The sequence below is a fragment of the Pannonibacter sp. Q-1 genome (assembly GCF_054073275.1).
In genome coordinates, this window is record NZ_JBSXNB010000001.1 from 114,035 (window position 1) to 225,852 (window position 111,818).

Below are 111,818 nucleotides of genomic sequence, written 5' to 3' on the forward strand. Positions count from 1 at the left end.
GATGATCTTGGCCAGCATCGGATCATAGAAGGCAGTCACCTCCGTGCCCGTCTCCACCCAGCCATCCACGCGCACGTCTTCAGGAAAGCGCACCTCCGTCAGAAGGCCCGCGCTGGGGCGGAAGCCCGCGTGAGGCATTTCCGCATAGACGCGCGCCTCGATGGCCGCCCCCCTGGGTGTCAGTTGCCCGGCACCGGCCAGCACATCCTCTCCCGCTGCCTGACGGATCATCCACTCCACCAGATCGACGCCGAAGACGGCTTCCGTCACCGGATGTTCCACCTGCAGGCGGGTGTTCACCTCAAGGAAGTAGAACTCTTCCCGCGCCGGATCGTAGATGAATTCCACGGTACCGGCCGAGGCGTAGTTCACCTGACGGCCCAGCGCCACGGCTGCCGCATGCAGCTTCTGCCGTACCGCGGCGGAAAGACCCGGCGCCGGAGTTTCCTCGATCACCTTCTGGTTCCGCCGCTGCAGCGAGCAGTCCCGCTCGCCCAGCGCCACCACGTTGCCATTGCCGTCTCCAAAGATCTGCACCTCCACGTGGCGGGCTCTGGCAACGAAGCGCTCCAGATAGACACGGGCATCGCCGAAGCTGGCCTGTGCCGTCCGCTGCACCGTCTCGAAGGCGGCACCCAGCGCTTCGGGCGTCTCGCACAGCTGCATGCCGATGCCCCCGCCCCCGGCGGTGGACTTCAGCATCACCGGATAGCCGATGGCCTCCGCCGCTGCGAGAGCTTCAGTCCCGCTGGCAATGAGGCCGGAGCCCGGCAGCAGCGGCACGCCGCTGGCCTTCGCCAGCTCCCGCGCCGTATGCTTGAGGCCGAAGGCCGCGATATTGTCCGGCGAGGGGCCGATGAAGGTGATCCCCTCCGCCGTCAGCCTTTCGGCAAAGCCGATGTTCTCCGACAGGAAGCCATAGCCCGGGTGGACAGCCTCTGCCCCCGTCTCACGGCAGGCGGCGATGACGGCCTCCACCTTGAGATAGCTTTCAGCCGCCGGGGCGGGCCCCAGCCGCACAGCCTCATCGGCCATCAGCACCGCTTTGGAAAACCGGTCGGCATCGGAATAGACCGCAACGCTTGCGATCCCCATCTTGCGCAGCGTCTTGATGACGCGCACGGCAATTTCGCCGCGGTTGGCGATCAGAACCTTCTGGAACATCACGCCGCCCCGTCATCCCAGACCAGCACCCGGATGGGTGTCGGGTCAAAGCCATTGCAGGGATTGTTGATCTGCGGGCAGTTGGAGATGACGAGCAGCACGTCCATCTCCGCCTTCATCTCCACGTAGTCGCCGGGCGAGGAAATGCCATCCACGATGGTCATCTTGCCGGACGGCTCGATCGGCACGTTCATGAAGAAGTTGATATTCGGCACCACATCCCGCTTGCTCATGCCGTGCTTCGATACCTCGATGACGAAATTGTCGCGGCAGGCGTGGAGATATTTCGTGTAGGCGCCAAAGCGCACCGTGTTGCTCTCGCAGGAGCAGGCCCCGGCGGAGGTGTCATGGCGGCCGCAGCTGTCCGCCGTTACCGTCAGCATCACCCGGCCTTCGCTGGACATGATCTTCGTGCCGGTGGAGACATAGGCCGCCCCCTGCTCGCGCATGGTGTCCTGGCTGGAATAGCGCTCGGAGAAGTCATGGGCGTTGTAGAACAGCGTGTCGACGGCCTGCTGGCCATAGCTGTCCTCAATGCGCAGCACCTGCCCCTTGCGGACAAAGGTGGAGAACGGCGCTTCGGCAGGAATGTAATGGTCCTGCACTGCTGTTTCAGGCGTGCGGGCGGGAGATGTCTGAATGAATGCGGTCATCGGTCTGTCTCCCCTCACAGTGTTGCCAGCGCATTGTTTTCAAAGCCACGCACGGCTTCGGCGGTTGCCGTGCGGCACAGGTCGTCCGCAGCGGGCAAACTGGCCGCAATGCGGGTGATGGTGACGGGGTTGGGCGCATAGACCGGGCTCGGGTCGAGCGGATGCGGGCAGTTGGAAAAGGCGACGGTCATGTCCATCTCGGCGCGCAGCTCCACGTAGTCGCCAGCCGAGACCATATCCGCCACCCAGCTGAACCGGCCTTCTGCATCAACGCGCACTGGGGCAAACAGGGCAAGGGCAGCGGGAATGTCGCGCTTGTCCAACCCGGCCTTGGTAGCGGCCAGCACGAAGTTGTCGCGGGTGTTGCGCAAGGAAGCTCCGTTTGCGCCGGCATATTTGCGGGCATTGGACGCCGCAGTGGACCCGCCCATCAGGCAGTCATGGGTACCGCAGCTGTCCCCGGTGATGGAGAACATCACCTTGCCCATGTCGGAGAAGATCACTCGGCCCATGGCAAGGGCGGTGGTCCACTGAACCTTCACCGTATCGGGCAGGTTCAGCCGCTCGCTCGGATCCGCTGCGCTCCAGGCGACCAGAGACACGGTGGACAGGCCCTCATCCAGCGCAACACGCAGGGTTTCTCCGGTCTTGACGCGGGTTGTCCAGTACCAGCCGCCGGGAATGACCTCCCGGTGGATGATCCTGTCTGCGGCGATGGCAGGCGCGGGCTTCACGCTCTTGCCCGGCAGGGCCTTGGGAGCGAACTCAAGACCCTTCTTCTGATGTTCCTCATAGCGCGCCCTGTTGGCGGCGATCTCTTCGGGAGAACGGCGGATGTGCACGGTTGCAGCTCCTGTGGATGGATGGCCGGGCCGTCCCGGCTATTGCCCGTCCAGAAAGACCGGGCCGTCCCGGTCAGGGCGAAAGAGTGAGGGCTGTCCCGCCTTGCGGGGCGGCCAGATGCCGATATCGCGGGCGATGGTGGCCCCGTAGCGCAGCTTCTCCTCGGGCCGGTCGCGCGGGCGCTCGAAGGCGACAACGCGGGTGGCGAGGGTAAAGGCCTCCCGCATGTCATGGGTGACCATGACCACGGTCATCGGCGCCTCGTGCCAGAGCTTCTTCATCAACGTATGGATCTCGGCGCGAATGCCGGGATCGAGCGCGCCAAAGGGCTCGTCCAGCAGCAGCACCTTGGGCCGCATGATCAGCGCCTGCGCCAGGGCAAGCCGCTGCTGCATGCCGCCGGAAAGCTGGGCCGGATACTTGGCCTCGGCACCGGCAAGGCCAACCGCCGCAATCATCGCCCGCGCCTCATCTGCACAGGTGCGGCGGGCCGCACCGAACAGCCTCCCGGCAATGCGCGAGGCTTGCAGTTCCTTGCCCAGCATCACATTGCCCAGCACCGTCAGATGCGGAAACACCGAATAGCGCTGAAAGACAACACCCCGGTCCGGGCCCGGCTCCTTCGGCAGTGGCATCCCGTCGAGCAGGATTTCGCCCCTTGTGGGCACCTCCTGCCCAAGCAGCATGCGCAGGAAGGTGGATTTGCCGCAGCCGGAAGGGCCGACCAGCGCAACGAAGGCACGGGACTCGATCTCGATGGAGACATTCTCCAGCACGATCTGGTCGCCATATTCCTTCCAGAGGTGCCTGACGGACAGCGCGCTCATTTGCCCTTCTCCAGTTCAGACCAGGGAAAGACGGCGATGCGCAGCCGGTCCAGCAGGATGTCCGTCACGACAGCCAGCAGGGTGATCCACACCACATAGGGAAAGATCACATCCATGGAGAGATAGCGGCGTACCAGAAAGATGCGGTACCCGAGGCCAGCATCCGCCGAGATGGCCTCCGCCGCGATCAGGAACAGCCAGGCAGGCCCAAGCTGCAGCCGAAGGCAGGTGATCAGGCGGGGCAGCACCTGCGGCAGCACCACACGCAAGGCAATCAGCCAGGAGGAGGCGGAGAGAGTTTCCGCCTTGACGATCATCTCGCGCGGCAATTCGATGGCCTTGAGCGCCAGGTCCCGGATCATGACGGGAGCAACGCCGATGACGATCAATGCAATCTTGGAAGCTTCCCCCAGCCCCATGACGATGAACAGCACCGGCAGCAGCGCCAGCGGCGGCACCATGGAAAAGGCTCCGACGAAGGGCGAAAGCAGCGTCCGCGCATAGGGCAGGCTGCCGATGACAAGACCGGTCAGCAGCGCGATGACGGTGGCAATCCCGAGACCCGCAAACAGCCGTTTCAGGCTTGCCAGGGTATCGGACCAGAGGAGATAGTCCCCCGTCCGCACATCGGGCTCAAGCGCCATGCGGCTGATGGCATCACCAAGTGCAGCAAGGCCCGGCAAGAGCTTGTCATTGGGGTTTTCCGCCAGCCTTGCTGTCGAGCCCAGCATGTAGGCCGCCAGCAGCAGCACGAAGGGCAGCATCACCAGCGTCAGGCTGGCGCCTTTTCCCGGGCGTGAATTGATCCAGCGCATAGGTACCTCTCGGGACAGCGGGAGAGGGAATGGAGGCTCTCCCCCATTCCCGGACCGGGCAGGAGATCAGAGGTCGCCCTTGGCGGCTGCTTCCATGAAGGTGCCGGTGAAGCGGAACTTGATGTTCTCCTTGTCGCCCAGCACGCTGCCGTCCGGCATCTCGATACCGATCACGTCCGCAGAGGCGGCACCGCTGCCCAAGAGCCCCTTTTCGAAAAGGAAGTTGCGCACCAGGTCCATGGTCTTGGGCAGGCTTTCCGAGAGGGTGAAGGCCAGGGCCTCATCCGGCTTGCCGAAGAGCATCGTCGCCGCCATCTGCGCCTCAAAGCCGGCCAGATCCGTGCCTGACGCCGCGCCCATCGCCTCGCGCGCAGCCTTGCCCTCGGGGCTATCGGCCAGCATGATGCCCATGGTCTCGTACCAGATACCGGCCAGTGCCTTGCCGAACTCCGGATTGTCCTTCAGCACTTCGGTTTTGGCCACCATGAGGTCAATGATCTCACCGGGAATCTGTGAGCTGTCGAAGACCTTGCGGGCCGAGGGATCTTCCATGATCGAGGATACGAGAGGGTTCCAGGTCACCACCGCCGTCACGTCCGGTGTCTGGAAGGCGGCCACCATGTCCGCATCGGAGGTATTCACCACCTTCACGTCACGCTCGGACGACCCGATGGTCTCCAGTGCCCGGGCTAGCAGGTAATGCGAGACGGAGAATTCGACCAGATTGACGTTCTGGCCCTTGATGTCCTCCAGACTGTCCTTGTCCTTGAGGATCACCGCATCATTGCCGTTGGAGAAGTCGCCGGTGATCACTGCTGTCGTATCAACGCCGCCGGCGGCCGGGATGGACAGGCCATCCATATTCGTCAGCGTCACCGCGTCATAAGCACCGGCGGTATACTGGTTCATGGACTCCACATAATCGTTGAACTGGGTGACCTCGATGGTGATGCCGTATTTGTCAGCCCACTTCTTCACGATCCCCTGATCAGCCGCATAGCCCCAGGGCATCCAGCCCACATAGATGGACCAGGCAACCTTGAAGTCCTTCTTGGGAGCAGCATGGGCGGCAAATGGAGCGCCCGCCACGAGGGCTGCAACCGCAATGGACGCCAGGAATTTGGAAATGGTCTGCATTGGTGTTCCCCTTCTTGCATCTTTAGAAAGGGATCGGCATGGACCTTCGCGCCGCCAATCCCTTGGCTTACGAGGTCTCCCGGGCTTTTATCCCGCCGTGCACCCGGCGGACTGTCTCCCCGCCGGTAGCAGCTCTCGGACCAGCCACGTCATGAGACGCCGGAACCCTAGCCGCTAAACTCTGCGTGATGTTTTGCAAGTGCCGTGCCAAGCGCAATGACTACCGGAACGGCAGGAAACCGGCATTTCCCGCAGACACCTTGCGGCAAGACTGCACAAGACGCAGGGGAAATGCCCACAAATCAGGCATCAGCCGCCATCAAATCTGACAAGAACGAATCTATCTTTGCGCTTGGCCGGACGATACATTACGTTGACGTAACCGGAAGATAGCCAGACGAGGGGCGCATGCGGGAGCAGACAAGAGCAGAGCGGATTGCAGACGGAACGGTGCATGTCATCGGCATAGCACTGGGGGTGGCGGCCACCATCATTCTTCTGACACTGGTTATCCCGCAGGAAGATGCGGCCGGGCGCATTGCCAGCATTTCCGTCTATACAGCCTGCCTGATGGCCATGCTGATCTGTTCGGCGCTCTACAACATGCTGGCCAAGAACAACCATGCCAGCTGGTTCCGCCGTTTCGACCATGCCGCCATTTTCCTGATGATTGCAGGCACCTACACCCCCTTTGCCGCCATGGTCATCGGCGGCTGGCCGGGCATGCTGGTGCTTGCGGTCGTCTGGACGGGGGCAATCACGGGCGCCACCATCAAGCTGGTGCGCCTGCAGCGCTTTGACAAATACACCGTCCCGATCTGCCTGGCGCTCGGCTGGGTCATCGTCTTTGCCTATCAGCCGCTGCTGCAAAACGCGTCTCCGCTGGGCTTCTGGCTGCTGGTGGCGGGTGGTGCGCTCTATTCGGCGGGCACGGCCTTCTACGCCTGGAAGTCCCTGCCCTTCCAGAATGCCATCTGGCACAGCTTCGTGCTGGCCGCTGCCATCTGCCACTTCGGCGCCATTCTTTCCGACGTGGCCCTGACACCCGTCCTGACCTGAGCCGGAACGGAAAAGGCCCCGCACATGGCGGGGCCCGATCGTCTCGAAAGGCAGGAATGAAAGCGGCTCAGCCGGCCTTCTTCTTTTCCGCCTCGGCCATCTGCTTCTTCACGCTGTCCGGGATGGCATCCCCCAGAACGACGACCTTGGTGTTCATCGGAACGCGCTCGTACAGGTCGATCACGTCCTGATGCCACATGCGGATGCAGCCGCTCGATACGCTGCGGCCGATGCTCTGCGGCTCGGTGGTGCCGTGAATCCGGTACAGCGTGTCGACATTGCCCTGCCACAGATAGAGCGCGCGGGCACCCAGCGGGTTGTCGATGCCGCCATCCATCTTGCCGTCCTTGTACTTCTTCAGCTCAGGGCGGCGTTCGATCATTTCCTTCGGCGGGAACCATGCGGGCCATTCCTGCTTCATGCGGATCGTCGCAGCGCCGGACCAGCCGAAACCGGCCTTGCCGACGCCGATGCCGTAACGCAGGGCCTTCTTGCGGGAGATGGTCCAGTACAGGAAGTGATTATAGGGATCGACGATGATCGTTCCCGGGGCTTCCTTGGTCTCGTAGTCCACAACCTGACGCCAGAACTGCCGGTCGAAGTTCTTGTACTTGATCGCCGGAATGTTCCAGTCGCCATCCTTGCGGGCCGCATAGGCCAGATCATAGTCGAACTTTTCGTCCGGCAGCGGCGGCTGGTTCGGCAGCCCGACAGGCTGCTCGAGCGTCTGGCACCCAGCGGCCGACAGCACCATGAGCGCCGCACCTGAGAAAAGAAAACCACGCCGGCTCAGACCGCGCGACTCACGTTCAAATTCCGAAGCAACATCCGCTGCCATTTTGGGCTCACCCTTGACCTGACGAACCGTCATAAACGCCATCTTTTGCGCCGGTTCTTCAGGAGAAGGCAATATTCGGGAAGAATGGACAAATGAAATCCCCGCGAGCGCGGCAATTCCGCCACAGATGCGTGCTCCGGCTTGCCATATGGGGTGCCGGAATGGCTAAATGGACGCCACTCCAGCCTGCCCTCCGCCAGTTCCCGGCTCCCTTCACGAGGTTCCCTTGAGCGAATCACAGTCCGGCCATCCGCCCGTGCCCGTTTTCGATGGCCACAATGACACTCTCCTCAAGCTGGAGATGCGCGAGCGTGCCGGACGCGGCAAGTCCTTCTTCGACCATTCCTCAGAGGACCACATAGACCTGCCCCGCGCCCGGGCGGGCGGTTTCGCCGGCGGGCTCTTCGCCATGTTCGTGCCCGGCGTGCAGGACATGCAGCTGATGCGCTCGCTTGGCTCCGCCGATCCGCGCCACTATCAGCGGCTGGGTCAGGAAGAAGCCCTGAGCTGGACCCTTTCCATGACATCGCGTGCCCTGAAGCTGGAAGCCGCTTCGCAAGGCGCCTGCCGCATCGCCCGCAGCGCCCGCGAAATCGAGGCGGCAATGGCAGCCGGACAGATGGCGATGGTGCTGCATATCGAAGGGGCGGAGTGCATCGGCCCGGACCTTGCTGCGCTGGATGTTCTCCATGCCGCGGGCCTGCGTTCCCTCGGCCCGGTCTGGAGCCGCCGGAACATCTTTGGCGACGGCGTGCCCATGGCCTTTCCCTCTTCGCCCGATACCGGCGAGGGGCTGACAGACCTTGGCCGCCAGCTTGTGCGCCGCTGCAATGCTCTTGGCATCATGGTGGACCTGTCGCACATCACCGAAAAAGGCTTCTGGGATGTGGCGGCCATCTCGGATAGGCCGCTCATCGCCTCCCACTCCAACGCCCATGCCCTGTGTCCCAGCGCCCGCAATCTGACGGACCGCCAGCTGGCTGCCATCGCAGAAAGCAAGGGGCTTGTGGGCGTCAATTTCCACTGCGCCTTCCTGCGCGAGGATGGACGCCCCGACAGCAATACGCCGCTCGAAACAGTCGTGCGCCATGCTGCCTATCTCATTGACAAGCTGGGCGAGGATCACGTTGGCCTTGGTTCCGACTTCGACGGATGCCTTGTGCCCCGCGATATCGGCGATGTCTCGGGCCTGCCGCGTCTGATCGCGGCCTTCCGGGACCACGGGTTTGGTGAAAATCTGATCGAAAAGCTGGCCTGGAAGAACTGGATCTCCGTCATCTCGCGCAGCGGAATTTGAAGCCGGTCCATATAGACCGGACCAATCGAGCGTAAACTTGTTTACAATACTATACAAATTTCATGATAAATTATGATACATGTCCGGATAAGCGTGACTGTAAGCTGATCTACATGCATCGCAGGCCGTTTGCTTCAGAATGAGACAATTCCAGCTGCCGAAGTGGCGCGGCAGGCTTGTTCCCGCCAGAAGGTTCTTCCAAAAGACCGCTTCAATCAGCATTCTGCTGTCAGCGGCACGCTTCAGCCTCCGGTGCCATTTGGGTCTGGTTTGCTGTTTCCTGCCGGGCCGCTGCCCGGAACGTGCATGTGAGAAGGTGGGGGCACAGCCGCATGTCAGTGGCGATGCAGATGAAGTTTCCGACGCTTCCGAAGGAGAACGGGCGCAAATCGAATGCGGTTTACGGCAGCTTGAGACGGCTCATCATGCTGTCGGAGCTGAATGGCGGCAGCATTCTGACCGAACAGTCCCTGGCGCACGAGTTCGCCTGCTCGCAAGGCACCATCCGAGAGGCGCTGCTGCGGCTCGAACAGGACGGGCTTGTCGAACGCAGGGGCTATCAAGGCACCTTCGTCACAAGCATCAGTGAGGCAGAGGCAGAGATCCTCATCCACCAGCGTATCGCCCTCGAAAGCGCCGGCATCGCCCGGGCCTGCCTGAACATTGATACGGCCACCCGTGAGTTCCTGCTCCAGTCGGTCGAGGATTACCGCAAGGTCCGTGATCTGGGGGATGGCTACCTTCTCAGCCGTGTCGATCTCGCTTTTCACTTGAAGCTGTTCGAGCGCGCGGATTTGCCAAACCTGATGCCGGTTCTGGCGCGGACACTTCTGCTGGTTCACCGTTTCATGATCGCCCAGCGCGTGGGGGAAACCTTCTGGCTGGATCTGTTCCCGGATCAGCATGTGGCCATCATCGAGGCACTTGGTCAGCGGGATCCGGAGCTCTGCCGCAAGCTGATGGCACGGCATGTGGCCTCCAATATCGAGGCTTTCCATCCCATCATGTTCAGGCGCCTGTTTGGCGGCATGGATCAGCCGTCCGCCTGAGGGGCTGTCAGCCGCTCACCGTGTTCCCCGAAATTGTCAGATGCTGCGGAACGGTGCGGGCTCCGGCAAGGTCGCCGGTCACCGCCTCGCGCCAGCGGTGGCCGACAATGGCCCCGCGGCGCGCCCCGGAAATGATGTTGCCCTGAATGACGGCCGCTCCTGCGCCTTCCACCACGGTCACGGCGATGCCGAGCGGGCAGTCTCTCAGAATGTTCTGGGCAATCAGCAGGTCGCGCATGTAAGGACCCCAGCCCGCAAGGATGCCGTATTTCGGCGCACCCTCGACCACATTGCCGCTGACCACCGTATCGGCTTCCACCGCGATGCCGATGCCAAAGCCCGCCACTTCTTCCGGATAAGGGCCATCCAGGCGGATGTTGCGCACGATGTTCCCTGTCACGGACGCCAGCCGCCCGCCCTGCTGGAAGTTGGCCACGGAAATGCCCATCGTGCCCCCATCCACCAGATTGCCGGAGATGACGGCCCCTTCGAAGCTGAACTCGCTGTAAACCGCCGTCTCGCCCGAACGCAGGCATGTGTTGCCGCTGATCTGCACATTGGAAGCCGAGTTGGCACGGATCGCCGAGAAGGCACAGTCCGACACGTGGTTATTGGCGATGATGACGCCACCCGCGCGAAAGACATTGATGCCATTGCCGTGCTGACCGGTGCCGCCCGCCTTGGCTGCAATCGCGCTGATCCGGTTGCCCGTGATCAGCGTGCCGTCCTCGCCCTGGGTCCAGCGCAGCACCAGCAGCCCGCCATTGGCGCATCCTGTAATGGTGTTGCCGGAGAAGGTCAGCCCCGCCCCCTCAACGGAGCGGATGCCGGCTTCCGCCGCGCCGGAAATCACGCAGCGCTCCACATGACCGCTGCAGCGGTCCAGCGCCAGTCCCGATCGGCTGGAACCGGTGATCTCGCAGTCCGTCATGCCGAGATTGGTGACGCCAATAAAATGCAGCAGGCCGAAGCTTCCCTCCCCCAGCGTCTTGTTGCCGCCGTCAAAGGAGATGCCCTCCAGACGGATGCGGCTGGCGCCATTAGCCCCCATCAGCACACCGCCGCCGCCCAGATGCACCAGCTGTGTGCGCCCCGGCACGCCAACGATCATGGCACCGGAGGGAAGAACAAGGTTGGAAACGGGATAGCTGCCAGCGGGCAGAAACAGCGCCTTGCCGCGGGCCACGGCCCGGTCGATGGCCTTTTGCATAGCGGCGCTCTGGTCTTCGGGCCGGTCCGGCACAAGGCCCAGATCCTGCCCGTCAATACTGCCGCGCAGATCCGCCACCTGTGTCAGCGCCAGAACGGGTGTGCCGGAAAGGGACAGGCCCAGCCCGGCCAGAAAGCCCCTGCGGCCCATCTTCAGCCTGTCTGACCTGCAAATCCCGCTCATCGCCTCACCGCACGTTCCAATCTGGCGCAGCAGGCGGCGCTGCCGCCTGCCATTGTGCAACAGGGAGCAAGAACCATGCCCGCAAACAGGGGCAAGCAAGGGTCAGATGCCGGTAAGCCTGGCGATGTCCTCCACGGCGGCGGAAGCGGGAACCTCGCCGGAGCGCACCTTGTCCTCAAGCGCGCGAATATGGGCGGCCCGGCCGGGATCGCGGGTCAGGGCCTCCATCAGCCGCTGTTGCAGCATGTCCCACATCCAGGACACCTGCTGGCGGGCGCGCCGCTCCTGCCATTCGCCGGTCGCCTGCATCTTGTCGCGGTGCAGTTCCACCTGCGCCCACATCTCGCGCAGGCCCTCGTTGGCAAGGCCGGAGACCGTCACCACCGGCGGCGACCATGTGGGCGAGCGTGGTGCCATGATATGCAGCGCACTGCGGTAATCGGCAGCCGCCGCCCGCGCCCGCATGGCACCCTCGCCGTCTGCCTTGTTGACGGCGATGAGGTCGGCGATTTCCAGGACGCCCTTCTTGATGCCCTGCAACTCATCGCCGGCGCCCGGCAGCATGAGCACGAGGAAGAAATCGACCATCTCCGCGACGGCCGTTTCCGATTGGCCGATGCCGACCGTCTCTACAAGGATCACGTCAAAACCGGCCGCTTCACACAGAAGCATCGTCTCGCGTGTGCGCGCCGTCACGCCGCCCAGCGTTCCGGCGGAGGGGGATGGACGGATGAAGGCCTTCGGATCGACAGCCAGCCGCGCCATGCGGGTCTTGTCGCCCAGAATGGACCCGCCGGTGCGGGTGGAGGATGGATCAACCGCCAGCACCGCGACCTTGTGGCCATCTTCGGTCAGGTTGCTGCCCAGCGTGTCGATGGTGGTGGATTTGCCGACGCCCGGCACGCCGGTAATGCCGACGCGCTGCGCCTTGCCCGTGTGGGGCATCAGCAGGGTCAGCAGATCCCGCGCGGACTGCCGGTGCTCTGCCTTGCGTGATTCCACCAGCGTGATCGCACGGGCCAGCATGGCCCGGTTCCCGGCAAGGATCTGCCGGGCGAGATCGTCGACGGACGGTGTGCGGACAAGGGATTCGGCGCTCATGCCTTCAGGCTTAGCCGATCAGGCCCGCCCCGTCACCATCGCCGAATGTCTGGGTGTCAGCCCTGAGCGGTGGGCGTCCAGACGATGCGCTGCAGGGCAGCGCCCCGCAGCTGGCCTTCATCCGGCAGGGCATCCCAAGGGCCCTGATACTGCGGAATGGCGAAGACAAGCTCCACATTCGGCGCGCCCTTGGAACGGCAGATGGCCATGCCGCGCCACAGGTTCTGGCCGACGCGGCAATCGGACCGGCGCATGCCGGCCTCGGCAAAGGTCATGCCGATGCGCTCGCCGTTGGGGCCGGCCAGATGATGGGTCACGCCATGCACGGCGCGGACATTGCCATCCCGTCCACGGAAGATCTGCAGCACCTGGAAACCATCCGAGTTGAACGCGCCCAGCGCATTTTCGGTGGTGGTTTCTTCCGCCGTCTGGATGGTGTCGGTGGTAAAGCCCGGAAGGGCAGCCTGAATGGCCTTGGAGGAATAGGCCGTTCCGGCACGGATGCCGCCAACACCGGCCCCGGTGATCTGCACCAGCGTCACATTCGACGTCCGCGCGGCCGGCACCGCTGCATAGGACATGGTGCTGACCGAAGACGTGGTCTCCGCATAGTCCGACGTTCGCGAGCATGCGGGCAGAAGCAGGGCAAGACCAAGTGCAGCGGCAAGCGGAAGACGCATGTGAGAATTACTCCGGACACTAGAATGATGCTTCGGCAAATCGGCAGGCAGCCGGGCCAGACGGCATTCCTTTGCCAGCCAATTGGGGCAGCCCTGCGGCAAGCCTGCCCCCTGTTGCGCGGGACAATGGTTGATCCGGGTTAACCAGCCGTTTCGATCAGCGGACTGTCAGGTATCCTGTTTCTTGATCCACTTGGAAATCACCGGCGGCACATAGGCTTCAAAGCCTGCGATCAGATGCGCCGGATCTTCCGATACCAGCAGCATACTGCGCATCTCCGCCCGCACAAAGCCCTTGGAAACCTGCTCATCGAGGAAAGTCAGCAGCGCATCGTAAAAATGCGCCGTATTGAGCAGGCCGAAGGGCTTGGAGTGATAGCCAAGCTGCCCCCAGGTCCAGACCTCGAAGATCTCTTCCATGGTGCCCGTGCCGCCCGGCAGGGTGATGAAGCCATCGGAGAGTTCGGCAAACATCGCCTTGCGCTCATGCATGGACCGGACGATGTGAATTTCGCTGAGGCCCTTGTGCTCCATCTCCTTGGCCTTGAGGGCTTCGGGAAGAATACCGATCACCTTGCCGCCCGCAGCAATCGCACCATCGGCCACCGCGCCCATCAGGCCCACCGCGGCCCCGCCATAGACCAGCGTCTTGCCCGCCTCGGCAATCACCCGCCCCGTCTCGCGGGCGGCCTGTTCAAATGCCGGGTCCGTGCCGAAATTCGACCCGCAGAAAACGCAAATGGACTTCATGTTCTTCCTCGCCCGTACAGCCGTTCGAAGCAGCTTGTTAAAGCAAGCCTCTGGGCAGGTCCATCCATCAGCGGCACACACACCCCATAACCCATGATTGAATTTGCGGTTGCACACCCGCTCTGCGGATTTTTATGTGGTTTCACGGATGCGTGAGTGCTACCTTAACGCGAAATGTCTGAGGGGGCGTTGAAATGTCGAATGTTGCGGGCAAAGCCTATGGCATGAACGTGATCACGCCGGTTCCGCCGAAATGGTCCTGGCTCAATGCCCTGATCTTCATGGTCGCCCGCGTGCTGCCATCGACGCTTTCCGGTCTGCTTGGCCTGTCGATCATCCATTTTGCCCGCTGGGTCATCATCCGGCGCGACCAGTGGCCCGATCTGGGGCAAGGAAAACAGACGCTCCAGAACGATTACATGCTCTTCTGCAGCAATTTCAACGGCACCTGGGACCAGTATATCGACGCCTTTTCCGATGGCATTCCCGGCGGCCTCGATCTCTTCTGGTACTGCTCCACCAAATACCCTCATTCCATTTCGATCTCACCCTTCAAGCGCTACATCCGGGCGAACCAGATCGACACGGACTACTATTACAATGCGACGCCCGGGTCCTCGCAGCGTGAAATCAAGATGGCGCTCAGGGTCTACAGCCAGCTTTTGCCGCTGGCGGAAGCCCATGGCCGGATGACGCCGGAACAGTTTTCCGAGGCATACCGCAAGGCCTGCATCGCGGCCCAGAACAACCTGGGCGTTCCCGGCTTTGCCCCGGTCGCCAGTAACGACACCGAAAACGCCGACCGTAACCGCGAGCCTTATGTCCGCGCCCGCTGGGGCAGCCCACCGCTGCCCAGCGGCCCCGCATCTCCGGGCGCCTGATAGCAGCGCCTGATGCCAGCCCCTTCACCGGTCCCGCTTTCCTGCTGCTCGCGGCACCGCAACGGCCCAACCTGATCCGGAGGAACCCAATGCCCAGTTTCGATGGTGGCCACTATTTTCTCACCGTTCTGGTGCCGGTCCGCACTGACCTTCTGCCGCAAACGAAAGTGACGGACGAGTTGCTGGAGCGGGACGACAACACGCCTGTTTCCTATGCCGACCAGTTGCGCAGCACCCTCTCCACCTTGCCGGTGGCGCTGCAATCGCCTGCGACCATTCACACAGGCATCCAGAGTTTCTTCGCACGTAACCTGCGCACACATCTCACACGCTTCGTGGTCATCGAGACCCCGATGTACAATGGCCGGAATCCGCAGGATTCCATTTATGCGTCCATCGCCGCAACGGACCTGACGCAGCCTCAGCCGCAGGATCAGCTTTCCTGCCCCTTCCTGCTCTGGGCCGTGGATTTTGATCCCGTCGACCCCAAAGCTCCGCCCTCCGAGGAACCCGCTGCCTACCTGCGCGAACTCTGGGCCCAGATGCAGCCGATGCTGCATGATGTTTTCATCAACTGCTACGGCTTTGCCGACCGGGTGAAGGACGCGGACAGCTTCGCCCGCTACATCCTCGACTGTCAGGTCGAGACGACCATGCCCTTCAACGACTACTGGATCACGCCGCCGCCCCTGCCTTCCCTCGGTGGCTTCTTCAGCTTCTACGCGTTTCCGGCCATTCTTGCCGGCGCTGCCTTCGTGCTCGGCCTCATCGGCTGGCTGATCAGCGGTCTCTTTGGCGTTGATCCCTTCCTCTGGATGGCAGCCTCCACCTGGGGCTGGATCACCTGCGGCGGTTTCATCAGCCTGCTGCTTCTGGCGGTTTTCGCATACGTCCTGGTCCTGCGGCGGGGCGCCGTTCCCTTCCCTCCGGCACCCAATTCCGATCTGCGCTCCGTTCTCAAGGCTATCTATCTGCAGCGCCATTTCACGCGCTTCATGATCGCCAACCAGGGGCTGGATGACGAAACGCTCTACCGGAACTTTGGCGAGTTCATCACCCAGCATCAGCCCGCAAATGTGTCCGCGCCCACCCAACCGCCCGGTGTCATCGGCTGAGCCGCCGACGACGAGGAGACTTCTTCATGACCGTGAAACTCGATCTCGCCGACATTCAGGGCAACATTCTGGCGCCCTATGGCAAGCAGGGCTATCCGAAGGCACGCTACTTCACGCTGCGGATCAATGACCCCGCCGAAGGGCGGCGTTTTGTCGAGACGATCCGCCGCAAGGTCACGACGGCCGCATCCCTGCCGGGCAGCAAAGGCACTGCCGTCACCCCTCCCGAAATCGCCATCAACATCGCCTTCACCTTCTCCGGCCTGTTCATGCTGGACGTGCCGACACGCACCCTGCAGGGCTTCCCGGACGAGTTCATCGACGGCATGCCCAAGCGCTGCATGATCCTGGGGGATGATGGCCCCGCCGGTTCGATCAAGGACTGGGATCCGGTCTGGCGCACCAATGGCGAGCCCAATCTCGCCATCGCCCGGCGCATCCACATGCTCGTCACCCTGAATGCCCGGATGACGGTCCCCGATGCCCTGGAAAAGGCCACGGCGAACCTGCGCGCCCTTTGTGCGGAACATCGCGTCGAGATACTTGCCGGACACGGCGGCCCCAATCCGGATTTCCAGGAAGTCACCGTCCTCTACGACCGCTCGTCAGGCCACCCCATTCCGACACCAAAGGAGCATTTCGGCTTCACCGACGGCATCAGTGACCCGGTGTTCCATGGCCAGTACGGGCCTGAAACGGAAAAGACCGTTGTGGTTGGCAACGGCAAGCTGACGCCGGACCAGACATGGGAGCCGCTGGCGACGGGCGAGTTCCTGCTCGGCTATCCGGACGAGGCGCAGGAAGTGCCCGGCGCGGCCATGCCGCTGGAGTTCTCGCGCAATGGCACCTTCATCGCCTACCGCAAGCTTCACGAGAACGTCGCCACCTTCAAATCCTACATGAGCGAACAGGCAGAACTCTACGCCCGCATCATGGGCGTTCCGCAGGACGAAGCCTATGAGACGCTGATGGCCAAGTTCGCCGGGCGCTGGTCCGACGGCATCCCGCTCATCCTCGCCCCAACCTATCAGGACTGGATCAGCGAGCGCTGGAACACGTGGCGGTCGGATCTTCTGAAGGCCCAGATTGCAGGCGATGACGCCAAGGTGCTGGCTCTGTCGCAGGTGATCACCGACTACGACTTCAAGGGCGACCCCAACGGCACGGCCTGTCCCATCACCGCCCATACCCGCCGTATGAACACCCGTGACAATCTCGATCCCGGCTACGGCTCGGCTGAGACGCGCAAGAGGGCGTCATCGGTCCTGAACAACCGGCGCCGCATCCTGCGCCGGGGCCTGCCCTATGGCGCCAGTGATCCGGCAGCGCCCACCGACGACGGTGACCATGGCGTCCTGATGCTGATCATGTGCGCCAGCCTGTTCCGCCAGTTTGAGTTCGTGCAGCAGCAGTGGATCAACTACGGCCTCGATTTCAACGCCGGAAACGACACCTGCCCGATACTCGGCCGTCACGATGCAGAGGCCAAATTCGTCATTGCAGTGGATAAGGACAGCGGCAAGCCGCCGTTCATCGCCGCCCGCCTGCCTCAGTTCGTCACCATGCGCGGCGGCGACTACTTCTTCGTCCCCAGCATGACCGCGCTGCGCATGCTGGGCATGGGCATCATCGATCCGACCTGATCCGCAGCGGGGACGCAAACCGCGCCGGAACAGAACGAGGGAGGCAAACGGGCATGGCAGTCATCGGCAATCTGATCAAGGCGGTTCTGGTCCGCCTCGCCATGCTGTGGGACGCACTGGCGGCCATTGTCCGGCTGGCCGTGGCGCTCATCCGGGGCGGCCTGTCAGCGCTGACGCAACCTGCGAACCTGCGCGCCGTCATGGCCATCGCCCGGGCCTTCCTGCCCAATCTGGCCATTTCGAAAAAGGTGGTGACGGCCTACGACAACACCGGCACCGTCTTTGTCACCCGTAACGCCGATGTGCGCGAGGTGCTGGACAGGGAGAGCGATTTCGGCGTCGTCTACGAACCGAAGATGCGGGCGCTGACAGGCGGTGGCAACTTCTTCCTCGGCATGCAGGACACGCCGGACTACACCCGGGATGTCTCCAACATGCGCCTCGCCATCCGGAGGGAGGATATTCCCGGGCTCGTCCAGCCGCTGGCACATCAGACGGCGCAAGCCGCCGTGGATTCTGCTGTCAGGCGCATTGACGTGCCGCAGGATCTGTCCCTGCTGGTGTCCTGGGCCATCGCCGCCCGCTATCTCGGTTTACCGGGACCGGACCGGGAGACGATGACCGCCTGGACCACCATCATGTTCTGGTACCTTTTCATCGATCTGGCAGGGGACAAACAGGTTGAGCAGCAGGCGCTTGCCGCAGGAAAAGCCTGCTGTGACTACATTGATCAGGTCATCGCGGCCCGCAAGGCTGCCGCTGCAGGTGATCCGCAGGGCTGTGCCGGGGAGGATGTCATCAGCCGCTGCCTGACCATGCAGGCCGCAGGCATGCCGGGCATGAGTGATGTGGAGATCCGCAACAATCTCTTCGGCATGCTCATCGGCTGCATTCCGACCATCAGCAAGGCCGCCGTGCAGGCGCTGGATGTGCTGCTGGACCGGCCGTCGGACCTCGCGCGCGCACAAGGCGCCGCCCGCGCCGGAGACGAAGCGCAGGTGGCGCAATGCATGTTCGAGGCGCTGCGCTTCAATCCGGTCAACCCGGTCATCTACCGGCGGGCCAACCGGGATACCCGCATTGCACGCGGCACGCTGCGCTCGGTCAGGGTAAAAGAGGGCGCCATGGTGATGGCCGCCAATCTTTCCGCCATGTTCGACCGGTTCCTGGTGGAGGCGCCGGGGGACTTCCGCCCCGGACGGCCCTGGAGCAGCTACATCCTCTGGGGCTATGGCATGCACACCTGCTTCGGCGCCCACATCAATCAGGTGGCCATTCCTGCCATTGCCATGCCGCTGCTGCAAAAGCAGAACCTGCGCCGTGCGCCGGGGCCTGCCGGCACGGTAGACACCACCGCCGGCGGCAAGGCAACGCCTTTCCCCGTGCACTGGACGCTGGAATTCGACTGAAGCCGGTGCAAGCCTCCGGTGGCACCGGCCCGCCGTCAGGCGCTGACGCTGGCGGCGCGGCGCAGGTCCGTCAGGAAGTCCTGCGAGGGGCGGATCAGCCCCACCTCTGCCTCGCGGCGGCTTTTCAGCACCGGCTGGCGCAGGTCCGCCAGCAGGCGGGCTTCGTCGTCATTGAGATCCAGGAAGGCCTCCAGCACGGCAGCCATCATCACTTCCGAGGCCCGCGACGCGCCGTCATCGCATTTCAGCGCGATGCCAAGCCCCAGTTCGGGGATCGCGGCACAGAACACGCCCTCCGCCCCGGTCTTGACGAAGACGCGCTGGCGCAGGCCTTCCATGGCACGGGTGCAGAAGCGGCCGGTGCCAGCCACCATGAAGGGATTTTCAACACAAGCCTTCAGCAGCCGCTGCGCCGCCTCCGCCCGCTTCGGCTCAAGCCCTTCACCGGTGCCGAAGGCCGCAAAGGCGCGGGCAAAGCCGTCCAGCGGGCTGGCATAGGTGGGGATGGAGCAGCCGTCCGTGCCGCAGACATCCGCCGTCAGACTGTCCCCGGTCATGGATTCCAGCACGAGGCGGATTTCCTGCTGCACCGGATGGTCCGCGTCCACATAGCCCTTGGTCTTCAGACCCATCGCCTTGGCAAGGCCGAGGAAACCGGCGTGCTTGCCCGAGCAGTTGTTGTGCAGGGCGCAAGGGGTTTCGTCGGCGCGCACGAGACTGGCCACATCCTCCAGCCGCGACGGCCACTGGACGCCGCACTCCAGGGCATCCTCGTCGAGCCCCGCCTTGATCAGCATGACGCGGGCAGCATTCACATGCCGCTCTTCGCCGTTGTGGGAGGAGCAGGCCAGCGCCAGTTCCGGCGCCTCATAGCCCAGCGCATCGGCGGCACCCGATTCAATCAGCGGCAGCGCCTGCAGCGCCTTGATGGCCGAGCGCGGAAAGACGCGGGCGCCCGTATCGCCGATCCGCAGCACCGGATCACCATTGGCATCGAAGATGGCAATCGCGCCCCGGTGGCGGCTCTCGGTCATCTGCCCGCGTGTCACTTCCACAAGGACGGGATTGCTCATGTTTGCCAGTCTCCTCAAGGATTTCCGTTTGCGGCCTGTCAGCCGTTGCTCGCGGCCTTCATCGGCAGCAGCCAGGCCCGCAGCCTGTCCAGCGCCTCGCTCAGCACCTCATCACGCTTGCAGAAGCAGAAGCGAACATAATTGGGCGGCGCGTCAGTGATGTAGAAGGCAGACACCGGCACTGCCGCAACGCCCGCTTCCGTCACCATGCGGCGGCAGATGTCCACATCCGTGCCCTTGATGCCCAGCGGTGCCACGTCACAGGTGAGGAAATACGTGCCCTCGCAGGGCAGCACGCCAAAACCGAGTTCAGAAAGACCGGCGGCAAAGAAATCGCGCTTGGCCTGCAGTTCGGCGGCAAGGCCGGTGAAATAGCTGTCATCCTTCTGCAGCCCATAGGCCACGGCCTTCTGCAGCCCCGGCGGCGTGGTGAAGGTGACATACTGATGCGCCTTGGCGATGGGATCGAGCAGCTTGGCCGCGCCCGTGACATAACCCACCTTCCAGCCGGTAAAGGAGAAGGTCTTGCCGGCAGAGCCGATCCGCACCGTGCGCTCGCGCATGCCCGGAAAGCTCATCAGCGGGCGGTGCTTCACCCCGTCGAACAGTAGGTGCTCATAGACCTCGTCGCAGATGGCGAAGACGTCATGCTCCACGCAAAGCTCGGCAATGCGGGCCAGTTCCGCCTCGGTAAACACCTTGCCGGCCGGGTTCATCGGATTGTTGATGAGAATGGCCTTGGTGTTTTCGGTGAAGGCCCTTTCCAGCGCTTCAAGGTCGAGGCTCCAGGTCGGCGGTGTCACCCGCACGCGCACCGGAATGCCGCCTGTCCGGCGCACCATCGGCAGATAGCAATCATAAAGCGGCTCGATCAGGATCACCTCGTCACCCGGCTCCATCAGCGCCAGCAGGCAGTCCGCAAGCGCTTCCGTCGCGCCGGAGGTGACCATGACCTCGCTCTTCCAGTCGACGTCAAGACCGTAGAAGCGGCTGGCAGTGTCCGCCACCGCCTGCCGCAATTCCGGCAGGCCGAGCATGGGCGGATACTGGTTGGGGCCGGAAATGAAAGCCTCGGCGGCCACGCGCCGCACATCCTCCGGACCGTCCACATCCGGAAAGCCCTGGCCGAGATTGACCGCCCCATGCTCGTTGGCAAGGCGGGACATGGTCTCGAAAATCGTGGTCTCAAGCCCGGTGAACACCAGGTTTGTCGGCTTCATCGAAAAGCACCTCCTGCCCCGTCCAAAGCATCAGGCCCGGCGGACACATCCGCACAGGCCTCCAGTTGCGGCAGAAGACTCACCCCCTGCCACTTCCCCTCACCTTTACCCCCCACCCCGCCCCCCGCCAAGCGCGAAAGAAGGGCAGGCGCTGACAGGTACCGGCCGGAGCAATTCCCGTAATCTACTCTTCAGCATCCGGTTCAGCGTCGTGAGTGGGGGAATTCTGGACAGGGCGGATTGGGCTGGTGGTTTTGAAGCCACCGTCGAGGTGCACCAGAGCATAGGCCTCGCAGACTTTGGCCGAAAACAGACGATGCAGTTCCTTGCCCTCATCGATGGCGGATGCCTTGACCTCCCCGGCGCAGATCCGGATCACCTCATGAGGCTGGATCGCGCTGTTGTCGATCAAAAGGACTTCGTCAGCCAACCTTAGAGCTTCCGCCAGATTGTCGAGTGACCGCTTGTAGCGCTCACGGATGACAGTCTCGGGGATGTCATGACCGCCCTTGAGTACACGCTGCCGCACGCGCTCAATATTCGTCTCAACATCATCCAAAGCAACGTAATAGAGGCCAACCAGGAACCCGGCCGCCTTGGCACGTGACATCAGATTGATGGAATGCCGGCTGCTAAGCGTTGCCTCGAAGACAAACGGCTGACGTGCACCCACCAACTCCGAAAGCTGGCGCAGCACAATCTCGGATGCCCGGCGTTCTCTTGACTTGCCGCCGCCGGAGCCGGGCAGCGCACGTGCAATTTCGTCGGCATTAACCCAAACACCATCCAGATTCAGCTTTGCAAACGCTGATGTTTTACCCGAACCATTCGGGCCGCCGAGGATGATACAGGAAGGCTGCGGCAAGCTTTACCGCCTTATGGCCGCAGGAGTGCGTTCTTCCTTATCGTGTTCTGCACAATCCTTGGCCTCATTCTCGAGATCCTTGGCAGAGACTGGCAGCCCCAAACGGCGGCTCTCGGCGATCGCTTCCCGGCCGATCTGCATCAGGGCTTTCTTGTTCTCATCGAACTTCTTCAACAGCATCTTCGATCTCCTGATGCCTGCAATATAGTGCTTTCCGGACCAAGCAGCAAATGCTGAGGGCGCTGCCGCACGGGCGCCCGCAATGCCCCGGAGGCCGGGAACCGCGATGGCGCGCTAAACCCTATCACTGCCATTGAGGTGGCCGTCTGCGGGGAAGGATTCCTGCCCTCTGTGATTGCCATCACTTCGCCGCGATCCGGGTTCAGATAGTTTGAGCTTGGTCCGGTGCCCCTGTTTCGCCCTCTTGAGAATGGGCACGAGGCGGTGGGGCCGGTTCCTTCGGAGACGAAGTCATGATGACTGTATCGAACATGAATTTCGCGGCTCTCGCCCGCAAAGCCGGCGCCACCGCGCTGGCGCTGGTGATGGCCGGTGCGCTGACGCTGGGCGCCGCCACGGGCTCTGCCGAAGCGCGGGATGGGCGCAACGGCGCGCTGGCAGCCGGTGCTGTCGTCGGCCTTGCCGCCGGCGCCCTTTTGGGAACGGCCATGGCCAACAGCGGCCCGGACTATATCGACGCCCCCCCGGCCTATTATGCACCGCCGCCCCCGCCGCCGGTCGTCTATGGTGGTCCGGTCTATTACGCGCCGCCGCCTCCCCCGCCGGTCCGCTGCTACCTGAGCCCGGTGCAGCGCTGGGATGGCTATATCGGCCAGTATGTTGTCGTCGGCCATCAGGAAGTCTGCAACTGATCTGTTGCTGCCCTGACGCGATGGTTTTGCCCCCGCCGGTTCGCCCGGCGGGGTTTTTCTTTGTGCTGTCTTGCCACTTTCCGGGGCAAACGGACAGAGGCCGCCAATGCGGGTTAGGATGAGCCTTCAGCGAATCTGTGCGGATCAGCCCTGCCGCCGGATGAAACGACAAGGCCAGCGACAGCCCATGCCCTTTACCCTGCGCCTCACGCCCACGCTCGCCACCGTGATCGGCACCTTCGTCTTTCTCACCACCGCTTCCGTCCTCTATGTGGAAAGCACGGCCTCCCGGCGGATCGTGGCCGGGCTCGGCAGCCGGCTCGTCGATCTTGGCATGGATGCCTATGAGCAGAAATTCGAAAGCAAGATCAACGTCCTGCGCAATCAGGCAGGGTTCATAGCCGCTGCCTTCGCGCGCGGCGCCTCGCCCATCGCGCTGGATGAGGATGTGGCGCGCCTTGCCTTTGGCGGGCTGGCCGCCGCGCCGGAGGGTACCCGCATCACCGTTGCCCGTGCAGCGCAGGGCGATGCGCTGGAAGTCGGCCAGATGCCCGGCGGCGGCATGATGCTGCGCCGGATCCCGCACACGGAGGATGCGGCGCTGACAACCCGCCTCACAGAGGCGGAGACCGCAGATGTCCCCTTCTGGCTGCCGCCGGACTACGATGCGCAGCGCCAGGAAACGCTGCTCTCCTACGTGGTCCCGGTCAGGCGGGAAGGCACCTATCTGGGCTACACCGCCGTCTCCATCCCCTCTTCCGGCCTGTCCCGCATTGCGCAAACCCTGTCTGACGAGACTTTGAAGGTGTTTCTTCTTTACGGAGAGGCCGACATTCTCGCCCACCCGGATCTCGACCCGCTGGATGCCACCCTGTCCGAAGAAAATGACCTTGTGGACATAGAGGACGCGCCCGACCCGCTGCTCGCCCGCCTTGCCAGCCTGAAGCCCGTTGATCCGCTCCGGTTCGACCTCAATGAAGCCCACGCCATGTTTGAGGGCGAGACGGAGGAGCATGGCCGCTACTATGTGGTGCTGGAGCGCACGGCGACGAAATTCGGCGAGCTGCCGGTCATCACCGGGGCGATCATGCCTGCCTCCGTTCTGGAGCAGCCGCTGGAGGAGCTTTACGTCTCCATTCTCATTGCCCTGGCCATCCTGGCCGCAGCTCTTGCGGGCAGCGCCGTCATGGCCTACCGCATCGCCCAGCCCATCCGCCGGGCAGCGGCAGGCGCGCGGGCCATCGCGCGGCTGGATATTGCCGGGCTGAAGCCCCTGCCCTCCAGCCGCATCGAGGAACTGAAGGATCTGGCCAGCGGCTTCAACGCCATGACGACGGCGCTGACCGCCTTCGTGCGCTACGTGCCGCGCAGCCTCGTTCTCAAGCTGCTGCGTGAAGGCAGCGGCAGCGCCGCCCCGCAGGAACGCCAGGTGGCGGTGCTCTTCACCGATGTGGTGGGCTTTACCAGCATCTGTGAAGGCATGGACGCACGGGAGACGGCGGATTTCGTCAATCACCACCTCACGCTCATCGGCAGCGTCGTCGAGCGCCACGGCGGCACCATCGACAAATATATCGGCGACAGCGTCATGGCCTTCTGGGGCGCGCCCGATCACATGGACAATCCCGCAGCAGCTGCTGCAGCCGCAGCACTCGATATCGAACGGGCGCTCAAGGCCGACAATGCCGTCAGGCGCGAACAAGGCCTTGCCCCCGTGCGCATCCGGGCAGGCCTTCATGTGGGGCCCCTGATCGTCGGGGACATCGGCGCACCGGGCCGGGTCAATTACACCGTCATCGGCGATACGGTGAACATCGCCGCAAGACTGGAGAGGCTCGGCCACACGGCAGAGCCCGGCGCGGAAGCCATCATCCTTGCCTCCGCCGAGGTAGCCGGCGCCCTTGCCGCACAGCAAGGCTCCGCCCGCCCCGTCGTCACACCGCTCGGCGAGCAGACCGTCAAGGGCAAGACCCAGCCGGTAACGGTGGTGAGGCTGTCGCTGCCGGGGGAGGAAACCTGACACCACGTTTGTCCGGATGAGCTCCGGCATGCTAGGCAGACATATCAGACACCCTGCCGCGAGCCCGCCATGTCCGCCACCGAGACACTTACCCTTGCCGAAGCTCATGAACTGGCCGTTGCAGCCCTTGTGGCCAGCAATACGGCACCGGATGTGGCCGAAAGCGTTGCGCAGGCGCTGGTGGCCGCAGAAGCAGATGGCCAGAGCGGGCACGGCCTGTCACGGGTTCCCTCCTATGCAGGGCAAGCGCGCAGCGGCAAGGTGAACGGGCATGCGGTGCCGAAGCTGGAGGATGTGACACCGGCCCTCTTCAGGGTGGATGCCTGCGACGGCTTTGCCTATCCCGCCTTTGACATGGTCATCCAGCATCTGCCCGGGCGGGCGCATAAGCTGGGCATTGCCATGGCAGCCGTGCGCCGCTCGCATCACTTCGGCCAGGCCGGGGCGCATTGCGAAAAGCTGGCAGAACATGGGCTGGCAGCCTTCGTCTATGGCAACGCGCCGAAATCCATCGCGCCCTGGGGCGGGCGGACGCCGCTGTTCGGCACCAACCCGATTGCCTTCGCCGCCCCCGCCGGCAAGGGCCGCGCGCCGCTTATCATCGATCTGGCAGTCTCGCGCGTCGCCAAGGGCAAGATCATGGCAGCGGAAAAGGCAGGCAAATCCATTCCCGAAGGCTGGGCGCTTGATCCCGATGGCAATCCGACGACCGATGCCAGCGCAGCCATGGCCGGAACCATGATCCCGATCGGCGAGGCCAAGGGCGCGGCATTGGCGATGATGGTGGAAGTGATGTCCGCCGCCATGGTGGGCGCCAGCCTGGCCTTTGAGGCACCCAGCCTGTTCACGTCCGAGGGGCCGGTGCTCAATCTCGGCCAGACGATCATTGCCATTGACCCGGAGCTGGTGTCCGGCGGCCTGTTTGGCGAAAGAATGGATACCCTGCTGGATACGGTGGCGGCTGAAGACGGCGCACGCCTGCCCGGCTCCCGCCGCCTCGCTGCCCGGCAGAAAGCCACCGCCGAAGGTCTGTCAATCCCGGTTCCGATTCTGGACGAAATCCGGCAGATCATCGCAGTTGCATGAGCCCTGCGCCATCGCAGGCACAGGGCTCATGCATTTGGTTCAGGCCGCGCGGGAGGTGACGCTGCGCAGTCCGGTGAAAGGCATCATCTGCGCATAGACCGGATCTTCCGCACCGCTTGCCTCGACGAGGCCACAGGCTCCGGCGAGTGCGCCTTCCTTCAGCTCGAGGCCGAGGAAGCGCTGACGCTCCACCGGTCCCGGCAGATCAAGGCCAAGCGTCAGGTCCGGCGAAAAGCCGAACCTTGCATAATAGGCATGATCGCCCACCAGCATGACGCCGCCAAAGCCGGCAATGGCGGCCTGATTGAGCGCGGCACGCATCAGACGCGCGCCAAGCCCTTCGCTGCGGCAAGTGGCCTCCACCGCAAGCGGTCCGAGCAGCAGCAAGCCCTGGCCGCCTTCGGCCGTGACATGCCACAGGCGCAGGGTGCCCACGAGCACACCAAGGTCATCCAGCGCGGTCAGGGCGATGGCCGGCACGCGGCCTTCGCGCAGGCGTTCGGAGGTTTTCTGATGCCGGTCCGGACCAAACGCCCGGTCGAGCAGCAGCTCGCGGGCGCCGGTGTGCTCCGGCGCCTCGTCCAGGATTTCGATCATCTCACCTGATCCTTCAGATCACGTAGGATGCGAGAGCGGCGAAGCCGTTGAAGCCGACCGTGGAATAGGTCGTCGTATAGGCACCGCAGGACTCGATCAGCACCTTGTCGCCGATCGACAGGGAGACCGGCAGCTCGTAGGGCGTCTTTTCGTAAAGAACGTCCACGCTGTCGCAGGTCGGGCCTGCCAGCACGCAGGGCGCGGTGGCATCGCCATCCTTCGGCGTGCGGATCGGGTAGCGGATCGCCTCGTCCATGGTCTCGGCGAGGCCATGGAACTTGCCGATGTCCAGATAGACCCAGCGCACGGTGTCGTCAGCCGACTTGCGGGAAATCAGCACGACTTCCGCTTCAATCAGGCCGGCATCGCCCACCATGCCACGGCCCGGCTCGATGATCGTCTGCGGCAGGTTGTTGCCGAAGTGATCGGTCAGAGCCTGGAAAATGGCATTGCCATAGGCCGGAACGCCCGGGACATCCTTGAGGTAACGGGCCGGGAAGCCACCGCCCATGTTGACCATCTTCAGCGGGATGCCGCGGGTGGCGCATTCACGGAACACACCGGCTGCGGTTGCCAGCGCGCTGTCCCATGCGCCCAGGTTTGCCTGCTGCGAGCCGACGTGGAAGGAGACACCATAGGCGGTGAGACCGCCGCGGTGCGCAGCTTCCAGCACGTCCGGAGCCATTTCCGGAGCGCAGCCGAACTTGCGCGACAGCGGCCATTCGGCGCCTGCGCCATCGCACAGGATGCGGCAGAACACGCGCACGCCCGGTGCGGCACGGACGATCTTCTCGACTTCGGCTTCGCAGTCGACGGCATAGAGGCGCACGCCCAGCTCGAAGGCGCGGGCGATGTCGCGCTCCTTCTTGATGGTGTTGCCATAGGAAATGCGGTCGGCGCTGGCACCGGCGGCCAGAGCCATTTCGATTTCGCCGACAGAGGCGCAATCGAAGGAGGAGCCGAGTTCAGCCAGCAGGCTCAGGATCTCGGGGGCCGGGTTAGCCTTTACCGCATAGAAGACGGAGGTGTCGGGCAGCGAACGGGCAAAAGCCTCGTAGTTCGACCGCACAACGTCAAGGTCGACAACAACGCAAGGACCATCTTCGGTGCGCTGGCGGAGGAATTCACGGATGCGATCGGTCATCGGGGTTCTCCCGTTCATCAAGTCTTGGCGCGAGGTCGTCCGTCCGCTCGCCGCGGAGCCCTCCGGTATGGACAGGGAGGCTCGGCAAGAGGTGACGATCGGTCGAGCGCACAGCGGGGGCTGCACACTGTCCCTTTATGGGATGCCTTGGCTTGGAACGGGGATCGCTCCGCACGGCCGGCAATGAAGTAACAAGTGCCTCTTCAGTAACCCCGGGATGTGGAAACCCGGCAGAGACCAAAAAAGCCCTCTTACGTCGTTGCTTTAAGCCGTCCGGTTTTGTCAGACCCCAAGAGTCGTAGTGGGGCTTGTCTGACTGCCACTGGAATTCATGGACGACCACGGGCACGTGCGAATTTGGGCAAGGGTTATTTGCGCTCATTCGCTGTCATGTTCAAGGGATTTTTTGAATGAGGCGCAGATTTTTTTCGTGAAGCCGGAAGCCTGGAAAAGACAAGGTAAACGCCGGATTTTCGCCACTTTTTTAGACGTGCAAACATCGCGCGCAGAAGCCCGCCGCGCAGCGGCCGCAGATGGGGCAACGGCATGCCGTCCCAGCAGCAATCAGATGCTTTTCTTCATAAGCACGAAGGGCCGCACTGGGGCGGCCCTTCGGCTGAGATCTGCCCGCCGTTCGGGGGGCGAAGCTTGGCGGCTTTTGACGGACAGATCTGATTCTGTTCAGGTTTGCGCCTGCAGATCAGCCCTGGCGGCCCTGCGGGCCCTTGCCCTTGTCGCCACCTTGGCGGTCGCCGTGGCGCTCACCATGCGGGCCCTTGCGGCCTTCCTTGCCGCCCTTGCGGAAGTCGGCCTTGGTCAGCACGCCATCTCCGTTACGGTCCATGCGGGCCACAAGATCAGCAGTCCGTGCCGCGTTTTCTTCGGCGGTGATGGCAAGGTCGCCGTCCGTGTCGAGTCGCTGGAACATGCGCACCAGGCGCGGCTCGGCCATGCTGGCGAACAGCGCATCGAAGCCCTGCAGGTCAAAGCTGCCGGCATTGCCCGTGTCAGCAAGGGCAAAGAGCTGGCCGCGCACCTCGTCGAATTCAGCGCGTGTCACCGTGCCGTCGCCGTTCACATCGAAGCGCTCGAACATCTCCATCATCATCATGCCGTGGCGGCCATGCGGACCCTTGGGGCCATGGCCCATCTTCCAGCCCTCACGGTCCTTCCCTTCCGGACCCCGGCCTTCCGGTCCCTTACCTTCCGGCCCCTTGCCACCAGGGCCACGTGCCTCGGCACCACGGCCTTCAGGGCCGCGCGGCGGCACCGGCATCGCCTTCAGTTCCCCGTCACCATCCCGGTCGAGCCGGGCGAACATGCGGTCAGAGATGCGGTCGAACTCGGAGCGGGTGACCTTGCCGTCGCCATCGCGGTCCAGCCGCTGGAAGGCACGCACCTTCATCGGCTGCATTTGAGCAAGGCGGTAAGCCTTGAATTCTTCCAGAGTGACGCGCCCGTCCTTGTCGGCATCAGCGGCTGCGAAGCGCTCCGCGACAACGGCGTTCACTTCATCCTGGGTGACGGCGCCGTCCTTGTTCTGATCGAACATTTCGATCATCCGTCCGCCGTGGCGGCCGCCTTCGCGGTCCATGCCGCCCCAGCCTTTGGGCCCGAAGCTGTCAGCCAGCGCGATCCCGGCCACAGAGGTGGCAAGCGCGGCAGCAAGCGTGCCAATGGCGATGGTCTTGAGTGCGGTCATCAATCTTCTCCTTTTCCGGCCTATCCGGATGTCTGCAGCGGCAAGGCGTACCTTGCGGTCTGTGCCTGGCGGTCTTTGGCGAAACCGCCGTGCCGTCCTGCGATGACCAGAACATAGGCGAAGGATCCGCGCCGGATTAGGGCGGGCAGGAGGCCCAAGTGTCGTGACCTGTGACAGGTCTGGCCTCCTGCGACAGACTGTTACACTTTCCCCTGCCCCGGCGCGGAAAATGGCGCTACCTAGAAGATGAAGGACGGCGGCATCAGCCCGCCGGCAGAGAACAGTGAACCGGAATCAGCGTGATGAGTGAGCCAAGCCCCCATATTCTTGTGGTCGATGACCACCGCGATATCCGGGAAACGCTGGCCCGCTATCTGGTGAAGAACGGCTACCGGGCGACGGCCGCGGAAAGTGCAGCTTCTGCCCGCAAGGCGCTGAAGGCCGCCGTCATCGATTTGCTCGTGCTGGATGTCATGATGCCCGGCGAAGATGGCCTCAGCCTCTGCCGCAGCCTGGTTGATTCAGATGGCCCGCCCATCATCCTGCTCACCGCCATGGCGGAGGACACCGACCGGATCATCGGCCTGGAGATCGGCGCGGATGATTATGTCACCAAGCCTTTCAACCCGCGCGAGCTGCTGGCCCGCATCAAGGCCGTCCTGCGCCGCACCGCCAGCGTGCCCAAGCCCCGCGATCCGATCACGCAGGAGCGCCTCGTCTTTGAGGGCTTCACCGTGGATACGGCGCGGCGTGAACTCTTTGACCCGCAAGGTGCGCCCATCGCGCTGTCCAGCGGCGAATTCCAGCTGCTGCTCGCCTTCCTCAAGCGGCCGCGCATGGTGCTGACCCGTGACCAGTTGATGGACCTGACGAGCGGGCGCACGCCCGGTGTCTTCGACCGGTCGATCGACAATCAGGTCAGCCGCCTGCGCCGCAAGATCGAGGAGGACCCGAAGGAGCCGCGCATCATCAAGACCGTCTGGGGCGGCGGCTACATGTTCACCGCTGCCGTGGAGGAGCTTGACGCATGACCGCGCCCGCCTTCTTGCGCAAATCCGCCGCCTTTCTCCGGCGCCTGTGGCCGCGCAGCCTTGGCGGCCAGCTCATCGCGCTGCTCCTGATCGCCCTCATCGGCAGCCAGGCGGTTTCCATCTGGCTCTTTGCCGGGGAGCGGCGGCTTGCGGTCTATGAGGCGATCGGCGACGGGGTGATTGTCCGCACCGCCTCCTTGGTGCCGCTGCTGGAGACCTCCGGCGAAACGACCCGCACCCAGCTGCTGCAGGCCACCAGCTCTGCCATCACCCGCTTCTGGCTGGACCAGAAGCCCTCGGTGGCCAACGTGCCCCAGTCCGGCGCGGAGCGGCGGCTTGCCGCAGCACTGGCCGACGAGCTCGGACAGGACCCCGGCATCCGTGCCTCGCTCAGCGCAGCGGGCAAAGGCCCGGAAAGAGGCGCTGAAAGAGGCTCCAGCAGGCCGCCGCGCGAAGACCGGAAGAAGCGCGAAGAGGCAGGCGATACCAATCTTGAAAAGCTGGAGGAGCGGGAGCGCCGCCGCGAGGAGCGGCTGCGCCACCGGCTGATTGCGATCGAGTTTTCCGTGCCTCTGGCCGATGGGCAATGGCTGAACGTGGTGACCAGCCAGCGCCCGCCGCCACCCGGCGCCTTCTACACGCTGGTCCTGCAGATGGGCCTGATGGCTCTGGCCATCATCGCCATCGTTGCCTTCACCATCCGGCAGGTCTCCCGCCCCTTGCGCCAGCTGGCCGATGCTGCCGACCGGCTGGGCCGGGGCGAAGACGTGCCGCCGGTGCCGGAGGCAGGCCCGCGCGAATTGCGCAGCACCATCTCCGCCTTCAACGCCATGCAGGACCGGCTGAGCCGCTTCGTGGCAGACCGCACGCGCATGCTGGCCGCCATCAGCCACGACCTGCGCACCCCCATCACCTCCCTGCGCCTCAGGGCCGAGTTCATCGACGATGACGAGAACCGGGAGAAGATGATCGCCACGCTGGATGAAATGGCCGCGATGACGGAAGCCACTCTCGCTTTCGCCCGTGACGAAGCCGTCAGCGAGCCGCGTGAAGCGGTGGACCTCATCGCCGTTCTGGAAAGCCTTGCAGGTGACCAGTCCGACATGGGCCACGATGTGCGCCTGATGGCACCCGGGGCAGATGCGGAGACAGCCCCTGTCACCCTGCCCTGCCGCCCGATGGCGCTGAAGCGTGCCCTGCGCAACCTGATCGAAAACGCCATCCGCTACGGCGGCGCAGCCCGCATTTCGGTGGAGACAGGCCAGCGTGAAGTCATCATCCGCGTGGAAGATGACGGCCCCGGCATTCCAGAAGACCGGATGGGCGACGTGTTCGAGCCTTTCGTCCGGCTGGAGACTTCGCGCAGCGGCGAAACGGGCGGCATCGGCCTCGGCCTTGCCATCGCCCGTTCCCTCATCCACGCCCACGGCGGCACCATCATCCTCACCAACCGCCCCGAAGGCGGCCTCACCGCCACGGTGACGCTGCCGCTCTAAAGAGCGATATAAAGATATCTTTATATCATTGACATGCGCAAATATTGCGGCAACACTGCCTTCATCGTGGTTCTGCGGATCAGTGATCCGGAGCTAAGAGGGAATCCGGTGCGGTGCAGTGATGTACCCATGCCGGAGCTGCCCCCGCAACTGTAAGCAGCGAGCTGCCATTCACCATGTCACTGGGGAAGACGCCCCGGGAAGACGAATGGCCGTGATGACCTGCAAGCCAGGAGACCTGCCACGGTAGATAACGTTCTCGGGCGGGGTGTCCCGGTGTGCGCCTGTTCCGCCCGGCACACGCATGCGCGTGCTCAGGCTGTCTTGCGTCATGCCCATACCTTGCCCGCAACCTTCGGGGTAAGGAAATGAGCATACAGACCGCAAACCTCGGTTTTCCGAGAATTGGCAGACAGCGCGAACTCAAGTTTGCTCTGGAAGACTTCTGGTCAGGCAAATCTGACGAGGCCACCCTGCAGGCCAAGGCCCGCACCTTGCGCGCGGCCCACTGGCAGCATCAGCGGGAGGCGGGAATAAACATCATCCCGTCCAACGATTTCTCGCTCTACGACCATGTCCTTGATCTGGCGGTGATGACCGGGGCAATCCCGGATGGCTATGGCTGGACCGGCGGACCGGTCTCCATTGCCACCCTCTTCGCCCTTGCCAGAGGCTCAGTCGGCACTGGCAGCCACCTCTGCAACTGCAACGGCCAGTCGCCTGATGGGGCAGAGACAAAGCCTGCGCTGGAAATGACCAAATGGTTCGACACCAATTACCATTATCTGGTGCCGGAACTGCACGCGGGGCAAACATTTTCCCTGACCGGCAACAAGCCGCTGGAGCATTTCCGGGAAGCCGCCGCTCTGGGAATTCATACGCGGCCCGTCATTCTGGGGCCGGTGACCTTCCTGACGCTTGCCAAGACGCGTGACGGATCAGCCTCTCTCGCGCTGCTGGAGAAGCTGCTGCCGGTCTATGGCCAGATCCTCAAGGAGCTGAAGGCGGCAGGCGCAGACTGGGTGCAGATGGATGAGCCCTGCCTTGTGACCAGCCTTTCCACCATCGAGAAGGAAGCGCTGGTGCAGGCGTACCGGTACTTCGCCGCAGAGGTTCCCGGCCTCTCCCTGATGCTGGCCACCTATTTCGGCGGACTTGAGGACAACCTCGAAACGGCCCTTTCCCTGCCCGTTGCCGGACTGCATGTGGATCTTGTCCGCGCACCGCAGACCCTTGCCCCCTTGCTGGCCAATGCGCCGGAGCATTTGCGCCTGTCACTGGGGATCATCGACGGGCGCAATGTGTGGCGTGCGGATCTCGCCCGATGCCTCGACTGCATCAGCGCGGCAGCCACCTGGCCCGGCGGCATCGAAATCGCACCGTCCTGCTCCCTGCTGCATGTGCCAGTGGATCTCGCGCTTGAAACGGAGCTCGATCAGGAGCTTGCCTCCTGGCTCGCCTTTGCCACGCAGAAGCTGGGCGAGCTTGCAGCCTTGCGGAACGCTCTCGCAGCCCGGGCCAGCGGCAGCAGCCAGCTTGACGGCGACACGCAGGCGGCCTTTGACACGGCCGCGGCAGCCCTTGCAACGCGCGGCAGGTCCCACAGGGTCAGCGACCCCGCCGTGCAGGCAAGAGTGCAGGCCCTCGGCACGGGGCAGCAGCTGCGCGGAGCGCCTTTTGCCTTGCGGCAGGTGCTGCAGCGCACCCGCAATCCGCTGCCGCTCTTTCCAACCACCACGATCGGTTCGTTCCCGCAGACGGCAGATGTACGAAAGGCCCGTGCCCTGCATGGGCGCGGCAAGCTGGCGGATGAGGATTACACGGCATTCCTCAAGCGCGAGACCGCCGCAGCCATCCGCTGGCAGGACGAAATCGGCCTTGATGTACTGGTTCATGGCGAGTTCGAGCGCAACGATATGGTGCAGTATTTCGGCGAGCAGCTGAAAGGCTTTGCCTTCACCCGCAATGCCTGGGTGCAGAGCTATGGCTCCCGTTGCGTGCGTCCCCCCATCATCTACGGTGATGTCTCCCGGCCCGCTCCCATGACGGTGGACTGGTGGCGCTTCGCCCAGTCCCAGACAGGCAAGCCGGTCAAAGGCATGCTGACCGGTCCGGTGACCATCCTGAACTGGTCCTTTGTGCGCGACGACCTGCCACGCGAAACGGTCTGCCGGCAGATCGCCCTCGCCATCCGGGATGAAGTGTCGGACCTGGAGACCGCCGGGGCCTCCATGATCCAGATCGATGAAGCCGCCCTGCGGGAAGGACTGCCGCTGCGCCGCAGGGATTGGGATCACTATCTCGACTGGGCCATCCGCTGCTTCCGCATCTGCTGCAGCGAGACGGGAGACTCGACCCAGATCCATACCCATATGTGCTACTCGGAGTTCAATGGCATTCTTCCCGCCATCATCGCCATGGATGCGGATGTCATCTCCATTGAGGCCTCCCGCTCGCGGATGGAACTGCTGGATGCCCTGACATCACAGGGTTACCCGAATGAGATCGGTCCCGGCATCTATGACATTCACTCGCCCCGCATTCCGGGCATCGGCGAGATCGAAACCCTGCTGGGCCTCGCGCGCCAGCGGTTGCGCGACGGCCAGCTCTGGGTCAATCCGGATTGCGGGCTGAAGACGCGCAAGTGGGATGAGGTGCGCCCGGCTCTGATCAACATGGTTGAGGCAGCCCGCGCCCTGCGCCGTGCCGCAAATGCCTGCACACAAGGCGGAGACGCAGCATGACGGCCACCGCTGTTTCAACTTCAACCCTGCAGGAAGGGCTGGCGCACGCGCCAGCCCCGATCGCCACTCTGCTGGAAATCGTCTTTCCGGGCGACACCAACCACCATGGCACACTCTTCGGCGGTGCCGGTCTGGCCTATATGGACCGGATCGCCTTCATCGCTGCCAGCCGTCACGGCCGTGCGCCTTTCGTCACTGCCTCCTGCGAAAATGTAAGTTTTCACAAGCCCGCGCATGTGGGCGAGATCGTCTCCTTTGACGCTTCCATCCGTGAGGTGCGGCGCCGGTCGCTGACTGTGGAAGTGAAGATGGCTGCCCAGACCATTCTGGGCGGCGAACGTCATCTCTGCACGGCGGGTGTGTTCCACATGGTTGCCATGCCCGGTGAAGGAAAGACTGCCGGCTGGAGCCTTCCGCCCCTGACGGAAAAGGCAGCCCCTGCCAGGCCTGACGAACTGTGCATGGCGGACATTGTCTTTGCAGATCAGGTCAATGGCAATGGTGCCCTGTTCGGCGGCCACGCTCTTGCCTTCATGACCAAGGCAGCCTTCATCAGCGCCTCGCGGCTCAGCGGCAGGCTCACAGTGCTGGCAGCAACAAGGCAGATCGACTTCCACCACCCCGTCGCCCTTGGGGCAATCGTGGAGGCCATGGCGCGGATAGCTTCCGTCGGACGGTCCTCGATTCATGTCGAGGTGGATCTGTGGTCCGAAGGCCTGCTGACGGGAAAGAGGCAACTGGCCGCGAAAGGGCAGTTCGTCATGGTCGCAGTGGATGCCTCACACCGGCCGGTGGCTGCGCGGCAGAAGCCAAGCGCACCCGAAAGCTGACGGAACGGGGCCCCTTTAAGGGTGCGGCAGGCAGATCTGTTCTGCCGCACGTCCCTCAAACCGTTCCGAACACCTTGTCAACGTCCGTGGCATCCAGCAGGCGCCACTTGCCTTCTGCGACGCCGTCCAGCCCCAGATGGCCGATGCGGATGCGGGAGAGGGTGTTCACGTGGTTGCCGGTGGCGGCGAACATGCGGCGGACCTGGTGGTAGCGGCCCTCATGGAGCGTCAGCCGTACCTTCTGCGGGGTCAGAACTTCCAGTTCGGCAGGCTTCAGCGGCTTGTCCTCGCTCTCCAGCATCATCGTGCCGGAGGCAAAAAGCTCAGCCTCATTGCCCTGCAAGGGCCTGTCCAGCTCGGCCTCATAGACCTTCGGCACCTCGGCCTTGGGCGAGATGATCTTGTGCAGCAAGGTGCCGTCATCGGTGAAGAGCAGCGCGCCGGTTGTCTCGCGGTCGAGGCGGCCAACGGTGGACAGCACCGGCTTGCGGTAGCGGAACCGGTCCGGCAGCAGGTCATAGACGAGGCGCCCCTGATCCTTGGTCGAGCAGGTGTAGCCCACCGGCTTGTTGAGCAGCAGGATCATGCCCTGCGGCGGATCCAGAGGCTCATCATCAAACAGGATGTCCTCATGAGCGGTCCTGGAATCGGCCTTGAGCCGCTGCCCGGCCCGGTCGGTCACCCAGCCGTTGCGAATGGCGATCTGCACTTCCTTGCGGGTGCCGTAGCCGAGGTTGGCGAGAAGCTTGACCAGTCTCATCGGCCGCGCGCCTTGCGTGCGTGGATCACCTTGTAGCCGCCCTCGTCCGCCACCATGATGGCCTCGGCAAAGACTTCATTGATGACGCCCTCGTAGGGAAGATGCCGGTTGGCGACGAGCCACAGATGCCCGCCCGGCTTCAGGGATCGCGCCGCCGCGCGGACGAAGCCCTGGCCGATATCCGTCCGCCCGGCCTTGCCGGTCTGGTGGAAGGGCGGATTGGTGACGATGAAGTCATAGGTCTTGTTCAGCCCCTTGGTCACGTCCACCCAGTGGAAGCCGAGACGGCGGCCGGTGGCCAGTGGCGTCACATTCTCGCGCGCCAGATCCAGCGCCCGCTGTTCGGCCTCGTAAAGGTCGAGCCCCGTCACCTTGGCACAGCGCTTGAGAACCTCGGTGGACAGATAGCCGAAGCCCGCGCCCAGATCCGCACCTTCGCCGGACAGGCTCGACGGCAGATTGGCCGCCAGCAGCGCGGAAGCGGCATCGATATGGTCCCAGGCGAAAACGCCCGGACGGCTGACGAACTGCCCGTCAAGGATCGGGCGCACCGCATCCAGTTCCACCCATTCGGCCACCAGCGCGCCGTTGACGCGGGCCTCGTCCTTGATGGTCCAGGCAACGCGGCACTTGGCCTTGGACAGCTTGCCGTCGAGCCCGGCAAGGCTTTCGAGATCACCCTCCAGCGCCTTGCCGCCTTCTGCGTTCGTCGCACAGACCACGATCAGCCCCCCGGGAGCAGCCCGCCGCACGGCATCGGCCAGCAGGGCACGGGCTTCCTGCTTCTGGCGCGGCGGCAGCACCAGCACCAGCGGATAGCCCTCACCCTCGGCCTGATGCAGCACCGTATGGCCCATTGCGGCCAGCGCATCCCGGTCGGGCGCAAAGCTCTGCACCGGCACCAGCGCGCCCTCGGGCAGCTCCTTCAGGTCCGCGCCCGCGCGGGCACGCAGAAACAGGATGCTGCCCCGCGCCTTGGGCAGGTCCAGCGTGCCGTTCAGAAAGGGAAGGAAGAGCGTTTCAAGGACAGGATCGGACATGGCGGCGCTTTCAATGCAGGCGGGCGGCAGTTCTGCACTGCCGCCCGGCCGGTTCATCCGCACTCATACAAGCCGCAGCGGGCAAGGTCAAAGCCGCCTTGCACCGCCTGCAGGCAGATCACGCGGCGGCAAGCCTGCGCACGAAGTCATCCACCGCACGGCGCAGGGCATCCGTCTGGCTGCCCACCGCATGCGAGGAAGTCATGAGCCGGGCCGCAGTCTCATTCGTCTGCGCCACCGCGCTGCGCATCTGCTCCATGTTGCCGGTAACTTCGGAGGTGCGGGCGGAGGTGACCTGTGCGTTGGAGGCAATTTCCGCTGTCGCCTGCCCCTGCTGCTCGACGGAGCGGCTGACGGATTCGGCGTGCTCATCAATGGTACGCATGATCTCGGTGATCTTCTCGATCGCCAGCACCGCGTCATCCGTCGAGGCCTGAATGGCCGAAATCTGGCTGGAGATCTCGTCCGTGGCCTTGGCCGTCTGGGAGGCAAGCTGCTTCACCTCGGATGCCACGACCGCAAAGCCCTTGCCCATCTCGCCGGCCCGCGCCGCCTCGATGGTGGCATTGAGCGCCAGAAGGTTGGTCTGGGCGGCAATCTCCTGGATGAGCGTTACCACCTGGCCGATCTTGTCGGCCGCGACCGCAAGGCTGGTCACCTTCTGGTTCGTGGCCTCTGCCTGACGGGAGGCATCATCCACCACCTGTGCCGTGGTCGTCACCTGCCGGGTGATTTCACCGATCGAGGCAGAAAGCTCCTCGGAGGCCGCGGCAACCGTTTCCACATTGGCGGATGCCTGCAGCGCGGCGTCGGCGGCGGCACTCACCATGCCGCTGCTCTGGCGTGCGGTCGCGTCCATCGCCGAAACATCACGCCCGAGTTCCACCGCCGCATTCTGCAGAGCATCAAAATAGCTGCCGGTCGTGGCGCGGAAGTCCTCGGCAAGGCGGCGCATGAGTTCGGCCTTCTCGGCCTGCGCCTCGTCCTCACGCCTGCGCACGGTCTCGGCAAGCTCATTCTGCTCGATCAACGACTGGCGGAATCCGGCAAGAGCATCGCGCAGATCGCCCAATTCATCCGCACTGGACCATTCCGGCAGCCGGTGGGACAGCTCCCCTCGCGACAGGGCACCGGCGGTTGCCGCCAGTTCATCCGCCCGCACCGCGATGCGCGAGCGCAGGAACAGCCAGCCGCCAATGGCCGCAACAAGGGTCGCGCCAATCGAAATCATCTGCACCAGCGCCACAACGCTGGCGGTGGCACGCAGACCAGCAATGCCTTCGGCCATCTCTTCCTTGATCAGCTCTTCCGCCACATCGGCCTCGGCGATCAGCATGTCGAACGCCTTGTCAAACGTTTCGTCAGCCGTGCTGCCGGCTATGTCGGTGCCCACATTCCTGTAACGCTCGCGGGCGACACCCTCAAAGGTATCGAGTTCTTTCAGAACACCCTGCATCACCCGGCGCACTTCCGCCGATTCCGTGGGAAAGAACCTGCCCTCATCATTGGTGCCGCCATTCAGGATGGCCCCGGCGAAGAAGCGCGCTTCCTTCAGCAGGTCCCAGACTTCGTTGATGTCCTCGCCCTCGTCCCCGGTCATGATTTCTTCGAAGACCAGATGGGCGCGGGTGGCCGTCAGCTTGATTTCCATCGCAGCGTCAGCGAGCGGCGCCAACTTCTCGCCGACATGGAGCCCCGCGTCTGCCAGTCTTGTACTTTGAACAAAGGTCAACACGCCCGTCACAACAACGACGGCAGCCATTGCGGAGAAAATACTCAGCAGCTTCCCTGAAACACGCATCCCGCAATCCCTCTTTGTCGCATGTGGTGAACGTACCAAACCATGTGGGATGATGCGGGATAGATGTTACGACAATCTTAGCCTCTCAAGTCATTCAGACAGAGCCCTGTCAAAACAACTAGGAGGCAGCCAGTTTCTCCATGCCATTCAATCGTTCCGGCAAACGGATCAACAATCAGGCACTGTGCACAATCTCGCGGGTCTCGCGGAAACCGATATCGGGATTCTTTTCCCCTACGTAATTGACTTCCCAGCCGCTTTTGAACAGGAAGACCGGCTTGTCGTCACGGTCGAGGGCGACGCTCATGCGGTTGGCCTCGATGAATTTCTGCAACTTGACCGGATCATTGCACTCGATCCAGCGCGCCGTCGTGTAGGGCACGGTCTCGAAGCCGATTTCGGTGCTGTATTCGTTCTTCAGGCGGTCCACCACCACGTCGAGCTGCAGCATGCCGACGACGCCGACGATCCAGTTGGAGCCAAGGTCGGGCTTGAAGATCTGCACCAGTCCCTCTTCTGCCAGATCCGAAAGGCCCTGCCGCATCTGCTTGACGCGCATGGTGTCGGACAGGCGCACGCGGCGCAGCACCTCCGGCGCGAAGGCCGGCAGGCCGGTGACGTGGATTTCCTCGCCCTCCGTCAGCGTATCGCCCACGCGCAGCTGGCCGTGGTTCGGCACGCCGATCACGTCGCCGGGATAGGCCTCATCGGCAATTTCGCGCTCTTCGGCGAAGAACAGGATCGGCGCCGAAACGGCAATGCTCTTGCCCGCGCGCACATGCTTCAGCCGCATGCCGCGCTTGAAGGTGCCAGAGCACAGGCGCACGAAGGCGATGCGGTCGCGGTGCTTGGGGTCCATGTTGGCCTGCACCTTGAAGACGAAACCGGTCACATCCGGCTCGTCCGGGCTGATCGTCCGCCCGCCCGTTGCCGCCTGCGAGTGGGGTGCTGGTGCATATTCGGCAATGAAATCCAGCAGATCGTTGATGCCGTAGTCGCGCAGGGCCGAGCCGAAGAACACCGGCGTCAGATGCCCCTCAAGGAAGCTCTCCCGGTCGAACGGAGTGTAGCCTTCCGCGCCCAGTTCCACATTTTCCGTCAATTCGCCCATGATGCGGTCAAACACCCAGTCCGTCAGCACCGGATCTTCCAGACCGGAGACCTCCAGCGTACGGGCATAGGCACCGCCGCGTTCGCCGGACGAAGTCTGGAACGTCTTGCGATGCCAGTCATAAATGCCGAAGAAATCCGAGCCCATGCCCACCGGCCAGGTCATCGGTGACACGTCCAGCGCCAGCGCCTCCTGCACCTCGTCGAGGATCTCCAGCGCGTGGCGGCCTTCACGGTCGATCTTGTTGACGAAGGTGATGATCGGAATGTCGCGCAGGCGGCAGACCTCGAACAGCTTGCGCGTCTGGGTTTCGATGCCCTTCGCCGCGTCGATCACCATGATGGCCGCATCCACCGCCGTCAGCGTGCGGTAGGTGTCTTCCGAGAAGTCCTCGTGGCCCGGCGTGTCGAGAAGATTGTAGATGATGCCGCCGCGCTCGAAGGTCATCACAGAGGAGGACACCGAGATGCCGCGCTCCTGCTCGATTTTCATCCAGTCCGACCGGGCGCGGCGCCGCTCGCCGCGGGCACGCACCTGACCGGCAGCCCGGATAGCGCCGCCCGAAAGCAGCAGCTTTTCCGTCAGCGTCGTCTTGCCGGCGTCCGGATGCGAGATGATCGCAAAGGTACGGCGGGTCAGATAGGGGGCGGTCATGGTCGGCTCCTTGGCGAGAGGCGGGGCACAGGCGAAGCGTAGGCGGGCAAGGCAGCGCGGGCGCGCCAGGCCGCAGACTTCAGCCGGCAGGGTCTGTCATTGGCGCAAGGTCATAGAGCCAGCAGCGCCAGAATGCCAGCACAGAATAGGGCTTTCCCGCCGCTTCCCGGGCCCCCTGCCCCGAGCCGTCACGCAGCGCCTCTGGCCAGCGCAAGCGCCTGCGGCTAAGGATGATATGGGCAGTTTCAACAGGAGACCCATTTGTCCGCACGTGCTTCCTTCATCACCGGCCTCGTTCTTCTGGCCGCCACCGCCGCAATCCTGCTCGCCATGGGCCGCATTCCCATCTGCGAATGCGGCTACGTCAAGTTCTGGACCCCGGCGAGCGATGTCTCCGGCTCCTCCCAGCATATTGCCGACTGGTACACCCCTTCGCACATCATCCACGGCTTCCTGTTCTTTGGACTGGCCTGGCTCGTGATGCCCGCCCGCCCGCTGGGCGAAAAGGCGCTGCTCGCCATCGTCATCGAAGCGGCCTGGGAGATCGTCGAGAACAGCCCCTGGGTCATCGACCGCTACCGCGAGGCCACCATCGCCGTGGGCTACACCGGCGACAGCGTGCTGAATTCGATCGCCGATATCCTCTGGATGCTCGCCGGCTTCTGGTTCGCTGCCCGCATGCCGGTTTGGGTCACGGTTGCCGTCGCCATCGCCTTCGAGCTGATCGCCCTCTGGGTCATCCGCGACAACCTGACCCTCAACGTGATCATGCTGCTTTATCCGCTGGAGGCCATCAAGGTCTGGCAGGGAGGGGCTTGAGGGAGCTGTCAGCGCAGCTCTGGCTGGGCTGACAGTGCCTTTGCCAGGACGTCGAACACGAGCCGGATGCGCGGGCTGGTGTGGAGCTCCCGGTGCGTGACCAGCCAGACCGGAAAGCTGATGCTGATTTCCCCGGGCAGCACCACCTCGACCTCCGGAGCGAAAGGAATGAAGTCAACGGCCATGAAGCCGTAGCCGAACCCATGCCGCACCGCTTCCCAGGCGGCCGTGCCGCTGGCCGAACTGAAACGAAGGTCCCGTTCAGCCGCCTGGATGCCAAACATCTTCAGATATCTGATCATTTCAGCCTTGTTGCCGAAAGCGACGAAGGGCTGACCGGTCAGATCAGCGGCCGTTTCAGGACGTCCGGCCTGATCAAGAAAGCTGCGTGCGGCATACAGATGGGCGTCCGTGTGCCGTAACAGGCGCCCAATCAGGTCTCCCCCCTCCGGCCGGACATGACGAACGGCGATATCTGCCTCACGCCGCTTCAGATCGCTGATTTCGTTGGAGCAGATCAGCTCGATTTCCAGGCCGGGCGCAATGGCATGCAGATGGCGCAGGACCGGTGGCAGCAAATAATGCGCAAACATGTCAGAAGCCGAAATGCTGACCGGCCCGGCCACGGCCTGCGCCTGACCTGAGGCCACGAGACTGAGCCGCAGGCCCGCTTCCGCCATTGACCGGGCCGCTTCCACGAGCTGCCTGCCCGTTTCCGTCAGGACGAGCGTGCGCCCCGTCCGCTCCACCAGAACAAGGCCAAGCTCCTGCTCCAAGGCGGCAATCTGACGGCCGACAGTCGGCTGGGTAAGTCCGAGCGCCTTGCCCGCAGCCGAAAGGGAGCCAAGATCCGCCACCGCGGCCAGCGCACGGGCATGGTTCCAGTCAAAGGCGAGCTTTGGCCAATTCATGCATTTTTGCATATCATGATTACATGAATCCGCAATTTCAAATTTTCCCGCATGGATCTACCAAGGAGTTCGGCGAAGACGCAGGGACAGCAGATGAACAGTGACGCGAAGTTCTGGGACAGGGCGGCTGAGAAATATGCGCGCTCCCCCATCAAGGACATAAAGTCCTACGAATACACTCTCGAAAGAACGCGCAGTTTCCTGCCGCCTCATTCCGATGTTCTGGAAGCTGGCTGCGGCACCGGAACGACCGCCTTGCGCCTTGCGGGATCAACGGCTCACATTCTGGGCACGGATATCTCCGCCGCGATGATCGAGATCGCAAGACGAAAGCTTCTGGAGCCAGATGCGCCGGTCAACGTCACATTCGAGGTTGCCGCACTCGATGATGAAAGCCTGCCGGAGGGGCCCTTCGATGCAGTCATGGCCTTCAACATCCTGCACCTGTCGCGCAATCTCGATGCAGCTCTGGCAGCGCTTGCCCGGCGGGTCCGTCCTGGCGGGCTGTTCATCTCCAAAACCGTCTGTCTGTCCGATTCACCCTACCGTCTGCTCCGGCCGGTGCTGGGCCTGATGAAGCTCGCCGGCAAGGCCCCGCATGTGCTTTTTCTGTCCCGGAAAGACCTTGAGGACCGGGTCAGGGCACATGGATTTGCAATCCTGGAAACAGGCGATTTTCCGGTCAGTCCGCCCTGCCACTTCATCGTGGCGCGCCGCATGGCATGAGGTTTCTGCCATCCCGGTCAAAGGGCATCCAATATGCGGAGCGGCCCGGCTGTTCCAGCCGGGCGTCGCGTTGCAATCGGGAAACGGTCAGGATGCCTTGCGGAACCAGTCGTACCAGCGGCGCTGCTGGCGCGCCTGGATGCGTTCCAGCACCTCAGCTGCAAACAGGGCAGCATTGTCCCGCGCCTTGTCGAGATTGGTCACCAGCTTGGGATCAAGCGTTGCCAGGCTGCCGCCGAATTCGAACATGTCGCGATAGGCAGCACGCTCCACAATCGCGGTCATCAGCACATCGATGCCGCTGACGGCGAGATGATCCTGCACCGCCTTGAGCGCGCGCGTTGTCACGGCGGCATTGGTGCGTGTCAGCACGACGCAATGGCGGATTTCGTGACGGACGATTTCTTCCAGCTTGGTGATGAGACGCAGGATCTTTGCCCCACCCCTTGCATCCATGGACGAGCCCTGGATCGGCACCACCACCAGATCGGACACGGAAAGGGCGTTGGCGACGAGCAGATTCTCCGTCCCCTCCAGATCAACGATCACGTAATCACTGACGGCAGATGCCTCAATGATCTGTTCCGTGATGGTGGCAGGCGTCAGCTGGCTCTGGACTGAAATATTCGCCGGACGGCCCGGCAGGTCCGACCAGGTAGAGATCCAGCGCTGTGGGTCCGCGTCAAAAATGGTGACGGTCATCCCCCTTTCGGCAATTTCCGTTGCCAGCAGCAATGCCGCTGTCGTCTTGCCGGCCCCACCTTTGGCATTTGCGAAGGAAATAACGGGCATCTGGTCTCTCCTGGATCTGCGGCAGGTGGCGCTTTGCTGACTGCCTCTCCCGGGAGTGATTACAATACTCCATGGTTAACAAATTCATAACCGGCCCGCAAAATGCGATTTCCTGTCATTAATACCTACTTAATTCCACAGTATTGGCAGTCTACGGGCGCCATCATCATGACAGAGCCAAGCAAAAATCGCGGAAGCGAACGAGAATCAATCAGCCACTCTGGAAGAGGCAGAACAAATTCACAGGTGTTCCTTGGCCAGGGGACTGCGTGTTCAAAAGTGCCATTTATCGTTTGTCAGGCCCCTCCCCCGCCGTTATCTCTTGGCACCATGAGCTGCATGTCCGGCCCCTCTGCGCAACTTCGTGAGGCGGGTGGCGGATACAGCACCGATTTCAACCGGATGCCGCAATGACCGCAAGACCTTCCCGCTTCCTTGCCGGACTGAGTGCCCTTCTTGTGGCCACAAGCCTTTCCCTTGCCCCCGCGGCCGCCCGGTCCCTGGCCCCCTACAAGGATGACCTTTTCGCCTATCCGGGCCTGCTCAACAGCTACCATGATGGCGATTTTGAAGTGGTCGCCTATGACAAGGCCCGTGACATTCACCAGCGGGACAAGGAGCCGGAGCGCGAGGTCTGGGGCAACTATGTCTCCTACCATCCGCGTGGAAGCCAGGAAGATCTGGAGCTGAAGGCCAACGGCCGGACAGTGAAATACATGGCGGCCGGCAAGACCAAGGGCGGTGCAGCCTATGTGGTGATCTATGTTCACGGTCAGGGCGGCAACCGCTTTCAGGGCATGAATGACGTCACCTTCGGCGGCAACTTCAACCGCATCAAGAACCTGATGTCGCGCAACGGCGGTGTCTACATCACCCCGGACTTCACCAATTTCGGCGCTGAAGGCACGAAGGACGTGGAAGCCATCATCGATGCCTATGCCGCCAACTCGCCGGGCGCAAAGATCTTCGTTGCCTGCGGCTCCATGGGCGGCATCCTGTGCTGGAATTTCGCCAAATCCCCGGCCACCGCGCGCAAGCTCTCAGGCCTGCTGTTCTTCGGCTCCCCCAAGGACGAGGGCATTTTCGCCAGCCGCACCCTGAAGGATCCGGCCCTGCGCGTGCCCATCTACATGGGCCACGGCAGCTGGGACAAGGTCTACAACTGGGAAGAACAGGTGCAGTTCTTCGAGCAGTTCCGCGCCAGGGCCCCCGGCTACCCGGTCCGCTTCACCCTGTTCGAGACCGGCACCCACGGCACCCCGATCCGCATGACCGACTGGCGCCTCATTCTCAACTGGATGATTTCAAAGGGCTGAGATCTCACTCTGGCGCCCTTCCTGGGCTCCCTCTGAGGTGATGCCGAACTGCTGGCGATAAGCGGCAGGTGGCAGGCCTGTCAGTTTCTGGAACAGCTTGCGAAAGGCTGCCGGGTCAGAATAGCCGACATCCCACGCAATCCGGTCGACCGGGGTCAATGTGCGCTCCAGCGCCTCCCGGGCCTTGGCGATACGGACCTGCTGCAGATATTCGACGGGTGTCAGCCCTGTGGCCGCGCTAAAGCGGCGCAGAAAGGTCCGTGCGGTCATGCCTGCGGCAGCGGCAAGACCGGTAACGCCCTGCAGGCTGGCTGCCTCGGCATGGATCCGGTGCTGGCATTGCCGGATCACATCGTCGCCATGGTCCAGCCGCGGAATGAACTGCGCAAACGGGCGCTGGCTTTGGCGCGGCGGCTCGATCAGCAGAAAGCGCGCCGTGGCCAGCATGGTTGCCGGCCCCAGCAGCCGCCCCACCAGCGTCAGCCCCAGATCGGCCCAGGCCAGGATGCCGCCGGCCGTCATGATGTCCCCTTCGTCGACCACCATCTTCTCGTCGGCCAGATGCACCTTGGGAAACCGTTGCGCCAGCTGCTGTGCGAAGGCCCAATGCGTCGTGGCACGGCGGCCGTCAATCAGCCCGGTCTCAGCCAGCACGAATGCACCGGCACAGACTGAGCAGAGCGTGGTCCCGGACCTGTGCTGATCCTTCATCCAGTGCGCAGCCGCTGGCATCGGCGCCATGCGGTCCGGCATGATCAGGCTCGGCGGGGCAATGACGTGGCTCAACCGGTGCGGCCCGCCGGGATGGCTGTCCCAAACAGGCTCCACACCTGCCTCACTTGCCTGCCAATGCGAGACACGGATGGCGCGCGGCGGTTCTCCGGTCCACTCGCCCGCAATACGGAACAGGTCCGTCAGCCCGTAGACCGCTGCAAGCTGACAGTCCGGATAGATCAGAAGGCCGATCTCGGCCACGAGTGCTGGCGCCTGCATCATTGTCCGTTTTACCCCGGTTATTGTCTTTTCCGCCACGCCCTTTCGTACGGGCTACGGCGTAGCTTGTCCATGCCAAACAGAAAGGGATCGCAATGACCTTCGACCTCACACGGCGAACTCTTCTTTCCACCGGGGCGGCCGCCGCCGCCCTTCTCATACTGAACCGGGCCACGAGCGCCCAAGCGCAAGGAGAAATCACCATGGCTACGATCAAGACGCAGGACGGAACCAACATCTTCTACAAGGACTGGGGCCCCAAGGACGCCCAGCCGGTTGTCTTCCATCACGGCTGGCCGCTGTCCGGCGACGACTGGGACAATCAGATGCTGTATTTCCTGGAGCAGGGATACCGCGTCATTGCCCACGACCGGCGTGGCCACGGACGTTCGGATCAGACGGACACCGGCAATGACATGGACACCTACGCCAATGACGTGGCCGAACTCGCTCGCGCCCTGAACCTGAAGAACGCGATCCATATCGGCCATTCGACCGGCGGTGGCGAAGTGGCGCGCTACGCCGCCCGTGCCGAAAAGGGCCGCATCGCAAAGGCTGTCCTGATCGGCGCGGTTCCGCCGGTGATGGTCAGGTCGGAAGCCAATCCCGACGGCATTCCGCTCGAGGTCTTCGACGGCTTCCGCGCGGCCCTCGTCGCCAACCGGGCCCAGTTCTTCCTCGACATTCCGAGCGGTCCGTTCTTCGGCTTCAACCGGGAGGGCGCCAAGGTCAGCCAGGGCCAGATCCAGAACTGGTGGAGACAGGGTATGATGGGCGGTGCCAAGGCCCATTACGATTGCATCAAGGCCTTCTCGGAAACCGATTTCACTGAGGACCTGAAGGCCCTCACCATCCCGGTCCTGTTGATGCATGGCGAGGATGACCAGATCGTCCCGATCTCGAACTCCGCGCACAAGGCCATCAAGCTTCTGAAGAACGGCACGCTGAAGACCTATCCGGGCCTCTCGCATGCCCCCTTCGCGACCCATCCCGAGGTGATCAACCCGGATCTGCTGGCCTTTGCCCGCGCCTGATCACCAGCACGCCAAGAGCACCTGGGGCAGCCATAAGGCAGCCCCAGGTCAATTTCCGTCAGCCCTGCAGCACGATCAGGTCGCGCGGGGCGAAGCCGATTTCGACTGTGGAGCCTGCAGACGGGGGCGGTGCATCGCTGCGGTTGAAGGTGTCGAGCGACACTTTCGTGCCCGCCACATCCAGCTTCAGGCGGATGATGGCTCCCATGAAATGCACATCCTCGACCTCGGCGGGCAGAAGAACGTCATCGTCATTGCCACGGCCCAGATGCAGCGCCTCCGGCCGCAGCGCCACGGAAAGCGCCTCATCCTTGCGCGCAGCAAGGCCGCCCTCCGTCAGCGTGATCTGACGCCCGGCAAGGCTGACGATGCCTTTCTCCCCATCCACGGCCTTTGCCTCGAACGTGTTGAGCGTGCCGACGAAATTGGCGACGAACTGCGTCCTGGGACGGCTGTAGATCTCGAAGGGATTGCCCACCTGCTCGGCCACACCGCCATACATGACGACGATGCGGTCGGACATGGACAGCGCCTCTTCCTGATCGTGGGTCACGAAGATGGTCGTGATGCCCAGTTCCTTCTGGATCTCGCGGATCTCGTTGCGCAGGCTGACGCGGATCTTGGCATCGAGCGCCGACAGCGGCTCATCCAGCAGCAGCACATTGGGACGCGGCGCCAGCGCACGGGCCAAGGCCACGCGCTGCTGCTGGCCGCCCGACAGCTGGAACGGGTAACGCCCGCCCAGATCCGGCAGGCCGATCAGCTTCAGCATCTCCGCTACACGGGCATCGGTTTCGGCCCTGGACACGCGCTTGATCTTGAGGCCAAAGGCAACGTTCTGAGCCACCGTCATGTTGGGGAACAGGGCATAGGCCTGAAACACCATGCCGATGTTGCGGGCGTTCGGCTTGGCGTAGGTGACGTTCTGCCCGCCGATCTCGATGACGCCGGTGGTCGGCGTTTCAAAGCCGGCGACCATGCGCAGCACCGTCGTCTTGCCGCAGCCCGAAGGCCCCAGCAGCGAGATGAATTCCCCCGCGCCTACGGACAGGGAGAAATCCTTCACGACGGTGTTGAGCCCGAAGGACTTCTGCAGGTTCTTGAGTTCGAGAAAAGCCATCAGCGTCGAGCCTGTAGATGTTTGGAGAAGCGGGCGGCCAGCTGGATCAGCGCCATGCAGCCCCATGTGATGGCAAAGGCGATCACCGCCAGCGCCGCCGGCTCATAGGCACGGTTGACGCCAAGGCTTGCCATGAAGGGTCCGAAGGCCGGACGGTTCAGAAGCGCTGCCATGGTGAATTCGCCGATGACGATGGCAAAGGTCAGGAAAGCCCCCGAAAGCACCGAGATCAGCACGTTGGGCAGGATCACCCGGAACAGGATCGTCGTCCATCCGGCACCAAGGCTCATGGCTGCTTCCGTCAGCGTCGCCACGTCGATGGTTCTGAGCCCCGTGTCCACCGCGCGGTACATATAGGGCAGCGCCAGCATCACATAGCCGCACATGAGCAGGATGTTGGTACCCCAGATGCTGCCCGTCAGCGGCAGGAAGGACGAGGTGTTGTAGAGCCGGATATAGCCGAAGACCACGATGATGGCCGGGATCACCAGCGGCAGCAGGGTGATGAACTCCACCCACGGCCGGGCGGCGGGCAGCTTCAGCCGCACCCAGAAGGCCGTCGGCACCACCAGCAAGACCCCGGCAACGATCGTCGCCAGCGCCATGGACACCGAGTAGATGAAGGTGTCCTGAAAGCGGCTGTCGGCCAGAACCGCCACATAGGCATCGAAGGAATAGGCATCGCGCCGCATCCGCAGGCTGAATTCCGTCATGCCGATCAGCGGCAGGGCGAAGAAGATGCAGCCGAGGATGAGCGTGCCCCAGGCAAGAAGACGGTTCACTTGAGCCACCTTTCACTGCGCACCCGCAGCCAGATGTAGATCCCGTTGGCAACGCCGGTGATGACGATCATGCCGAAGGCCAGCGCATAGCCCAGATGCGGATTGCCGAGCACATCGCCGCGGATCTGCGCAAACAGCTTGATCGGCACGATGTTGAACTGCGGCCCGGCCAGCGCGAAGGCCGTTGCAATGGCGCCGAAGGAATTGGCGAAGAGCAGCGCAAACGTGCCGAGGAAGGACGGGAACAGGATCGGAATGGCCACCATGCGCCAGTATTGCGCGGAGGTCGCGCCCAGGATCGAGGCCGCTTCCTTCCACTCGCGCTTCAGGCCGTCCAGCGCAGGCGCGATCATCAGGATCATCAGCGGGATCTGGAAGAACAGATAGACGACCACCAGCCCCCAGAAGGACAGGAGGTTGAAGCCCATCGCCCGGAGATTGATCCCGAATTCGTTGCGCAGCCAAATGGTGACAAGACCAACCGGACCAAGTGTGGCGAGAAAGGCAAAGGCCAGCGGCACGCCGGCGAAATTCGAGGCAACGCCGGAAAAGGTCATCAGCGCCGACCGCACCCGTGCCGGCAATCCGCCGAGGATGACCGCCGATGCCATGCCAAAGCCGATCAGGCATCCCAGAAGTGACGTCACCAAACTGAGCTGGATCGACACCCAGTAGGAGGACTTGATCGAGTCCGTGTTCAGGCCGCGGATGTTTTCGAGGGTGAAGCTGCCATCGGGCGTCTGGAACGCCCCCACCACGATCTGCAGGGCAGGCAGGATCAGGAAAAGGAACGCAAAAAGCGTGAAGGGAGCAAGGCCGAGCCAATTGAGGTTCAATCGGAACGCGCTTGCCCTTGCCGGTTTCGTCATAAGGCTGAGCCCCCAAGGCGCCTTGTGAAACGCATGCCAGCCACGCGCAGGCAGCTGACTCGGAATGCAGAGCACCGGTCCCGGCCAAAGGGCCGGAACCGGACAGTCTCATGCGTCAGACGTTCTTACTGAACGTTGGCGCCAACGACCTTGTCCCAGCCGCCAACAACAGCTTCCTTGTTGGCGTTCTGCTCTTCGATGGTCGGGAAGTAGGCCTTCTCATAGGGGCCGGCCGGCGGCAGGGCGTCCAGCAGGTCCTGCGGGATCTTGCCGTCAGCAACCATCTGGTTGAAGCGGGCGGTGTGGCAGTAGCCCTTCACGTAGCCGTTCTGGCCTTCGTCGGAGAAGATGTGCTCCATCCACAGCTTGGCAGCGTTCGGATGGGGGGCGTAGGCGCTGATGGCCTGAACGTAGACGCCAGCCAGCGTGCCCTTGGTCGGCACGACGACTTCCACCGGCGGGTTGCCCTTCAGGGTGTCACGGGCGGTCAGGGCGTTGTAGTCCCACATCACCATGATCGGCGTGGTGCCCTGAGCCAGCGTACCGGCCTTGCCGATGACCGGAACAAAGTTGCCGGCATCATTCAGCTTCTTGAAGAATTCGAGGCCAGCTTCACCGGAAGCCGTACCAGCAGCAGCGCCCTGGGCCATGCCGGCGGACAGAACGCCGAGGATCGCCTGGTTGGACGCGCGCGGATCACCGGCAAGGGCCACCTGACCGGCATATTCCGGCTTCAGCAGGTCATCCCATTCGGCCGGGGTGTTGGTGACGAGGTCCTTGTTCACGATGAAGGACATCACGCCATAATAGGCGCCGTAGTAGTAGCCGTCGGCATCCTTGACGTCGTCGGAGATCTGATCCCAGACGGAAACCTTGTACGGCTGGATCAGGCCTTCGCCCTTGGCCTGCGGACCAAAGGAAAGACCAACGTCGATGACGTCCGGAGCCTGCGGGCCGGTGTTGCCCTTGTTGGCGCGGATGGCTTCCAGCTCATCGGCGGAACCGGCATCCGGGTTCAGCTCGTTGACGGTCAGGAAGGGGTACTTTTCCTTGAAGGATGCGATGATGTCGCCATAGCCGCACCAGTCATGCGGGAGAGCGATCGTGGTCAGCATGCCTTCCTTCTTGGCACCTTCGATGAGTTCTTCCATCGACTGCGCGTTCACCGCAGTGGTCTGCATGAGAGCCGCAAGGCTCACCGCTGCAGCGAGTGTCTTTTTCATGCTCATTCGCTTCTCCTCACTGTTCCGGCGGACGGCGCCCGCCGGTGTCAACCAGTCGCCCTCTTGGCCTTTGGCCGGGGAACCCGCTTGCTCCTGCGGCAAGTGCCAGGCCCTTCGCCCTGCACCTGTGACGGCCGGAAGACGGGCAGCCCATACTGCCCCTCCCACCCGGCCCTGCCGCCGCCCTTCGCTGATCACCGCGAAGGTTTCAGACATGCGCCTTAGAGCATCAGCATGTCAGTTCGGATTCTCTTTTATGACAGTTTCATGAAACTCCAGCCGCGCCAAATGTGACAGCACGGAAACGTCACAGTAATGCCTTGATGCGTCAAGCCTTAATGCGCAGCTGGATCAAGATTGACCGAATGCCGCAGCAACGGAAAACGCCCGGAATTCACCGTCCGCAGGCGTGCAGCGCACAATTCTTTGAACGGCATTTTCCGATGACAAAACGGACTGCCCCAAGGCTCTGAGATGGTGATGCCTCACGCCTTGAAATTGCCCGGACACCGCTCGGGCTTGCCTGCCCCCGGCAAGCCAGGCTCATCGGGAGATGGTATCAGGCCCTCGCCGAACCGGACCGGTGCGCCCAGCCGGTCATGCGCATTTCCAGCCAGGCCATGATGGCATACATGACGATGCCAAGCACGGCGAGCGCCATCAGCCCCGCCCACACCAGCGGCACGTTGAACTGCGACTGAGCCGCCAGCATCATGTGGCCAAGGCCGGAGTTGGCAGCCACCGTCTCTGAGATGACCGAGCCGACGAAAGCCAGCGTGATGGCCACCTTCAGCGAGCCGAAGAAATACGGCATCGAGCGCGGAATGCCGACCTTCAGCATGATGTCCATCTTGCGCGCGCCCAGCGCCCGGAGCACGTCTTCCATCTCCGGTTCGATGGTCGCAAGGCCGGTGGCCACATTCACCACGATGGGGAAGAAGGCAATGAGGAAGGCTGTCAGCACTGCGGGGACCGTGCCGATGCCGAACCAGATCACCAGAATGGGCACAACCGCCACCTTGGGCACGGAGTTGAAGCCGATCATCAGCGGATAGAGCCCGGCATAGATCGCCCGGCTCCAGCCAATGGCAAGACCGAGCAGCAGCCCGCCGCCGACTGCCAGCGCAAAGCCGAGCACGGTGGTGAACAGAGTCTGCAGCGAGTTCTTCCAGATGGCGGGCCAGAACTTCACCGTGGCCGCATAAATATCCGTGGGTGCAGGCAGGATATAGACCGGCAGCTTCAGGATGCTGCAGGCCGCCTGCCAGATGAGAAAGAGCCCGATGGTCCACAGCCAGGGGGCCGCCTTGATCCAACGCTCGCTCATGCTGCCGCCCTCGCCTCTGCAATATAACCGCGCAGCTCGTGCACGATGTCGTTGAACCCGGCCTCATAGGTCAGATCGATGGGCCGCGGGCGCGGGAAGGTCACCTCGCGTTCCACGATCACCCGGCCCGGCCTTGCGCTCATGACGAATATCCTGTCCGCCAGATAGACGGCTTCGCGCAGGTCATGGGTGACGAGAATGGTGGTGAAGCCCTTTTCCGCATGCAGATCCCGCATCACCTGCCACAGCTCTTCACGGGTGAAGGCATCTAGCGCGCCGAAGGGCTCGTCCAGCATCAGCAGGGCCGGATCATGCACCAGCGCGCGGCACAAATTGGCACGCTGCTGCATGCCACCCGAAAGCTGCCAGGGAAACTTGGCGCCGAACCCCTTGAGGCCGACGAGCGACAGCAGCGCCTCGGCCTTGGCCACATAGGCGGCCTTTTCCTTGCGCAGGCGGGCGCGGTGCGGCTGAACGATCTCCAGCGGCAGCATCACATTGTCGAGGGTGGTGCGCCAGGGCAGCATGGAGGGGTTTTGGAAGGCCATTCCGGCCACACTCACCGGGCCGCTGACTTCCTTGCCCGCCACTTCCACGGTGCCCGCATTGGGGCGCATCAGGCCGGTGGCAAGCTTCATCAGCGTGGACTTGCCGCAGCCTGACGGCCCGACAACGGCGGCAAACTCGCCCTTCTTCACCGACATGGTCAGCCCGTCCAGCGCCAGCGTGCCCGTGTCTCCGCCGCCATAGGTGAGGCGGATATCCCGCAATTCTACAAAACCGGTCACCCGCGCCCCCAAAAGATCATTCCGCATGATGCAGACACCCTCCCGGCGGGCGGCAGGCCAGCCGGGAGGGCGCAAAGTCTGGCTTACTTGACGGCCCGCTCTTCTGCGGACGGCAGGTAGGACGGATCGAAGACCTTTTCAGCGGCCGGCGGCGTGTCGCTCACGCCCATGGAAGCCTTGAGATAGTCCATGCTCTTGGTCAGCTTGGCCATATCCACACCGCCGAAGCCGTTGGCCTTGACCGCCGGGGTGGCAATGGCCTGCTCGACAGCCATCTTGAGACGCTCGGTCTCCACGGCGGCATCCAGCACCTCGTTGCGCTTCATCACATAGGGGATGGCCGCTTCCGGATCGGCGATGGCGTCGAGATAGCCCTTGGTCAGCGCCTTGACGAAGCCCTTCACCGCTTCCGGGTTGGCTGCGGCGAAGTCCGTGTTCACCATCACCACGTTGCCATAAAGATCGAGGCCGTTCTCGGCCATCAGGATGGTGACGATCTCGTCGTCAGCAATGCCTTGCGCCTTGAGGTTCAGCACGGAAGAGAAGGAGAAGCCGAAGATGGCATCCACCTGCCCCTGCGCCAGCATCGGCTCGCGCACCGGGAAGCCGACATTCTCGATGGTGATCTTGGAGGTGTCGAGGCCAGCCACTTCCGCAAAAGCCGGCCACTGGCCGAAGGCTGCGTCCGGCGGCGGCGCACCCAGCTTCTTGCCTTCCAGCGACTTCGGGTCTTCCGTAACACCAAGGCTCTTGCGGCCGATGATGGCAAAGGGCGGCCGCTCATAGGCCATCAGCACGGCCTTGGCCTTCAGGTCCGGCTGCTCGTCCAGCAGCTTGATCAGGGCGTTGATATCGCCGAAGCCGAATTCATAGGCGCCCGTTGCCACACGCGGGATCGACTCGCGCGAGCCTGCGCCCGTGTCGATGGTGACATTGAGCCCTTCCTCGGCGAAATAACCCTTGTCCAGTGCAATGAAGAACGGAGCCGCCGGGCCCTCGAACTTCCAGTCGAGCGTGAATTTCACATCCGTTGCAGCGAGAGCCGAAGACGCCGACAGCGCCAGACCCATCGCAAAACCCATCAGACGACGCATGCTGTTCCCCTCTGGTTTTCCCAGTTTGTGAAAGCAGAGTGACGCGGGGATGCACAGCAGGCAAGCAGGTTTTTACACTGCTTGCCGTTTCAGCACGGAAGCGCAACAGAAGCGGGCAAGGCGTATTTTGCATTTATATTCAGATACTTAATCTGATCACGACGGATCATGCTGACCAGCACATTGCAGTCTGCTCCGCGCCCATCACCTCCCCTCTCCATCGTCCTCCCGGACGCAGCGAAGCGAAGATCCGGGACCGGAGAGCCAGGGCCCATCAACCATAACCTGTTGAATTATATAAGACTCCAGTTCACCGATCCCGGCTCGCGCTGCGCTTGGCCGGGATGACGGCGGAAGGGTTTTGCCGGCCATCAAGGCATCAATCCACTGCGCCCATCTGATCCCTGACCTCCCGCATGCCGCCCAAAATTTCGCCACCCGTGGTCTGACCAGATGAAATCCGGGTGGTCAGCAGAGCGTTTTGCATTGTCAAATCTGCGGATTAAACGATCTCAAGCACCCGAATCCGCATCTTCATCCGGCGGCATATCCCGCCCCTCGCGGATAAGCCGGCGCAGGAACTCCTCAAGAGCAGCCGAGATGTCCGGCCCAAGGCCTGCGCGCAGGTCCCGGTCATAGGCCATCGCCCGCTCCCCCAGCCGGAGGAACACGTCCCGGCCCTTGGGCGTCAGTGACAGGATTTCCGCCCGCCGGTCCTGCGGCGCCGTCTGCCGCTGCAGGTGGCCGCCCGCCTCCAGCCCCGCGACGGCGCGGCTGACCTTTGTTTTCTCGATGTGGGAAATGGCGCAGATATCCCGCGCCGTCATGGAGCCGAACTTGCCGAGATTGGCCATCACCCGCCACTGGGTCCGTGTCAGGCCGAAGTCGTCCCGGTAGACCGCCTGAAAGGACCGGCTGGTCGCCTCTGCCGCCTGATTGAGCAGATAAGGCAGAAACGCCTCCAGATCGAATCCATCTGCCGGACCTGTCATCTTCACCCCGTCCCCCGCCCGTATTGCCGCTTCATGGGCTGCTTCGGGCGCGCAAACTGCCACGAGCGCCCTTGCCTGTCATCCTCTCTTGACTTGGTTGCATTTGCAACTATTATCACAGGCAACGGCCGGGGGAGCCGGCAAGAGGAGGACATCATGACAACGCACGCCCTGCCCACAGGCATGGTTCGCGCCGCCACGGTCAACGGCACGGTCGAAGGCTACATGCCCGGCTTCGGCAATGACTTCGAGACGGAGGCCCTGCCCGGCGCCCTGCCACAGGGGCAGAATTCGCCGCAGAAATGTAATTACGGCCTTTATGCAGAGCAGCTTTCCGGCACCGCCTTCACCGCTCCCCGCGGCCAGAACGAGCGTACCTGGTGCTACCGCATCCGCCCCTCGGTCAAGCACACCACCCGCTTCACCAAGATTGATGTGCCCTTCTGGAAGAGCGCGCCCAACATCGTTGATGACGTGATCAGCCTGGGCCAGTACCGCTGGGACCCGGTGCCCCATGCGGACGAGCCGCTGACCTGGGTCACCGGCATGCGCACCGCGACGACGGCTGGCGACGTCAACACCCACACCGGCATGGCCAGCCACATCTATCTGGTCACCCGTTCCATGGTGGACGAGTATTTCTTCTCCGCCGACAGCGAGCTTCTGGTGGTGCCGCAGGAAGGCCGCCTGCGCTTCTGCACGGAGCTGGGCGTCATTGATCTGGAGCCGAAGGAAATCGCCATCCTGCCGCGCGGCCTGGTCTACCGGGTGGAAGTGCTGGAAGGCCCGTGCCGTGGCTTTGTCTGCGAGAATTACGGCCAGAAATTCGACCTGCCGAACCGTGGCCCCATCGGCGCCAACTGCCTTGCCAACCCGCGCGATTTCAAGACGCCGGTTGCCGCCTTTGAGGACAAGGAGGTGCCGTCCACTGTCATCATCAAGTGGTGCGGCCAGTTCCACGAGACGAAGATCGGCCATTCGCCGCTGGATGTGGTGGCCTGGCACGGCAATTACGCGCCCTGCAAATATGACCTTCGCACCTATTCGCCGGTCGGAGCCATTCTCTTCGATCATCCGGACCCGTCGATCTTCACCGTGCTGACCGCCCCTTCGGGCGTGGAAGGCACCGCCAATATCGACTTCGTGCTGTTCCGCGAGCGCTGGATGGTGGCCGAACATTCGTTCCGCCCGCCCTGGTACCACAAGAACATCATGTCCGAGCTGATGGGCAACATTTACGGCATCTATGATGCCAAGCCGAAGGGCTTCGTGCCCGGCGGCATGAGCCTGCACAATTGCATGCTGCCGCATGGGCCGGACCGCAACGCCTTCGAGGGCGCTTCCAACGCGGAACTGAAGCCGGAAAAGCTGGACGAGACCATGAGCTTCATGTTCGAAACCCGCTTTCCCCAGCACCTGACCGAATGGGCAGCGACCTCCGCGCCCTTGCAGGATGATTACATCGACTGCTGGGACAGCCTTGAAAAGAAGTTCGACGGCACGCCCGGCGTGAAGTGAGCGGCGGCAGCCACTCAGCGCCAGACATCACATGGGGCAGCGGCGGGCCGGGGGAGCCTGCCGCCCTCTCACACCAGTTTTCGGGAAAACACCATGAAACTTGCCACGCTGAAGGACGGCAGCCGTGACGGACGGCTTGTGCTGGTCAACAAGAGCCTGACCCGCTGCACCGAAGCCACCCACCTTGCCCCCACCCTGCAGGCCGCGCTGGACAACTGGGCAGAACTCGCGCCCAAGCTTGCCGTGCTGGCCGAGAGCCTGGAGCACGATGCCGTGCCCTCCATGCGCTTTCATGAGCATGACGCCCATTCCCCGCTGCCGCGCGCCTATCAGTGGGCGGATGGCTCGGCCTACGTCAACCACGTGGAACTGGTGCGCAAGGCCCGCGGCGCCGAAATGCCGGAAACCTTCTGGACCGATCCGCTGATGTATCAGGGCGGCTCCGACAGCTTCCTCTCCCCGCGCGATCCCATCCGCATGGCCGATGAAGCCTATGGCATCGACATGGAGGGCGAAGTGGCCGTCATCGTCGATGACGTGCCGATGGGCGCAAGCGCGGACGAAGCGCGGGCGGCCATCCGCCTCATCATGCTGGTCAATGACGTGTCGCTGCGCGGGCTCATTCCGGCGGAACTGGCCAAGGGCTTCGGCTTCTTCCAGTCCAAGCCCTCCTCTGCCTTCTCCCCCGTTGCCGTAACGCCGGACGAGCTGGGCGATGCCTGGGATGGCGGACGGCTGCATCTGCCGCTGAAGGTGGATCTCAACGGCAAGCCCTTCGGCCGCGCCAATGCCGGCATCGACATGACCTTCGATTTCCCGCAGCTCATCGCCCATGCCGCCAAGACCCGTCCGCTGGCGGCCGGTTCCATCATCGGCTCCGGCACGGTTTCCAACAAGCTGGATGGCGGCCCCGGCAAGCCGGTGAGCGAGGGTGGCGCGGGCTACTCCTGCATTGCCGAGATCCGCATGATCGAAACCATCAACAGCGGCGCCGCCAAGACCCCCTTCCTGCGCTTTGGCGACACGGTGCGCATCGAGATGCTGGATGCGACGGGTCATTCCATCTTCGGCGCCATCGAGCAGACGGTAGAGCGGAACGCCTGAAACAGATTTACGGACGGACGGACATATCCATGAGCAAGAAATTTGCCTCGCAGGGCGACCTCACCGAGAAGACCATCAGCTTCACCGAAGTCGGCGAGGGCCTTTATGCCTTCACAGCCGAGGGCGATCCCAACTCCGGCGTCATCATCGGCGATGACAGCGTGATGATCGTCGAGGCGCAGGCCACCCCGCGCCTGGCGCAGAAGGTGATCGACTGTGTGCGCAGCGTCACCGACAAGCCGATCACCCATGTGGTGCTCACCCATTATCACGCCGTGCGCGTCCTGGGTGCCTCCGCCTTCAAGGCGCAGCAGGTGATCATGGGCGAGACCGCCCGCGCCATGGTGGCCGAACGCGGCCAGGAGGATTGGGACAGCGAGTTCCAGCGCTTCCCGCGCCTGTTCCAGGGCCATGAAAGCATCCCCGGCCTCACATGGCCCACCACCACCTTCAGTGACCGGATGACCGTTTTCCTCGGCAAGCGCCGGGTGGACCTGATGCACCTTGGCCGCGCCCACACGGCGGGCGACATCGTCATCCACGTGCCGGACCAGAACGTCATGTTCACCGGCGACATCGTCGAGGCCCATGCCGCCTGCTATTGCGGAGACGGCCATTTCCGCGAATGGGGTTCGACGCTGGAGGCCATCCGCGCCTTTGACCTTGATGCCATTGCGCCGGGACGCGGCGATGCCGTTCTGGGCCGGGATGCGGTCAACGCCGCGCTGGACCGCACCCGCGACTTCGTGGAGAGCACCTTCCGCCCGGTGGCACGGGTTGCCGCCCGCAACGGCACCCTGAAGGAAGCCTGGGACGCGGTGCGCGCCGAATGCGATCCGAAGTTCAAGGACTACGCCATCTACGAGCACTGTCTGCCCTTCAACGTTGCCCGTGCCTATGACGAAGCGCGCGGCATCAGCCATCCGCGCATCTGGACCGCCGCCCGCGACCTCGAGATGTGGGCCGCGCTGCAGGGCTGAACCAGCCCTGCGACGCCTCGCACGGAAAACGGGACAAGAGGGAGGAGACCTCGTGGACAGACCCGCCGCAATCGCACCTGCGCCCGCCAGCAAGGCTGGCGAACGCGCCCTTGCCTTCGCGCTTTACCCCTATGCCCGCTCGGCCGATCAGGACCAGCCGGCCCCCGCCCGCCATACGGTGATCGTCGTTGGCGGCGGGCCGGTGGGGCTCGCCACCGCGCTCGACCTTGGGCTCAAGGGCGTGCCGGTTCTGGTGCTGGATGATCAGGAAGGCGTTGGCGAGGGCAGCCGCGCCATCTGCTTTGCCAAGCGCACGCTGGAGATCTGCGCCCGGCTTGGCGCGGCGCGGCCCATGCTGGACAAGGGCGTGCAGTGGAACAAGGGCAAGGTCTTCCGCGATGACCGCCTGCTCTACGAGTTCAACCTGCTGCCGGAAGGCGGGCACGAGTTTCCCGCCTTCATCAACCTGCAGCAGCCCTATTTCGAAAAGTTCCTGCATGAGCGCATCCTTGCGGCCATCGCGGAAGGCGCGCCCATCGAAATCCGCGGCCGCAACAAGGTGGAGGCGCTGGCGCAGACCGGCAACGGCGCCCGTCTCGACATCTCAACCCCTGACGGCCCCTATCAGCTCCATGCCGATTGGGTGATCGCCTGCGACGGCGCCCGCTCGCCGCTGCGCTCCATGCTGGGGCTGGGCTTCGAAGGCCGGGTGTTCGAGGACAATTTCCTCATTGCCGATGTGCGCATGACGGCGGACTTCCCGACCGAGCGCTGGTTCTGGTTCGAGCCGCATTTCAAGTCCGGCGACAGCGCCCTCCTGCACAAGCAGCCGGACGGCGTGTGGCGCATCGATTTCCAGCTGGGCTGGAACATCGACCGCAAGCGCGAACTGGAGCCCGAGCGCGTGCGTGCCCGTGTGGATGCCATGCTGGGCGAAGGCGCGGATTACGAACTGGTCTGGACCTCGATCTACACCTTCCAGTGCCGCCGCATGGAGACCTTTCGCAAGGGCCGGGTGCTCTTTGCCGGCGATTCCGCCCATCAGGTGTCCCCCTTCGGCGCACGCGGGGCCAATTCCGGCATTCAGGATGCGGACAATCTCGCCTGGAAGCTGGCGCTGGTGGTGAAGGGCATTGCGCCTGAAGCCCTGATCGACAGCTACTGCGCAGAGCGCATCCACGGGGCGGACGAGAACATTCTCAACTCCACCCGTGCCACCGACTTCATCACCCCGAAAAGCGGCATGTCGCGCATGTTCCGCAACGCGGTGCTGGATCTGGCCGCCCAAGCCCCCTTTGCCCGCAGCATCGTCAACTCCGGGCGCCTCTCCGTGCCTTGCGTCTATGACGGGCTGCCGCTCAATGGCCCGGATCATCCGCTGATGCCGCCCCGCACCCGCCCCGGTGCCCCGCTGCTGGATGCGCCTCTTGGCGGGGAACCGGGCGCGGAAGACTGGCTGCTGGCGCGGCTTGGCGGCGGCTTCCATCTGCTGGCCATCGGCACGGATGCGCCCGAAAGCTTCACCGCCCACGGCCTCACCCTGCCCTGCCTGCAGCTTTCGCCGCAAGGCAACGAGCCGCTGCGCGAGCGCTATCTCGGGCAGGCAGCTTCCGCCGTCTATCTGGTGCGCCCGGACCAGCACACCGCCGCCCGCTGGGAGCGCTTTGACGCAAACGAAGTGTCCACCGCCCTCGCCCGCGCGCTCTGCCTCGCGTGATGCGCCCCGCGTGATGTGACCGATGAACCCCTGACAGGCTGCCCGCCCCTGGCGGCAGCCGGGATAGATGAACCATGCTGATCACCGCCCCGAACCTGCCCAACCCGGACGACGCCTACGCCAGCCTTCTCGCCGCTCATGAGGGCCTGACGGAAGACGAAAGCCACGCCCTCAACGCCCGCCTGATCCTCATCCTGATGAACCACATCGGCGACCCGGCAATACTGGCTGAAGCGCTGGCTCTCGCGAAGGAGACGGGGCAGAAGGTGTGATGCAGCAGCATCCCGATGCCTTGGCTTCGGACACAAACGCCCCTCTCCGCGCCGTCCCGGCCTTTGCGCCGGGACCTGTCAGGGATGCACGGGCGGCTGAAACACAGCCATAGCACCGGCCCCTGCCGTCGAAAGACCGCCCCATCTCACCCGCTTCACGTCCCTGAGGGGTCCCGGCACAAAGGCCGGGACGGCGCGGGTGGCGAGCGCGAGACACATGTCTGCTCCCGGCGTCTGCCGTGATCGCTGCAAACAATCGCTCGCGCAATACTGCGCAACCCGCAAACTGGCGAAGTTATATTCTACTTTTTCTGGGGGAGAGAAGTGGTGCCCAGAGCCGGAATCGAACCAGCGACACGCGGATTTTCAATCCGCTGCTCTACCAACTGAGCTATCTGGGCCTGACTTCATGTGGCGTGACCGCCGGAAGTGGGGGTCTTATAGGAGATCGCCCGGGCCTTGTCCAGCGCCCCGGCAAAACTTTTCGCAGGCTTGGACCATTATTTTCGCAGCCACCGCAAAGCGCCGCTTTTCTCCATGGTTTCAACAACTTCAGGAGCATATTCCGCCTGTGGACAAGCGCCCCGGCAGGGGCCCGCGGCTGGCCTGGCTTCTGGCCGGGACAGCCGCCAGCGGCCTTCTCAGGGCAGCCGCTCGCCCACCGCAACACCGGTGGCCATCCACGAGCCGTCAATGGCAGAGAAGTTGCCGATGACGCCGTCGAAATTGCTGTTCGGCCCCTGCACCAGAGAGGCATTGAAAGTGCCGCCCATCGTGCCGCTATCGAAGATCGCTCCGCTGAAGAGGTTCTGATCGGCGAAAGGGTTGGATTCCGAGACATTGGCCCCGAACGTGCGGCCATCAAAGTTGCTGATGGTCGCGGTGCCGTGGCGGCTGGCGAAATCCACGCTCATGTTGAAGTCGCCAGCTGCCAGATACTGGCTGCCGCCGTTGACCACACTGCCGACCGCATGGCCCTGATAGCTGGCACTTCCGCTGCTCGGAAGATCATTCGGCCCCAGAATACGCCCTGCCGCCCAGGTTCCCAGATGCACCTGGGCCACATCATCGGCTGCCGGATAGGGATTGTCGGTGACAAGGCTGGTGCCCCAGTAGCCCCATTCCAGGAAAGCGCAGCTGCACTTGGTTGTCACGCCGGCGAAAATGGCGCTGTCTGCACCCTCCACCAGCGTGTTGGAAATAAAGTAGCTCTTGGCATCGGCATCTTTGCTGGTGCCTGCATCATCACGCAGCCCATTGCCAAGACTGTCACTGGTCTCGATTGCCGCGTAGCGGTCGTTGTCGATGAAGACAGAGGCCCGCTCGCTCTCGGGGGCAGAGGCGCTGTTGCCGAAGGACACCGTCATCTTCGGCGCGTAGCCGGCACCTGTATAACTCTGGTCACTCAAGCTGAACGAGGCCGAGAGCGACTTGCTGGCGGCATCAAACCTGACAGTGTTGTCAAAGGTACCCTGGGAGGCATAGGGCGTGACCACCAGTGTCCCACCACTGCCCTGCTGCACCATTCCCGCAGCAAAGGCCGACAGATTGCGGGTGGTGCGCGTCAGCGTCGAGCCATCGGCCGACGACGACAGCTCGGCAATATGGGTCGAAGCACTGTATTGCTCGGACGCGCTGATGGTGGACGGCACCACGGCATAACTGTCGACATAGATATTCCCGCTCGCATTGCCGCTCAGCAGGAAGTTCTGTGCATTGGAGCCATAGGCATGCGCCCCATCCACGCCTTCCAGAGAACCGATGCCGCCGGAGAAATTGCCGGTTGCATCATGGGAAGCCGACTTGTAGCCGCCGCGCCGGTCGCCATCCAGCGTCATGGTCCCGGAGAAATAATTCTCGGTAATCGATCCGAGGAACAGGCTGACCATCGACTGCTGCGATGAACCACTGCCCTGAATGGAGAAGGAGGCAGCGAGCGCCAGCGGCGGCGGCGTGGATTCGGCCCCTGCATCGCTCTCAAGCACGAGCAGGCCGGTGTTGCCCACTCCGCTGAGGAAGGAGGCTCCCAGGTCCTGCGCCACGAGCGGATTGAGGAACAGCGCACCGGTGTCCGCAACCGTGACGCTGCCATCCGAATTCTGCATCCCGGCAGACAGCAGCTGCTGAAGATCGCCTGTCAGGGTATAGGTTCGAAGGTCCCCCTGATCCATCACGTCGAAGGATCCCGCAGTTCCGCCGAATGCCAGGATTGCGTCGGAAAGATCCGTCCCGAAATACGGCATATCACCGGGGAAAAAGGCTTCCTGATAGAGCAGTGCGATGAAGTCACCGCTGCCCCGGTAGAAGACCCCGCGCCCGTTCGTCTCGATATTGCCATCCGTTCCCGCATCAATGCTCAGCCATGACGGCACGCCGGACTGGCTGATCTGACCGATATGATAGCCCTTGTCCGTCAGCGCCGACTGGAAGTAGCTGATGCCCGGCATGGAGGGCACGCCGACGGTGATGATCTGCCCGTCGATTTCGCCCGTCAGAACGGAATCCCCGTTTGCCGACGAATAGGCCCCGGAGGTGCCACCGGACAGCGATCCTTCCAGAACAAGCTCGCCATCGATCGCCCCCCCTCCCTTGCCCAGAATGCCCTGCCGCCCCGGATCTGACAGATAGTGAGGCCACGGCAACTCAAGCCAGCTGCCGCCGCTGAGGGCATGAAGCCGCGGGACCGGTATTGCAGGCGCAGTGCCGCCGTTTCCTTCGCTGACGTCCGGACGCGGCGTCTTTTCGATTGCGTCCTCGACGCGCCCGAGTTCGGTCGCGACAACCACCTGCGGCTTGGGGGACGGCAAGGTGTTGACTGTGGAAAGGTTCGAGTTGACGGAGGGAATGCCGCTCCGGGCCACGATCTCGTTGGTGGGCGGGCGCGGCGCGCCGCCATTCTGGCCCGGCCGGCTGGTCAGGGACTGCTGCAGGGAGCCAAGATCCGCTTGCGTTGTCGGGCGTATTTCGGGCAGGCCGCTCCCCCTGCCGCCCACAACCATGGTGTAGCCAGGCTCGTAAATCCGCTGCCCGGTGCCACTCGGCCCGGTGAAGGTCAGTTCCTTGCCAAAGACCAGCGAGAAGGTGCCGCCATCCTCACGCACCTCCAGATTGGCAATGCCGCCGCGGATGCCGATGGTCCCGACCGGCGTGCGGACATTGACGCCGCCCTTGTTCTTCGACAGCTTGCCGCCGACAAACCGGGCGACGCCCTTGCCCATGCTGGCCACCAGCTTGCCGGTGCCTGCCTCTGGATCAAACACGAACTCGTCAATCACCAGATCGGAATTCGCCCCGACGGTAAAGGTCGATCCATCGACAAACAGCACCTGCACGAGGCCCGTGCCGCCGGTCCGGATGCGTTCGTTGTGATAGATGTTGTTGCCAAGCATGATGGTGCGCACGCCTGCCCCCGGCGCCGTGCCCTGCGCCTGCGGGTTCACCGCAGTGGCAACACCCACATCCGTTGCAGCCATCGCAGTGGAGGCCAGCAGCGCCGGCAGAAGGCTGACGGCAGCAGCGAGGGAACGGGCGGTGCGGAAGCGGCTCATCATGGTATCAAACCTCAAAACCGGCGCATGACAGACAGCATGCCCGATGCATTGGTGTAATCATTCAGATCATAATTGGACTGCTGGCGGCGCAGTTCGCCCGACAGGCCTATGGCCGTCTTGCCTTCACCCAGCGGCATCGTCAGCGACGAGCGCAACCACCCCTCATTGTCCCGCTGGGCTCTGTTGCGGTTGATCAGCCTGTCCGGCTCGTTATAGGCGCGGTACAGGTAGCCGCCCTCAACATCCACGGACCAGGGCGCAGCGGATAGCCTGAAAGGCGAGGAGAAGCGGTAAGTCCCGCCGGCAGAAAAGCCGCTGGCTGTATTGGATTTGTAAGCCTTGTTCGCCGTCACCACGTCGCCAAGCAGCGTCAGCCGGGCGGTGAAAGTCTCGGTCAGGCGGTATTGATACCCGGATGCAATCCGCACCGCATAACCGGCCCTGTCGGAGAGATTGGGCTGTTTCACGGTATCGTTGAACCAGCTGTGGCGCACCTCTACCCGTGCCAGAAGGCCTGCACGCTCACTCAGGTTCATGGCAACCCGCGCGCCGGCTCCAAAGCCGCCGCTGTAATTCGCCCCATCCAGCCGGATGCCGTTGGCGATGCCGTAAATCCCGAGCCTTGCGTCATCAATGCCGAAGCGGGCGAGGTTGAACGACGGGCCAAAGGTGATCTCTGCCATCTCCGTATCAAGACGGCTGATATCCCCGTAGCGCGCACCATAGAAGATCAGGTCTGCCTCAAGCCGGTCCCCCTGACTGGCAAGGTCATAGGAAAAGCGCACGTTTGCAGAGAGGAACGCATTGATGTCCGCCTTGCCCGTTCCTGCATCATCGAGCGTGAAGGCGGTTCCGTTCAGGTTGATGATTCGGCTTTCGGGGGCGGCGTTGGCATTGCTCTGACCGCGCACCCCGGCGGTGAGCAGACCGCTGACCTTGGCCGGCGCTTCCTGCTCCGCAATGGCGGCAAGGAAGTAGTTCACCCGCTGTGTCACTTCCGGCGGCACATTGGGGCCGGAAATGGCGCTTTCGAAATAATTGCGCGCCATATCTTTGGCGCCGAGGCGCATGTAGAGCACGCCCAGTTCCAGCTGCACGCGCGGCAGGCCCGGCGCGTAGACGAGCATGCGCTCCAGCGTGCCGATAGCCGCTTCGTGGTCGCCAATCTGCGCCGAGACCATGGCATATTCAAAGGCGATGTCCAGATTCTGCGGCTCTGCCAGCGTTGCCTGCAGAAGCTGCTGCTGGCGCGCAGCAAGATTTGCCGCCGGAAACTGCTGCGCCTGAGCCGCACCATCGAGACCCGCCGTGCCAAACACCACGGCAAGCGCAAGAAGGCCGCCAAACCGGCGCGCCCTGCTGCGGCAGCTGCCCGTGCGGCCTGCCCGTATCCGCGGTGATTTTGCCCCGATACTTGTCACGTTCCCCGGCATCCCACGCTTTACCAGATTTTAAGATCGCCCCGTGCTTGCAGAGATACATGAGAGTCCCGCCGGAGCAAACCTGCAATCCGGCACGGGACACTTATCTCGCCGTGCGTTGATCAACGGCTACACCTGACCTCCCCTCAGCCAAAGCACTGGCATGAAAAGAGAAATGGCGCGAGGAGCAAAATCCCGCGCCATTCCGGAGCCTGTGGCTTTTTCGGGGTGCATCGCCGGGCGCAAGCCCGGCCGCCGCACGGGACAGGGCCCTGCGGACAGGATCAGGCGGCCCTGCCCGCAAGCCTGGCCTTTACTGCACTTCGGTGATGCGGCCGTCCGTGAACGGGGTGTAGTCGCCGCCGTTCTTGGCAATGTACTCCGCCAGCACTTCTTCAAGGCCCGGGCCGAAGTCATAGGCATTCATGCCGGCCTTGGCGAAGACGGCATAACCATCACCGCCGCCACGCATGTAGTTGTTGGTGGCAAGGCCGTAGACCTTCTCGGGGTCGATCGGGGCCCAGCCGTCGCCGTCCTTCACCTCGACCTTGAGGATACGTTCACCGGCCGGCTTGGCCTTGGTCCACTCGTAGCGAAGACCTGCGACCTGCGCGAAACGGCCAGCGCCTTCTTCAACCTTGGACACGCCATTTTCCAGAGCGGCCACAACGTCGGAGCCCTTGAGCTGGAACGTGGCCAGGGTGTTCTGGAACGGCAGCACCGTCAGAACCTCACCCATGGTGATCTCGCCCGAATCGATGGAGGCACGCAGGCCGCCGCCGTTCTGAATGACGATCTCGACGCCCTGCTCCTTCACGCGGTCCAGCATCGCCTCGGCCACCAGATTGCCCATCTGGCACTCGGAGACACGGCAGGTGTCGCGCGAGCCATCGATGGCGGCGGTGGTGGAACCGATCACCTTGGCCTTCAGCTCTTCCAGCGGCTGGGCCAGTTCAGCGACGCGGGCGGCGACGGTCTCATCCGGAGTGACGGACGCATCCAGCAGGATCGGGTCGCCCTTGGCAGAGATCAGATCGCCATTGTCGTTGAAGGTCAGCTCGATCTCGCCGAGATACTTGCTGTAGGCATAGGCCGTGACAACCGGCACGTCCTTGCCGTCCGGGTTGGCAACGATGGTCGGGTAAGGACCGGCTGCCTTGTCATTGTCATTGGCCAGCAGCGTGTGAGAATGGCCGCCGACAATGGCGTCAATGCCGGAAACTGCGCTGGCGATTTCCTTGTCACGCTCGTAGCCCATGTGGGTCAGGGCGATGATCTTGTTGACGCCCTGTGCCTCCAGCTCGCCCACGGCGCCCTTGAGGTAATCCTCAGCCTTCACAAACGTGACGCCGGGGCCGGGGGATGCGGTCTCGGCGGTGTCTTCGGCCAGAACCGAGACGATGGCAATCTTCTGCCCGCCAACTTCCAGGATCACCGAACCGGGCACCTTGTCCTTGAGCAGCGGCTCGTTGGAGACATCGGTGTTGCCGGAGATGACCGGGAACGTCACATCCGCCAGGAAGTCGGCAAGGCCCTGCGGACCATCATCGAACTCATGATTGCCCACGGCCATCACGTCATAGCCGATCATGTTCATGAACTCGGCTGCCGCCTTGCCCTTGTAGGTGGTGTAGAACAGGGATCCCTGGAACTGGTCACCAGCGTCCAGCAGAATCACGTTCTTGCCGGCGTCCGTCAGCGCCTTGCGGCGCTCGTCCACCTTGGTCTTGATACGGGCAACACCGCCAAAGCACTCGCCCTTGGCATCTTCGTCGGCGCTGCAGGTCGAATCAAACTTGTTGATCTGCTCGATGCGGCTATGCAGGTCGTTGGTGTGAAGGATGGTCACCGAATAATCGGCCAGCGCTGCGCCGCCCATTGCCATCGCGGCAAAAAGGGCAGTCGCGCCAAGAAGCATCTTTTTCATGTTCGCCTCGCCTGTTGGAAGCCAGCCCCGGCCTCCGCTTTTTCTACACAGCCGCCCTAGCACAGGTCTGCGACAGTTTTATTCGCAGCAGCGCGCAAGAGGGCAGGCCAGCCTCCCGCCTTCCGCTGAATTGTGACAGCGTTTGTGACAGGCAGCCCTGATTATGACAGCGGAAAATTTTTCAGGACAAGATGATTTTTTCAGCAAGCCTGCCCGGAATTTCACGGCGCAGACCGGCACGGCAGGAATCAGCGGTCTTCGCCGCCCTCTGCCTCGTCATCAACATCATCCGTCTCGACGGCGGGAATGCTGTAGCCTTCCACCATCCAGCGGTGCAGATCTATCTTGGCGCAGCGGTCGCTGCAGAAGGGATAGTCGGCCTGGGTGGAGAGCTTGGAGCAGATGGGGCATGGCCGCATGCGGCGGCCCTGGTCCCCTGCATTGCCGGATGCTGCGGTCATTGCGGCATCCTCACGCGGGCAGCTTCAGCGGATCGCGCCACAGGGCGCGGACATCCAGACCGGCAGAAGCCAGCATGTTGACCGTCTCATAGAGCGGCAAGCCAACCACATTGGGGTAGGAGCCAGTCAGCTTCACGACAAAGGTGCCCGCAAGGCCCTGGATGGCATAGCCGCCCGCCTTGCCGCGCCATTCGCCGGAAGCCAGATAATCATCACCTTCCCGGCGCGACAGCTTCTTGAAGCGCACGCGGGTCTCCACGATCTTCGTCCGCACGGAGCCAGATGGCGAAATCACGGCAAGGCCGGTCAGCACGCGGTGGCCACGGCCTGAGAGAAGGCCAAGGCAGGCCTCTGCCTGCTCCACCGTCTCGGCCTTGGGCAGAATACGGCGGCCGGCGCAGACCACCGTGTCCGCCGCCAGAATGACGGCTTTCGACAGCACGGCATCTTCCGCCAGCTGCTCACGCACGTGACGGGCCTTGGACTTCGCCAGACGCACCGCCAGAGCGCGCGGCGTCTCGCCGCGCAGCGGGGTCTCGTCCAGATCGGCCGGAATGAGATGCTGCGGCTCTATGCCGGCCTGCTGCAGCAGAGCCAGACGGCGCGGCGAAGCGGAGGCCAGAACGAGGGGAACGGTGGCAGTATCGCTCATGGGTGTCTCGCTCCCGGCCGGACCGCGGCTTACTTGAAGCGGTAGGTGATGCGGCCCTTGGTCAGGTCATACGGGGTCATCTCGACGAGAACCCGGTCGCCTGCCAGAACACGGATGCGGTTCTTGCGCATGCGCCCTGCAGTGTGAGCAATGATTTCATGGTCATTTTCAAGACGCACGCGGAACGTCGCGTTGGGCAGCAGTTCCGTGACGACGCCCGGAAACTCCAGAACTTCTTCCTTAGCCATATGGTATCCCGGTTAAACCGATCCTGAGGTGCGCGGAACCTATAGGATCAAAGCAAAAAAGTGAACAGGGCAATCTCCGCGCCGGTGATTTTCCATCGGGCGGGCCATCATGCGGACTTGCCGGTTCAGGCGTGAGGGCGGAAAAAGGCCGCTTCGCAGCAGCTTCCCAGCTCTTTCGCTTCTCTGTATCACCCGCTGGGTGGCGGCGTCCAGCCCAGCCGCTTCTTGATTTTCATCATCAGCTGATCACGCACCGAACGGTAGGCGTCCAGAATCTGGTCGCGGCTGCCGGAAACGATGGTCGGATCCATGGTTGGCCAGTATTCCACGTCCACCGCATCGGCGCGCGTCAGGTCCAGAACCTTGTGATGGGCTTCCGGCGAAAGGGTGATCACAAGGTCGAAGCCGGACTCGTCCAGATCCTCCAGCGTCTTGGGCTGATGGGTGCTGGCGTCCATGCCGATTTCGGCCATCACCGCATCCACGAACGGGTCACGCTCGCCTTTGCGTGCGCCGGCCGAGCGCACGTAGACCTGCCCCGGAAACAGGCTGCGGGCAATCGTTGCAGCCATGGGAGAACGCACAGCGTTCATGCTGCAGGCAAACAGGACCGCAGTCGGACGGGAGCCCGGCCCGGTCATGGTGCTCAGCCTTTCCAGTGCAAGGCGTAGACAAGGGTGAAGAGGCGGCGGGCCGTGGGCTGGTCAATCTCCACCTTGCCCTCCAGCCGCTCCTTCAGGACCATTGCCCCCTCGTTGTGCACGCCGCGCCGGCCCATGTCGATCGCCTCGATCTGGCTGGGCGTCGCATGGCGGATCGCCTGATAGTAGCTTTCGCAGATCAGGTCGTAATCCTTCACCACGCGGCGCAGCGGCGTCAGCGACAGCACATGGGTGGCCACATCCTCGCCGCCCTCGCTGGTGATCTGGAACACCAGCTTCTTTTCCACGACGGACAGGCGCAGCACGAAGCGGCCGCCCCCCAGCCCGCTGGGGCAGAAGCTGTTTTCCTCGATCAGGTCATAGATGGCCACGGCCCGGTCATGCTCGATGTCGGGCCCCGCACGGGCAATGGACGCCTCATCGAGAATGACATCGATAAGACGGCCTGAAGCATCTTCGCCGGAACCCTCTCCGGCGCCGGAGGACGCACTGCTTTCCACCAAGGTCATACGGCTCGCACCTTCCCCGTCAGAGCCCTCAATATGCTGTCCTCCTCCCAGCCGCTTGCCTATTCGGCTCCCAGATTGAGCCGGATGGAAACGGACCTTGCATGCGCGCTGAGGCCTTCCGCCTCGCCCAGGGCGATTGCCGCAGGCCCGAGAGCCCGAAGGCTCTGCGCATCACACTTAAGGATCGACGTCCGCTTCACAAAGTCAAGCACAGACAGGCCGGACGAGAACCGCGCCGAACGGGCGGTCGGCAGAACATGATTGGAACCGCCGACATAATCGCCGATGGCTTCCGGCGTGTGGCGGCCCAGGAACACGGCGCCCGCATTGCGCACGCGGCCCAGCAGCGCTTCGGGATCTTCCACCGCCAGCTCCAGGTGCTCCGGCGCCAGCCGGTTGATCAGCGGAATGGCTTCCTCCAGATCCTTCACCATGACGACGGCGCCGAAATCGCGCCAGCTGGCCGAGGCCACCTCCGCACGCGGCAGCGTCTTCAGCTGCCGCTCCACCGCCGCTTCCACGGCAGCCGCCAGCCCTTCGTCATCGGTGATGAGGATCGACTGAGCCACCGGATCATGCTCGGCCTGCGCCAGAAGGTCCGCTGCCAGCCAGTCCGGATTGTTGTCCGCATCGGCCACCACCAGCACTTCGGAAGGCCCGGCGATCATGTCGATGCCCACCGTGCCGAAGACTCGGCGCTTGGCAGCGGCCACAAAGGCATTGCCGGGTCCGACGATCTTGCTCACCGGCGCAATGCTTTCCGTGCCATAGGCAAGAGCGGCCACAGCCTGCGCGCCGCCGATGCGGTAAATTTCCGTGATCCCGGCCACCTTGGCTGCCGCCAGCACCAGCGGGTTCAGCACCCCGTCCGGCGCGGGCACCACCATGGCAATGCGCTCCACCCCGGCGACAAGCGCGGGGACCGCATTCATCAGCACGGAGCTGGGATAGCTGGCAAGGCCGCCGGGCACATAGAGGCCGACCGCCTCCACCGCCGTCCAGCGCGAGCCAAGCTCGACGCCCAGAGCATCCGTGTAGCGGTCATCCTTCGGCATCTGGCGGGCGTGGTGCGAGTGGATGCGGTCCCGCGCCAGTTTCAGCGCGTCAAGCGTTGCCGGCTCTACCGCTGCAGTTGCGGCCTCGATCTCTTCAGCCGTCACCCTGAGCTCTGCGATGGAAGAGACACTCACCCGGTCGAAGCGGTTGGTATAGTCCACCACGGCCGCATCGCCGCGTGTGCGCACATCGTCCAGAATGGTGCGGACGACCTGATCCACATCCTCGGACACCTCACGCTTGCCGGACAGCAGGTCCTTGAAGCGGGTCTCGAAATCTGCATCTGCGGTGGAAAGCCGGATTGCCACGTCTGTCTCCTTGCAAGGCCTTTTCGCGGCGCCGGCTCACCCTGCAAGGGGCCGCGCCACTTGTCGCCGGCAAAGCTACGCCCGCCAGCTGGAAAATCTCAGTCGATGTGATGATGAGGTTTATTGGGCGTGGCCCAGGCCGCGCCAAGATCGGTCAGCTGCGCCTCGATGCATTCCACATCCAGCGCCAGCGTGCCGCCACCGGCAAATTCCAGCCGCACCGTGCCGGAAGGAGCTTCCGCGCCCTGTTCGAAGCGGATGGCCAGCAGCGACAGGATGGCGCCCTTCGCCTCCTGCCGGATATGGGCGGCGCGCATCGCCGTCACACGGGCGAAGGCCAGCGCCGAGCGGCGCCTTTCGTGAGTGCGCGCACGCCGGTCTTCCGCCTTGTCCCAGACGAAGCGGTTCATGGCGACAATCACCTTACGCTCCTTCGGCAGGTAGCGGATGTCGCCAACGCTCAGCACCGCGTCCTGCACATGGGCGGAAACCACGGCCAGATCTTCCTCATCGAGGGCGGCAAGTTTCAGCAGGTCCATGGGCGGCTCTGTCTCCGGAAGGCTTGTGGCAAAGGGCGGGAGAGCTCCCGCCATTCCAATCCGTTGCCTAGCGCGTCCGGGGCCGTTTGACAATGCGGCAGGCCGTGCACCACGCCTGCCGCATGCTGCATTTAGGCCGAGATGCGCTCGATCATGGCGCCGCAGCGGCCGAGCTTTTCTTCCAGCCGCTCGAAGCCACGGTCGAGGTGATAGACGCGGCTCACGTTCGTCTCGCCTTCGGCCACCAGACCGGCAATCACCAGCGACACGGAGGCACGCAGGTCCGTTGCCATCACCGGGGCGCCGCGCAGGCTGTCCACGCCGTCCACGATGGCCGTCTTGCCGTCAATGCGGATGCGGGCACCGAGGCGGGCCAGCTCCTGCACATGCATGAAGCGGTTCTCGAAGATGGTTTCGGTGATCCGGCTCTGGCCGCCCGCCCGCGTCATCAGCGCCATGAACTGGGCCTGAAGGTCCGTCGGGAAGCCGGGGAACGGCTCGGTGGTGACATCAACCGGCGCAATACCGTTGCCATTGCGGTAGATGCGCAGGCCGTCTTCCACCTGCGTGATGTCCGCGCCGGTCTGGCGCAGCACGTTCAGCGCTTCGTCCAGAAGCTCAGCCCTCGCGCCCTGCAACACAACATCGCCGCCGGTCATGGCAACTGCCATGGCATAGGTGCCAGTCTCGATGCGGTCGGCGATCACCGCATGGCGGTGGCCCTTGAGGCGCGGCACGCCCTCAATGCGGATGGTGGAAGTGCCGGCGCCTTCGATCTTCGCGCCCATGCCCTTCAGGCAATTGGCAAGGTCTTCGACTTCCGGCTCACGGGCGGCGTTTTCCAGAATGGTCTCGCCCTTGGCCAGCGTCGCCGCCATCATCAGCGTGTGGGTGGCACCCACAGACACGCGCGGGAAGGTGATATGCGCGCCAGTCAGGCCCTTACGCGCATTGACCACCACATAGCCCGCTTCAATCTCGATCTCCGCGCCCAGCTGCTTCAGGCCATCGATGAAGAAGTCCACCGGCCGCGTGCCGATGGCGCAGCCGCCCGGCAGCGACACGCGGGCCACGCCCATGCGCGCCACCAGCGGGCCGATGACCCAGAAGCTGGCGCGCATCTTCGACACCAGCTCGTAAGGCGCGGTCGTGTCCACAATGGCGCGTGCCGTCAGATGCAGCGTCTGGCCGCGCAGCTCGTCAACGCCGGTGCGCTTGCCATCGACCGAATAGTCGACGCCATGGTTCGACAGGATATGCGTCAGCTGCGCCACGTCGCGCAGGCGCGGCACGTTTTCCAGCGTCAGCGTCTCGTCCGTCAGGAGCGAGGCGATCATCAGCGGCAGGGCCGCATTCTTGGCGCCGGAAATCGGGATGACGCCATTGAGCTGCGCGCCGCCGATGATCTTGATGCTGTCCATGGAATCACCTGATTGGGCAGGTCTCAGGCCTGCCGGCAAATAGAAAACTGGCCCGGCTCTACACCGGGATAAAGGCTGAGGCAAGGCAGCGTGGCACACCGCCTTGCCTGCATTGCTTCCGCCTTGCGGCAGCATGCGGGGCCCGCAGCTTCCCGCCACTCCCGCATGCCCTCATCTGACGCCATCACGCCTGCGGCACCGCGTCCGCATCCCCACCCTGCCCGGCGGGCGCTGCGGCACCATCGTCTGCCTCAAGCGGTCCTGCCGCCGTCTCGCGGCGCTGGCGGTCTGCCGCCTTGCGCCGCTTCAGATTCTGCCGCAGCGCCTCGGCAAGGCGCGCCTCGCGGGAGCCGGGCTTAGGCCCGTCCGGCTTGTTCTGCCTGGTCATCGCCATCCCTGCTGTTTCCAATTTTCCAAGGAATAGCTTATGCTTTCCGCCACCGGAAGGCATCCCCCTTCCCTTCCCGGCAAACTGTCCACAGGCACGCGGAAAAATCAGCACGATAAGCGCTTGCCATGTCCAGCCTTCTATGGCACAAGCCGACCCGTTCGCGGCGCCACAGCGCGCCGGTCACGAACGGCCTTCCGGATCACCGGACAAAAGGCCAGCGGGTCCGCCCGGAGATGCTGCAGTAGCTCAGTGGTAGAGCACTCCCTTGGTAAGGGAGAGGTCGAGAGTTCAATCCTCTCTTGCAGCACCATTTTTCACCGTTAAATCGCAGAGCTTTGGCAAACTTGCTGGTCGCGCTATAGTAACCGCGAAACCGGAGAAAAGCCGTATGGCAACGATGAACGTAAGCTTGCCAGCCGATATGCTGAGCTTCGTGGAAGATGAAGTCGCACAAGGTGGATATGCCACCTCCAGCGAAGTGATCCGCGATGCCCTGCGCTTGCTTCAGCATGAAAAGGCCGCCGAACAGGAGCGCCTCGCCCTTCTCAGCCGGGAAATTTCCGTTGGCCTCGACGACATGCGCGCAGGCCGCACCACGTCGAAGACAGCGGCGGAGATTGCGCAGGAGATTCGGCGGGAACAAGCAGGCGAATGAGGCATTCCCTCACTGCGGCAGCCGAGCGCGACATTCGCAACATACTGAGGGAAACGATCAAAGCATTCGGTGTCAGGCAGCTCTCTGTCTACGCAGGGATTATCGATCGTGGCATAGAACTGGTCACAGAGAATCCGGAGCGCGGCGGATCTCTTGACAGATCACGGATCGCGGCGGGTGTCCGGCTTTTCCATCTGGAGCTTGCAGCAGGCAGGCGCGGGGCCGCCGCACACTGCCTTTATTACATCAAGAGCCTCCTGCCGGACGGAAGCAGCGGCGTTATCATTCTACGCGTGCTGCATGAAAGCATGGAGCCACGGCACAAGATCATCAGGGCCTTGCGCGACGATCAGCACCCATAACCCTCACTCCGCCTGCGGCATCCCCGCTGGCCTCAACGCCCGTTTTTGGGCGGAGATGCGGAAGGGGGCGTTGGGGGCGCCGTAGCCGGCGTAGTTGCCGCCGCGCTGGACGAATTCGAAGAACAGCCCTTCCGGACGGGTCTGCGAATAGAGCTGGAAGAAGCTGCCGCCTGCATCCTCGTCATAGAGCACGTTTGCGCCCTTCATGCGGGCCACCAGTGCCGGATCGAGTCCAAAGCGGGCTTCGACGTCAGCATAGTAGTTGGCGCCGATCTGCAGGATGGGGAAGCCGCGGGCACTGAGCGCGGCGGCGGTGGCGAAGATGTCATCCGTGGCAAAGGCGATATGCTGGACGGAGGAGCCGAAGCTTTCCTTCACAAAGCGCCCGGCCAGCGTATGGCGGGCTTCCGCTCCGTTGAGCGTGACGCGCAGCGCGCCGGTTTCCACCGCCTGCGACTTCACCAGCCCATCCGGATCGGCCACATCCACCATGGGGGCGCGGCGGGCATCGAACAAGGCGTGGTAGAACAGCGACCAGCTGAGCATCTCGTCATGCGCCATCGTCTGGGCGATGTGGTCGATGCGCGTCAGCCCGGCACCTGCGGAGGCCGTAGCCTTGCCGACACCAGCCTTGCCAGCATCAGGCAGCGGGCGGAAGTCCACATCCCACAGGCGGCCCAGCATCTCCCCGCCATCGACAAAGCGCAGCAGGCTGCCGCCATGACCGCGCACCGCAGGAATGGCCAGCTCCCCTTCGGAAATATGGCTCTGATGGGCCGGGATCAGCAGCGCCTGCGCCCGCTCGGCGGCAGCGGCGGCATCGGGCACCTTCAGCGCGATTTCGGACACGGTGGTGCCGTGGGTGACATAGGCGGTGTGGGCAAAGCCGGTGACGGCCGTGTTGACGAGAATGTTCACCGCGCCCTGGCTCCAGCGCGTCACCGGCTTGGAGACGTGCCGCGCCACGGGCGCAAAGCCTGCCGCCGTCAGGAAGGCGGCGATGGCCGGTTCTTCCGCTTCCGAGGTGGCGATTTCGAGGAACTCGACACCTTCCACGGGGGCAGGCGCGGGGAAATGCGGCAGATCGACGGTCAGCGCCGGTTCGGCCCGGCGCACCCGGTCCTGCAGGTCGATGAGGCTGCGGTGGCCATCCAGCGCTACAAGGCGCGGCAGGCCGGCACGGAACTGGTCGTTGAAGATCTCAAGCGACAGCGGCCCGGAATAGCCGGTGGAGAGCACCGCCCGCATGAAGCCGGTCACATCCAGATCGCCCTCGCCCGGCATGTTGCGGAAGTGGCGCGACCAGTAGAGCAGGTCCATGGGAATGGCCGGAGCATCGGCCAGCTGCACGAAGAAGATGCGGTCGCCGGGAATGGCGCGGATCGAATCCGGCGGAATGCCGCGCCCGAGCGTGTGGAAACTGTCGAGGATCAGGCCGATGCGCGGATGGTCCGCACGGCGCACTACTTCCCAAGCGTCGCGGTGATCGTTGATGTGCCGCCCCCAGGCCAGTGCCTCGAAACCCGCACGCACGCCGAAACGGGCGGCAAGCTCGCCCAGTTCGTGGAAGTCCTGCGCCATCCGGTCGATACCGCCCATGGCCGCCGGATGCACGGAGGAACAGACCAGCATCAGGTCGGTGCCCAGCTGGTTCATCAGGTCGAACTTGCGCGCCGCACGGGCAAAGGCGCGGGCGCGGTAGGGTTCCGGCAGGCCCTCGAAATCCCGGAAAGGCTGGAACAGGGTGATGGTCAGCCCGTGATCGCGCACCATGCGGCCCACATCAGCGGGGCTCAGGTCCGAGGCGATGAAATCCTGCTCGAAGATCTCGATCCCCTGAAAGCCCGCCTTGGCGATGGCCTCCAGCTTGACCGGCAGATTGCCCGAGATGGAAACGGTGGCGATCGAATTCAGCATCGGTTCACTCCGGCTTGAGGAGATCCTGGCGCAGGCGGCCATGATCGAGCGGCAGTCCTGTGAAGATGGCCCAGGCATCAACGCCCTGCCCGAAGAATAGCTCATAGCCCGAGATGATGGTCAGGCCTTCGGCTTCCGCATCCTTGAGGAAAGGCGTGTCGACGGGTGTGTAGACCGCATCAAACACCCAGGCAGCGCCCGTCATGCGCGCCCGCTCCAGTGGGGTGCCGCCGTAGCCGACCATGCCGACGGGCGTGCAGTTGATGAGGCCGCTGACGCCAGTGGATAGCTCTGCGGCTTCCGGTCCGGTGCGGGTGACGAGCTCCGGCCGCACGGCCTTCAGCGCTTCGGCCAGCGCATCGGCCTTGGCCACATCCCGGTCGGCAATGCGGATTTCGGCAAGGCCCAGTGCGATGAGGCCGAAGGCCACCGCCTTGCCGACGCCCCCTGCCCCGATCATCAGAACGGGACCGGGCGCTGCATCGCCGCGCACCGCGCGATAGGCGGCGATGAAGCCGGAATAGTCGGTGTTGAAGCCGCGTGCCTTACCGTCCTCGAAGATCACCGTATTGACCGCGCCGATGGCCCGCACCAGCGGATCATCGACCTGAACCTTGGCCGCCGCCCGTTCCTTGTAGGGATAGGTGACGTTGACGCCCCGGTAGCCATCTGCCGCCACATGGGCAAACAGAGGGTCGAACTCCATGCCCATCTCCCGGGGCACCAGCCGGTCATAGGTCACCGTGCGCCCGTTCTGCAGCCCCGCCAGCACATGCAGGCGGGGAGAGGATGAGGCGGCGATGTTGTCGCCGATGAGGCCGAGGCGGATGGTGCCGGTCTGCGGCACGGCAGCGGGAGAGGATGCGGACATGGCGTGTCAGGCTCGCTTGCGGAAAATGCGGCGCCAGAGCGGCGTCTTGGACAGAAGGATCAGCACCACACCGGCCATCAGCGTGGCCGAAAGCGGACTGGTGAGAATGCCCTTGAACAGCATGGGCAGGCTTTCCTGCTCCGAGATGATGGCCCGGCGCCAGTTGTCATCCAGGAGGCGCGACAGGATCACGCCGAGAATGACGGGACCCAGGGAATAGCCATAAAGGCGCATGAAATAGCCCAGCACGCCGAAGCCCAGCATCCAGTAGACATCCCCCAGCCGGTTGTTCACCGCATAGGCGCCGACGATGGACAGCAGCAGGATCAGCGGGATCAGCAGCCCGCGCGGCAGTTCCACCACCTTGACGAAGAGGCGGATGCCGGTGAGGCCGAAGAGCAGCATGAAGCAGTTGGCGATCATCAGCGCGCTGACGATGAACCAGAACATGTGCGGCTGCTGCACCATCAGCAGCGGCCCCGGATTGAGGCCGTGGATGAACAGCGCGCCGATCATGATGGCCGTCACCGCATCCCCGGGGATGCCGAGCGTCATCATCGGGATGAAGGCCCCGCCGACAGCGGCGTTGTTCGCCGTCTCGGGGGCAACAAGCCCCTCGATGGCGCCCTTGCCGAAGGGCACTTCCGGATCCTTCGTCACACGCTTGGCGTGATCATAGGCCATCAGCGCGGCAATATCCCCGCCCGTGCCGGGCAGCGCACCGACGACGACACCGATGGCCGAGGTCTGCAGCGACAACGGCAGATGCTTGCGGATGGTGCTGAAGCCCGGAACGATGCGGCTGATCTTCTGCTTCACCGCTTCGGACTTGATCGTGTGCAGCTGCATCAGGGCTTCGGACACGCCGAACATGCCGATCATCACGGCAATGAAGGAGATGCCGCCCATCAGCGACGGGGAGCCAAACGTAAAGCGCTGGTCCATGGTCAGCGGGTCGAGGCCGACAGAGCCGATCATCAGGCCCAGAGAGCCTGCGAAGACGCCCTTCACCAGGCTTTCCCCCGACAGGGAGCCAACCAGCAGCAGGCCGAGAATGGCCAGCAGCATGAAGTCGCGCGGCTGAAAGCGGATGGCGAAATCGGATACGGCAGGCGCAGCCAGGGCGAGCACCAGAATGCCGATCAGGCCGCCGAAGAAGGACATGACGGTGGTGACGCCAATGGCCTCACCCGCTTCGCCCCGCTGGGCCATGGGATAGCCGTCCAGCGCCGTGGCGATGGCCGAAGGTGCGCCGGGGATGTTGAGCAGGATCGCCGTGCGCGAGCCGCCATACACCCCGCCCATGAAGATGCCGATCATCAGCGACAGGGCGGGCAACACGTCCCAGGAGAAGGTGAAGGAAATCAGGATCGAGACGGCCATCGTCACCGACAGGCCGGGAATGGCGCCGATATAGATGCCGGCCATGGTGCCTGCCGCGATGAGGGCGAGCAGCTTGATGTCCAGCAGCGGCACGAGAAGAGCGTTGAGAATATCCATCAGGGTCTCTGCCTTACGCCATGAGCTTGCGGAAGAAGGCGAGGATTTCCGCCTCCGGCACGATGCCGGCGGGCATCAGCACCGAGAAGATCAGCCGGAAGATCACCCAGATCAGAAGAATGCTGAAGGCCGAGACCATCACCGTCCAGCCCCAGTTGCGGCGGGTCAGGATGCGGATGCCGATGACCAGAAACAGAAAGGACGTGGGGATGAAGCCAAGCGGCTTCAGCAGGAAGGCATAGGCCGTGATCAGCACGGTCATCAGCACCACAGGCAGCGGCAGGATCTCCCGCAGGGCCCACTGGTTGCCTTCTGCGGGCTTGCGCAGGGTCTGGATCAGCACCATGCCGGAGGTCACGGTCATCAGACCGGTCGTCATCATCGGCACGCCGCCCGGTGCGGACAAGGCCTCAAAGCCGGAAATCCCGTAAGCGGTGTAGAACAGGAACAGACTGGCGCCGAACATGAAGAAGCTGAAAACCAGTTCAAAGGAGCGGCGGGGTTGCGGGTTTTCCATGTGACCTCCAGCAGCCGGATCAGGCAGGCAGGGTTTTACCATCTGCCCATGCAAAACGCCGCCCCTCTTCGGCAGCCTGCGTCACATGAAATCATGCATGATGCAGGCTGCTTCAGAAGCGTTTCCCGAGGCCCGGCAGGGTGCTTTCCCTTTGCCGTCGGCGGCCAGGCCCCGGAAGATCAGGCGGCGTTTTCTGGTTTATGGCGAGGATCAGGGCTTGGGAATGCCGAATTCCTCAGGCGAGGCCTTGGCAAGGCCCGCTTCCCAGACAAGCCAGCTGGTGGTGGACTGCCACTTCGACAGGAAGTCTTCCGCCTCGGCGCCGGAATAGGACATCATCTTGAAGCCGCGGCTGTCCATCAGCTTGAGGAAGTCCTCGTTCTTTGCGCCTTCCTGATAAGCGGCCACCAGCTTGGCAACCACGTCATCTGGCGTGCCCTTCTTCACGAAAATGCCGAAGAACGGGCCCCAGGGCAGCAGTTCGGCAAATTCCGGGTTGGTGGACACGATGGTCGGCACGTCCGGCAGGGCCGGGGTGGGCTCGACGTCGAACAGGGCAATCGGCTTCATCGTGCCGGCCTTGATGTTCTCGACCGCAGCGCCCAGCACCGCCGGCATCACGTCGATGGCGCCGCCCTGCAGGGCGGTCAGGGCCGGGCCGTCACCGTCGTAGGGAACGAAGGTCACGTCGATCGGCGTCTTCTGGTTGATCATCGCGGTCACGACAGACGGCAGGCCGCCCGGACCGGTGGAGCCAAATTTCACCGCCTTCGGATTGGCGTTGATATAGGCGATCATCTCCTGAAAGGTGTTGAACGGAGCATCCGGACGGGCCACCAGGATCGGGATACCGCGCGCCAGAACATTGATCGGGGTGAAGTCGGAATAGTCCTTCTCACCCAGCTTCATCACTTTGTAGAGCAGCGGGTTTTCCGCGCCGAACAGGATGGTGTAGCCATCGGCATCACCGGCCTCGACCATGTTGAGCGCCAGGGCGCCAACGCCGCCGGTGACGTTCTGCATGATGATCTTGCCGCCCAGCGCCTTTTCGGCATGCGGGGTGACGGCACGCATCACCGTGTCGGTGGAGCCGCCTGCGCCCCACTGGATGATGCCCTGAATTTCCTTGTCCGGATATTCGGCAAGAGCCGGAACAACAGCAAGCCCAAGCGCAAGAGCTGCGCCGATAAGCGTCTTCTTCATGAAGATCCTCCCATTTGAACGGTCCCGGCCCATTCTCCTTTTGAGCCGCCCGAACTCTTGATTGCCAGAAGTCAGAGATAACAGCAAATACCGATTTTGCCGTCATAGTAACATGATGTTAATCCAGCATCTCAGCCCGTTCCCGTTGCTGAAGGTGCGGGGTCCCAGGCCTCGCGGGCACGGGCGCGCTGGAGTTCGTGGCGGAAACGCTCGACGGTGAATTCGGCGAAGCTGGAGAGCTGCCGTCCATGTTTGGTCAGCACCCAGGCGTTGATTGACGCGGGCTCCTTCAGCGGGCGCCGCACGAGGCCGGGCATGTAGACCTCCGCAACCGAGAATTCGTCGATCACCGAAACACCCAGCCCATGCCGGACGAGGCTGACAATCGTCTGGGCAAAGCGCCCGCGCATGGAAAAACGCGGCTCCAGCCCGGCGTCCCGGTAAGGGTGGGACAGGATGCGCCCGTATGGATCACTCTCATCGATGCCGATGATCGGCTCTTCCATGAGATCATGCACGGAAATGACCGGCTTTTCCGCCAGCCGGTGCCCCTCCGGCACCACGGCGACAAGCCGCCCCTCCACCAGCTTCTGGCAATCCACCGCCGGATTGTCCATGGCCGAGCTCATGATCACGAACTCGCCGCGCTCCAGCAGCAGGTAATCGAGGGTCTCCTCGATCTTGAGGATGTTGAGGTCGATGAAGAGATCGGGAAAGCGCTGGCGCACATTGCGGATGGCGCGTGCGGCGATGAACTGGGCAATCGAGGGGGCGCAGGCAATCGACAGGGTGAATTCCTCACCCTTGTGCAGGGAGGACACCGCCTGGTTCAGGTTCTCCATCTGCCGGTAGACCTGATGCACCATGTCGAAGACCTTCTGCGCCTCGGGCACCGGCACGAACAGCCCCGCCTTGCGCTCGAACAGGCGCACGCCGAGCGAATCCTCTGTGTATTTGATCAGGCGGCTGACGCCGGGCGCCGACACGTTCAGCAGCTTGGCGGCGCCCGCAATCGTCCCGGCCATCATCACGGCGCGGATGACCTCGACCTGCCGGAGTGTCAGTTCTTTCATCTTGAAGAATCTCCCGGGCGGGATGCTGTCACAGCTTCGATAAAGGCGAAAGGTCTCCTTTCAGGAACAGCGGCGAAGGTATCGGGCGATGACCCTTGGCAGAATTGACCTTCTCAAGCCCGCATGAACCTGATTAACCTCACGGCCCCGAACCGGAGATACCTGGAACAATGAAGCTTGATGCCGCCCTTGAAGCCCGCCTCACGCAGGCCAGTGCCATGCTCGCCGAATGCCGCCGTCAGGGCGGCGCGCTGGAGCGCCTGCCGGAAGAAGCCCGCCCGCAATCCATGCTGGAAGGCTACGAGATCCAGCGCCGCGTCCATGCGCTGCTGGGCGATGCTCCGGTCCGGCACTGGAAAACCTCCGAAACCGGCCCGAAGGGCGCGATGACCGCCCCGATCCACGGCAGCCGCATCTTCACGAGCCCCGCCAGCGTTGGCCGCGTCAACGCCCTGGAGACGGAGATCGCCCTGCAGCTTGGCCAGGATCTGCCCTTCCGCGACGGCGAACCCTACACCCGTGAGGACGTCCTTGCCGCTGTCTCCCACTACGCTCTGGCCTTTGAGCTGTGCGCCTCGCGGTGGCTGGTGAAGGATGTGGAAGTGGAAGAGAAGATCGCCGACTGCCTGTCCAATGACGGCCTTGTCCTCGGCACACCGGTGCCCTTCACCGGCGATATCCTCTCCCCGGTAAAGCGCCTCGTGCTGATGCGGGACGGCACGCCGGAGCCCTTCACGCCCAATGACATCGATCCGGCAGGCTCGCTGACGGCCTATGTCAATGCAGGCGGTGACCGGTTCGGCGGCTTCAAGGCCGGAGACTGGATCATCACCGGTTCCATGAGCGGCGTGCAGAACGCCCCTGCTCCCGGTCTTTGGACAGCCCGCTGGGATGACCGGCTGGAGATCAGCCTGACCATCACCGGCTGACCCTGATGCTCTCCGGTTCAGCGGACGGAAAAGCCGCTGAACCGGACGAGCTGGACGTTCTTTTCTTCCAGAAGCGCGGCGAAGGCATCGCTGGCGAGATAGGCCAGTTCCGCCTCGCGCAGATCCGTCAGCGGATCGAGCCCGATGAGATGCCCGTCGACGAGGCCGGGATGGCACATGATCAGCGGCCGCTCCCCCTCGCCGCTCAGGAACCGGCCGAACAGATCGCCGGTCTTCTCCCGCGCCGTGAAATCCCGCACGCCGCGGAAACTGTCATTGGCCTTGAACCCCGCCGCCTTCACCTTGCGGGCAAAGCCTTGCCCGAGCGCGCTGATGACGGCCGCTCTTGGAACGGCCCTGCCGCGTTTCAGGATGGCCGGCAGCGGTTCCTGGCACAGGCGCAGGTAGCCGCCCTGGGGGGCGATGCGGGCTGCGAAGGCCTCAAGCACAAGATCGCGGATCACCGGCAGCTGGTGGCAGTGGTGGTGCCCGTCGATGAAATCCGGCACCTGGCCCATGACAGCCACAAAGGCATCGATCTGGGCGGCGATCTCCCCGGCCAGTTCCTGCCGGATGGTCTCATCCTCAAGCTGGCCGCGCAGGGCCATGATGATCAGCCGCCCGTTCGACGGCAGATGCCCGCTTTCCGCCAGCCTCGGCATCTGGGTCAGGGGAATGTGATCGGTGAGCGTCAGATGCAGCCCGGTATCCGCATCGATCTGCTCCGCCCCGGCCAGAAGGTGACGTCCCTCTTCTGCCCAGAAAGGGCTCACCGTCATGGCTGCCGTGGCCGTCAGGCGCTGCTGGCGCAGCAGCTGGCGGATGCCCTCGCTGATGCCCGGCGTCAGCCCATAGTCATCAGCGCTCAGAATCACCTGTTTTTTATCAGACGCCACCCTTTGAAAAACCTTTCCTCTTGCTTTAGGTAAACAGCCAACAGAAACACTGTGAAAAGAATACGGCGCTATTCAGCTGCTGCGGGGGCTGCCGTCCCTGGACCGGGATGCGAGAGAGATGAACGGCAAGGCTCCAGAACTTTCGGTCGTGATACCATGCTTCAATGAAGCTGCAAATCTGGCGCCCTTGATGGCCCGGCTTGTTCCGGTGCTGGAAGGGCTTGGCCGCAGCTTTGAGATCCTGCTGGTGGATGACGGCAGCCGCGATCGCACGCTCGAGGTGGCTGCAGGCCTTGCCGCCGTCGACCCGCGCATCGGCATCCTCGCCCTGTCGCGCAATTTCGGCAAGGAAATCGCCATCACCGCCGGCATCGACCATGCGCGCGGAAATGCGGCGATCCTGATGGATGCCGATCTGCAGCATCCGCCCGAAAAGATCATCGAGCTTGCCGCGGCCTGGGACGAGGGCTTTCAGATCATCCACGCCACCCAGGCCGTCCGCCCGTCCGAAGGCATGGTCAAGCGCCTTTGCGTGAAATCCTTCTACAAGCTGCTGGCACAGCTTTCCGACATCAAGCTGCCGCGCGGCGCGGGTGATTTCTGCCTGCTGGACCGGGCGGCGCTGGATGCGCTGAAATCCATGCCCGAGCGGGCCCGCTTCATGAAGGGCCTGTATTTCTGGGTCGGCTTCCGCCAGAAGCAGATCCCCTACGAGCCGGCCGAGCGCACGGCCGGGGCAAGCGCCTGGAACATGCGGCGTCTGTTTGGGCTTGCGCTGAACGGGCTGACAGCCTTCAGCACCGTCCCGCTGCGGCTCGCCTCCATCGCCGGAATTCTGGTCTCCTTCATCGCCATCATTTATGCGCTCATCCTGGTGACCGATGTGCTGCTTCATGGCATCGACGTACCGGGCTATGCCTCGCTCATGGTCGGCCTCTTGTTCCTCAGCGGCGTGCAGCTGATCTCGCTTGGCATTCTGGGTGAATATGTCGGCCGCATCTTCAACGAAACGAAGCAGCGCCCGCTTTATTTTGTCGGCAACTACCGGCCGGCGGAAGGCCATGCGGATGCAGGCTCCCTGTCCTGCGCATCTCAGGCCAGCCCGGAAGCTGCCAGCGCCACGAGGACATAACGCCCGGCCTTGCCGATGGTGACCAGCAGCAGGAAGATGCCCAGCGGCTCGCGCAATGTGCCAGCAATCACGGTCAGCGGATCACCGATGACGGGCAGCCAGGCGAACAGCAGGCTCCAGCGGCCATAGCGGTGATACCAGCCCTCAGCCCGCGCCAGCGCCTTGTCCGAAACCGGGAACCAGCGTTTGTGCCGGAAACTGGCAATCCCGCGCCCCAGCAACCAGTTGACCACCGAGCCCAGCACATTGCCCGCCGTGGCAACGCCCACCAGCAGCCACAGGGGCCAGCCTCCGGCAATCACCAGCGCCGCCAGCACCCCTTCGGACTGGGCCGGCAGCAGCGTGGCCGCCAGAAAGGCAGCCAGAAACAATCCGGCCAGACTGCCAAGTCCATTCATCCGCTGCTGCCTCTCAATCCTGCCCGCAAATGCGATGCGCTGCCGCAGGTAGCCCTGCGGCAGCGCATGATCAAGTGCCAGTCCTGAGGACAAGCCTCAGGCGCGGGCAAGAAGCCCGTGCTCTGCGTGCTCCAGAGCGGTGACGATGCCGCGCAGTTCCGCCAGCCCCTTCAGCCGGCCGATGGCGGGATAACCGGGCTGTGCCTTGCGCTTCAGGTCATCGAGAATGTCCTGCCCGTGATCCGGGCGGAAGGGGATCGACACATCCTTGCGGCCTTCGGCCTTGCGGCGCGCCTCTTCCTTCACCACCTCGGCCAGCAGCGCCACCATATCGGTATTGCCCTTCAGGTGCTCTGCCTCGTGGAAGGAGCCGAAGAGCGCGTCCGTCTCGCGCTTCACGTTGCGCAGATGCAGGAAATGCACCTTGGAGCCATGACGCCGCATCATGCCTGGCAGGTCATTGTCGGAACGGGCGCCCAGCGAGCCCGAGCACAGGGTGATGCCGTTGGAGGGATTGTCCACCGCCGAGAGAATCGTCTCGTAATCGGCTTCCGTCGACATGATGCGCGGCAGGCCGAGCAGCGGATAGGGCGGATCATCCGGATGGCAGCACATGCGGATGCCTTCCTGCTCCGCAACCGGGATCACTTCCTCCAGGAAGGCGATGAAATGGCGGCGCAACTGATCGGCATTGATCGCGCCATATTCGGCCAGATGCGCCCGCACATCGTCCAGCGTCATGTGCTCGGCAGCCCCCGGCAGACCAAAGGCCACGTTGATGGCCAGCGCCTTCTTCTGCTCCTCGCTCATGCCCGCATGGCGGCGGGCCGCCTCTTCGGCGATCTCGGCCGGGAAGTCCTCTGCCGCCCCCTTGCGCTGCAGGATGTGAATGTCGAAGGCGGCGAAATCCGCATGGTCAAAGCGCATGCAGGTGCCGCCATGGTCCACCCGCCAGGCCAGATCCGTGCGCGTCCAGTCCAGCACCGGCATGAAATTGTAGCACAGCACCTCGATGCCGGCCGCGCCCAGATTGCGCAGGCTGACCTTGTAATTCTCGATGTGCTCGCGCCAGTTGCCCTTCTGCTTCTTGATATCCTCGGAGACCGGAAGGCTTTCCACCACCTCCCAGGCGATTCCCGACGGGCTGCCATCGGCGCGCGTGGCGATCTCCCGCTGACGCCGGGCAATTTCCTCAGGCGTCCACACCGCGCCGCTCGGCACGTGATGAAGCGCGGAGACCACGCCCTCCACGCCCGCCTGCAACATGTCGTCAATGCTCACAAGGTCCTTGGGACCAAACCAGCGCCAGGTCTGCCGCACGCGTTCCACTCCTGTTTCCGGCCTGCCGCTTCTGGCCCGGCCGGTCCTTCGGGCCTTCCGGTTGCCCCGGTTTGCCGCCTCTTTCAGGGGGAAGGCATAGCATGCCCTCGCCCCTGCCGACTAGTATGGTAGTTTGATATTGACTTGTATGGTAGTATGGAAAATGATGCTGGCAAGAGGAGAGTGTGGAAAATGGACGGGAACATGACGGGTCAGATTCTGCCGCTCAGACCACTTGCCGCATCCGAAGCGGGCGTTCCCGTCGGCCAGCTGGTGCATCGTGACCTGCGCCAGCGCATCATTCGCGGTGAGCTGGCGCCGGGCGCCCTTCTGTCCGAGGCGGAGATGGCGCGCAGCTTCGGCTCCAGCCGCCAGCCCGTGCGGGAAGCCTTCATCAAGCTCGCAGAGGAAGGCCTTGTCGAGGTCCGCCCGCAGCGCGGCACGCTGGTGCGCAAGATCTCCATCAAGCGCGTGATGGACATCCGCTTCGTGCGGGAGGCCATCGAGGCGAATGTGGTTCACCTGCTGGCCAGCGAGCCCGAACCGGCCATCATCGCGGACCTGCGTGCCCAGATCGCCCGCCAGCGCGAGGCCGCTCCCGATGCGCAGGATGTGTTCATGGCGCTGGACGAAACCTTTCACCACACCATGGCCCGCGCCATCGGCAAGACCTATGCCTGGGACGTGGTGGAAAGCGTCAAGGCCCAGATGGACCGGGTGCGCTATCTCAGCTTCGCCGATTTTCCGATCTCGCGCCTCATCGCCCAGCATGAGGCCATCGTCGATGCGATCGAAACCCGCAACCCGCAAGCCGCCGAGGAGGCCATGCGGATCCATCTGCGGGAGATCCTGAAAGACCTGCCGAACATCGCGGCCGCCCGGCCGGAACTGTTCGACATGGAAGAGGTGCAAGTCACCCCATAATCACATGAAGTGGAGGAAAAACATGCGTCGTTTCACAAGGCAGGCCCTTGCCGCCGCCATCGGGCTTGCCAGCCTGGCTGCCCTTGGCAACCCTTCCCTTGCCGCGGAGCGCGTGCTCAAGCTTGGCCATCTCGCCAACGAGCAGAACACCTGGCACAAGGCCTCCGTGAAGTTCGGTGAGGAACTGAAGGCGCTCACCGACGGCCGTATCGAGGTTGAGGTCTATCCGAACGAGTCCCTCGGCAAGGAAGTCGACCTGATCAACGGCATGCAGCTTGGCACGGCCGACATGACGATCACCGGCGAAAGCCTGCAGAACTGGGCGCCCATGGCAGCCCTTCTGGCCGTGCCTTACGCCTACAAGTCGCTGGAGCACATGGATGAGGTTGCCTCCGGCAAGACCGGCGAGGACATCAAGGCAGAGATCGTGGCACGCGCCCAGATCCGCCCCATCGCCTATTTCGCCCGCGGCCCGCGCAACCTGACCGCCAACCGCGAGATCAAGTCTCCCGATGACCTGAAGGGCCTGCGCCTGCGCGTGCCGAACGTGCCGCTGTTCGTCGACACCTGGAAGACGCTGGGCGCACAGCCCACACCGATGGCCTTCTCGGAGGTCTTCACCTCGCTGCAGTCCGGCGTGATCGATGCGCAGGAAAACCCGCTGGCGCTGATCAAGTCGGCCAACTTTGCCGAAGTGCAGAAGTTCGTGAACAAGACCGAGCATGTGCGCTCCTGGATCTATCTCACGATCTCCGAAATGACCTGGTCGCAGCTCAGCGCCGAAGATCAGGCCGCAGTCCTGGAAGCGGCCAAGCGGGCGCAGGCCTATGAGCGCGAGCTGTTCCTTGCCGACGAGGAAAACCTCGTGAAGGAGCTTCAGGCTGCCGGCATGACCTTTGTCGAGGTGGATGCTGCCGCCTTCGCCGAAAAGGCACGTCCGGCCGTTCTGGCCAATGTGAAGCCGGAAATCCGCCCGATCGTTGAAGACCTCATGAAGTGAAAAGGCGGCTGCGGCCCCGGCACCTCGCCCGGGCCGCAGCATGCCTCCTTCGGGAGACAATCATGATTTTCAGACAGGCCCTCGCGCTTGTGGCAGCGGTCAGCCGTTTTGCCACCGGAGCCGCCTTTTTCATCCTGATGGGCGCCGTGCTCGTTCAGGTGTTCGGGCGCACGCTCTTTCATTCGTCACCCGTCTGGACAGAGGAACTCACCCGCTTCGCCCTGCTCTATGTCGCCGCCATCGGCCTCGGCCTTGCCTATCGCAGCGGGGACCTGGTCAACGTGGATCTGGTCTGCGAGAGCCTGCCCGCCCCCTGGCCGAAGCTGCTGCGGGCGCTGTCGGCCCTGCTGACGGCGATGCTGTGCCTGATCCTGATCGGCCCGGCCTGGCGCTTCACCTCCATCGGCGCCCTGCAGACGTCTCCCGCCCTGACCTGGCGGATGGACTTCATTCACGCCAGCATGCTGGTTGCCCTCGTCTCGCTCTGCATTTTTTCCCTCGCGCGCTTCCTGTCCATCGCCACCGGCGAAAGTGACGGCCTGCCGCAGGCAGCCGGAGAAGAAACCCCGTGAGCCTTGCCATTCTCTTCGGCGTCTTCGCCCTCGGCCTGATCATCGGCGCCCCCGTTGCGGTGACGCTGGGCCTCGCCTCCATGACCTACCTCTGGTTCAAGGGCATTCCTCTCGTCGTCATGCCGCAAAAGATGTTTGCCGGTATCGATGTCTTCGTTCTCCTGTGCATTCCCGGCTTCATCCTGGCCGGCAACCTGATGAACCGGGGCGGCATCACCGGGCGCATCGTGCGCTTTGCCAATGCGCTGGTGGGCTGGATGCGCGGCGGGTTGGGACAGGCCAATGTCGCCGGCTCCATGCTCTTCGGCGGCATTTCCGGAACCGCCGTGGCCGATGCGGCCTCTATCGGCGGCATGATGATCCCCGGCATGAAGAAGGCCGGCTATCCGGCGGACTTTTCCGCCGCAATCACGGCAGCCTCTTCCACCGTCGGGCCGATCATTCCGCCCAGCGTGCCGATGATCATCGTCGGCGCCCTCTCCGGCATCTCCGTTGGCAAGATGTTCATGGCCGGTGCCGTTCCCGGCATCATGATGGGCCTCGCCATGATGGTGACGACCTATATCATCGCCGTGCGCCGCGGCTTTCCGCGCCAGCCCTGGCAGGGTGTGCGCGAGCTCTGCCTCGCTTTCCTCGGCGCCTTCTGGGCTCTGGCCATGACCGGCCTCATCGTCGGCGGCCTGCTGACGGGCCTTGCCACGCCCACGGAAACCGCCGTTGTCGCCAGCATCTATGCCTTCGTCGTCGGCGCCTTCTTCTACCGGGAACTGCCCCTCCGCGAAGTGCCGAAGATCGTCATCGACAGCGCCGTTTCCTCGGCGGCCATCCTGGCGCTCGTCGGCTTTGCCAATGTCTTCGGCTGGATCCTCGTTTCCGAGCGCATCCCGCAGATGATTGCCCAGAGCGTGCTGTCCGTCACCGACAACAAGTTCGTCGTGATCCTGCTGATCAACATCGTGCTGCTGATTGTCGGCATGTTCATGGAAACCATCGCGGCGCTGATCATCCTCTTCGTGCCGCTCCTTGCCCTTGCGCAGGGTGTCGGCATCGATCCGCTGCATTTCGCCACCTTTGCGGTGCTGAACCTGATGATCGGCCTCACCACGCCTCCCGTGGGTGTGTGCCTGTTCATCTGCGCCAACATCGCCAAGCTGCCGCTGTCGCCGGTCATCCGGGCCATCACGCCCTTCCTCATCACCAACATCATCGTGCTGCTGCTCGTGTCCTATATCCCCGGACTGTCGACCTGGCTGCCCGCCTATCTTCTGGATTGAACCGTCATGGAAACTCGCGTGTGCCGCCTTTACGGCCAGCATGACCTGCGCATTGAAACGGCGGACGTGCCGCAGCCCGGCCCCGGTGAGGTGCTTGTCGCCATCGGCGCGGGCGGGATCTGCGGCTCGGATCTGCACTACTTTCAGGATGGCGGCTTCGGCCCCATCCGCGTCCGCGAGCCGATCATCCTCGGCCACGAGATTGCCGGAACCATCGCAGCCCTTGGCGAGGGCGTTACCTCGCTCAACCTGGGCCAGAAAGTCGCCGTCAATCCCAGCCGTCCGTGCCGCACCTGCAAATATTGCACGGAAGGGCTTTTCGCCCACTGCCTGGCCATGCGCTTCATGGGATCGGCCTTGCGCTTTCCCCATGAACAGGGCGGCTTCCGCGATCTTGTGGTCACCGATGCCATCCAGTGCGAGCCCGTCGGCGCGCATGTGGACCATGCGGAGGCGGCCTGCGCCGAGCCGCTGGCTGTTTGCCTGCATGCAGCCAATCAGGCCGGGCAACTGGAAGGCCGCCACGTGCTCATCACCGGCGCAGGCCCCATCGGGCTGCTCTGCCTGGCCGCTGCCAGACGGGCGGGTGCTGCCAGCATCACCGTCACCGATCTGCAGGACGCGACACTGGCCGTGGCAACGCGGATGGGCGCAACGCAGACCATCAATGTCATGACCCAGCCCGAAGCGCTGGAGCCCTTCAAGGCGGACAAGGGCCACTTCAACGTGGTGTTCGAGTGTTCCGCCGCGGCCCCTGCCCTGCGCGCCGCCATCGAATGCGTCCGCCCGCGCGGCCGTATCGTGCAGGTCGGCGTAACCGGCGATCTGCCCATTCCGGTCAACCTGATCGTCGGCAAGGAGATCGAGTTCGTGGGCACGCACCGCTTCCACGAGGAATATGCGCTGGCCGCCCGCCTGATCGACAGCGGCGAGATCGATGTAAAGCCGGTCATCAGCCACCGCTTTGCGCTGGACGACGCGGAAGAGGCCTTCCGCATTGCCGGTGACCGCTCGCAGGCGATCAAGGTCAGCCTGACTTTCGCCAGCGCCTGAGGCGTCCCCTGCACCGATTGTCTCGCCTGCGTGGACACGTCATCCACGCAGGCGTTCTTTTTCCACGCCAGGGAACATGCCATAAGATCTGCCTCATCAGCAGAGGCCATGCCGTGAACCCTGAAGTCATCTATCTTTTCGATCCGCTCTGCGGCTGGTGCTATGGCGCCGGGCCCGGGCTTGCACGGCTCGCGGCGGAGCCCGGCATCACGGTCACCCTGCAGCCGGTGGGCCTGTTTGCCGGGGCCGGTGCGCGGCCCATGGACCCGGGTTTCGCCTCCTATATCGTCAAGGCCGACGAGCGGATCACGGCGATGACCGGCCAGCCCTTCAGCGATACCTACCGGCAGAACGTGTTGTTCGGCGGCACGCAGAGGATCGACAGCGGCCCTGCGAATCTCGCCCTCACCGCCGTGCGCCTGACTGAACCGGACGAGTTGCACAAAGCGCTGAAGGCGCTGCAGGCGGCGCGATATGTCGATGGCAAGGACATCACCAGTCCGGCCGTCCTTGTAGAGATCCTGAGTGACGCGGGATTGCAGGCCGCGTCTGACCGGCTTGCCTCGCCTGACAAGGACCTTGAGGCTGCCATGCAGGAGTGGATCAACGAAGGCATGGGCCTCATGCAGGCCATGCGGGCGCAGGGCGTGCCCGCCCTGCAGCTGCGCACCCCTTCGGGCGGACGCTACACCATCGACACCCAGGCCCTGTTCGGAGCGCAGGTCGAGGCCTTGATCGAGGCCATCGCCAAGGCTGCTTGAACCAGGCAGCCTCAGCGGTACAGCAGCGACACGCCGTCGTGGAACAGATGCAGCGCCTCCGGCGCTGCCGTCAGCCGCACGGCGGAATGCCTGAGGCCCGAGCGGATGCCCGGCAATTTGGCCACCATCTGTCGCCCCGCCTCATCCTTCTCAAAATAGAGCAGCGTCACCTCGCCCAGTGCCTCGGTGATGTCCACCGTGCCGGTGAACAGCGGATCACCCTCCGTCTCGCGCAGGTCCTCGGGCCGGACGCCGAGATTGACCTTGAGGCCCATGTCGCCGTCACGGGTCGGGATGGCGGCCACAGCTTCCAGACCGCTGTCCAGCCGCACCCGGGTCATCTCGCCGGTGGCGATGACCTCGCCCGGCAGCAGGTTCATGGCCGGGCTGCCGATGAACTGGGCGACGAACTCGTTCTGCGGCTTCTGATAAAGCTCCATCGGCGTACCGACCTGGCTGATGCCGCCGCCCGCCAGCACGACGATGCGGCTGGCCAGCGTCATGGCTTCCACCTGATCATGGGTCACGTAGATCATGGTGCTGTCCGGCATCTGCTCCTTGAGCTGGGCAATCTCGATGCGGGTGGCCACACGCAGCGCCGCATCGAGGTTGGAAAGCGGCTCGTCGAACAGATAGACCTTGGGATCACGCACAATCGCCCGGCCAATGGCAACGCGCTGGCGCTGGCCGCCGGACAGCGCCTTGGGCAGGCGGTCGAGATAAGGCGTCAGCTGCAGGATATCAGCTGCACGGGCGACTGCGGCGTCAATCTCCGCCTTGCTCTTGCCGGCAATCTTCAGGGCAAAGGCCATGTTGTCGCGCACGGTCATATGCGGATAGAGCGCGTAGCTCTGGAACACCATGGCAATGCCGCGCTGGGCGGGCGGCACGTCATTCATCACCCCGCCGCCAATCTCCAGAGTGCCGCCGGAGATCTTCTCAAGCCCGGCAATCATGCGCAGCAGAGTGGACTTGCCGCAGCCGGAGGGGCCGACGAAGACGATCAGCTCACCCTTCCTGATGTCCAGGTTGATATTGCTGAGAACCTTGACGCCGCCATAGGCCTTGGCCACGTCCGTAAGCTTCAGATCTGCCATCTGCCGGCCCTCCCCTTGCCTTCAGCGCCTGCGCATGAGGCTGACGCCCCAGGGCCCGAGCGCGATGATGCCGTCATGCTCCGAAACACTGCCAATCTCATGCCCGATCGTTTCCCAGTCCTGCGCGGGAATACGGATATCGGCCGGCGTGTCCGAGAGGTTGAAGGCACAGAATATGGTTTCGCCATTCAGCTTCCGGGAAAAACTCAGCACATCTCCCGTCACCGTCATCGGCGACTGGCTGCCCTTCATCACGGACGGATAGGCATGGCGGAAGGCAATGGCGCGGCGGTAGTGGTGGAGCAAAGCCGCCGGATCATTGTCCTGCGCATCCACGGCCAGAGCATAGTGCTCGCTGGGCACCGGCAGCCAGGGCCGGGCCTCCGAGAAACCGCCGCTCTGTTGCTGGATGTTCCAGACCATCGGCGTGCGGCAGCCGTCGCGGCCCTTGAACTTCGGCCAGAACTCGATGCCATAGGGGTCCTGCAGATCCTCGAAGGCAAGTTCGGCTTCCGGCAGGCCCAGTTCCTCGCCCTGATAGATGCAGGCCGTGCCGCGCAGGCACATGAGGAGCGTGGCATAGGTGCGCGCGGCGGCGGGCGTCAGGTGCCAGCGGGTGATGTGGCGCACCACATCATGGTTGGAGAAGGCCCAGCAGGCCCAGCCGTCCGAGGCCACACGGTCAAGTTCCTCGAAGACGCCGGCCACATAGGACGCGGTCATCGGGCGGTTTGCCAGAAACTCGAAGGCATAGGACATCTGCATCAGGTCATCGCCCCGGGTATATTCCCCCAGAAGCTCCAGCCCGCGCTGGCTGTCACCGATCTCGCCGACGGTGGCAGCATTGTATTCGTCCAGAACCACGCGGAAACGGCGCAGGAATTCCAGGTTCTCCGGCTGGTTCTTGTCATAGACGTGGCGCTGGTGGTTGTAGGGGTTCACCTTCGGCGCGGTCAGATCGTTGCGCTCCTCCAGGGGCAGGGCCGGATTGTCGCGCAATTCTCTGTCGCAGAAATAGAAGTTGATGGTGTCGAGACGGAAGCCATCGACGCCGCGCTTCAGCCAGAAGCGGGCGACATCCAGCAGCGCGTCCTGCACATCGGGATTGTGGAAGTTCAGATCCGGCTGCGAGATCAGGAAGTTGTGCAGGTAATACTGCTCGCGCCTTGCATCCCAGTGCCAGGCCGGGCCGCCGAAGATGGACAGCCAGTTGTTCGGCGGCGTGCCATCCGGCTTGGGATCAGCCCAGACATACCAGTCCGAACGCGGGTTATTGCGGCTCTGGCGGCTTTCCTCGAACCAGATGTGCTTGTCCGAGGTATGGGACAGCACAAGGTCGATCAGCACCTTGATGCCATGGGCATGAGCCGTTTCGATCACCCGGTCAAAATCGGCCAGCGAGCCGAACATGGGGTCCACATCGCAGTAGTCGGACACGTCATAGCCAAAGTCCTTCATCGGCGAGGTGAAGAACGGGCTGACCCAGATGGCATCCGCGCCAAGGCTGGCGATATGCGGAATGCGGCTGACGATACCCGCCAGATCACCGATGCCGTCGCCATTGGAGTCCTGATAGCTGCGCGGGTAGATCTGATAGATCACCGCACCGCGCCACCAGTCCTTGTCCTTGATGAGGGTGGTCATTCACGAAATCCTGTCGTTGATACGTCTGATACTGGAGGGAGGAAGGTTATTTGACGGAGCCGGCCAGCAGCCCGCGCACGAGGAACCTCTGCAGCGCGAAGAACACCAGCAGCGGCACGAAGATGGACACGAAGGCGGAAGCCGCGAGAATTTCCCACTCCCCGCCCTTCGAGCCCAGAAGCTCGCGCAACACGCCGGTCATGACGAGCTGCTGCTGGTTGTTGCCAAGGAACACGGTGGCCACCAGCAGGTCGTTCCAGGTCCACAGGAACTGGAAGATGGCGAAAGATGCCAGCGCCGGGAAACTGAGCGGCAGGATCAGCTTGAGGAAGATCTGGAAGTCGCTCGCCCCGTCCACCCGCGCGCTCTCGATGATCTCGCGCGGCAGGCCCACCATGTAGTTGCGCAAGAGATAGATCGCCATGGGCAGGCCGAAACCCGTATGCGCCAGCCAGATGCCCAGATACTCCTTGCCTATGCCCAGCGAATTATGCAGCCGCAGCAGGGGGATCAGCGCCAGCTGCAACGGCACCACCAGAAGGCCGACGATGGCGGCAATCAGCAGCGCCCGGCCCGGAAACTCCATCCACGCCAGTGCATAGGCGGCAAAGGCGGCAATCAGGATCGGGATGACCGTCGCCGGAATGGTCACCGTCAGCGTGTTGAGAAACGCTCTCCCCAGCCCCTCGGCAAACAGCACCGTCTCGTAATTGGCAATGGTGAAGCTCGGCGGCGTTTCCGCCGTCACGAAGATGCGCGGGCTGCGGCCTTCGAACCGCGCCGGGCTTTCCAGCCGGTAGGCGCCATCGGCTTCCACCGTCAGCGTCTGCCCATCGGCGAGGCTGGCCGTGGTTCCCGCCTCATGGGCCGCATGTTCGCGCGAGGAGGTGCCGAAGGCGGTCACGATGCCGCTGCCTGTGTCAAAGACATTGCCATCGATGACGAACCGCCCCGCCGCCTCCCGCTGGGAGGCTGCGTCACCGGCCCGGACGATGGAATTCTGAACCGATGGAAACAGCGCCTTCCACCAGCCGGTGGCGGCAATCTGATCCGCCTGCCGGAAGGAGGAAACGAGAAGCCCGATGGTCGGAACCGTCCACAGCAGCACCAGCGCGATGACGGAGAGGTTGACGGCCCAGGTGAGCCCCGAGCGCTTGCCCGCAATATGATCCATCACTGCATCTCCTTGCGGGCATTGCGGATATTCCAGATCATGATCGGCGTCACCAGCAGCATGATCACCAGCGCCACCGTGGAGGCACGGCCCGCGTCATTGCCGCGGAACATCCAGTCAAACATGAGGTTTGCAAGCACCTGCGTGCCCGACTGGCCGTTGGTCATGGCCAGCACGATATCGAAGACCTTCAGCACCACGATGGTGATTGTCGTCCACACCACGGCAATGGTGCCCCAGATCTGCGGCACCTTGATGCGGAAGAACACCTGCAGCGGCGAGGCCCCATCAAGGATCGCCGCCTCGATGGTCTCCTCCGGAATGCCGCGCAGGGCGGCGGAGAGAATGACCATGGCAAAGCCGGTCTGGATCCAGACCAGCACGATCATCAGGAACAGGTTGTTCCAGAGGTCAATGGTCAGCCAGGTCTGCGGCTCGCCGCCGAAGAACACCACCACCGCATTGAGAAGGCCGATCTGCTCCTGCCCGGCGGGCCGGTAGTCATAGATGAACTTCCAGATCACCGAGGCGCCGATGAAAGAGATCGCCATCGGCATGAAAATCAGCGACTTGGCGAGATTGCCCCAGCGGATGCGATCCGTCAGCGCTGCCGCCAGCAGGCCGAATGCGGTGGAGGCGGCAGGCACGAACAGCAGCCACAGCATGTTGTTGCGGATGGATTCGCGGAATTTCGCGTCCTCGACCAGCCAGATGTAGTTGCCAAGGCCGACAAAGCGCGTGCCCGAACTGTCATGCAGCGACAACCAGACCGACACGAACACCGGGTAAAGCAGATAGACGCCCAGCAGCAGCAGGGCGGGCGCCAGGAACAGCCACGGCCGGATCAGGGCCGCCCGGTTGATGTTGCGCCCCGCATTGGCCCCGCGCGGCGGAAACACCGCGTCGAGGATGAGGTTGGAGCCGTAGAAATAGGCGACGCAGCCGAACACGCCGGCAACAATCGTCGCACCCGCCATCATGATCTGCTGGAGCATTGCCCCTCCCGCCCGCCTCGGCCCGCCGGCAGCACATGTGCCTGCAGGGTCCCGGCATCCGGTTCAACCGGCTTTTTGTCGTTGTGAAGAGCCGCCAGCCGTATCGCGGCTGGCGGCACAGGCCATCACTTCAGGCCATTACTTCTTGATCGCGTCCCAGGCCTTCTGGATATCCGCACCGACCACGGCCGCGTCCTTGCCGCCGGCCACATAGTCCACCATGCCGGTCCAGAAGGCACCGGCACCAATGGCGCCCGGCATCAGGTCGGACCCGTCAAAGCGGAAGGTGGTCGCATTCAGAAGGATATCACCCATCTTCTTCAGGGTCGGATCGCCATAGACTTCCGTGTTGACGCCCTTGTGCGGGGTCAGGAAGCCGGTCTGCGCCATCCACACTTCATGGGCGATCGGCGTCTGCAGGAAATCGATCAGCGCCTGGGCGGCCGGGCTGTCCCTGGTGATGGAGAACATGGTGCCCGCACCCAGCACCGGCTGGCCAAGGTCCTTTTCCGCATAGGCCGGGAAGTAGAAGAAATCCACATCCTCACCGATCACCGTGCCTTCGGGGAAGAAGGACGGGATGAAGGATGCCTGGCGGTGCATGTAGCACTGCGGCGGCGAGGCGAAGAGGCCCTTCGGGCTGTCGCGGAAATCGATGGTAGCCACACCGGCCGCGCCGCCAGCCACGTATTTTTCGTTGCGGGCAAAATAGCCGAATTCCTCGATGGCACCCACCACCTTCGGATCATCGAACTTCAGATCATTGCGCGTCCAGGCGTCGTAATCCTCCGGCGACTGGGTGCGCAGCATCATGTCTTCCACCCAGTCGGTGGCCGGCCAGCCGGTGGCAGCCCCCGAGCCAAGACCGATGCACCACGGTGTGCCGCCATCTGCGACGATCTGATCCGTCAGCGCCTTCAGTTCTTCCATGGTCGTGGGCACTTCATAGCCCGCATCCTCGAAGTTCTCCGGCACGTACCAGACGAGCGACTTCACATCGACCTTGTAGAACAGGCCGTAGAGCGCATCCTGACCATCCTTGCCCTTGAAAGTCGCCAGATCCACCCAGGACTGGCCGGCAGCGTAATTGTCGCGCAGCCAGTTGGAGGCCTCATCGCCCAGCGGGGTCAGAAAGCCCTTGGCCGCCAGATCGCGCGCAAGGCCCGGCTGCGGGAAGATGGCGACATTCGGCGGGGAACCGGCTTCCGTATCGATGACGATCTGCTGCTCGAAGCTGTCGGAGCCGGAATAGTTGACCTTCACCCCCGTCGCCGCCTCGAAATAGGCAAAGACGCTTTCCACCAGCACCTTGTCCGGCCCAAGCCAGGGGCCAAGCACCGTGATCGACTGCCCCTTCAGGGCATCGGACTTCACGGCCTCATAACTTTCCCAGTTGAAACGGCTGTCGGCGCCCGGCTCGAACTTCAGGCTCTGCGCATTGGCTGCGCCGCACATCAGCGCCAGCCCGGCTGCGCCGGCGAGCAAAACTGTCTTCATCGCTACCTCCCAGTACCGCGCCAGGTTCCCGTGCTTCACACACAGGACCAAGCGTCTTTCAAACCGCTTTGAATGACCCACACTCGCTGATCGGCGCATGCGAGTCAACGGGGATGTTTTTCAGACATGCACAACACCGCATACAACCTGAGTTTTCTCACCGCACTGCAACAAAACACCCGGTCAAAGATCTTTGACGCACGCACCGCAGGCAGCTAAAGTCACGCAAACTTCAAAGCGGTTTGGGTGCTCAGACCCGAACTTATTCGCGATGTGCCCCGATGAATCTGAAGCAGTTTTCCCAGAAGCTGGGGCTTTCGCCCACCACGGTCAGCCGCGCCCTCAACGGGTATCCGGAGGTCAATGAGGCCACGCGTGAGCGGGTGCTGGCGGCCGCAAAGCAGCATAACTATCAGCCCAATGCCCGCGCCCAGCGCCTTGCCACGGGCCGCGCCATGGCCATCGGCCACGTCATCCCCATCGCCACCCGGCACGAGATGGTGAACCCCGTGTTCGCGGACTTCATCGCAGGTGCAGGCGAGAGCTATTCGCGCGCCGGCTACGAGATGGTTCTGTCCATCGTGCCGGATGACCAGGAAGCCAGCGTCTACCGGGAGCTGAAATCGCGCGGCACGGTGGATGGCATCATCGTTCACGGCCCCAAGATGGCCGATCCGCGCATTCCGCTGCTCCAGGACATCGGCCTGCCCTTCGTGGTGCATGGCCGCTCCAGCGGCACGGCGGTTCCCTATGCCTGGCTCGACATCAACAACCGCCGCGCCTTCCGCCGCGCCACGGACTTCCTGCTGGATCTCGGCCACCGCCGCATCGGGCTGGTCAACGGCCTGGAGTTCATGGACTTCGCCGCCCGCCGCCGCTCCGGCTATCTCGAAGCATTGGAAGCGCGCGGGCTTAAGCCTGCGCCGGAACTGATGTTCAGTGCCGAGATGACCGAGGGGCAGGGCTATGCCGCTGCTTCCGCCATGCTCGCCCTGCCCGAAACTCCGACCGCCTTCCTTGCGTCTTCCATGATCTCCGGCATCGGCGTGCGCCGTGCTGTCGAGGAACGCGGCCTGAAGCTCGGCAAGGATGTGTCCGTCATCATCCATGATGATGAGCTTGGATATCTGAAGAACGGCGCGGAAGTTCCGCTCTTCACCGCCACCCGCTCCTCCGTGCGCGAGGCCGGACGTCTGGCGGCGGACATGCTGCTGGCGCAGATTGCCGAGCCTGCCAGCGAGCCGCAGACCCGCCTTCTTGAATGCGATCTCATCATTGGCCAGTCCACCGGACCGGCGCCAGCCAGGACCTGATTTCCATGAACTTCACCCGTGCCGATTTCCCCGGAGACTTCCTCTTCGGCGCCTCCACCTCGAGCTACCAGATCGAGGGCAGCGCCCTTGGCGGGGCGGGCCGCAGCCAGTGGGATGACTTTGCCGCAACGCCGGGCAATGTCATCCGCGCCGAAAACGGCGCCCGCGCCTGCGAGCACATCCTGCGCATGGACGAGGACCTGGACCTGCTGAAGCAGGGTAATTTCGACGTCTACCGCTTCTCCACCTCCTGGGCCCGTGTCATGCCGGAAGGGCGCGGCGCGGTGAATGCGGAAGGGCTCGATTTCTACGACCGGCTGGTGGACGGCCTGCTGGAGCGCGGCATCAAGCCTGCCCTCACCCTCTATCACTGGGAACTGCCCTCGGCGCTTCTCGATCTGGGCGGCTGGCGCAACCGGGACATCGCGGACTGGTTCGCCGACTACACCACTCTCATGATGGAACGGCTGGGCGACCGTGTGTGGTCCGTCGCCCCCATCAACGAGCCCTGGTGCGTCACCTGGCTGTCCCATTTCCTCGGCATCCATGCGCCGGGCGTGCGCGACATCCGCGCCACCGCCCGTGCCATGCATCATGTGCTGCTGGCCCATGGCCGCTCCATTCAGGCCATGCGTGCTCTGGGCGTGAAGAACCTCGGCGCTGTCTGCAATTTCGAATATGCAGCGCCTGCCGATGACAGCGAGGAAGCTCGCAAGGCGGCAGAGCTCTACGACGGCTATTACAATCGCTGGTTCCTCGGCGGCATCTTCCAGAAGGAATACCCGGCCAATGTGCTGGAGGGCCTTGGCCCCCATATGCCGAAGGGCTGGGAGAACGACTTTGACGTGATCGGCACGCCGGTGGACTGGTGCGGGCTCAACTACTACACCCGCAAGCTCATCGCCCCGGATCCGGACAGCGCCTGGCCGTCCCACAAGGAGGTGGAAGGCCCCTTGCCCAAAACCCAGATGGGCTGGGAGATCTACCCCGAAGGCCTCGAATTCTTCCTCAAGCGCACCCATGCGGAATACACGAAAGGCCTGCCGCTTTACGTCACCGAAAACGGCCTTGCCAATGATGATCACCTGATCAACGGCGAGGTACAGGATGACGGGCGCATCGATTTTCTCGATCAGCACCTTGCCGCCATTCGCCGGGCAGCCGAGGCCGGCGTGCCGGTGAAAGGCTATTTCCTCTGGTCGCTGATGGACAATTACGAGTGGGCCGTGGGCTACGAGAAGCGCTTCGGCATCGTGCATACGGATTTTGACACGCTGGTGCGCACGCCAAAGGCCTCCTTCAAGGCCCTTGCAAAGGCCATCGCGCGCTGATTGGCCACCGGTTGGCCTTGACAGACAGACTTGGGAAAGGCCTTCCTGCTGCATTGCAACAAGAAGGCCTTTCCCATGTCAGAGACCGATATGCCCGCCCGCACTCTGCAGGACCGGGTCCGCATCCGCGAAGCTGCGCTGCTTTCCGACAACTGGGGCAAGCTGACCCGCTACCGCTTTGATCTGCGCCGGTCAGATGGTCAATGGCAGGAGCAGACGCGGGAAGTCTATGACCGGGGGCACGGCGCCGTGCTGCTGGCCTATGACCTGGAGCGCCGCCACGTGCTGCTCACCCGCCAGTTCCGCCTGCCGGCTTTTGTTGCCGGGCATCAGGAAGAGATGATCGAGGCGCCTGCCGGGCTGCTCGACAAGCTCGATCCCGAAACCCGCATCCGCGCCGAGGTGGAAGAGGAAACCGGCTACCGGCTGGGCAAGGTAGAGCGCCTGTTTGCGCCCTTCATGAGCCCCGGCTCGGTCACCGAACAGGTCACCTTCTTCATCGCCCCCTATTCCCCCGATGACCGGGTGAGCGACGGCGGCGGCCTTGAAGAGGAAGGCGAGGACATCGAGGTGCTGGACCTTGCCTTTGACGAGGCGTTTGCCATGGTCTGCGACGGCCGCATCTGCGACGGCAAGACCATCCTGCTGCTCTACCACCTGGCCCTGACCGTGTTCCGGGATTGAGAGACATTCATATTTTTCAAGAGCTTTCCCCCCCTTCCGTCATGCCATGACTTGATCATGTCATCCATGCCCCTGCCTCTCCCCGCGCCAAAGCGGTAACGGAGTACAAGCCTTCAGACAGGCTGAGCTTGCAGTACGGCCACGGAATGGATGCCATGGTCGAGCCATGGCAAGACGAAGACGGGGAGGCTTGGCGCGGGAAGAGAGGCCGAAAGCCTCAAGAAAGCCAAAGGGCGCGCCGGGTGGGCGCGCCCTTCGTGTTTCAAAGACCACCCTTTCGTCATGCCATGACTTGATCATGGCATCCATGCCCCTGCCTCTCCCCGCGCCAAAGCGGTGACGGAGCACGAGCCTTCAGAGAGGCTGACCGTGCTGCACGGGCACGGAGTGGATGCCATGGTCGAGCCATGGCAAGACGAAGACGGGGAGGCTTGGCGCGGGAAGAGAGGCCGAAAGCCTCAAGAAAATCAAAGGGCGCGCCGGGTGGGCGCGCCCTTCGTGTTTCAAAGACCACACTCCGTCATGCCATGACTTGATCATGGCATCCATGCCCCTGCCTCTCCCCGCGCCAAAGCGGTAACGGAGCACAAGCCTTCAGAGAGGCTGAGCTTGCAGTACGGTCACGGAGTGGGTGCCATGGTCGAGCCATGGCAAGACGAAGACGGGGAGGCTTGGCGCGTGGAGAGAGGCCGACAGCTTCAAAAAAAGCCAAAGGGCGCGCCGGGTGGGCGCGCCCTTCGTGTTTCAGAAGATCACGGCAGATCAGCCGATGATGCGGTTGTCTTCGTGCTTGATGGCAACGATGGCCGAGCGCGGCAGCTTGCCTTCGCCGTCCGGGAACGGAGCATCCGGGTGCTGGATGCCGACGAAGTGGGTGCGCTTGTCGGAAGACCAGGTCATGCCGGTCACTTCCGAACCCTTCGGGGCCGTGAGGAAGCGCTCGATGCGGCCCGTCACCGGGTCGCCTGCCAGCATCTGGTTGTTGCCCTGACCGGCATAGTCGCCTTCGTTGCTGTCTTCACCGTCCGTCTGGATCCAGAGCAGGCCAACCGAGTCGAACATCATGCCGTCCGGCGAGTTGAACATGTTGCCTTCGTTGATGTTCGAAGAGCCGGCATAGGCGTCCTTGTGGACAGCCGGGTTGCCGGCCATGCAGAACAGGTCCCACTTGAAGGCAGCATCTGCATGGTCTTCGTTCGCCGGGAACCAGCGGACGATCTGGCCGTAGTTGTTCTTCTCGCGCGGGTTGACAGCGTTCACTTCCAGCGGGTCGCCGCCAGCGTTGGTGCGCAGCTTGCCGTCCTTCACTTCACCACGGCGGCTGTTGTTGGTCAGCGCGCAGTAGGCTTCGATGGCGACCGGGTTGGTGGCAACCCACTCCGGGCGGTCCATGGTGGTGGCACCGACCTTGGAAGCAGCCTGACGGGTGAAGACGCAGATTTCATCCATCTTCATGCCGGTGGTTTCCGGCGTCAGAGCCAGCCACTCGCCGGTGCCGTCTTCAGCGAACTTGGCCACAAAGAGCGTGCCTTCGTCCAGCAGCGTCGAGGTGTCGCCGCCCGGGACGTAGATGCCGTTGGAGACGTACTTGTAGAGGAACTCACCACGCTCATCGTCGCCCATGTAGACGACCACGCGGCCATCACGCGCGATCACGCAGGCAGCGTTCTCGTGCTTGATGCGGCCGAGAGCGGTGCGCTTGACCGGGGTGGAGGAAGCGTCCGACGGATCGATCTCGACCACATAGCCGGCACGGCGCGGCTCGTTCGGGTGCTTGGAAACGTCGAAACGCTCGTCGAACTTCTCATAGGCGTAGCGGGTTTCAGCCGAGATGCCATAACGCTTGTAGTCGTCCGGCAGCTTGAATTCGGCATCGGTCGAACCGAAGTAGCCGTTGAAGTTTTCTTCGCAGGTCAGATAGGTGCCCCAGGGGGTCTTGCCTGCGCCGCAGTTGTTGAAAGTGCCGAGGCTTTCGGTGCCGGACGGATCGGCATCCGTCTTGACGAGATCGGAGCCGGCAGCCGGGCCGGAGAGCTTCATCGGGGTGTTGTGATGGATGCGGCGGTTGAACGGGCTGTCCACCACGATGTGCCAGCCGTTTTCGCCTTCCGCCACTTCCATGACGGTGACGCCCTGCATGTGCTGCAGGATCTTCACGTCGTCGGCGCTCTGCGGCACACCTTCCGGCGCATGCGGCAGGTTGATTTCCGGGTTCACGTACTCGTGGTTCACGGCAATGACCTGATGGCCGCCGATGACGAAGAGTTCCATGCCGTCGGTGTTTTCACCGAACACCTTGTCCGAATGCTCGACGCTGACAGCCTTTTCCGGGTCCAGGTCCGGCACGCCCGAGAACAGCGGCTCGCCCCACTTGGCCAGCGGCTTCCAGGCGTAGCCTTCCGGAACATGAACGGTGTGGTCGGTCGCAATCGGCACCGGCTTGAACTGGAAGCGCGAGGACGTGTCCTGCGCCAGTGCCGCGGTGGAGGACATCAGGTTGCCAACGGTGCCCATGGCAGCGGCGGCGGAGCCGAAAGCCAGGACACCGCCAAGGAAGCCGCGGCGGGACAGGGCGCTTTCGACCACGCGGTCGAAATCCGTCACGGCCGGGGGCGGGTTCTGCAGTTCATCCCATTCGTCCCAGGACAGATCGCTCTTCTTGATGTCGGACATGGCTAGCTCTCTCTCGAAACTGTTTACGAGGTCTATCGCCTCGCCCGACCGGTTAATGGCTCAGTGTCACAGGCAGATGACAAGGTAGCAGGCGCTCAGAAGCACACCTTATCCGGCTTGGCAAAAATGCGGATTATCTCCGTGGAGAAACAAGGCACTGGCATCATCGGGGGCATCTGAACCGGCAGCGCGTCTGCGACGTATTAATAGCGGTTGAATTGACTGGAGCACCCGAGTTGACCGGACCTGCCGCGCAAGACCTGAACTCGTTCCCGCCCGGCGGCCTCGCCGTTGTTGCAGGCAGCACGGGTGCGATAGGTGCCGGGATCGCGCGCCAGATCGAGGCGAGCGGGCGCTTCGCCAGGGTGATCGGGCTCTCCCGGTCCGGCAGCAGCGGCGTGCCCTTTGACCTCACGGATGAGGCAAGCATCGCCGCCGCTGCACTCGCTATTGGTGAGGCATCGAAAACCGCGCCCTTACGGCTTGTCTTCGATGCCACCGGCATGCTCCATGAGGGGAATATCCAGCCCGAAAAGAGCTGGCGGCAGATGGATCCGGCCGCCATGGCACGGGTGTTTGCCATCAACACCATCGGTCCGGCCCTGCTCATGAAGCATTTCCTGCCGCTGCTTGCTGGCGAAGGAAAGGCAGTGTTCGCCACGCTCTCGGCCCGCGTCGGCAGCATCGGCGACAACAATCTGGGCGGCTGGTACAGCTACCGTGCCGCAAAGGCTGCGCTCAACCAGCTTGTCCGCTCCGCCAGCATCGAGCTGGCCCGCAAGCGCCCTGAAAGCCTTTGCATCGCCCTGCATCCCGGCACGGTGGAGAGCCGTTTGTCAGAGCCCTTCGCCAGATCCGGCCTCACCGTGCGTCCGCCACACGAGGCGGCCCGCCTGCTGCTGCAGACCATCGATCATCTCAGCGCTGCGCAGACCGGCAGTTTCCATGATGCGGAAGGCAAGGAGATCGTATGGTGAGCACCGCCGTCACGCCCCCGGCAGCACCACAGCCGGACGCCCCGCCCGTCACAGTCTATTATGACGGCGCCTGCCCGCTCTGCGCGCGCGAGATCGCCGTCTACAGACGGCAGGCCGGCGCGGAGGGTGTCTGCTGGGTGGATGTCTCCTCAGAGGCCTCGGAAACCCTGCCGGACGGGCTCACGCGCAGCGCAGCCCTTGCCCGGTTCCATGTGCGCGGCGCCGATGGAAAGCTGCGCTCGGGCGCGGCAGCCTTTCTCAGCCTGTGGCACAGCCTGCCACGCTTTGCCCGTGCTGCCCGCCTGCTCGACCGGCCGGTTCCGCGCGCCATCCTGGAGTCCGGCTACCGTCTGACGCTCATCATCCGCCCTGCCCTGCAAGCCCTGGCAAGGCGCGTGTTCCGCCCTCATCCGCAGGAGCAAGACAGATGACACGGCACCTCACCTTCAATCCCCTGACTGTGCCGCGCCCGGCGCTTGCCCTCGGAGTTGCCGGGCTGATCCCCTTTGCGGCCGCCAGCCTGATGACCTTTGCAGGACCGCCCGAGCTGCGCCCGCAAGCCGCCTTCGCACTTGCAGCTTATGGCGCGGTCATCCTCTCCTTTCTGGGGGGCATCCACTGGGGCGTGGCCATGGCCGCCTCCACCGGACAGGACGGGCCTTTCGAAGAGGGGGATCTTCTCACGCGGCTCGCCATCGCCGTCGCCCCTTCTCTTGCAGGCTGGGCAGGCTTGCTGTTGCCGCAGACTTCAGGGCTTCTGCTGCTGGCTGCGTGCTTTGCCGCCATGTTCGCCCTTGATCTGACCGCATCGAGGGAGGGCAAGTTTCCGCTCTGGTATCCGGCGCTGCGCCTGCCGCTCAGCGCCGGAGCGGCGGCCTCGATGCTGCTGGGAGCAGCCGCGCCTTCCGTCATGTAAGCGCTGCCACTGACCCGAAAGCCTTGCAAAGATCTCTTTTCAGACGATCCAGACTCAGTCATTCATTGTGCATTAACCATAAATGCCGAAGCTGTGATCGTGGATATCGGGGAGACCGGCATGGTTCGCTTGCGCAAACGCCTTGAGACTTTGGACGACTTCTTTGCAGCGGTGGAAGGCTATACACATCTGCCCACCGAACTGCTGGTCCGCTTCCTGCTCGACAACTACCTCGTTGATCTGGACCAGCTTTCCGAGTTTGCCAACGCAATGAAACTGCAGCAGGTCAATCACGCTGCCGCCAGTTCAGCCGCCGCTTCGATCGCAGCCTGATACGGGCCCTTTGCGGTCCGTACGCGGTTGGGACGTGCTGCGGGACGGCAGCCCGAGCACTTTCGTTGAAAACGAAGCCGCCAAGCGTGCTCGATCTCTTTGTTTTTACGAAATTCCCGGCGCAGAACCGGCCTCAGCCGATGGCCTGAGTTTCCTGGGATTCCTGCGCAGGCGCGCCGGCATTTCCCGGCTGCGGCAGCCCGCTCTGCCAGATCTTCTGGCGGTTGCGGATTTCGCGTGGCGCAGGGCCGAAGTAGCTCGGGGTCTTCACAAAGTCACGCGGCTGCATGATCACGCTGGAGACCCGCTGATAAAGCGCCTTGGCCGAGATCGGCTTGGACAACAGCTCATGCACGCCCAGACGCCGCGCTTCGATGATGCGGCTGCGCTCCGTATGCCCTGTGACCATGATGATCGGGATATAGGCAAAGGGATTGTTCTGGGTGCGGATCATGCGCACCATGTCGGCGCCGTCGAGGATCGGCATCACCCAGTCGAGAATCAGAATGTCGGGATTGGCGCGGTCCATGGCCTCAAGGCCAGACGCACCATCTTCGGCTTCGACAATACGCCGCGCGCCGAAACCCTGCAGCATGGTGCGCAGGATCGTGCGCATATAGGCGCTGTCTTCCACCAGAAGAAATGTCAGCGAGGCAAGATCAAGGCTCACCGGCCACCTCCGTTCGTCCAGGTCAGACTACGGGCAAAGGATGAAAAGAGAGTTAGTCAACTCTGCCAGTGCCCGGCGCTCCGTTGTCAGGCCACAGCCGCACCAAAGGCCTCTGCACGGGAGCAGCTCAGCGCAACTGTTAACAGACGCACAGGGTTTGACTGCTCAAGCGGGCATTTCCGTGGCCTGATGTGGCCATTTTCAGCCTGTCCACCTATTTTTCCAATAAATTCAGCCCGTTGCACGAGAGAAGCAGCCGCAGAGGATTTTCTTTTACCCAAGGGCATTTAACCGGAGATGCCGCGAATTTGACATAAGATTCAAATTACCGGGTTTAAACCTTGGTAAAGTTGCGAAGCATTAACTCGATCCGGAGCTATGGCTTAACGCGCCTTTCAGGGAGCCGTGCTATAAATCCGTCACAGTCGGACAAGGCGGGTTTTAGCAATAGCCTTTCATCCAGACACTCCGGAGCCAGCCATGCAGAGCGAACGCATAGAGAAGAAGAGGGAGGCACGCGGGGAGGAACCCGGCACGCAGGCCCCATCCTTCAGCGCCGGCTCTGGCCCTGCTCACGAGAATATTCTTCTCTTCTCCGGCCTGGCCCTGCTGATCGTTTCAGCCAGCATGGTGATCACCGCTCTCGTCGGCTGAGACAGGCGTGCCTGACCGCTTTTGCGCAGCCGGTCAGGCTTTTTTCCCATCATCATCTTCCAGATCATCATCATCCAGAATACGCCAGCTGGCGCCCTCCAGATCATCATACTGGCCGCTTTTCAGCGACCACAGGAAGCCCACAAGCCCCAAACCACCGAGGAACAGGGCGACCGGGATAAGAAACAGCAGGATGGTCATTCTGCCCCCCGAGGCTTGAGAGAAATGGCAGGCGCGCGGCCAGCGGCCGCGCCGGTTCCAGTCTGGCCGGGCACCGTGTCCTGTGCCATGCGCGCATTGACGAGGCGCAGGCGCAGGGCGTTGGCCGTGACGATGAGAGACGAGCCCGACATGGCGGCAGCCGCAATCAGCGGCGTGACAAAGCCCGCCACCGCAATCGGAACCGCGATCAGATTGTAGATGACCGAGATCCAAAGGTTCTCGATCATGGCGGCCTTGGCCTTGCGGGAGATGGCAAGCGCTTCGGCGACGGGGCGCAGCGGATCGCCCAGGAACACGGCATCGGCAGCGGCCTGGCTGATGTGAACCGCGGTCACCGGCGACAGCGACACATGCGCTGCGGCCAGAGCCGGAGCGTCATTCAGCCCGTCACCGACCATCAGCACGGTGCGGCCTGCCTGCTTCAACTCCTCCAGCCGGGCAATCTTGCCCGCAGGCGTCATCCCGGCCCGCCATTCACTGATGCCAAGGGCAGTGGCGGCCTGCTCCACCGCGCCCGCCCTGTCGCCGGACAGAATCTCCAGATGGTAGCCCATGGATCTGAGGCTGGCGGCAACGGCCGGAGCATCAGGCCGGAGCTTCTGCCGCAGGGCGATCAGCCGCACCTGCCCCTCGCCGACCCGATAGGCCAGCAGCGAGGCATCGGGATGACGCTGCATCAGCGCCGCCACATCTGCCTCTGCCGCACCACAGAAGACGGGACTGCCAAGCCGGATTTCGCGTGCCCCCAGATCGCAGGAGACGCCTGCCCCGCTTGTTTCCGCCACACCGGCCAGCGGCTCGCTGGCGGCCGTTGCCTGGGCAAGGCCACGGGCCAGCGGATGACGGCTGGACAGGGCCAGACGCCCGGCGAGCAGCAGATCCCGGTCCGACAGATCCGGCTCCTCCACAAGTTCCGGCTCGGACAGGGTCAGCGTGCCGGTCTTGTCGAAGACGATGGTGTCGGCAGCCGCCAGCCGCTCGATGGCATCGCCCGAGCGGATGAGCACGCCTGCCTTGAACAATTGCCCGGAAGCGACGACCTGCACCGCCGGAATGGCAAGGCCAAGCGCGCAGGGGCAGGTGATGATGAGAACCGAAATGGCGATGACGAGCGCCGGCTGCCAGCCGATGCCATAAATCGCCCATCCGGCAAAGGTCAGAGCTGCCGCCGCATGCACCACCGGCGAATACATGGAGGCGGCCCGGTCGGCGAGCACGACATAGGAGGACTTGGCCTGTCCGGCCGCTTCCAGCAGGCGGTTCACCTCGTCCAGCACCGTGGAACCGGAGGCAACCGCCACACGCACATGCAGCACGCCATCGGCATTGCTGGTGCCGGCATAGACCCGGTCCCCGGGCCTCACCGGCTCCAGCGCCGTTTCGCCGGTGACAAGGCTCTGATCGACCTCGGAAATGCCTTCCTCGATGATCCCGTCAACCGGAATGCGGTCACCAGCGGTGACCAGCACGAGATCACCCGGCTGAACCCGCGACAAAGGCACCTCGCGCACGCTGCCATCCGGATTGATCCGCGCCGCGACCTCGCCCTTCAAGGCCGCGATATTCTCCGCCAGCGACTGGGTGCGGCCGCGCATGTTGTGATCGAGATAGCGGCCTACCAGCAGGAAGAACAGCAGCATGGTGGCGGATTCGAAATAGGCGTGATGCTGGCTTTGCGCGGTCTGGACCAGCGACAGCCCGACCGCGAGGCACACGCCGATGGAAATCGGCACATCCATGTTGAGGCGGCGGCCGCGGATGGCATTGAAGGCACTTCTGAAGAAGGGGCGGCCCGCATAGGCAACCGCCGGAAGGGCGATCAGCGCCGAGATCCAGTGAAACAGGTCGCGGGTTTCGTCGGTGATATCCGTGACATTGCCCGACCAGACCGAGACGGAGAGCAGCATGATGTTCATCGCTGCAAAGCCTGAGACGGCAATGGCGCGCATCAGTTCCCGCCCCGTCTGGTCCTGACGGTTGCGCGCCGATGCCGGATCGAACGGGTGGGCCTTGTAGCCCATGCGTGCCAGCGTGGCGACAATCTTGTCGGCCCCTGTGGCCGCGGCATCCCAGTCCACCGCGAGCCGGTGGGAGGTGAGGTTGACACGCGCTCTGGCGACGCCCGGCAGGCGCATCAGGCCCCGCTCGATGTCGCCCATGCAGGCCGCGCAAGTGATGCCCTCGACGGCCAGGTCCATATGGGCCCTGCCCTCTTCTCCGGGTGTGACGAATGCGTCCCAGTCACGCATATGCACAGTCATGATCCGTCCTTCTCGCGGGAGAAAATGCCATGCCCGGTTCGCCCCCCGAACCGCGCATGGCGCATGTCAAACTCAGTCCTTGAGGAACAGCTTGTTCTCGGACCGGAACACCCGGCCCTCGGCCCCATGAGCCTCGATGATCAGGTGCCAGTTGCCCGCTGCCACCGGCTCCGGCGTCAAGGCCGTGTAATGCCCGCTTTCTCCTTCGATCAGGTCCACGGTCTGATCCTGCCCCCTTGCCACGGGGTGCATCAGCCTGGCCTCGAACGTCACACCGGAGACCGGCGAGCCGTCGGCCTTCTCGGCGTTGATGGCGATCTGGGCGCGGCCTTCGATGCTGCGCTCGAGATGCACGCCGACATGCCAGCCGCGTGTGGCCTGTTCACGGGCCGCTGCCACCTCATTGTTGAAGGCCTGTCCGGCCTTGTAGGAACTGTCGACAACCGTTCCGGGGAAGCTGCCGAGGGCCACCCAGAGGAAGAAGCCATTGACCGCGAAGATGACCCCGAAAAAGCCTGTCAGCCAGATCAGAACCGTCCATCCGGTCATGGGGCGGCGTGCCGCCCCTCCCGTTCCATCACCCTTGCCCATCCTCGCAAGTGTCTGTGTCATCTGGTCCTCCTATGGGGCCTTGAAATAATCACTGGTGTAGACAACCTCGCCCATCAGCGTGTCCGTCAGGCGGAAGATGACGGGTGTCGAGGATGCAAGTTTTGCATCGGCCGGGGAATAGACCAGCACGCGGATCTCACGGCTCTGGTCCGGGCCGACAACGATGAAGGGACGGCCATCCACAT

General features: G+C 63.5%; 106 protein-coding genes, 2 tRNA genes and 2 riboswitches (2 of these 110 running past the window's edge). Of the genes, 42 read left to right on the forward strand and 66 right to left on the reverse strand.

What is annotated here, in order from left to right:
* From uca to ACVNHC_RS00525, 6 genes are all read right to left on the reverse strand, one after another.
* Window positions 1-1,164 carry the 5' end (the start) of an urea carboxylase gene (gene uca, locus ACVNHC_RS00500; protein WP_457166158.1) on the reverse strand. It extends 2,376 nt beyond the left edge of the window, so 1,164 of the gene's 3,540 nt are visible here — the first part of the coding sequence; the start codon lies at window positions 1,162-1,164; its stop codon lies beyond the left edge, outside the window.
* Window positions 1,164-1,817: an urea amidolyase associated protein UAAP2 gene (locus tag ACVNHC_RS00505; protein WP_050471014.1), complete on the reverse strand. Its 654-nt coding sequence runs from the start codon at window positions 1,815-1,817 to the stop codon at window positions 1,164-1,166. Before ACVNHC_RS00505 ends, uca begins: the two co-directional genes overlap by 1 nt.
* A 14-nt stretch (window positions 1,818-1,831) precedes the next feature.
* Window positions 1,832-2,659, reverse strand: a complete 828-nt coding sequence (locus tag ACVNHC_RS00510) for an urea amidolyase associated protein UAAP1 (RefSeq protein WP_457166159.1) — start codon at window positions 2,657-2,659, stop codon at window positions 1,832-1,834.
* A 39-nt stretch (window positions 2,660-2,698) separates the two neighbouring features.
* On the reverse strand, window positions 2,699-3,487 hold the full coding sequence (locus tag ACVNHC_RS00515; protein WP_457166160.1) for an ABC transporter ATP-binding protein: 789 nt from the start codon (window positions 3,485-3,487) through the stop codon (window positions 2,699-2,701).
* The gene (locus tag ACVNHC_RS00520) at window positions 3,484-4,302 is read right to left on the reverse strand and encodes an ABC transporter permease (RefSeq protein ID WP_457166161.1); all 819 of its coding nucleotides are present in this window, start codon (window positions 4,300-4,302) and stop codon (window positions 3,484-3,486) included. The genes ACVNHC_RS00515 and ACVNHC_RS00520 overlap by 4 nt, the downstream gene beginning before the upstream one ends.
* A gap of 66 nt (window positions 4,303-4,368) precedes the next feature.
* Complete coding sequence (locus ACVNHC_RS00525) at window positions 4,369-5,439, reverse strand: putative urea ABC transporter substrate-binding protein (protein WP_058900443.1); 1,071 nt, start codon at window positions 5,437-5,439, stop codon at window positions 4,369-4,371.
* A 74-nt stretch (window positions 5,440-5,513) separates the two neighbouring features.
* Window positions 5,514-5,621: riboswitch (guanidine-I (ykkC/yxkD leader) on the reverse strand.
* Window positions 5,622-5,847: 226 nt separating this feature from the next.
* Between ACVNHC_RS00525 and trhA the strand changes: the two genes are divergently transcribed.
* Window positions 5,848-6,498, forward strand: coding sequence for a PAQR family membrane homeostasis protein TrhA (gene trhA, locus ACVNHC_RS00530; RefSeq protein ID WP_050471009.1), 651 nt, complete (start codon window positions 5,848-5,850; stop codon window positions 6,496-6,498).
* A 67-nt stretch (window positions 6,499-6,565) separates the two neighbouring features.
* Here trhA and ACVNHC_RS00535 read toward each other — a convergent pair whose 3' ends face one another.
* Window positions 6,566-7,336, reverse strand: a complete 771-nt coding sequence (locus tag ACVNHC_RS00535; RefSeq protein ID WP_123195607.1) for a L,D-transpeptidase — start codon at window positions 7,334-7,336, stop codon at window positions 6,566-6,568.
* A gap of 226 nt (window positions 7,337-7,562) precedes the next feature.
* Here ACVNHC_RS00535 and ACVNHC_RS00540 point away from each other — a divergent pair, with 226 nt between their 5' ends.
* Both ACVNHC_RS00540 and ACVNHC_RS00545 read left to right on the forward strand, forming a co-directional pair.
* Window positions 7,563-8,633: a dipeptidase gene (locus ACVNHC_RS00540; protein WP_457166162.1), complete on the forward strand. Its 1,071-nt coding sequence runs from the start codon at window positions 7,563-7,565 to the stop codon at window positions 8,631-8,633.
* Between the two features lie 350 nt (window positions 8,634-8,983).
* The gene (locus ACVNHC_RS00545; protein WP_160318725.1) at window positions 8,984-9,682 is read left to right on the forward strand and encodes a GntR family transcriptional regulator; all 699 of its coding nucleotides are present in this window, start codon (window positions 8,984-8,986) and stop codon (window positions 9,680-9,682) included.
* A 7-nt stretch (window positions 9,683-9,689) separates the two neighbouring features.
* Here the strand turns inward: ACVNHC_RS00545 and ACVNHC_RS00550 are convergent, their stop codons facing one another.
* The 4 genes from ACVNHC_RS00550 to ACVNHC_RS00565 form a co-directional block, all read right to left on the reverse strand.
* Window positions 9,690-11,075 carry a TIGR03808 family TAT-translocated repetitive protein gene (locus tag ACVNHC_RS00550; protein ID WP_457166163.1) on the reverse strand — a complete coding sequence of 462 codons (1,386 nt, stop codon included), beginning with the start codon at window positions 11,073-11,075 and terminating at the stop codon, window positions 9,690-9,692.
* Between the two features lie 102 nt (window positions 11,076-11,177).
* Window positions 11,178-12,176, reverse strand: coding sequence for a methylmalonyl Co-A mutase-associated GTPase MeaB (meaB, locus tag ACVNHC_RS00555; protein WP_457166164.1), 999 nt, complete (start codon window positions 12,174-12,176; stop codon window positions 11,178-11,180).
* A gap of 56 nt (window positions 12,177-12,232) precedes the next feature.
* Entirely contained in the window at window positions 12,233-12,856 is a 624-nt protein-coding gene (locus ACVNHC_RS00560; protein WP_019962872.1) for a DUF1131 family protein, read from the reverse strand.
* Window positions 12,857-13,024: 168 nt separating this feature from the next.
* Window positions 13,025-13,606, reverse strand: coding sequence for an LOG family protein (locus ACVNHC_RS00565; RefSeq protein WP_050471004.1), 582 nt, complete (start codon window positions 13,604-13,606; stop codon window positions 13,025-13,027).
* A gap of 194 nt (window positions 13,607-13,800) precedes the next feature.
* On the opposite strand from ACVNHC_RS00565, the gene ACVNHC_RS00570 reads away from it, so the two are divergent.
* From ACVNHC_RS00570 to ACVNHC_RS00585, 4 genes are all read left to right on the forward strand, one after another.
* Window positions 13,801-14,487: a hypothetical protein gene (locus ACVNHC_RS00570; RefSeq protein ID WP_058900449.1), complete on the forward strand. Its 687-nt coding sequence runs from the start codon at window positions 13,801-13,803 to the stop codon at window positions 14,485-14,487.
* Window positions 14,488-14,576: 89 nt separating this feature from the next.
* Window positions 14,577-15,602: a hypothetical protein gene (locus tag ACVNHC_RS00575; RefSeq protein ID WP_050471002.1), complete on the forward strand. Its 1,026-nt coding sequence runs from the start codon at window positions 14,577-14,579 to the stop codon at window positions 15,600-15,602.
* 26 nt (window positions 15,603-15,628) lie between these two features.
* Window positions 15,629-17,245, forward strand: a complete 1,617-nt coding sequence (locus tag ACVNHC_RS00580; protein ID WP_457166165.1) for a Dyp-type peroxidase — start codon at window positions 15,629-15,631, stop codon at window positions 17,243-17,245.
* Window positions 17,246-17,298: 53 nt separating this feature from the next.
* Window positions 17,299-18,654 carry a cytochrome P450 gene (locus tag ACVNHC_RS00585; RefSeq protein WP_457166166.1) on the forward strand — a complete coding sequence of 452 codons (1,356 nt, stop codon included), beginning with the start codon at window positions 17,299-17,301 and terminating at the stop codon, window positions 18,652-18,654.
* Between the two features lie 35 nt (window positions 18,655-18,689).
* On the opposite strand, the gene ACVNHC_RS00590 is transcribed toward ACVNHC_RS00585, so the two are convergent.
* From ACVNHC_RS00590 to ACVNHC_RS00605, 4 genes are all read right to left on the reverse strand, one after another.
* Window positions 18,690-19,727 (reverse strand): asparaginase, encoded by a 1,038-nt coding sequence (locus ACVNHC_RS00590; RefSeq protein ID WP_457166167.1) that lies wholly within the window; start codon window positions 19,725-19,727, stop codon window positions 18,690-18,692.
* 38 nt (window positions 19,728-19,765) lie between these two features.
* Window positions 19,766-20,947: an aminotransferase gene (locus ACVNHC_RS00595; RefSeq protein WP_457166168.1), complete on the reverse strand. Its 1,182-nt coding sequence runs from the start codon at window positions 20,945-20,947 to the stop codon at window positions 19,766-19,768.
* 184 nt (window positions 20,948-21,131) lie between these two features.
* On the reverse strand, window positions 21,132-21,812 hold the full coding sequence (locus ACVNHC_RS00600; RefSeq protein WP_457166169.1) for an AAA family ATPase: 681 nt from the start codon (window positions 21,810-21,812) through the stop codon (window positions 21,132-21,134).
* Window positions 21,813-21,815: 3 nt separating this feature from the next.
* Window positions 21,816-21,992 (reverse strand): hypothetical protein, encoded by a 177-nt coding sequence (locus tag ACVNHC_RS00605; RefSeq protein ID WP_163001219.1) that lies wholly within the window; start codon window positions 21,990-21,992, stop codon window positions 21,816-21,818.
* A 293-nt stretch (window positions 21,993-22,285) separates the two neighbouring features.
* On the opposite strand from ACVNHC_RS00605, the gene ACVNHC_RS00610 reads away from it, so the two are divergent.
* The 3 genes from ACVNHC_RS00610 (at window position 22,286) to ACVNHC_RS00620 (ending at window position 25,790) form a co-directional block, all read left to right on the forward strand.
* Entirely contained in the window at window positions 22,286-22,684 is a 399-nt protein-coding gene (locus ACVNHC_RS00610) for a hypothetical protein (RefSeq protein WP_186392607.1), read from the forward strand.
* A gap of 187 nt (window positions 22,685-22,871) precedes the next feature.
* Window positions 22,872-24,704 carry an adenylate/guanylate cyclase domain-containing protein gene (locus tag ACVNHC_RS00615; RefSeq protein WP_186392520.1) on the forward strand — a complete coding sequence of 611 codons (1,833 nt, stop codon included), beginning with the start codon at window positions 22,872-22,874 and terminating at the stop codon, window positions 24,702-24,704.
* 69 nt (window positions 24,705-24,773) lie between these two features.
* Window positions 24,774-25,790, forward strand: a complete 1,017-nt coding sequence (locus ACVNHC_RS00620; RefSeq protein WP_050470995.1) for an Ldh family oxidoreductase — start codon at window positions 24,774-24,776, stop codon at window positions 25,788-25,790.
* A 39-nt stretch (window positions 25,791-25,829) separates the two neighbouring features.
* Here the strand turns inward: ACVNHC_RS00620 and ACVNHC_RS00625 are convergent, their stop codons facing one another.
* From ACVNHC_RS00625 to ACVNHC_RS00635, 3 genes are all read right to left on the reverse strand, one after another.
* Window positions 25,830-26,387 carry a GNAT family N-acetyltransferase gene (locus ACVNHC_RS00625; protein WP_122519565.1) on the reverse strand — a complete coding sequence of 186 codons (558 nt, stop codon included), beginning with the start codon at window positions 26,385-26,387 and terminating at the stop codon, window positions 25,830-25,832.
* A gap of 13 nt (window positions 26,388-26,400) precedes the next feature.
* The gene (locus tag ACVNHC_RS00630) at window positions 26,401-27,531 is read right to left on the reverse strand and encodes a type III PLP-dependent enzyme (RefSeq protein WP_058900455.1); all 1,131 of its coding nucleotides are present in this window, start codon (window positions 27,529-27,531) and stop codon (window positions 26,401-26,403) included.
* Between the two features lie 700 nt (window positions 27,532-28,231).
* Entirely contained in the window at window positions 28,232-29,233 is a 1,002-nt protein-coding gene (locus tag ACVNHC_RS00635) for an EF-hand domain-containing protein (RefSeq protein WP_457166170.1), read from the reverse strand.
* Window positions 29,234-29,535: 302 nt separating this feature from the next.
* Between ACVNHC_RS00635 and ACVNHC_RS00640 the strand changes: the two genes are divergently transcribed.
* The 4 genes from ACVNHC_RS00640 (at window position 29,536) to ACVNHC_RS00655 (ending at window position 35,334) form a co-directional block, all read left to right on the forward strand.
* Window positions 29,536-30,264 carry a response regulator gene (locus ACVNHC_RS00640; RefSeq protein ID WP_457166171.1) on the forward strand — a complete coding sequence of 243 codons (729 nt, stop codon included), beginning with the start codon at window positions 29,536-29,538 and terminating at the stop codon, window positions 30,262-30,264.
* Window positions 30,261-31,760: an ATP-binding protein gene (locus tag ACVNHC_RS00645; protein WP_457166172.1), complete on the forward strand. Its 1,500-nt coding sequence runs from the start codon at window positions 30,261-30,263 to the stop codon at window positions 31,758-31,760. Before ACVNHC_RS00640 ends, ACVNHC_RS00645 begins: the two co-directional genes overlap by 4 nt.
* A 50-nt stretch (window positions 31,761-31,810) precedes the next feature.
* Window positions 31,811-32,020, forward strand: a riboswitch (cobalamin riboswitch).
* 108 nt (window positions 32,021-32,128) lie between these two features.
* Entirely contained in the window at window positions 32,129-34,504 is a 2,376-nt protein-coding gene (gene metE / locus ACVNHC_RS00650; RefSeq protein ID WP_457166173.1) for a 5-methyltetrahydropteroyltriglutamate--homocysteine S-methyltransferase, read from the forward strand.
* On the forward strand, window positions 34,501-35,334 hold the full coding sequence (locus tag ACVNHC_RS00655; RefSeq protein ID WP_094462189.1) for an acyl-CoA thioesterase: 834 nt from the start codon (window positions 34,501-34,503) through the stop codon (window positions 35,332-35,334). Before metE ends, ACVNHC_RS00655 begins: the two co-directional genes overlap by 4 nt.
* A 55-nt stretch (window positions 35,335-35,389) precedes the next feature.
* On the opposite strand, the gene ACVNHC_RS00660 is transcribed toward ACVNHC_RS00655, so the two are convergent.
* From ACVNHC_RS00660 to ACVNHC_RS00675, 4 genes are all read right to left on the reverse strand, one after another.
* Complete coding sequence (locus ACVNHC_RS00660) at window positions 35,390-36,094, reverse strand: pseudouridine synthase (RefSeq protein ID WP_457166174.1); 705 nt, start codon at window positions 36,092-36,094, stop codon at window positions 35,390-35,392.
* Window positions 36,091-37,134, reverse strand: coding sequence for a class I SAM-dependent methyltransferase (locus ACVNHC_RS00665; RefSeq protein ID WP_457166175.1), 1,044 nt, complete (start codon window positions 37,132-37,134; stop codon window positions 36,091-36,093). The genes ACVNHC_RS00660 and ACVNHC_RS00665 overlap by 4 nt, the downstream gene beginning before the upstream one ends.
* Before the next feature lie 118 nt (window positions 37,135-37,252).
* Complete coding sequence (locus ACVNHC_RS00670) at window positions 37,253-38,809, reverse strand: methyl-accepting chemotaxis protein (protein ID WP_457166176.1); 1,557 nt, start codon at window positions 38,807-38,809, stop codon at window positions 37,253-37,255.
* A 301-nt stretch (window positions 38,810-39,110) separates the two neighbouring features.
* Window positions 39,111-40,700, reverse strand: coding sequence for a peptide chain release factor 3 (locus ACVNHC_RS00675; protein ID WP_457166177.1), 1,590 nt, complete (start codon window positions 40,698-40,700; stop codon window positions 39,111-39,113).
* Between the two features lie 261 nt (window positions 40,701-40,961).
* Between ACVNHC_RS00675 and ACVNHC_RS00680 the strand changes: the two genes are divergently transcribed.
* Window positions 40,962-41,519, forward strand: a complete 558-nt coding sequence (locus ACVNHC_RS00680; RefSeq protein WP_457166178.1) for a DUF2585 domain-containing protein — start codon at window positions 40,962-40,964, stop codon at window positions 41,517-41,519.
* A gap of 8 nt (window positions 41,520-41,527) precedes the next feature.
* On the opposite strand, the gene ACVNHC_RS00685 is transcribed toward ACVNHC_RS00680, so the two are convergent.
* On the reverse strand, window positions 41,528-42,430 hold the full coding sequence (locus tag ACVNHC_RS00685) for a LysR family transcriptional regulator (protein ID WP_050470984.1): 903 nt from the start codon (window positions 42,428-42,430) through the stop codon (window positions 41,528-41,530).
* Window positions 42,431-42,523: 93 nt separating this feature from the next.
* Here ACVNHC_RS00685 and ACVNHC_RS00690 point away from each other — a divergent pair, with 93 nt between their 5' ends.
* Window positions 42,524-43,156: a class I SAM-dependent methyltransferase gene (locus tag ACVNHC_RS00690; RefSeq protein ID WP_374628549.1), complete on the forward strand. Its 633-nt coding sequence runs from the start codon at window positions 42,524-42,526 to the stop codon at window positions 43,154-43,156.
* A gap of 87 nt (window positions 43,157-43,243) precedes the next feature.
* Here the strand turns inward: ACVNHC_RS00690 and ACVNHC_RS00695 are convergent, their stop codons facing one another.
* Complete coding sequence (locus ACVNHC_RS00695; protein ID WP_050470982.1) at window positions 43,244-43,948, reverse strand: ParA family protein; 705 nt, start codon at window positions 43,946-43,948, stop codon at window positions 43,244-43,246.
* Window positions 43,949-44,358: 410 nt separating this feature from the next.
* Between ACVNHC_RS00695 and ACVNHC_RS00700 the strand changes: the two genes are divergently transcribed.
* On the forward strand, window positions 44,359-45,264 hold the full coding sequence (locus ACVNHC_RS00700) for an alpha/beta hydrolase family protein (RefSeq protein WP_457166179.1): 906 nt from the start codon (window positions 44,359-44,361) through the stop codon (window positions 45,262-45,264).
* Here the strand turns inward: ACVNHC_RS00700 and ACVNHC_RS00705 are convergent.
* Complete coding sequence (locus tag ACVNHC_RS00705) at window positions 45,253-46,260, reverse strand: GlxA family transcriptional regulator (protein ID WP_457166180.1); 1,008 nt, start codon at window positions 46,258-46,260, stop codon at window positions 45,253-45,255. The genes ACVNHC_RS00700 and ACVNHC_RS00705 overlap by 12 nt on opposite strands.
* A 200-nt stretch (window positions 46,261-46,460) precedes the next feature.
* Between ACVNHC_RS00705 and ACVNHC_RS00710 the strand changes: the two genes are divergently transcribed.
* On the forward strand, window positions 46,461-47,291 hold the full coding sequence (locus ACVNHC_RS00710; protein ID WP_122521135.1) for an alpha/beta fold hydrolase: 831 nt from the start codon (window positions 46,461-46,463) through the stop codon (window positions 47,289-47,291).
* A gap of 58 nt (window positions 47,292-47,349) precedes the next feature.
* Here ACVNHC_RS00710 and ACVNHC_RS00715 read toward each other — a convergent pair whose 3' ends face one another.
* The 8 genes from ACVNHC_RS00715 to ACVNHC_RS00750 all read right to left on the reverse strand — a co-directional run bounded on the left by ACVNHC_RS00715 (window position 47,350) and on the right by ACVNHC_RS00750 (window position 55,486).
* A complete protein-coding gene (locus ACVNHC_RS00715) occupies window positions 47,350-48,411 on the reverse strand; it encodes an ABC transporter ATP-binding protein (protein WP_050470979.1) in 1,062 nt (353 codons plus the stop codon).
* Window positions 48,411-49,193 carry an ABC transporter permease gene (locus ACVNHC_RS00720; RefSeq protein ID WP_050470978.1) on the reverse strand — a complete coding sequence of 261 codons (783 nt, stop codon included), beginning with the start codon at window positions 49,191-49,193 and terminating at the stop codon, window positions 48,411-48,413. Before ACVNHC_RS00720 ends, ACVNHC_RS00715 begins: the two co-directional genes overlap by 1 nt.
* The gene (locus ACVNHC_RS00725; RefSeq protein ID WP_050470977.1) at window positions 49,190-50,062 is read right to left on the reverse strand and encodes an ABC transporter permease; all 873 of its coding nucleotides are present in this window, start codon (window positions 50,060-50,062) and stop codon (window positions 49,190-49,192) included. Before ACVNHC_RS00725 ends, ACVNHC_RS00720 begins: the two co-directional genes overlap by 4 nt.
* A gap of 125 nt (window positions 50,063-50,187) precedes the next feature.
* Window positions 50,188-51,243, reverse strand: coding sequence for an ABC transporter substrate-binding protein (locus ACVNHC_RS00730; protein ID WP_050471364.1), 1,056 nt, complete (start codon window positions 51,241-51,243; stop codon window positions 50,188-50,190).
* Between the two features lie 601 nt (window positions 51,244-51,844).
* Window positions 51,845-52,612, reverse strand: a complete 768-nt coding sequence (locus ACVNHC_RS00735; protein ID WP_058900463.1) for an ABC transporter permease — start codon at window positions 52,610-52,612, stop codon at window positions 51,845-51,847.
* Entirely contained in the window at window positions 52,609-53,427 is an 819-nt protein-coding gene (locus ACVNHC_RS00740; RefSeq protein WP_094462197.1) for an ABC transporter ATP-binding protein, read from the reverse strand. Before ACVNHC_RS00740 ends, ACVNHC_RS00735 begins: the two co-directional genes overlap by 4 nt.
* 56 nt (window positions 53,428-53,483) lie before the next feature.
* Window positions 53,484-54,494: an ABC transporter substrate-binding protein gene (locus tag ACVNHC_RS00745; RefSeq protein WP_050470974.1), complete on the reverse strand. Its 1,011-nt coding sequence runs from the start codon at window positions 54,492-54,494 to the stop codon at window positions 53,484-53,486.
* Between the two features lie 512 nt (window positions 54,495-55,006).
* Window positions 55,007-55,486 (reverse strand): MarR family winged helix-turn-helix transcriptional regulator, encoded by a 480-nt coding sequence (locus tag ACVNHC_RS00750; protein WP_050471363.1) that lies wholly within the window; start codon window positions 55,484-55,486, stop codon window positions 55,007-55,009.
* Between the two features lie 156 nt (window positions 55,487-55,642).
* Here ACVNHC_RS00750 and hmgA point away from each other — a divergent pair, with 156 nt between their 5' ends.
* From hmgA to ACVNHC_RS00775, 5 genes are all read left to right on the forward strand, one after another.
* Window positions 55,643-57,004 carry a homogentisate 1,2-dioxygenase gene (hmgA, locus tag ACVNHC_RS00755; RefSeq protein WP_457166181.1) on the forward strand — a complete coding sequence of 454 codons (1,362 nt, stop codon included), beginning with the start codon at window positions 55,643-55,645 and terminating at the stop codon, window positions 57,002-57,004.
* Window positions 57,005-57,097: 93 nt separating this feature from the next.
* Complete coding sequence (locus ACVNHC_RS00760) at window positions 57,098-58,108, forward strand: fumarylacetoacetate hydrolase family protein (protein WP_457166182.1); 1,011 nt, start codon at window positions 57,098-57,100, stop codon at window positions 58,106-58,108.
* Window positions 58,109-58,137: 29 nt separating this feature from the next.
* Window positions 58,138-59,088 carry an MBL fold metallo-hydrolase gene (locus ACVNHC_RS00765; RefSeq protein WP_457166183.1) on the forward strand — a complete coding sequence of 317 codons (951 nt, stop codon included), beginning with the start codon at window positions 58,138-58,140 and terminating at the stop codon, window positions 59,086-59,088.
* A gap of 52 nt (window positions 59,089-59,140) precedes the next feature.
* Complete coding sequence (locus tag ACVNHC_RS00770) at window positions 59,141-60,805, forward strand: FAD-dependent oxidoreductase (RefSeq protein ID WP_457166184.1); 1,665 nt, start codon at window positions 59,141-59,143, stop codon at window positions 60,803-60,805.
* A gap of 74 nt (window positions 60,806-60,879) precedes the next feature.
* Complete coding sequence (locus tag ACVNHC_RS00775; RefSeq protein ID WP_186392540.1) at window positions 60,880-61,077, forward strand: DUF2783 domain-containing protein; 198 nt, start codon at window positions 60,880-60,882, stop codon at window positions 61,075-61,077.
* A gap of 325 nt (window positions 61,078-61,402) precedes the next feature.
* Here the strand turns inward: ACVNHC_RS00775 and ACVNHC_RS00780 are convergent.
* The 13 genes from ACVNHC_RS00780 to ACVNHC_RS00840 form a co-directional block, all read right to left on the reverse strand.
* Window positions 61,403-61,478 (reverse strand) — tRNA-Phe (locus ACVNHC_RS00780).
* Window positions 61,479-61,718: 240 nt separating this feature from the next.
* Window positions 61,719-64,628: a FecR domain-containing protein gene (locus ACVNHC_RS00785; RefSeq protein WP_457166185.1), complete on the reverse strand. Its 2,910-nt coding sequence runs from the start codon at window positions 64,626-64,628 to the stop codon at window positions 61,719-61,721.
* A gap of 11 nt (window positions 64,629-64,639) precedes the next feature.
* Window positions 64,640-66,049, reverse strand: a complete 1,410-nt coding sequence (locus tag ACVNHC_RS00790) for a tetratricopeptide repeat protein (RefSeq protein WP_457166186.1) — start codon at window positions 66,047-66,049, stop codon at window positions 64,640-64,642.
* A gap of 313 nt (window positions 66,050-66,362) precedes the next feature.
* Window positions 66,363-67,976, reverse strand: coding sequence for a bifunctional metallophosphatase/5'-nucleotidase (locus ACVNHC_RS00795; protein WP_050470967.1), 1,614 nt, complete (start codon window positions 67,974-67,976; stop codon window positions 66,363-66,365).
* A 248-nt stretch (window positions 67,977-68,224) separates the two neighbouring features.
* Window positions 68,225-68,437: a DNA gyrase inhibitor YacG gene (yacG, locus tag ACVNHC_RS00800; protein ID WP_050470966.1), complete on the reverse strand. Its 213-nt coding sequence runs from the start codon at window positions 68,435-68,437 to the stop codon at window positions 68,225-68,227.
* Window positions 68,438-68,447: 10 nt separating this feature from the next.
* Complete coding sequence (locus ACVNHC_RS00805; RefSeq protein ID WP_058900470.1) at window positions 68,448-69,089, reverse strand: Maf family nucleotide pyrophosphatase; 642 nt, start codon at window positions 69,087-69,089, stop codon at window positions 68,448-68,450.
* A gap of 29 nt (window positions 69,090-69,118) precedes the next feature.
* A complete protein-coding gene (gene infA / locus ACVNHC_RS00810) occupies window positions 69,119-69,337 on the reverse strand; it encodes a translation initiation factor IF-1 (protein WP_019962913.1) in 219 nt (72 codons plus the stop codon).
* Between the two features lie 188 nt (window positions 69,338-69,525).
* Complete coding sequence (locus tag ACVNHC_RS00815; protein ID WP_050470964.1) at window positions 69,526-69,978, reverse strand: arsenate-mycothiol transferase ArsC; 453 nt, start codon at window positions 69,976-69,978, stop codon at window positions 69,526-69,528.
* A gap of 5 nt (window positions 69,979-69,983) precedes the next feature.
* Window positions 69,984-70,508: a UPF0262 family protein gene (locus ACVNHC_RS00820; protein WP_050470963.1), complete on the reverse strand. Its 525-nt coding sequence runs from the start codon at window positions 70,506-70,508 to the stop codon at window positions 69,984-69,986.
* Between the two features lie 59 nt (window positions 70,509-70,567).
* The gene (gene hisD, locus ACVNHC_RS00825; protein WP_457166187.1) at window positions 70,568-71,872 is read right to left on the reverse strand and encodes a histidinol dehydrogenase; all 1,305 of its coding nucleotides are present in this window, start codon (window positions 71,870-71,872) and stop codon (window positions 70,568-70,570) included.
* 98 nt (window positions 71,873-71,970) lie between these two features.
* Complete coding sequence (locus tag ACVNHC_RS00830; RefSeq protein ID WP_058900472.1) at window positions 71,971-72,411, reverse strand: DUF2948 family protein; 441 nt, start codon at window positions 72,409-72,411, stop codon at window positions 71,971-71,973.
* Between the two features lie 131 nt (window positions 72,412-72,542).
* A complete protein-coding gene (murA, locus tag ACVNHC_RS00835) occupies window positions 72,543-73,832 on the reverse strand; it encodes a UDP-N-acetylglucosamine 1-carboxyvinyltransferase (protein ID WP_050470960.1) in 1,290 nt (429 codons plus the stop codon).
* Between the two features lie 184 nt (window positions 73,833-74,016).
* Window positions 74,017-74,220, reverse strand: a complete 204-nt coding sequence (locus ACVNHC_RS00840; protein ID WP_122521133.1) for a hypothetical protein — start codon at window positions 74,218-74,220, stop codon at window positions 74,017-74,019.
* A gap of 238 nt (window positions 74,221-74,458) precedes the next feature.
* On the opposite strand from ACVNHC_RS00840, the gene ACVNHC_RS00845 reads away from it, so the two are divergent.
* The 3 genes from ACVNHC_RS00845 (at window position 74,459) to ACVNHC_RS00855 (ending at window position 75,240) form a co-directional block, all read left to right on the forward strand.
* Window positions 74,459-74,533 (forward strand) — tRNA-Thr (locus ACVNHC_RS00845).
* 78 nt (window positions 74,534-74,611) lie between these two features.
* Window positions 74,612-74,878: a type II toxin-antitoxin system ParD family antitoxin gene (locus tag ACVNHC_RS00850; RefSeq protein WP_457166188.1), complete on the forward strand. Its 267-nt coding sequence runs from the start codon at window positions 74,612-74,614 to the stop codon at window positions 74,876-74,878.
* Window positions 74,875-75,240 carry a type II toxin-antitoxin system RelE/ParE family toxin gene (locus tag ACVNHC_RS00855; RefSeq protein ID WP_457166189.1) on the forward strand — a complete coding sequence of 122 codons (366 nt, stop codon included), beginning with the start codon at window positions 74,875-74,877 and terminating at the stop codon, window positions 75,238-75,240. Before ACVNHC_RS00850 ends, ACVNHC_RS00855 begins: the two co-directional genes overlap by 4 nt.
* Window positions 75,241-75,243: 3 nt before the next feature.
* Here the strand turns inward: ACVNHC_RS00855 and ACVNHC_RS00860 are convergent, their stop codons facing one another.
* The 6 genes from ACVNHC_RS00860 to ACVNHC_RS00885 all read right to left on the reverse strand — a co-directional run bounded on the left by ACVNHC_RS00860 (window position 75,244) and on the right by ACVNHC_RS00885 (window position 82,321).
* Window positions 75,244-77,157 carry a bifunctional sugar phosphate isomerase/epimerase/4-hydroxyphenylpyruvate dioxygenase family protein gene (locus ACVNHC_RS00860; RefSeq protein WP_457166190.1) on the reverse strand — a complete coding sequence of 638 codons (1,914 nt, stop codon included), beginning with the start codon at window positions 77,155-77,157 and terminating at the stop codon, window positions 75,244-75,246.
* A gap of 4 nt (window positions 77,158-77,161) precedes the next feature.
* The gene (locus ACVNHC_RS00865) at window positions 77,162-78,028 is read right to left on the reverse strand and encodes a shikimate dehydrogenase family protein (protein ID WP_457166191.1); all 867 of its coding nucleotides are present in this window, start codon (window positions 78,026-78,028) and stop codon (window positions 77,162-77,164) included.
* Window positions 78,029-78,034: 6 nt separating this feature from the next.
* Entirely contained in the window at window positions 78,035-79,528 is a 1,494-nt protein-coding gene (locus ACVNHC_RS00870; RefSeq protein WP_457166192.1) for a tripartite tricarboxylate transporter permease, read from the reverse strand.
* A gap of 13 nt (window positions 79,529-79,541) precedes the next feature.
* Window positions 79,542-80,045 carry a tripartite tricarboxylate transporter TctB family protein gene (locus tag ACVNHC_RS00875; protein ID WP_019962927.1) on the reverse strand — a complete coding sequence of 168 codons (504 nt, stop codon included), beginning with the start codon at window positions 80,043-80,045 and terminating at the stop codon, window positions 79,542-79,544.
* 210 nt (window positions 80,046-80,255) lie between these two features.
* Entirely contained in the window at window positions 80,256-81,248 is a 993-nt protein-coding gene (locus ACVNHC_RS00880; RefSeq protein WP_122519537.1) for a tripartite tricarboxylate transporter substrate binding protein, read from the reverse strand.
* A gap of 131 nt (window positions 81,249-81,379) precedes the next feature.
* Window positions 81,380-82,321: a LysR family transcriptional regulator gene (locus tag ACVNHC_RS00885; protein WP_019962929.1), complete on the reverse strand. Its 942-nt coding sequence runs from the start codon at window positions 82,319-82,321 to the stop codon at window positions 81,380-81,382.
* 170 nt (window positions 82,322-82,491) lie between these two features.
* Here ACVNHC_RS00885 and ACVNHC_RS00890 point away from each other — a divergent pair, with 170 nt between their 5' ends.
* Window positions 82,492-83,250 carry a hypothetical protein gene (locus tag ACVNHC_RS00890; protein ID WP_058900480.1) on the forward strand — a complete coding sequence of 253 codons (759 nt, stop codon included), beginning with the start codon at window positions 82,492-82,494 and terminating at the stop codon, window positions 83,248-83,250.
* A 17-nt stretch (window positions 83,251-83,267) separates the two neighbouring features.
* Here the strand turns inward: ACVNHC_RS00890 and ACVNHC_RS00895 are convergent, their stop codons facing one another.
* Complete coding sequence (locus tag ACVNHC_RS00895; RefSeq protein ID WP_457166193.1) at window positions 83,268-84,125, reverse strand: ChbG/HpnK family deacetylase; 858 nt, start codon at window positions 84,123-84,125, stop codon at window positions 83,268-83,270.
* A 139-nt stretch (window positions 84,126-84,264) separates the two neighbouring features.
* Here ACVNHC_RS00895 and ACVNHC_RS00900 point away from each other — a divergent pair, with 139 nt between their 5' ends.
* Complete coding sequence (locus ACVNHC_RS00900) at window positions 84,265-85,278, forward strand: glycosyltransferase family 2 protein (RefSeq protein WP_457166194.1); 1,014 nt, start codon at window positions 84,265-84,267, stop codon at window positions 85,276-85,278.
* On the opposite strand, the gene ACVNHC_RS00905 is transcribed toward ACVNHC_RS00900, so the two are convergent.
* Together ACVNHC_RS00905 and uxuA are read right to left on the reverse strand one after the other, a co-directional pair.
* The gene (locus ACVNHC_RS00905) at window positions 85,239-85,676 is read right to left on the reverse strand and encodes a YqaA family protein (RefSeq protein ID WP_019962933.1); all 438 of its coding nucleotides are present in this window, start codon (window positions 85,674-85,676) and stop codon (window positions 85,239-85,241) included. The two genes, ACVNHC_RS00900 and ACVNHC_RS00905, sit on opposite strands and share 40 nt — an antisense overlap.
* Window positions 85,677-85,772: 96 nt before the next feature.
* Window positions 85,773-86,996, reverse strand: a complete 1,224-nt coding sequence (uxuA, locus tag ACVNHC_RS00910; protein ID WP_457166484.1) for a mannonate dehydratase — start codon at window positions 86,994-86,996, stop codon at window positions 85,773-85,775.
* 204 nt (window positions 86,997-87,200) lie between these two features.
* On the opposite strand from uxuA, the gene ACVNHC_RS00915 reads away from it, so the two are divergent.
* The 6 genes from ACVNHC_RS00915 to ACVNHC_RS00940 all read left to right on the forward strand — a co-directional run bounded on the left by ACVNHC_RS00915 (window position 87,201) and on the right by ACVNHC_RS00940 (window position 92,580).
* Window positions 87,201-87,920: a GntR family transcriptional regulator gene (locus ACVNHC_RS00915; protein ID WP_050471359.1), complete on the forward strand. Its 720-nt coding sequence runs from the start codon at window positions 87,201-87,203 to the stop codon at window positions 87,918-87,920.
* 22 nt (window positions 87,921-87,942) lie between these two features.
* Window positions 87,943-88,920, forward strand: a complete 978-nt coding sequence (locus ACVNHC_RS00920) for a TRAP transporter substrate-binding protein (RefSeq protein WP_122519534.1) — start codon at window positions 87,943-87,945, stop codon at window positions 88,918-88,920.
* Between the two features lie 62 nt (window positions 88,921-88,982).
* The gene (locus ACVNHC_RS00925; RefSeq protein WP_457166195.1) at window positions 88,983-89,492 is read left to right on the forward strand and encodes a TRAP transporter small permease; all 510 of its coding nucleotides are present in this window, start codon (window positions 88,983-88,985) and stop codon (window positions 89,490-89,492) included.
* Window positions 89,489-90,766: a TRAP transporter large permease gene (locus ACVNHC_RS00930; protein WP_050470944.1), complete on the forward strand. Its 1,278-nt coding sequence runs from the start codon at window positions 89,489-89,491 to the stop codon at window positions 90,764-90,766. Before ACVNHC_RS00925 ends, ACVNHC_RS00930 begins: the two co-directional genes overlap by 4 nt.
* Window positions 90,767-90,772: 6 nt before the next feature.
* A complete protein-coding gene (locus tag ACVNHC_RS00935; RefSeq protein ID WP_457166196.1) occupies window positions 90,773-91,819 on the forward strand; it encodes an L-idonate 5-dehydrogenase in 1,047 nt (348 codons plus the stop codon).
* 113 nt (window positions 91,820-91,932) lie between these two features.
* Window positions 91,933-92,580: a DsbA family protein gene (locus ACVNHC_RS00940; RefSeq protein WP_457166197.1), complete on the forward strand. Its 648-nt coding sequence runs from the start codon at window positions 91,933-91,935 to the stop codon at window positions 92,578-92,580.
* Between the two features lie 11 nt (window positions 92,581-92,591).
* Here ACVNHC_RS00940 and ACVNHC_RS00945 read toward each other — a convergent pair whose 3' ends face one another.
* The 5 genes from ACVNHC_RS00945 to ACVNHC_RS00965 all read right to left on the reverse strand — a co-directional run bounded on the left by ACVNHC_RS00945 (window position 92,592) and on the right by ACVNHC_RS00965 (window position 98,987).
* Window positions 92,592-93,677: an ABC transporter ATP-binding protein gene (locus tag ACVNHC_RS00945; protein WP_457166198.1), complete on the reverse strand. Its 1,086-nt coding sequence runs from the start codon at window positions 93,675-93,677 to the stop codon at window positions 92,592-92,594.
* Between the two features lie 21 nt (window positions 93,678-93,698).
* Window positions 93,699-95,321, reverse strand: a complete 1,623-nt coding sequence (locus ACVNHC_RS00950; RefSeq protein ID WP_457166199.1) for an alpha-glucosidase — start codon at window positions 95,319-95,321, stop codon at window positions 93,699-93,701.
* 46 nt (window positions 95,322-95,367) lie between these two features.
* Window positions 95,368-96,495 carry a carbohydrate ABC transporter permease gene (locus ACVNHC_RS00955; RefSeq protein ID WP_457166200.1) on the reverse strand — a complete coding sequence of 376 codons (1,128 nt, stop codon included), beginning with the start codon at window positions 96,493-96,495 and terminating at the stop codon, window positions 95,368-95,370.
* On the reverse strand, window positions 96,495-97,490 hold the full coding sequence (locus tag ACVNHC_RS00960) for a carbohydrate ABC transporter permease (protein WP_094462210.1): 996 nt from the start codon (window positions 97,488-97,490) through the stop codon (window positions 96,495-96,497). The genes ACVNHC_RS00955 and ACVNHC_RS00960 overlap by 1 nt, the downstream gene beginning before the upstream one ends.
* 138 nt (window positions 97,491-97,628) lie before the next feature.
* Complete coding sequence (locus ACVNHC_RS00965) at window positions 97,629-98,987, reverse strand: ABC transporter substrate-binding protein (protein ID WP_457166201.1); 1,359 nt, start codon at window positions 98,985-98,987, stop codon at window positions 97,629-97,631.
* Window positions 98,988-99,268: 281 nt separating this feature from the next.
* Here ACVNHC_RS00965 and ACVNHC_RS00970 point away from each other — a divergent pair, with 281 nt between their 5' ends.
* The 3 genes from ACVNHC_RS00970 (at window position 99,269) to ACVNHC_RS00980 (ending at window position 102,315) form a co-directional block, all read left to right on the forward strand.
* Window positions 99,269-100,300, forward strand: a complete 1,032-nt coding sequence (locus ACVNHC_RS00970) for a LacI family DNA-binding transcriptional regulator (RefSeq protein ID WP_457166202.1) — start codon at window positions 99,269-99,271, stop codon at window positions 100,298-100,300.
* 5 nt (window positions 100,301-100,305) lie between these two features.
* Window positions 100,306-101,631: a GH1 family beta-glucosidase gene (locus ACVNHC_RS00975; RefSeq protein WP_457166203.1), complete on the forward strand. Its 1,326-nt coding sequence runs from the start codon at window positions 100,306-100,308 to the stop codon at window positions 101,629-101,631.
* A 75-nt stretch (window positions 101,632-101,706) separates the two neighbouring features.
* Window positions 101,707-102,315 (forward strand): NUDIX domain-containing protein, encoded by a 609-nt coding sequence (locus tag ACVNHC_RS00980; RefSeq protein ID WP_457166204.1) that lies wholly within the window; start codon window positions 101,707-101,709, stop codon window positions 102,313-102,315.
* Between the two features lie 762 nt (window positions 102,316-103,077).
* Here the strand turns inward: ACVNHC_RS00980 and ACVNHC_RS00985 are convergent.
* Window positions 103,078-104,988: a PhoX family protein gene (locus tag ACVNHC_RS00985; protein WP_457166205.1), complete on the reverse strand. Its 1,911-nt coding sequence runs from the start codon at window positions 104,986-104,988 to the stop codon at window positions 103,078-103,080.
* Window positions 104,989-105,224: 236 nt separating this feature from the next.
* Between ACVNHC_RS00985 and ACVNHC_RS00990 the strand changes: the two genes are divergently transcribed.
* The 4 genes from ACVNHC_RS00990 (at window position 105,225) to ACVNHC_RS01005 (ending at window position 107,214) form a co-directional block, all read left to right on the forward strand.
* The gene (locus ACVNHC_RS00990) at window positions 105,225-105,965 is read left to right on the forward strand and encodes an SDR family oxidoreductase (RefSeq protein WP_457166206.1); all 741 of its coding nucleotides are present in this window, start codon (window positions 105,225-105,227) and stop codon (window positions 105,963-105,965) included.
* Window positions 105,959-106,396, forward strand: coding sequence for a thiol-disulfide oxidoreductase DCC family protein (locus tag ACVNHC_RS00995; protein ID WP_457166207.1), 438 nt, complete (start codon window positions 105,959-105,961; stop codon window positions 106,394-106,396). Before ACVNHC_RS00990 ends, ACVNHC_RS00995 begins: the two co-directional genes overlap by 7 nt.
* Window positions 106,393-106,881: a DUF3429 domain-containing protein gene (locus tag ACVNHC_RS01000; protein ID WP_457166208.1), complete on the forward strand. Its 489-nt coding sequence runs from the start codon at window positions 106,393-106,395 to the stop codon at window positions 106,879-106,881. The genes ACVNHC_RS00995 and ACVNHC_RS01000 overlap by 4 nt, the downstream gene beginning before the upstream one ends.
* A 120-nt stretch (window positions 106,882-107,001) precedes the next feature.
* Window positions 107,002-107,214: a hypothetical protein gene (locus ACVNHC_RS01005; protein WP_157757063.1), complete on the forward strand. Its 213-nt coding sequence runs from the start codon at window positions 107,002-107,004 to the stop codon at window positions 107,212-107,214.
* A 133-nt stretch (window positions 107,215-107,347) separates the two neighbouring features.
* Here the strand turns inward: ACVNHC_RS01005 and ACVNHC_RS01010 are convergent, their stop codons facing one another.
* A complete protein-coding gene (locus ACVNHC_RS01010) occupies window positions 107,348-107,884 on the reverse strand; it encodes a response regulator (protein WP_072242558.1) in 537 nt (178 codons plus the stop codon).
* A gap of 480 nt (window positions 107,885-108,364) precedes the next feature.
* On the opposite strand from ACVNHC_RS01010, the gene ACVNHC_RS01015 reads away from it, so the two are divergent.
* Entirely contained in the window at window positions 108,365-108,538 is a 174-nt protein-coding gene (locus ACVNHC_RS01015) for a hypothetical protein (RefSeq protein ID WP_157757064.1), read from the forward strand.
* Window positions 108,539-108,571: 33 nt separating this feature from the next.
* On the opposite strand, the gene ccoS is transcribed toward ACVNHC_RS01015, so the two are convergent.
* From ccoS to ccoG, 4 genes are all read right to left on the reverse strand, one after another.
* A complete protein-coding gene (gene ccoS / locus ACVNHC_RS01020; protein ID WP_050470930.1) occupies window positions 108,572-108,739 on the reverse strand; it encodes a cbb3-type cytochrome oxidase assembly protein CcoS in 168 nt (55 codons plus the stop codon).
* Window positions 108,736-111,021, reverse strand: a complete 2,286-nt coding sequence (locus ACVNHC_RS01025) for a heavy metal translocating P-type ATPase (protein WP_457166209.1) — start codon at window positions 111,019-111,021, stop codon at window positions 108,736-108,738. Before ACVNHC_RS01025 ends, ccoS begins: the two co-directional genes overlap by 4 nt.
* 72 nt (window positions 111,022-111,093) lie before the next feature.
* Window positions 111,094-111,633, reverse strand: a complete 540-nt coding sequence (locus ACVNHC_RS01030; RefSeq protein WP_208977216.1) for a FixH family protein — start codon at window positions 111,631-111,633, stop codon at window positions 111,094-111,096.
* Between the two features lie 9 nt (window positions 111,634-111,642).
* A protein-coding gene (gene ccoG, locus ACVNHC_RS01035; protein WP_206110548.1) for a cytochrome c oxidase accessory protein CcoG crosses the window boundary here: on the reverse strand, window positions 111,643-111,818 show its 3' end. 1,282 nt of this gene lie beyond the right edge of the window; only the last 176 of its 1,458 coding nucleotides appear in the window; its start codon lies beyond the right edge, outside the window — the gene reads right to left on this strand; it ends in the stop codon at window positions 111,643-111,645.

What these genes read in the sequence shown, in the direction of transcription:
- ACVNHC_RS00505 (WP_050471014.1), bottom strand. Translation starts at nt 1,817, where the DNA reads ATGACCGCATTCATTCAGACATCTCCCGCCCGCACGCCTGAAACAGCA.
- ACVNHC_RS00515 (WP_457166160.1), bottom strand. Translation starts at nt 3,487, where the DNA reads ATGAGCGCGCTGTCCGTCAGGCACCTCTGGAAGGAATATGGCGACCAG.
- ACVNHC_RS00520 (WP_457166161.1), bottom strand. Translation starts at nt 4,302, where the DNA reads ATGCGCTGGATCAATTCACGCCCGGGAAAAGGCGCCAGCCTGACGCTG.
- ACVNHC_RS00525 (WP_058900443.1), bottom strand. Translation starts at nt 5,439, where the DNA reads ATGCAGACCATTTCCAAATTCCTGGCGTCCATTGCGGTTGCAGCCCTC.
- trhA (WP_050471009.1), top strand. Translation starts at nt 5,848, where the DNA reads ATGCGGGAGCAGACAAGAGCAGAGCGGATTGCAGACGGAACGGTGCAT.
- ACVNHC_RS00535 (WP_123195607.1), bottom strand. Translation starts at nt 7,336, where the DNA reads ATGGCAGCGGATGTTGCTTCGGAATTTGAACGTGAGTCGCGCGGTCTG.
- ACVNHC_RS00545 (WP_160318725.1), top strand. Translation starts at nt 8,984, where the DNA reads ATGAAGTTTCCGACGCTTCCGAAGGAGAACGGGCGCAAATCGAATGCG.
- ACVNHC_RS00550 (WP_457166163.1), bottom strand. Translation starts at nt 11,075, where the DNA reads ATGAGCGGGATTTGCAGGTCAGACAGGCTGAAGATGGGCCGCAGGGGC.
- meaB (WP_457166164.1), bottom strand. Translation starts at nt 12,176, where the DNA reads ATGAGCGCCGAATCCCTTGTCCGCACACCGTCCGTCGACGATCTCGCC.
- ACVNHC_RS00560 (WP_019962872.1), bottom strand. Translation starts at nt 12,856, where the DNA reads ATGCGTCTTCCGCTTGCCGCTGCACTTGGTCTTGCCCTGCTTCTGCCC.
- ACVNHC_RS00565 (WP_050471004.1), bottom strand. Translation starts at nt 13,606, where the DNA reads ATGAAGTCCATTTGCGTTTTCTGCGGGTCGAATTTCGGCACGGACCCG.
- ACVNHC_RS00570 (WP_058900449.1), top strand. Translation starts at nt 13,801, where the DNA reads ATGTCGAATGTTGCGGGCAAAGCCTATGGCATGAACGTGATCACGCCG.
- ACVNHC_RS00575 (WP_050471002.1), top strand. Translation starts at nt 14,577, where the DNA reads ATGCCCAGTTTCGATGGTGGCCACTATTTTCTCACCGTTCTGGTGCCG.
- ACVNHC_RS00580 (WP_457166165.1), top strand. Translation starts at nt 15,629, where the DNA reads ATGACCGTGAAACTCGATCTCGCCGACATTCAGGGCAACATTCTGGCG.
- ACVNHC_RS00585 (WP_457166166.1), top strand. Translation starts at nt 17,299, where the DNA reads ATGGCAGTCATCGGCAATCTGATCAAGGCGGTTCTGGTCCGCCTCGCC.
- ACVNHC_RS00590 (WP_457166167.1), bottom strand. Translation starts at nt 19,727, where the DNA reads ATGAGCAATCCCGTCCTTGTGGAAGTGACACGCGGGCAGATGACCGAG.
- ACVNHC_RS00595 (WP_457166168.1), bottom strand. Translation starts at nt 20,947, where the DNA reads ATGAAGCCGACAAACCTGGTGTTCACCGGGCTTGAGACCACGATTTTC.
- ACVNHC_RS00605 (WP_163001219.1), bottom strand. Translation starts at nt 21,992, where the DNA reads ATGCTGTTGAAGAAGTTCGATGAGAACAAGAAAGCCCTGATGCAGATC.
- ACVNHC_RS00610 (WP_186392607.1), top strand. Translation starts at nt 22,286, where the DNA reads ATGATGACTGTATCGAACATGAATTTCGCGGCTCTCGCCCGCAAAGCC.
- ACVNHC_RS00615 (WP_186392520.1), top strand. Translation starts at nt 22,872, where the DNA reads ATGCCCTTTACCCTGCGCCTCACGCCCACGCTCGCCACCGTGATCGGC.
- ACVNHC_RS00620 (WP_050470995.1), top strand. Translation starts at nt 24,774, where the DNA reads ATGTCCGCCACCGAGACACTTACCCTTGCCGAAGCTCATGAACTGGCC.
- ACVNHC_RS00625 (WP_122519565.1), bottom strand. Translation starts at nt 26,387, where the DNA reads ATGATCGAAATCCTGGACGAGGCGCCGGAGCACACCGGCGCCCGCGAG.
- ACVNHC_RS00630 (WP_058900455.1), bottom strand. Translation starts at nt 27,531, where the DNA reads ATGACCGATCGCATCCGTGAATTCCTCCGCCAGCGCACCGAAGATGGT.
- ACVNHC_RS00635 (WP_457166170.1), bottom strand. Translation starts at nt 29,233, where the DNA reads ATGACCGCACTCAAGACCATCGCCATTGGCACGCTTGCTGCCGCGCTT.
- ACVNHC_RS00640 (WP_457166171.1), top strand. Translation starts at nt 29,536, where the DNA reads ATGAGTGAGCCAAGCCCCCATATTCTTGTGGTCGATGACCACCGCGAT.
- ACVNHC_RS00645 (WP_457166172.1), top strand. Translation starts at nt 30,261, where the DNA reads ATGACCGCGCCCGCCTTCTTGCGCAAATCCGCCGCCTTTCTCCGGCGC.
- metE (WP_457166173.1), top strand. Translation starts at nt 32,129, where the DNA reads ATGAGCATACAGACCGCAAACCTCGGTTTTCCGAGAATTGGCAGACAG.
- ACVNHC_RS00655 (WP_094462189.1), top strand. Translation starts at nt 34,501, where the DNA reads ATGACGGCCACCGCTGTTTCAACTTCAACCCTGCAGGAAGGGCTGGCG.
- ACVNHC_RS00660 (WP_457166174.1), bottom strand. Translation starts at nt 36,094, where the DNA reads ATGAGACTGGTCAAGCTTCTCGCCAACCTCGGCTACGGCACCCGCAAG.
- ACVNHC_RS00665 (WP_457166175.1), bottom strand. Translation starts at nt 37,134, where the DNA reads ATGTCCGATCCTGTCCTTGAAACGCTCTTCCTTCCCTTTCTGAACGGC.
- ACVNHC_RS00675 (WP_457166177.1), bottom strand. Translation starts at nt 40,700, where the DNA reads ATGACCGCCCCCTATCTGACCCGCCGTACCTTTGCGATCATCTCGCAT.
- ACVNHC_RS00685 (WP_050470984.1), bottom strand. Translation starts at nt 42,430, where the DNA reads ATGAATTGGCCAAAGCTCGCCTTTGACTGGAACCATGCCCGTGCGCTG.
- ACVNHC_RS00690 (WP_374628549.1), top strand. Translation starts at nt 42,524, where the DNA reads ATGAACAGTGACGCGAAGTTCTGGGACAGGGCGGCTGAGAAATATGCG.
- ACVNHC_RS00695 (WP_050470982.1), bottom strand. Translation starts at nt 43,948, where the DNA reads ATGCCCGTTATTTCCTTCGCAAATGCCAAAGGTGGGGCCGGCAAGACG.
- ACVNHC_RS00700 (WP_457166179.1), top strand. Translation starts at nt 44,359, where the DNA reads ATGACCGCAAGACCTTCCCGCTTCCTTGCCGGACTGAGTGCCCTTCTT.
- ACVNHC_RS00705 (WP_457166180.1), bottom strand. Translation starts at nt 46,260, where the DNA reads ATGATGCAGGCGCCAGCACTCGTGGCCGAGATCGGCCTTCTGATCTAT.
- ACVNHC_RS00710 (WP_122521135.1), top strand. Translation starts at nt 46,461, where the DNA reads ATGGCTACGATCAAGACGCAGGACGGAACCAACATCTTCTACAAGGAC.
- ACVNHC_RS00715 (WP_050470979.1), bottom strand. Translation starts at nt 48,411, where the DNA reads ATGGCTTTTCTCGAACTCAAGAACCTGCAGAAGTCCTTCGGGCTCAAC.
- ACVNHC_RS00725 (WP_050470977.1), bottom strand. Translation starts at nt 50,062, where the DNA reads ATGACGAAACCGGCAAGGGCAAGCGCGTTCCGATTGAACCTCAATTGG.
- ACVNHC_RS00730 (WP_050471364.1), bottom strand. Translation starts at nt 51,243, where the DNA reads ATGCAGACCACTGCGGTGAACGCGCAGTCGATGGAAGAACTCATCGAA.
- ACVNHC_RS00735 (WP_058900463.1), bottom strand. Translation starts at nt 52,612, where the DNA reads ATGAGCGAGCGTTGGATCAAGGCGGCCCCCTGGCTGTGGACCATCGGG.
- ACVNHC_RS00740 (WP_094462197.1), bottom strand. Translation starts at nt 53,427, where the DNA reads ATGCGGAATGATCTTTTGGGGGCGCGGGTGACCGGTTTTGTAGAATTG.
- ACVNHC_RS00745 (WP_050470974.1), bottom strand. Translation starts at nt 54,494, where the DNA reads ATGCGTCGTCTGATGGGTTTTGCGATGGGTCTGGCGCTGTCGGCGTCT.
- ACVNHC_RS00750 (WP_050471363.1), bottom strand. Translation starts at nt 55,486, where the DNA reads ATGACAGGTCCGGCAGATGGATTCGATCTGGAGGCGTTTCTGCCTTAT.
- hmgA (WP_457166181.1), top strand. Translation starts at nt 55,643, where the DNA reads ATGACAACGCACGCCCTGCCCACAGGCATGGTTCGCGCCGCCACGGTC.
- ACVNHC_RS00760 (WP_457166182.1), top strand. Translation starts at nt 57,098, where the DNA reads ATGAAACTTGCCACGCTGAAGGACGGCAGCCGTGACGGACGGCTTGTG.
- ACVNHC_RS00765 (WP_457166183.1), top strand. Translation starts at nt 58,138, where the DNA reads ATGAGCAAGAAATTTGCCTCGCAGGGCGACCTCACCGAGAAGACCATC.
- ACVNHC_RS00775 (WP_186392540.1), top strand. Translation starts at nt 60,880, where the DNA reads ATGCTGATCACCGCCCCGAACCTGCCCAACCCGGACGACGCCTACGCC.
- ACVNHC_RS00785 (WP_457166185.1), bottom strand. Translation starts at nt 64,628, where the DNA reads ATGATGAGCCGCTTCCGCACCGCCCGTTCCCTCGCTGCTGCCGTCAGC.
- ACVNHC_RS00795 (WP_050470967.1), bottom strand. Translation starts at nt 67,976, where the DNA reads ATGAAAAAGATGCTTCTTGGCGCGACTGCCCTTTTTGCCGCGATGGCA.
- yacG (WP_050470966.1), bottom strand. Translation starts at nt 68,437, where the DNA reads ATGACCGCAGCATCCGGCAATGCAGGGGACCAGGGCCGCCGCATGCGG.
- ACVNHC_RS00805 (WP_058900470.1), bottom strand. Translation starts at nt 69,089, where the DNA reads ATGAGCGATACTGCCACCGTTCCCCTCGTTCTGGCCTCCGCTTCGCCG.
- infA (WP_019962913.1), bottom strand. Translation starts at nt 69,337, where the DNA reads ATGGCTAAGGAAGAAGTTCTGGAGTTTCCGGGCGTCGTCACGGAACTG.
- ACVNHC_RS00815 (WP_050470964.1), bottom strand. Translation starts at nt 69,978, where the DNA reads ATGACCGGGCCGGGCTCCCGTCCGACTGCGGTCCTGTTTGCCTGCAGC.
- ACVNHC_RS00820 (WP_050470963.1), bottom strand. Translation starts at nt 70,508, where the DNA reads ATGACCTTGGTGGAAAGCAGTGCGTCCTCCGGCGCCGGAGAGGGTTCC.
- ACVNHC_RS00830 (WP_058900472.1), bottom strand. Translation starts at nt 72,411, where the DNA reads ATGGACCTGCTGAAACTTGCCGCCCTCGATGAGGAAGATCTGGCCGTG.
- murA (WP_050470960.1), bottom strand. Translation starts at nt 73,832, where the DNA reads ATGGACAGCATCAAGATCATCGGCGGCGCGCAGCTCAATGGCGTCATC.
- ACVNHC_RS00840 (WP_122521133.1), bottom strand. Translation starts at nt 74,220, where the DNA reads ATGACCAGGCAGAACAAGCCGGACGGGCCTAAGCCCGGCTCCCGCGAG.
- ACVNHC_RS00850 (WP_457166188.1), top strand. Translation starts at nt 74,612, where the DNA reads ATGGCAACGATGAACGTAAGCTTGCCAGCCGATATGCTGAGCTTCGTG.
- ACVNHC_RS00855 (WP_457166189.1), top strand. Translation starts at nt 74,875, where the DNA reads ATGAGGCATTCCCTCACTGCGGCAGCCGAGCGCGACATTCGCAACATA.
- ACVNHC_RS00860 (WP_457166190.1), bottom strand. Translation starts at nt 77,157, where the DNA reads ATGCTGAATTCGATCGCCACCGTTTCCATCTCGGGCAATCTGCCGGTC.
- ACVNHC_RS00865 (WP_457166191.1), bottom strand. Translation starts at nt 78,028, where the DNA reads ATGTCCGCATCCTCTCCCGCTGCCGTGCCGCAGACCGGCACCATCCGC.
- ACVNHC_RS00870 (WP_457166192.1), bottom strand. Translation starts at nt 79,528, where the DNA reads ATGGATATTCTCAACGCTCTTCTCGTGCCGCTGCTGGACATCAAGCTG.
- ACVNHC_RS00875 (WP_019962927.1), bottom strand. Translation starts at nt 80,045, where the DNA reads ATGGAAAACCCGCAACCCCGCCGCTCCTTTGAACTGGTTTTCAGCTTC.
- ACVNHC_RS00880 (WP_122519537.1), bottom strand. Translation starts at nt 81,248, where the DNA reads ATGAAGAAGACGCTTATCGGCGCAGCTCTTGCGCTTGGGCTTGCTGTT.
- ACVNHC_RS00885 (WP_019962929.1), bottom strand. Translation starts at nt 82,321, where the DNA reads ATGAAAGAACTGACACTCCGGCAGGTCGAGGTCATCCGCGCCGTGATG.
- ACVNHC_RS00890 (WP_058900480.1), top strand. Translation starts at nt 82,492, where the DNA reads ATGAAGCTTGATGCCGCCCTTGAAGCCCGCCTCACGCAGGCCAGTGCC.
- ACVNHC_RS00900 (WP_457166194.1), top strand. Translation starts at nt 84,265, where the DNA reads ATGAACGGCAAGGCTCCAGAACTTTCGGTCGTGATACCATGCTTCAAT.
- ACVNHC_RS00905 (WP_019962933.1), bottom strand. Translation starts at nt 85,676, where the DNA reads ATGAATGGACTTGGCAGTCTGGCCGGATTGTTTCTGGCTGCCTTTCTG.
- ACVNHC_RS00915 (WP_050471359.1), top strand. Translation starts at nt 87,201, where the DNA reads ATGACGGGTCAGATTCTGCCGCTCAGACCACTTGCCGCATCCGAAGCG.
- ACVNHC_RS00920 (WP_122519534.1), top strand. Translation starts at nt 87,943, where the DNA reads ATGCGTCGTTTCACAAGGCAGGCCCTTGCCGCCGCCATCGGGCTTGCC.
- ACVNHC_RS00925 (WP_457166195.1), top strand. Translation starts at nt 88,983, where the DNA reads ATGATTTTCAGACAGGCCCTCGCGCTTGTGGCAGCGGTCAGCCGTTTT.
- ACVNHC_RS00935 (WP_457166196.1), top strand. Translation starts at nt 90,773, where the DNA reads ATGGAAACTCGCGTGTGCCGCCTTTACGGCCAGCATGACCTGCGCATT.
- ACVNHC_RS00945 (WP_457166198.1), bottom strand. Translation starts at nt 93,677, where the DNA reads ATGGCAGATCTGAAGCTTACGGACGTGGCCAAGGCCTATGGCGGCGTC.
- ACVNHC_RS00950 (WP_457166199.1), bottom strand. Translation starts at nt 95,321, where the DNA reads ATGACCACCCTCATCAAGGACAAGGACTGGTGGCGCGGTGCGGTGATC.
- ACVNHC_RS00955 (WP_457166200.1), bottom strand. Translation starts at nt 96,495, where the DNA reads ATGGATCATATTGCGGGCAAGCGCTCGGGGCTCACCTGGGCCGTCAAC.
- ACVNHC_RS00960 (WP_094462210.1), bottom strand. Translation starts at nt 97,490, where the DNA reads ATGCTCCAGCAGATCATGATGGCGGGTGCGACGATTGTTGCCGGCGTG.
- ACVNHC_RS00965 (WP_457166201.1), bottom strand. Translation starts at nt 98,987, where the DNA reads ATGAAGACAGTTTTGCTCGCCGGCGCAGCCGGGCTGGCGCTGATGTGC.
- ACVNHC_RS00970 (WP_457166202.1), top strand. Translation starts at nt 99,269, where the DNA reads ATGAATCTGAAGCAGTTTTCCCAGAAGCTGGGGCTTTCGCCCACCACG.
- ACVNHC_RS00975 (WP_457166203.1), top strand. Translation starts at nt 100,306, where the DNA reads ATGAACTTCACCCGTGCCGATTTCCCCGGAGACTTCCTCTTCGGCGCC.
- ACVNHC_RS00980 (WP_457166204.1), top strand. Translation starts at nt 101,707, where the DNA reads ATGTCAGAGACCGATATGCCCGCCCGCACTCTGCAGGACCGGGTCCGC.
- ACVNHC_RS00985 (WP_457166205.1), bottom strand. Translation starts at nt 104,988, where the DNA reads ATGTCCGACATCAAGAAGAGCGATCTGTCCTGGGACGAATGGGATGAA.
- ACVNHC_RS00995 (WP_457166207.1), top strand. Translation starts at nt 105,959, where the DNA reads ATGGTGAGCACCGCCGTCACGCCCCCGGCAGCACCACAGCCGGACGCC.
- ACVNHC_RS01000 (WP_457166208.1), top strand. Translation starts at nt 106,393, where the DNA reads ATGACACGGCACCTCACCTTCAATCCCCTGACTGTGCCGCGCCCGGCG.
- ACVNHC_RS01005 (WP_157757063.1), top strand. Translation starts at nt 107,002, where the DNA reads ATGGTTCGCTTGCGCAAACGCCTTGAGACTTTGGACGACTTCTTTGCA.
- ACVNHC_RS01015 (WP_157757064.1), top strand. Translation starts at nt 108,365, where the DNA reads ATGCAGAGCGAACGCATAGAGAAGAAGAGGGAGGCACGCGGGGAGGAA.
- ccoS (WP_050470930.1), bottom strand. Translation starts at nt 108,739, where the DNA reads ATGACCATCCTGCTGTTTCTTATCCCGGTCGCCCTGTTCCTCGGTGGT.
- ACVNHC_RS01025 (WP_457166209.1), bottom strand. Translation starts at nt 111,021, where the DNA reads ATGACTGTGCATATGCGTGACTGGGACGCATTCGTCACACCCGGAGAA.
- ACVNHC_RS01030 (WP_208977216.1), bottom strand. Translation starts at nt 111,633, where the DNA reads ATGACACAGACACTTGCGAGGATGGGCAAGGGTGATGGAACGGGAGGG.